Source organism: Pseudomonas sp. SCT, assembly GCF_003864275.1.
GTDB classification, from domain to species: Bacteria; Pseudomonadota; Gammaproteobacteria; order Pseudomonadales; family Pseudomonadaceae; genus Stutzerimonas; species Stutzerimonas stutzeri_AE.
Genome location: NZ_BDJA01000006.1, coordinates 222,827 through 334,149, shown reverse-complemented (window position 1 = coordinate 334,149; position 111,323 = coordinate 222,827). Strand labels below are relative to the sequence as shown.

Here is a 111,323-nt window from a genome sequence, read left to right as displayed (position 1 = left end):
GTTCTTGTGGATGATGCCTTTGTCGGCCATGCGGTCAATGACCGGCACAGCAGCGGTGTAGGCTGTGCGAGCCTTGTCCAGGTCTTTGGCGTCGATGGCCTTGACCACATTCTTGATGTAGGTACGAACCATGGAGCGCAAGCTGGCATTGTGGCTGCGACGCTTCTCAGCCTGAATTGCGCGTTTTTTGGCGGAAGGGCTGTTGGCCACCGTCGAACTCCTCGAAAACTGGGGGGATTGCAAGCAAATAAGGCCGCGAATCATGCCGACGCGAAGGGCGCTTGTCAAGCCCGGTCGAATGGCTTGAGAAGCTGGTCGGACAGAAGGGCTGCGGCTAAACTCGCCGCCTCTTTTCATGTCGTAACTGGCCATCGATCCGGCCGGCGCTGAGCGCTCGGTCGATCAATCTCGCTGCAATTCTAGGAAGACAAATGTCCGAAAAAACCGGCAAGGGCGGATTGTTGCGTTCCAGCGCGGTGGTCAGTGTCATGACCCTGCTGTCACGCGTGCTGGGCATGGTACGCGATATGGTTGTCGCCAGCTACTTCGGTTCAGGCGCTGCCGCCGACGCCTTCTTCATTGCGTTCAAGATTCCCAACTTCCTGCGTCGGCTGTTTGCCGAGGGTGCCTTTGCCCAAGCCTTCGTGCCGGTGCTTTCGGAATATCGCACCAAGCGTACGTTGGCTGACGTCAAGCAATTGGTCGATCGCACTGCCGGCATGCTCGGCCTCATTCTTGCCGGGCTGACCGCGCTCGGCGTGCTGTTTGCGCCCTATGTCGTCATGGTCTTCGCGCCGGGCTTCCATGACGATCCGGCGAAGATGCAGCTGGCTGGCGAGCTGCTGCGGATTACCTTTCCCTATCTGATGCTGATTTCGCTGACGGCATTCACCTCCGGCGTGCTCAACAGCTATGGGCATTTCGCGGTGCCGGGCTTCACGCCAGTGTTGCTCAATGTCTGCATGATTGCGTCGGCGGTGTTTCTCACGCCCTATTTCGATCAGCCGATCATGGCGCTTGCCTGGGGCGTGTTTATCGCCGGTTTCGCCCAGCTGGCCTTCCAGCTGCCGTATGTCGCCAAGCTTGGCCTGGTGCCGCGGCCAAAGGTAAAGCGGGGTGACGAGGGCGTTCGTCGCATCATGCTGCTGATGGTGCCGGCGCTGTTCGGTGTCTCGGTCAGTCAGATCAATCTGTTGCTCGATACAGTGCTGGCTTCCTTTCTGCAGACCGGCAGCGTGTCCTGGTTGTATTACGCCGACCGCCTGTCCGAGTTGCCGTTGGGGGCATTCGGTATCGCCATCGGCACGGTGATCCTGCCGAGCCTGTCGCGCCAGCATGCCGGAGAGGACCCGAAGGCGTTCTCCGCGACGCTTGATTGGGCCTTGCGCATGGTGTTGCTGGTGGGCGTTCCGGCAGCGCTGGCGCTGGGTATTCTTGCCGAGCCAATGATCGCCAGCCTGTTCTATTACGGCGCCATGAGCGAGGAGGCGGTGGTGCAATCGGCCAGGGCGCTGCAGGCCTATTCGCTGGGTGTGCTGGCGTTCATGCTGATCAAGGTGCTGGCGCCTGGTTTCTTTGCGCGTCAGGACCTTAAGACGCCAGTGCGTGTCGCGGTCATCTGCATGGTCGCCAACATGGTGATGAATCTTATTCTGATCTGGCCCTTGCAGCATGTGGGGTTGGCGTTGGCTACATCGCTATCCTCGATGCTCAACGCAGTGCTGCTGTTCTGGGGCTTGTACAAGGTCGGTGTCTATCGTCCTGCGCCGGGCTGGTGGTCGTTCGGGCTGCGCCTGGCGGCTGCGTGCGCCGCAATGGTGGCGGTGGTCTGGTGGCTTAACGTGCCGGCGCAAGAGTGGTTTTCCTGGGGTTGGCAGGAGCGGGCGCTGCGGTTGGGGATTCTCGTTTGCGCAGGGCTGGCGGCGTTTGCCGGTGGACTGCTGTTGACCGGGCTGCGGCCGCGGCATTTACGGCACTGATCGATGATTTGCGGGCGGAGCAAACCTGTCCGGGATGCTCGGCACGTGCGTATAATCGGCCACTTTTCAAGCAAGAAGTGCGGTATGCAGCTGGTTCGAGGCCTTCACAATCTGCGACCCCGGCATCGGGGCTGCGTCGCCACCATCGGCAATTTCGACGGCGTGCACCGGGGGCATCAGGCCATCCTGGCGCGGCTGCGCGAACGTGCGGCTGAAATGGGGCTGCCCAGCTGCGTAGTGATCTTCGAGCCGCAACCGCGTGAGTTCTTTTCTCCGGACAAGGCGCCGGCACGGCTCACCCGCTTGCGTGAAAAACTGCAGCTGTTGAGCGAGCAGGGCGTCGATCTGGTGTTGTGCCTGGCCTTCAATCGCCGCCTGCGCGAGCTGAGTGCCGCTGAATTCGTCCACGCCACGCTGGTGGAAGGCCTAGGTGTACAGCACCTGGAAGTGGGTGATGATTTCCGTTTTGGCTGCGATCGCGCCGGCGATTTCGATTTCCTGCTCAAGGCTGGCGCGGCCGAAGGTTTCACGGTCGAGGCCGCCACCACCATCGAGGTGAATGGCGAGCGTGTCAGTAGCACGCGGCTGCGCCAGGTGCTGGCAGAGGGTGATCTGGCCTGCGCCGAAGCGCTGCTCGGCAGGCCGTTCGGTATCACCGGCCGGGTCATGCATGGACAAAAGCTGGGCCGGCAGCTCGGCGCGCCGACCGCCAATGTCCAGCTCAAGCGTCGCAACACGCCGCTGAGTGGCGTGTTCCTAGTCAGTTTCGAACTGGACGGCAAGTCGCTTGCCGGTGTTGCCAACATCGGCATGCGCCCGACGGTCGAGAGTGACGGTAAACCACATCTGGAAGTGCATCTGCTCGATTATCAGGGCGACCTGTATGGGCGTCTGGTGCAGGTCACCTTCCATCGCAAGCTGCGCGACGAGCAGCGTTTCGCCTCGCTGGAGGCGCTCAAGACGGCGATCGAAGCCGACATCGCCGCTGCCCGCGAATACTGGCGGGCTTCACCCCTCATGACGAGTCAGGACTGAAATGACCGATTACAAAGCGACCCTCAATCTGCCGTCCACGGCATTTCCGATGAAGGCCGGTCTGCCACAGCGCGAGCCGGAGATTCTGCAGCGCTGGAACAGCATTGACCTGTACCGGAAGCTGCGGCAGATCGGCGAAGGTCGCCCGAAGTTCGTCCTGCACGATGGCCCGCCGTATGCCAACGGCAACATTCACATCGGTCATGCGGTGAACAAGGTGATCAAGGACATGATCGTCCGCTCACGCACCCTGTCTGGTTTCGATGCGCCCTATGTGCCGGGCTGGGACTGCCACGGTCTGCCGATCGAACACAAGGTCGAGACCACCTTCGGCAAGAATCAGCCCGCCGACCTGACCCGCGAGCGCTGCCGTGCCTATGCCGCCGAGCAGATCGAAGGGCAGAAGGCCGACTTCATCCGCCTCGGCGTCCTGGGTGACTGGGACAACCCGTACAAGACCATGGACTTTGCCAACGAAGCGGGGGAAATCCGCGCCCTGGCCAAACTGGTCGAAGGCGGCTTCGTCTTCAAGGGCCTGAAGCCGGTGAACTGGTGCTTCGACTGCGGTTCGGCGCTGGCGGAGGCCGAGGTCGAGTATCAGGACAAGAAATCCGATGCCATCGACGTCGCCTTCGAGGTCGAAGATGCCGACAAGCTGGCTGCTGCGTTCGGTCTGCCCAATCTGGCCAAGCCTGCCAGCATCGTGATCTGGACCACCACGCCCTGGACCATTCCGGCCAACCAGGCGCTCAACGTCCATCCCGAGTTCGTCTATGCGCTGGTCGACACCGGCGAGCGCCTGCTGCTGCTGGCCGAGGAACTGGTCGAGTCCTGCCTGCAGCGCTACGGCCTGGCCGGTGAAATCATCGCCCGTTGCGAAGGCAAGGTGTTGGAGCTGATCCGCTTCCGCCATCCGTTCTACGAGCGCTTCGCCCCGGTCTACCTGGCCGACTACGTGGAAACCGGTGCCGGTACCGGTATCGTCCATTCTGCGCCGGCCTACGGCGAGGACGACTTCCGCTCCTGCAAGCACTACGGCATGGAGAATGACGACATTCTCGGCCCGGTGCAGAGCAACGGTGTCTACGTCTCGGACCTGCCGTTCTTCGGCGGCCAGTTCATCTGGAAGGCCAACCCGGCGATCGTCGAAAAGCTCGCCGAAGTCGGCGCGCTGCTCAAGCACGAGTCGATCCAGCACAGCTACATGCACTGCTGGCGGCACAAGACGCCGCTGATCTACCGCGCCACCGCGCAGTGGTTCGTCGGCATGGACAAGGTTGCCCACGACGGCAGCTCGCTGCGTCGCCGTGCGCTGGATGCCATCGAGCAGACCGAGTTCGTCCCTGCCTGGGGCCAGGCGCGCCTGCACGGCATGATCGCCGGGCGCCCGGACTGGTGCATCTCGCGCCAGCGGACCTGGGGCGTGCCGATCCCGTTCTTCCTGCACAAGGAAAGCGGCGAGCTGCACCCGCGTACCGTCGAGCTGATGGAGCAAGTGGCGCAGCGTGTCGAGCAAGGCGGCATCGAGGCCTGGTCGAAGCTCGACGCAGCCGAGTTGCTCGGCGAGGAAGCTGCACAGTACGAAAAGATCACCGACACCCTCGATGTCTGGTTCGATTCCGGCACCACCCATTGGCATGTGATGCGCGGCTCGCACCCCATGGGCCACGAAAGCGGCCCGCGTGCCGATCTCTATCTGGAAGGGTCCGACCAGCATCGCGGCTGGTTCCATTCCTCGCTGCTGACCGGCGCCGCCATCGATGGCCATGCGCCTTACAAGGGCTTGCTCACCCATGGTTTCACCGTGGATGAGAACGGCCGCAAGATGTCCAAGTCGCTCGGCAACGTGATCGCGCCGCAGGAAATCACCGACAGCATGGGCGCCGATATCCTGCGTCTATGGGTCTCGGCCACCGACTATTCCGGCGAGATGGCGGTTTCCAAGCAGATCCTGCAGCGCAGCGCCGATGCCTACCGCCGTATCCGCAACACCGCACGCTTCCTGCTCTCGAATCTCGACGGCTTCGATCCCGCGCAGCACATGGTGCCGAACGATCAGCTGATCGCCCTGGACCGCTGGGCCATCGACCGCGCACTGCTGCTGCAGCAGGAAATCGAAGAGGCCTATACGACCTATCGCTTCTGGAACGTCTACCAGAAGGTGCACAACTTCTGCGTACAGGAGCTGGGCGGTTTCTACCTCGACATCATCAAGGACCGCCAGTACACCACTGGTGCCGACAGCCTGCCACGCCGCTCCTGCCAGACCGCGCTGTATCACATCGCCGAAGCGCTGGTGCGCTGGATTGCGCCGATCCTGGCGTTTACTGCCGAGGAGATCTGGCAGTACCTGCCGGGCGAGCGTAATGAGTCGGTGATGCTCAACACCTGGTACACCGGCCTGACCGAGCTGCCGCAGGACGCCGAGCTGGATCGCGCCTTCTGGGACAAGGTCATGGCGGTCAAGACCGCGGTGAACAAGGAACTGGAAAACCAGCGTGCGGCCAAGACCATTGGCGGCAACCTGCAGGCGGAAGTCACGCTATATGCAGAAGACGCGCTGGCTGCGGAGTTGGCCAAGCTGGGCAACGAGCTGCGCTTCGTGCTGATCACCTCTGCCGTCGATATCGCTCCGCTGACTCAGGCGCCAGCCGAGGCCGTGGAGAGCGAATTGGCCGGCCTCAAGCTGGTGGTCAAGAAGACCGGGCACAGCAAGTGTGGTCGCTGCTGGCATCATCTCCCGGACGTCGGTTCGCATGCCGAGCATCCGGAGATCTGCGGTCGCTGCGTGGAGAATATCGAAGGCGCAGGTGAGGTCCGCCACTATGCGTGATACCCGCCGGACGATCAGCAAGCCGGAGGCTGCACAATGAGTGCGCGTTTCGGCAGGCTCGCCTGGCTGTGGCTCAGCGTGCTGGTGATCGCCCTTGATCAAGCTACCAAGCATTACTTCGAAGCCAATTTCAGCCTGTACCAGAAGGTCGACGTGATTCCGGGCTGTTTCGCCTGGACACTGGCCTACAACACCGGCGCGGCATTCAGCTTCCTGGCCGATCACAGCGGTTGGCAGCGCTGGCTGTTTGCAGTGATTGCGATTGGTGTGAGTGCTGTGCTGGTTGTGTGGCTCAAGCGTCTGAAACCGAGCGAAACCTGGTTGGCCGTCGCGCTTGCGCTGGTGCTGGGCGGCGCCATTGGCAATCTCTACGACCGCGTGGTGCTTGGTCACGTGGTCGATTTCATTCTGGTGCATTGGCAGAACCGCTGGTATTTCCCCGCGTTCAATATCGCCGATAGCGCCATCACCGTCGGTGCCGTCATGCTGGCGCTGGACATGTTCAAGAGCAACAAGACCGGAGAAGCTGCACATGACTGAACAGCGCATTGGGCCGGACAAGGAAGTCACCCTGCATTTCGCGCTTGGCCTGGAAACGGGCGAGCTGGTCGACAGCACGTTCGACAAGAAGCCAGCCACCTTCAAGGTGGGTGACGGCAACCTGCTGCCAGGCTTCGAGCAGCAACTCTACGGACTCAAGACAGGTGACAAGCGCACCCTGCAGATTGCGCCGGAGCAGGGCTTCGGCCAGGTCAACCCGCAGAACGTGCAGGTCATGCCGCGCAGCCAGTTCGAAGGAATGGAGCTGTCGGAGGGGTTGATGGTGAGCTTCCAGGATGCTGCCCGCACTGAGCTGCCAGGCGTAGTGAAAGCCTTCGATGACAATCAGGTCACCGTCGACTTCAATCATCCTCTGGCCGGCAAGACCCTGACTTTCGAAGTCGAAATCATCGACGTCAAACCGGTGTAACCGGCTCGCAGCCGGTGGAGCATTCGCTTCCGCCGGCTGGCGAAAGGGCATCCGAGAATGCCCGCACGTATCGCGTTACACTCTCCCGTCATCAAGCCTTCGCGTGTCGAGACCCATCATGCAAATCAAACTCGCCAACCCTCGCGGCTTCTGCGCGGGTGTAGATCGCGCCATCGAAATCGTCAACCGGGCTCTGGAAGTCTTTGGTCCTCCGATCTATGTGCGGCATGAGGTTGTGCATAACAAGTTCGTCGTGGAAGACCTGCGTGCCCGCGGTGCAATCTTCGTCGAGGAGCTGGATCAGGTGCCGGACAACGTCATCGTCATCTTCAGCGCCCATGGCGTTTCACAGGCCGTGCGGCAGGAAGCGGAGAAGCGCGGCCTGAAGGTGTTCGACGCCACCTGTCCGCTGGTGACGAAGGTGCATCTGGAAGTGGCCAAGTACAGTCGTGAAGGGCGCGAGTGCATCCTCATCGGCCACCAGGGCCACCCGGAAGTCGAAGGCACCATGGGGCAGTACGACGCGCGCAATGGCGGCGCGATCTACCTGGTCGAGGATGAAGAGGATGTCGCCCAGCTGCAGGTGCGCAACCCCGAGGCCCTGGCATTCGTCACCCAGACCACGTTGTCCATGGATGACACGAGTCGCGTCATCGACGCGCTGCGCAGGAAGTTTCCGAGCATCGGCGGACCGCGCAAGGATGACATCTGCTACGCCACCCAGAATCGCCAGGATGCGGTGAAGCAACTGGCCGATGAATGCGATGTGGTGCTGGTCGTAGGCAGCCCGAATAGCTCCAACTCAAACCGCCTGCGTGAACTCGCCGAGCGCATGAGCACGCCGGCTTATCTCATCGACGGCGCCGAAGACCTCAAGCGCGAATGGTTCGAGAACATCGAGCGCATCGGCATCACTGCCGGCGCATCAGCACCTGAGGTGCTCGTGCGTGGCGTAATCGAGCAGCTGAAGGAGTGGGGCGCCACTGGCATGGATGAGCTGGAAGGGCGGCCGGAGAACGTGACGTTCTCGATGCCGAAAGAGTTGCGGGTGAGGATTCTCTAATCAGGGGGTACAGGTGTTACTCGCCTCCTTGTTCAAGCGTGCTCGACCGCCTGCGTTGATGACTATTTTCGAGGTCGCGTTTTTATTGCAGATCTTCAGAGTGCCTGCCAGAAAGGCGCCACTTGTCTGGCGGCTGCGCCCGCTCCCCCCGTAGCCGATATAGCGGGTCATCACTCCGTTACCCTGAATCTGAAGATTTGACTGTTTGGTATGCACCAATAGCACCGTTTCGCCCGGATCTTGTTCCGCATTCTGGTTCCGGTCTTCGAATGTCACCCAGCCTTGCTCCCAGTTTCCAGCAGCACGCATTACCACGAAGGCGTTGCGCTTTATTGCTTCGCTGCGTGCGTGGTTTACCGCAGCTAGAAACTGCTGGGATGTTGCTGCTAAGTCGGAGCGGTCGATCACTCCTCGCATTTGCGGTACCGCAATCGATAGCGTGATAGACAGAACAGACAGCGTGATCAAAAGTTCAAATAATGTGAAGCCGCTGGGTTTCATGGCATGCGTCCTTGCGCTGATTTCCAAATATGACCGACCATCATCCTGAATAGGCCGTACATCCGCACCCCACGGACTTTATGTTTCAGTCTTTCTAGGATGCAATCAAATTCCCGAGATAACCCCCTAAATGCGACGTCTTCAGCAAGCTTTCACCCTGATCGAGCTGATGATCACGATAGGAATTCTTTCCATCGTATTGGCTATTGCCGTCCCTGCTTTATCGCAGTCAGTCAATAACGTCAGGCTAACTTCATTGATAAACGATCTCACTACCTCAGCAACCTACGCTCGGTCCGAGGCAGTCAAGCGGAGTCGTCAGGTGGTGATCTGCCGGGCAAACAACGCTCGAAACGGCTGTGATTTGTCCGGTGGGAGCTGGAGTTCGGGTTGGTTGATCTTTGTTGACTCGGCAGCCACCGATACAGCAACGCCTGTGTATGCTGCCTCGAATCTTTTGCGTATATCCGATGTTCCCCCTGTTGGTAGCGAAATAGCAGGGCGAAGCGGTGCCACCGGCCGGGGGTGGGTACGATATTCAAACGTGGGCACTATGGCGCGAGCGGCCACAAACTCTCAGGTCTTCAGCTGGGATGTAAGCCTGTCGAGCGCTGCTCCGGAGAGGGCGCGAACCGTACAAATTGGTTTGGCCGGTCGCCCCAGTATCTGCAAAGGAGCTGCATGCGAATGACTAACCAACGAAACAGCGCGGGTTTCAGTCTGATTGAAGTACTTATCGCACTGGTCATCATTTCGGTAGGCTTAATCGGCCTCGCTGCGCTGCAAGCTCGGGCGCTTCAGTTCAATCAAGGTTCTTATCTCCGCTCTCAGGCGAATGTGCACGCTTACGACATCATCGATCGCATGCGTATAAACAGGGCTCAGGCGCAGGTGGGCGCCTACGACCTTGCCATCACAGCTTCGGCCCCGACGGGCACCTCGCTGGCCGAGCGAGATTTAGCGGGCTGGCTCGAACTGCTCGCCGCCACGCTGCCGGCTGGTGACGGAGAGGTGAGCTGCAACGCTACCCTTTGCCGTGTTCGCGTCACGTGGCAGGAGCCCGACGGCGAGACCTACGAATTTAGCTACCAGACGCGGATATGACTATGAAGCGAAGTCAGCGAGGGCTTTCTCTGGTCGAGTTGATGATTGCGATGGTCATCGGCTTGATTTTGATGACAGGAGTTCTTCAAATTTTTATCGGCAGTAAACGTGTTTATACAACGCAAGACGCGCTGTCGCGCATTCAGGAGAATGGTCGACTGGCGATTGATTTTATTGTTCGTGACAGTCGAATGGCTGGATACGCGGGTTGTGCCAGTGGGTATAACTCGAGCCTACATAACGGCCTAAATATCAATATCGCCACAGCATCGCAAAGGTTGTTATATGACTTTGAAATGCCGATCGAAGGGCTGGACAACGTCGGATCCATTTCTGGCTGGGGCTCAGGCGTCGCTCCTGTCAACGGAACGGACGTTCTATTCGTTCGAGGCGCTTTCACCGGCGATATTGGTATCAAGGCGAATAACAGCAGCGGCAACCTTCGTGCGGAGACCAGTTCCCCGGTAGTCGCCGGGGTGGATGGCGGGCCGTCTTGTACCGCTAATGGATCATTGTGCACAGACGACATCGTGATGATTTCGGACTGTGCGAAGAGCCGAGTTTTTCAGGTGACCACTCTAAATGCAGACGGAGCGTCTGCCGCGCTAGTTGTTCACGCGGCGTCGGGCTCTCCGGGCAATGCTCCTCCTGCGAGTTGGGGAGGAGCGTCGGCGCCCCCTGAAGAGGTTTTTGGGGTTGAGTCCGAGATACTACGGGTCAGCACCCTTGTGTATTTTATTGGACAGAACGCGGCAGGTCGGCGTGCGCTCTATCAGCGTGCTGGTAGTAACGGCTCTGTTGAGCTGGTCGAGGGCATTCAAGATATGCAAATTACCTATGGGTACGACACGTCGGGCGATGGTCTCCCCAACAACTACGTTTCTGCCAGCGCAATCTCAAATGCCGATCGGGCGACTCATGTTGCAAGCTGGGCAAAAGTAGTCAGCGTTCGTATCGCATTGCTCCTACAAAGCCAGGAAGAAAACATCGTCGAAACGCCACAGCAGATTACATTCAACGGTAACGTCCTGAATCCAACTGGCGGAGCACAAGATCGGCGCTTGCGTCAGGTTTTTATCTCAACAGTTGGAATTCGCAGTCGGCTGGACTAGGAGCGTGAAAATAATGGATTCCTCGGTAAGACAACGTGGTGCGGTGCTGATCGTAGCGCTGATCATGCTGCTGTTGCTCACTGTGGTGGGCTTAGCGGGCATGCAGGACTCTCAGTTGCAAGAGGCGATGGCAGGAAACATGCGTGACCGCAATCTGGCGTTTCAAGTTGCGGAGGCGGGGCTCCGCGCAGGCGAAAACGAGCTACGAAAAGCAACCATAACCGCCCCAGTTTCTAGCCCGCTTCCCCGGCCGGGCGATCCTTGTTTCTGGTGGTCATGTGGAGGGAGTGCTGCCGTATTCAATTGGGGAGCGGCCCCTGCCGTAACCGCGCAACTCAACTTTGATGTTGCAAATCCGCAGTACGTTATTGAATTACTCCCCGCATTGCCTGCCGCTACAACTGGAAATAGTGCGAAATTCGGGGAGGACACGCTTTCCCGTGTTTACCGGGTTACTAGCAGGGCTGGCGGCGGTACGGGCGACTCGGTGATCGTTCTGCAATCTACTTTCAAGCGTTAAGCTGGGGATATCATGAAAAATCGGATTTTGAAGTATATTCTCAACGTCTGCGCCGGCTCGCTATTTTCGGTTTCGATTGCCAATTTGTCCCATGCGGTGACGTTAAGTAGTGTTCCGCTATTCTTGAACGCTCCTGTTGCGCCAATAGTCATGCTGAATATGTCCAAGGATCATCAGCTCTTTTTTAAGGCATACGATGATTATTCAGACGCGAACAATGACGGCGTGCTCGATCTTACGTACAACCATGCCATCAATTACTACGGCTATTTTGATAGCCAGAAATGTTACGTTTATCGGAATGATCGCTATGAGCCCTCTCGCGTAAAGGTCGACAAATATTGCAATGATAGTTCCGCTGCCGGCGAGTGGTCTGGGAATTTCCTAAACTGGGCGACCATGACCCGTATCGATACGGTGCGGAAAATCCTATACGGAGGACTTCGGTCAACCGACACAGACTCCGAAACTGTACTCCAGCGCGCTTTTCTACCTAACGATGCGCACAGTTTTGCCAAGTATTATCGTGGCGCCGATCTTCCAAAGCTCGCGGGTATTTCCGTCACCGACTTCAGTGATACGTCCGCTGGCGGTTTGACCATTTGCAATACGACCGTAGAAGGCAGCGGGCTGTCGCATAACTCGGCCAGTGCGCCATTGATGCGTGTCGTTCGGGGCAACTATTCGCTGTGGGCGGCTAATGAACGGTGGCAATGCCGCTGGTCGGGAGAAAAATCAGCCAATAATGGTAATGACTCAAGCAGGACCGGAATTAACGCTCATGCGTCGAGCCCTGCGAAACCGAGCAGCAATGGCGGCGACTACAATGTTCGGGTACAAGTATGCGCCAGCGCTTCACTGATTGGTGGCGAGAAATGTAAGGCGTACACATCGTCCAGTGGTGTTAGTACGCTCAAGCCGATAGGCCTTTTGCAAACCTATGGAGATAATAATCTCATTCGCTTTGGTTTGATTACCGGATCTTATACGAAAAGCAAATCTGGTGGCGTTTTGCGTAAGAACGTATCAAGCATGAATGATGAAATCGACCCTGGAACTGGTAGATTTCTTGTCAGGCCATCTTCCGGTGGAATTATTGATACGCTGAACAGATTGACCATATTCGGTTATGATTTTGGTGATGGTACTTATTTGAGCGGCTCTGGCGATAATTGCAGTTGGGGGCGTGCCAGTTTTAATAATGGGCAATGCACTAACTGGGGTAATCCGCAAGCTGAAATATTTCAAGAGTCATTAAACTATCTGGCCGGTCGCGCAACTACGAATGCGTATAGTGTCGTCTCCGAAGACAAGGTTCCAGGCTTGTTCTCGCCCGCTTGGACGGCACCTGTAACTAGCGCAAATTCTTGTGCGCCTTTGAATATCATTCAGTTCAACGCAAGCACGACATCGTACGATGGTGACGAGCTGTCAAGCTTTGGTGAGCCTACTGTCAGAACCAATCAAGTCGGGGTTGGGGAGTCGATTAACGGTGGGACGTTTTTCGTTGGGAAGTCCGGTGGTGCTAACGATGGTCTTTGCACGCCGAAAACGGTAGAAAACCTTTCCAATATATCTGGTACTTGCCCTGATGCTCCGCGGTTGGATGGCACTTATAAAATCGCTGGGCTTGCGAATTATGCGCGTACAACTGATTTGCTGCCGGCGCTCGCAGGTAATCAGAAGGTCAAGACATACGGTGTTGCTCTTGCGCCGGCGGTGCCAAAGCTTGAAGTACCACTTCAGCAGGGCCGAAAGGTCAGCATCCTGCCAGCGTGCCAGAACAGTACGGTTGGCGGAAACTGCGCGATTGTCGACTTTAAAGTTGTCAGCGCTTCCAGTACGTCAGGGAAATTGTACGTTAACTGGGAGGACAGTGAGCAGGGCGGTGACTACGACCAAGACATGTGGGGCGTTATCGACTACACGATCTCTGGGTCTTCTATCAGCGTCACCACGCAGGTTATGGCGCAGTCCACGGGCGATAGGATGGGCTTTGGTTACGTCATCGGTGGCACTGAAACGGATGGATTTCATGTGCACTCAGGCATCAACGGGTTTTCGTTCCCTGTCGATCCGAATCCCGGGGTAGGCACCGGTACTGCCGGCTCTTGCCTTACCAGCGGTACCCAAGGGCGTTGTGATCGCCCCAACCTCGCCACTACCCGTACTTACGTGATTGGCAACACCGCAGCGAAGCTTCTGGAGCAGCCCCTGTACTACGCAGCGAAATGGGGCGGGTTCGAAGATCTCAACAACGACGGTAAGCCGAACACACGTGACGAGTGGGATGCCGATGGTGATGGTGTGCCGGATACATATTTCTTCGCCACTAACCCGGCTCAGTTGGAAGAGTCGCTGGCTAAAGCGTTCGAGCAGGTCGCGGCTAGTGCTTCTTCGTCGGCGTCCGTAGCGACCAACTCCACGCGGCTGGACACCGAGACGCTTATTTACCAGGCGCGCTTCAATAGTAATGACTGGAGCGGGCAGTTGCTTGCTTACCGGGTGGCAGCGGGCGGTGATATTAGCGTCGTTGCTTGGGATACGAATCAGTCCGGCAAAATTCCGTCGCCAGGCGATCGTAATATCGTTACGTGGAGCGACAGTGCTGGCGCTCAGCTGGAATGGTCGTCATTGAGTACGGCTCAGAAAGCTGCGCTGGCTGAAGCGGGGGCGAATCAAACGCTGTCCACCGCTCAAATTGCGCTCGGTCAGGCTAGGCTGAATTGGCTCAAGGGTGCCAGAGACCAAGAGCAACCTGCTGGAGCATTGCGCAAGCGCGACTCCCTTTTGGGCGACGTGGTTAACTCCGATCCAGTTTTCGTCGGCACGCAGGATTACGGGTATGGTCGCTTGCCGGCAGGCACGCCTGGAGCCGATTCGTATGCTGCGTATGTCGCCTCGAAAAGCAGCAAGACCCCATTGTTATTGGTGGGAGCGAACGACGGCATGCTGCATGCGTTTAACGCCACGACGGGGGTGGAGCTTTTTGCATACATGCCCAGCAAGGTTTTTGGAGATATTGCAAAGATCACCAAGCCGGATTATGGAAAGCTTTCCAATCCGCATCGTTATTTCGTCGATGGACAAATTTTCATCGGAGACGCTTACATCAACAACTCCTGGCGGACCGTTGCAATTGGTAGCTACGGTGCAGGCTATCGTGGCGTGTTCGCGCTTGATGTCACCAATGCTGGGACCTCGACAGGTTTCCAACCGTCTGACGTTTTGTTCGAGCTTGACGACGTTCACTGGGCTGACATCGGCCACGTGATGAGTCCTGGTATTGTCGGCCGACTTCCCGACGGCACTTGGGGCGCGGTTTTCGGGAATGGATACAACAGCCAGGGCGAGCAGGCCAAGTTATTGGTCGTAAACCTCGGCGATGCTACTGATCGGGTCGCTATTGCAACTGCAACCAGCACTACGCCTAACGGTCTTGCTGGGCCGGCGTTACTCGCCAATGCCCAGCGTACGCTGATTCAGGCCTATGCCGGTGATTTGGCTGGCAACCTGTGGAAATTTGCCTTTACCGGAAACAACTCAACGACTCGTTCGAATTGGGAGGTTGCCTACCGGAGCGGAAACACGCCTGTCCCGCTGTTTCGTGCAAAAAATGCTTCGGGTGAGGCGCAACCTATTACTTCTGTGCCTGAAATGGGTTACAACCCGGACGGCAATCGTCTGATGGTGTTCTTCGGGACCGGTAGTTATTTCATGCCGCAGGATGTGGTGGTGCCTATTTCACCAGCGACCCATAGGGTCGAGTCCTTCTACGGATTGGTCGATAGTGGCTCGGCTATATCCCAGTTATCTGGCGATGCACGGAGCTCCTTGGTGGCGCAAACAATCACGTCGGAAATAGATGTTGGCGCGCTGTCGCTGCGCAAACTCTCGAATAACTCGGTCAACTACGCCAACAAGTCTGGCTGGTATCTGGACCTAGTTAAGCCATCCACTAGTGGAGCCGGTACTCGCCAAGGCGAGCGCGTGGTCAGTACGCCAATCTTGCGCAACGGACGTATTATTTTTCCCACCGTTATACCATCGCAAGATGTTTGTTCCGCGGGGGGGGACAGCTGGCTCATGGAGCTGGACGCATGGAGTGGTGGGCGGCTTGCCTATCCGGTTTTCGATGTGGGTGGCGATGGTGAAATCAACGACCTCGATCTCGTAAACGGCGAGCCTATGAGTGGCAAAAAATCCCGGCAAGGAATTATCAAGACTCCTGCAATTATTTCTGCCGGGGATATTGAGTATAAGTTTGCGAGCGGTACGGCCGGCGGTATTGACGTGACCGTGGAAAAGGGTGGGCTGAACGAAGGTCGTCTTTCTTGGAGGCAGTTGCGTTGATGCGTACATTAAATAAACGTTCTGGCGTAGCCTGCTCGGCGGGTTTCACACTGATCGAACTTATGATCGTTGTCGCAATAGTCGGAGTGCTAGCCGCTATCGCTTATCCGAACTATCGCGAATACGTATTGAAAGGCAATCGAAGCGACGCGAAGGCTTCGTTGACGCGCTCGGCTCAGGAGCTGACTCGCTGCTTTACCAGTCTGAACCGGTATAACCATGCCAATTGTGCCGAGGCTGCGCTGTACGCCGCTGGTGCGCCCACGTATCTGTCATCTGAGCGGCTTTATTCGCTCACCGGCGTCATCAACCAGACGACATTCGTACTGACAGCCACAGCAACGGGCGCGCAGGTTGCCGACACTACGTGCGCAACGTTCACTCTTTCCAACACTGGAGCCCGCACTGCCGCTACGTCTGCACCCGCGGCGGACTCAACCGCGCGCTGCTGGTAGTATCCAACGCTTTATGGGTAGGAGAAGCCAGTGAGTTATTGCGTCGTTGGTGCTGGTGTTATTGGGTTGTTATCGGCGCTCCGCCTTGCTGTTAGTGGCGCGCAAGTTACTGTATTCGACTCGAGTAATGTCGGCAGCGAAGCCTCGTGGGCCGGTGGCGGGATTGTTTCGCCGTTGTATCCGTGGCGCTACAGCCCGGCGGTCACTGCGCTGGCGCATTGGTCGCAGGATTTCTACCCGCAGCTTGGCGACCGGTTGCTGGCGGAGACGGGGGTGGACCCGGAGGTGCACGTCACCGGTCTCTACTGGCTGGATTTGCACGACGAGGCGGAGGCGCTGAGTTGGGCTGAGCGTTATGGTCGGCCACTCACCTCGGTATCGATGGAGACCGTGCGCCAGGCTGTGCCATCGCTGGGTGAGAGTTACAAGCGCGCCGTTTACATGGAGGGTGTCGCTAATGTCCGTAATCCCCGCCTGCTCCGTGCGCTGCGCGAAGCGCTGCGGCAGCTGCCGAATGTGAATGTGATTGAGCAGTGCCCGGTGAAAGGTTTCCTGCGCGACGGTACGCGCATCGTGGGCGTGCAGACGGCGCAGGGCGAGATGCGGGCGGATCAGGTTGTAGTGGCGGCCGGCGCCTGGAGTGCACAGCTGCTGGCGACGCTGGGGCTGGAGATTCCGGTCAAGCCGATGAAAGGGCAGATGATTCTCTTCAAGTGCGCCGAGGACTTCTTGCCGAGCATGGTGCTGGCCAAGCGGCGCTATGCGATTCCGCGGCGCGATGGCCACATCCTGGTTGGTAGCACCCTGGAAGATGTCGGCTTCGACAAGACGCCGACCGAAGACGCGCTGGAAAGCCTGAGGGCAACAGCGATCGAGCTGCTACCGGCGCTGGCCGACGCGCAAGTGGTCAAACACTGGGCAGGGCTGCGGCCGGGTTCGCCGGATGGCGTGCCTTATATAGGACCGGTGAGCGGCTTCGACGGGCTGTGGCTGAACTGCGGGCACTTCCGCAACGGGTTGGTGCTGGCACCGGCGTCCTGTCAGCTGCTGGTCGATCTGATGCTTGGGCAGGCGCCGATCGTGGATCCATCGCCGTACGCACCGGCTGGTCGTATCGCTGATCAGAAGGGTTGAGCGGACCTTCGCGGGGCTCCCCGTTCCGTAAGCAGTCAGGGTTTCGTACCGCCGCCCGGACTCTGTCCTGCTGCCGACTCGCATTGCTGGTAAATTAGCCGGCACTTCGGCTCTGCCAGGCAGAGCCAGATTGGCGAGTGAGGTTTGTGTGGCGAAGAAAACCACTTCCCTGGCCGGCCTGAGTGGGCTGGTCTATTCCACCGATGCCGGTCGGCATTGTCCTGAGTGCAGCCAACCGCTGGGTAGTTGCATCTGCAAACAAAGCGTTCTGCCTGACGGCGACGGTATTGCGCGGGTGCGCCGCGAGAGCAAGGGCCGGGGCGGCAAGACGGTGACGACCATCAGTGGCGTTCCGTTGCCCGAGACCGAGCTCAAGGAGCTCGCCAGCGCGCTGAAACGCCGCTGCGGCACGGGCGGCGCGCTGAAGGACGGCGTCATCGAGATCCAGGGCGATCACGTTCAGCTGCTGATCGACGAGCTGACCAGGCGCGGCTTCAAGGCCAAGAAGTCCGGTGGCTGAGCGTCCACGTGGCACCTCCACCCATTTTCACCATTTTCCGCATATCGGCTGTCGAAGCCGCATAGCCTTCGCCGCGCGGTTCTGCTCGCTGCGAAACACTCAATTTCTTCCGGGAGGCCTTGATGCCTGTACGACGCACACGTAAAGACGACGGTAGCCAGTGGACCGCTGCCGACAGCCGCAGCATCTACGGTATCCGCCACTGGGGCGCTGGGTATTTCGCAATCAACGACCAGGGCAATGTCGAAGTGCGCCCGCAGGGGCCGAGCGGCGAGCCGATCGAGTTCAACGGGCTGATCGAGCAGCTGCGCGAGGCGGGACTGTCGCTGCCGTTGCTGGTGCGCTTCCCCGGCATCCTGCAGGACCGCGTACGGCGGCTGACCGGTGCCTTCGATGCCAACATCGAGCGCATGGAGTACGCCGGCAAGTACACCGCGTTGTACCCGATCAAGGTCAACCAGCAGGAAGCGGTGGTGGAGAACATCATCGCCACGCAGAACGTTTCCATCGGCCTGGAGGCCGGCTCCAAGCCGGAGCTGATGGCCGTGCTGGCGCTCGCCCCCAAGGGCGGCACCATCGTCTGCAATGGCTACAAGGACCGCGAGTTTATCCGCCTCGCACTGATGGGCCAGAAGCTCGGGCACAAGGTATTCATCGTCATCGAGAAGGAGTCCGAGGTCGGCCTGGTGATCGAGGAGGCCAACGAGCTCAAACTGACGCCGCAGGTCGGTCTGCGTGTGCGCCTGTCGTCGCTGGCATCGTCCAAGTGGGCAGACACTGGTGGTGAGCGGTCGAAGTTCGGCTTGTCTGCGGCGCAGCTGCTCTCGGTGATCGAACGCTTTCGTGCGGCGGAAATGGATCAGGGCATCCGCTTGCTGCACTTCCACATGGGCTCGCAGATCGCCAATCTGGCCGACTACCGGCAGGGCTTCCGTGAGGCGATTCGTTACTACGCCGAGCTGCGCGCGTTGAACCTGCCGGTGGATTACATCGATGTCGGCGGCGGTCTGGGCGTCGATTACGACGGTACCCACTCGCGCAATGCCAGCTCGATCAACTACGACATCGACGAATACGCCGGCACCGTGGTCGGCATGCTCAAGGAGTTCTGCGAGGCACAGGGCCTGCCGCACCCGAACATCTTCTCCGAAAGCGGGCGGGCGATGACCGCGCATCATGCGGTGCTGGTCATGCAGGTCACTGATGTCGAGCGGCACAACGACGAGCTGCCGGTGATCGAAAACTACGACGAACTGCCGGAGATCGTGCAGTCGCTGGCCGATCTGCTTGGGCCGACAGATCCGGAAATGGTCACTGAGACCTACTGGCGCGCTACCCACTATATGAGCGAGTCCAGCGCGCAGTATGCGTCCGGCAAGCTGACCCTGGCGCAGAAGGCGCTGGCCGAGCAGAGTTACTTTGCCATCTGCCGTCGCCTGTACAACCAGCTCAAGGCCCGTCAGCGCTCCCATCGGGCGGTGCTCGACGAGCTCAACGACAAGCTGGCGGACAAGTACATCTGCAATTTCTCGGTGTTCCAGAGTCTGCCGGACACCTGGGCGATCGACCAGATCCTGCCGATCGTGCCGCTGCAGCGGCTGAGCGAGGAGCCGGTGCGGCGCGCGGTGCTGCAGGACCTGACCTGCGACTCGGACGGAAAAATCAAGCACTACGTCGACGAGCAGAGCATCGAAAGCAGCATGCCGGTGCATGAGGTCGCGCCTGGCGAAGAGTACTTCCTCGGCGTGTTCCTGGTGGGCGCTTACCAGGAAATTCTTGGCGATATGCACAACCTGTTCGGCGATACCGACTCGGTGAACGTCTATCAGCGTGAGGACGGCAGCTACTACCACGCCGGCATCGAGACCCACGACACCATCGAGGACATGCTGCGCTATGTGCACCTGTCGCCCGAGGAGCTGATGACCTACTACCGCGACAAGGTTGCCAGCGCCAAGCTGAGCGCCAAGGAGCGCACCCAGTACATCGATGCTTTGCGTTTGGGGCTGACGCGCTCTTCCTATCTGACGCCCTAATCGACCAGCCCGGCGTCAGCCGGGCATGACGCCAAAGCCGCGCGCCATCAGCGCGGCCAGCAACGGGATCAGTAAGAGCAGTAGCAGCTCCAGGCGAATGGTCAGCTTGACCCACCTGGCGCTGCTGTTCGACATGATCGGTGTCTGGCCTGCGGACAAGGCCGGGCGCCAGCGCAGGAAGGTCAGGGTGGGATAGATGGACAGTACCGCGACCACCACGAACAGGCCGACCTTGGCGTGGAACAGGCTGTTCTTGAGGTAATAGTCCAGGCCTTTGCCATAGAGGATTGCCCGGGCGGCTCCGCTGGCCAGTACCGCCGCCGCGGTGATGCCGAAGGCGATGTCGATGCGAAACAGGCTGCGCGCGCGCTCCAGCGTCAGCGGCCGCCGGAACAGCTGGTGCTCCAGCAGCAACAGGGCAAAGAGCAGGAATATCGCCAGAAAATGCAGATAGGCGGCGATGGCGTACGCCATGTTCAGTGTCCCTCGGAGTGTGTGGTGCTTGGCGCGCCCATGGTAAACCAGGCTCCGCGGCGCTGCAGGCGCTGAGCGAGCACACCCAGGCAGACGCCGCGCATCAGCATGAAGCTCAGAAATGCCAGCCACAAGCCGTGATTGCCAAGCCCCTGCAGTAGCCAGCCCAGCGGCAGCGTCAGACCTACCGCCAGGAGCATGCTGTTGCGCATCTCCCGCGCGCGGGTGGCGCCGATGAACAGCCCGTCAAGCAGATAGCTCCAGACCGCGATCAGCGGCAACACCGCCAGATAGGGCAGGTAGGTCAGCGCGGTCGCGCGGACCTCGGGAATGTCGGTCTGCAACTGGATAAAGAGATGGCCGCCAAGCAGGAAGAACAGGCCGAAGGCGACGCTGGCCAGCAATGACCAGCCCCCGGCGACCACCATCACGCGCTGCAGCGCGTCGCGGTTGCGGGCACCGATGGCATGCCCGGCCAAGGCTTCCACGGCATGCGCCAATCCATCGAGGGCGTGCGCGGTCAGCAGTAGGCCGTTGAGCAGCAGCGCGTTGGCGGCGACCGTCGCATCGCCTAGCCGCGTGCCCTGTACCGTCACCAGGAAAAACACCAGTTGCAGCGCCAGGGAGCGCAGGAAGAGGTCGCGGTTGACCGCCATCAGCGGCCGCCAGCTCAGCCAGCGGCGCAGCGCGCGGGTATCGAGTCGGCCGGGGTAGCGGGCCAGGGCCTTGCGGGTGAGGGCCAGGCCCAGCAGCGCGCCGCTCCACTCGGCGATCACCGAGGCGCGGGCGGCGCCGGCCACTCCCCAGTCGAGGCCGAGCACGAACCACAGGTCCAGCGCCACGTTGATCAGGTTTGTCGTCAGCAGAATGGCCAGTGGTGCGCGAGCATTCTGGGTGCCGAGGAACCAGCCGATCAGCGCATAGCTGGCCAGTGCTGCGGGCAGGCCGAACAGGCGTGTGTGGAAATAGTCGCGGGTGAGTTCGTCCAGTTCGGCAGACGGCTGCATGAGCTGCAAGGCCGCGCCCTTCAGTGGGACGCCGATTGCGCCCAGCAGCAGCGCGAAACCGAGTGCCAGCAGCAATCCCTGCAACAGGATCTGGCGCAGGGCGCCGCCGTCTTCGCGGCCGGCAGCCTGGGCGGCGAAGCCCGTTGTGCCCATGCGCAGGAAGCCCATCACCCATACCAGCAGCGTGTAGAGGCTGCCGCCGACTGCTACCGCGCCCAGCTGATGGGCGTGCGGCAGATGGCCGATCACGCTGCTGTCCACCAGCGCTACCAGCGGAACGGATAGATTCGACAGGATCATCGGCGCTGCCAGCGCCCACACCTTGCTATGGGTGGGCGCATCGCGCCAGGCGGCAAGCATGCTGGACATTTCGGGCCTTCCGGGACGGCCCGGCACTATACGTCGCATCGAAAAAAGAGGAAAAGCCGGCCTGCTGGCAAACCGGGGCGGTAGCACTCAACGACTGCAGCTGGGGCTCAGTGGATCAGCCAGCTCAGCAGCCACAGGCCGAGAAACAGCCAAACCAGCCCGCCGATGATCGAGCCGCGAAAGAACGCGCGTACCGCGGCGACCAGTAACAACAGGCCGATCGCCAATGCCACCAGGCTGATCAGCGAACGGTCCATGCCCAGCGTGCGCGAGAGCCCCTCGAGGAAGTTGTGTCCGGCTCGGGCAAACAGACCAAAGAAATCGCCCAGCGCCTCGACGATGAAGCGTATGACCGAGCCAAGCGCCTGTCCCAACCATTCGAAGAATCCTTCTACCCGCATGTATCGCTCTCCTGAAACGTTCGATTGCCGTGCGCAAGCACAGCCCTGCGTATTGGGCTGTCTGGCACGCCCGAGAGTTCCGGATCGCCGCTGCCGTGCTGGAACCGGTGGGGAAGAATCGCGGTCGTAGTGTCGCTGTATGGATCGGCGCTGGGCTTGGGCACCCGCCTTCATGCGGCTGCAACAAGACCCAGGCAACCTGCCCACGATCCCCTGAACGAGAACACCATTATGCGAGCCCTTGCCAGAGCGCAGCTGGGACGAGTTGCGGCGCTGCGCCCGACCTGGTGGTACGGCTGCGCGCTTTTCGCGTTGCTCTACGCCGCCACCACCGTTCACCTCGATGAGCGCTTGTTCTACACATTGAAAACCACCTGGCATGAAGCCAGCTGGGAACGGCGCAGCCTCTGGCTACCGGAATATCAGGTAAAGATCGATGCGCTGCCGGTGGCGACGGTGGACAACAACCTTTCCGGGCTGACCTATGACGAGCGCCGCGATCATCTGTGGGCGGTAGTCAACAATCCTGAGGAGCTGCTCGCTCTGGGGCGTGACGGCAGCTTTATCGCGCGCTATCCGTTGCAGGGGTTCGAGGATGTCGAGGGAATTACCTATCTCGGCGACGACCTGTTGGTGGTAACCGAAGAGCGTCAGCAGTCATTGGTTGTCCTGGCAGTCCCCAGGGTTGCCGGGCCGTTGCTGCGTGCGGAAGGGCGCTCCATCACCCTGGCCCTTGGCGATGCGGAGAACTCCGGTTTCGAAGGCGTCGGTTACGACCGAGTGGGCGATCGTCTGTTTGTGGTCAAGGAGCATTCACCGCGCAAGCTCTACGAAATCCAGGGCATCAAGCGCAGCTTGGCAGGTGACATGGATATCAAGATCATCGACCGCGAGGCCTGGATCGAGAAGCTGGACATGGCCACTGATCTGTCGTCGGTGCATTTCGATGAGCAGACCGGTCACCTGGTGCTGCTCAGCGACGAGGCGAAGATGATGCTGGAGCTCGATGCAGAAGGCGAGCTGGTCAGCTTCCGCTCGCTTTGGAGCGGTTTTGCCGGGCTCGAACGCAGCGTGCCGCAGGCCGAAGGGATGACCTTCGATGGACAGGGCAATCTCTATCTGGTCAGCGAGCCCAACCTGTTCTACGCCTTCGAGCACGAGTGAGCGCCTGCGCCTGCCTGCTAGCCGCGCTGGATCAGCCAGACCCCGGCGAAGATCAGCAGCAGGCCGGCTACCTTGCCCAGGCTGATGCTCGATTGGCGAAAGCCGGCCCAGCCGAAATGGTCCAGTAGCAGGGCGACGAACAGCTGACCGGCCAGTAGCAGCGCCATGAACAGCAGCGCTCCGGTGCGCGGCGCGGCGAATGCTGCCGTGGCAATGAAGAATGCACCGAGCAAACCGCCAGACCAGTGCCACCAGTTCAGGCTCTTCAGCGTCTGCAGGGCGGGTACGTCACGCTGGACCAGCACGATGACGAACAGCGCCAGGGTGCCCACGGCGAAGGAGAGCAACGCCGCACCCATCACATTGCCTAGTTGGCGCGCCACCTGTCCGTTGATGCCCGCCTGCAGCGGCAGCAGGGCGCCGGCAATGAACGGCAGGGTGAGTAACCACCAGGCAACGGCAGGCATGTCGGGTCTCCAGAATCAGGGGCGCGACAGTATGGCGAGCACGGCTGCGGCTCGCCAGCACCATGAAGGACTCGTCAGGAAAACCTCAGCGCGGCGGATACTGCGACAGTACCCGCATCACCAGCTCGCGGATGTTGCCGGCGCGTTCGTCGGGTGTCCCGGGCCGGCTGCGCAACACCTGCTCGGCGCTGCCGCGCCAGACCAGCTTGCCGTCGCCAGCGTCATACAGATCGATCTGCAGCGTGCCGACCTGGTAGTCGATGGTGCGGGTATCGGTAAACATCGGCCCGCCCCAGTAGCCGTACCAGGGATTGCCCCAGGCGCCGGAGGTGGTGGTGTATTGCTGGGTGCGCTGGTCGACGATGTACCAGGCCTGCACCTTGATGTCCGCCACTTTGCCCGCCGTGGCAGGCCGCAAGCCTTGTTGATCGAGCTGTTCGGCGATCGCGCCGCGGATGCGCTGCTCGGTCAGGTCGCTTTTGATTCGCGGGTCGTCAGGCCGATACTGCAGCGCCGGTTCCTGCCAGGTCCAGGCTCGATAGGCGGAGAAGTCGCGCGTCGGGTCGAAATCGCGCTGCACCTGCGGGCCCTGGCAGGCGGCGAGCGCGAAGAGGAGAGGTATCAGCAAAAGGCGACGCAACATGATCGTTCTCCTGGGTGGCGTCTGCTCAGTCTAGGCCTGGCGACGGTGTGTGCTCTGCGCCTGCTTGCCGCATTCAGCGTGGCGGATAGTCTTCGAGGGCGCGCTCCACCGCCTGGCGCAGCGCATCCTGCTGTTTGGCCCGACTGCCACTGATCCGCGCTTCGGCGCGGTTGCTCCAGACGGCCTGGCCCGAGGCTGCGTCGAACATCTCGATACGCACCGAAACCACTTCTTCCTCGTAATTGCGCACGATGGGTACGCTGGTGCCAACCCCATAACCGGAGCCGTAGCCGCCGCCATAGCGACCGACGCCGACCTGCGGGCCATAGTGATCGTAGGTCTGGCGCACCCGCGTCTCCTTGCTGGCGCCGGCTGAAACCAGCACGTCTGCGGAGCCGTTGCCGGTGCGTCCGGATGCGGGTCGCAAGCCGCGCTGATCGAGCGCGCCGGCCACCATCTCCTGCAGCTCTTCGCCGCTGATCGACGCGGTGCCGGCGGGCGGTGTGCGCCAGCCCCAGCTCTGGTAGCTGGAGAAATCCCGTGGGGCGGCCGGGTAGATGGGCGACTGGATTTTCTCGATTGGCGGTGCCGGTGGGATCGGCGCCGACTCTTCGGTGTAGGGATTCTTGCTCTGGCAGGCCACCAGACTCAGGCAGAGCAGCGGCAGAAATACGCGGATTGACATGAAGACCTCCCGGTCGGCTCAGCGTGGCCGACACAGCCAGTGCAGGTAGCGCCCCAGGCCGCTGAAGGTCGGATGCCGGCGGTAGGCCAGCTCCATCTCGATCAGCTCGGCCGGCTCGGTGCGGGCCTGGAAATCGGCGGGCATGTAGTCATGGAATACGCGCACGCCACTGCTTGATTCGACCCGCCAGTACGGTGCGAGTTGCGCCGCCAGCTCGCGTGGGTCGAGCGGCTGCTGTGGCGTCAGGCTTTGCCGCTCGCCGGCGTAGCTCTGGCTGCGCAGTTTTTTGAAGTGACCCTTGAGCAGGTTGCGATAGATCAGCGCGTCGCGGTTGTAGAAGGCCAGCGACAGCCAGCCATCTTCGGCAACCAGGCGATGCAGCACTGGCAGGATCGCCTGGGGCTCGGCCAGCCATTCCAGCACCGCATGGCAGATGACCAGATCGAAACGGCCCTCGACGTGGTTTTCCACGTCCTGCCAGGGTGCCTGAATGAAGGCGGCCTGCTGGCCGGCTGCGGCAAACTGCTTGCGAGCGCCTTCCAGCATCGGCTCGGCTGGCTCGGCCAGGGTCACATCATGGCCCTGCTGTGCGAGCCAGAGGCTCATATGGCCGAGGCCGGCACCAATATCCAGTACTCGCAGCGGGCGCGGCGGCAGGATTTCCGTCAGGTCGGCCTGCAGCACGGCGAGGCGGATCGCGCCTTTGGCACCGCCGTAGATTTTTTCAGCGAAGCGCGTCGCCAGCTCGTCGAAATGCCGGTCGCTCATCGGGCGAACCGCCGCTCGTTATCGGCCAGCTTGGCCAGCAGCGCCTGTTCCATGTCGATGCCCAGCTCGCTGCACATCAAGAGCAGGTACATGAGGATGTCGCCGACTTCCTGCCCGGCATGCTCAAGTTTGTCGGCCGAAAGCTGGCGCGACTCGTCCTCGGTCTGCCACTGGAAGATTTCCACCAGCTCGGCCATTTCCACGCTCGCGGCCATGGCGAGGTTTTTCGGGCTGTGAAAGCGCTGCCAGTCGTTCTGATCGCGGATGGCATGCAGGCGTTGGGTGATCTGTTCGATGTTCATCTGGGACGGGGTGGGCTCGTTGGGGCGACAAGCTTCCGTCAGCGCGGCAGCGCCCGCAAGGGGCGGATCAGGGACGCCGCACTTTCAGCTCGCGCTCGATGGCGATCACGCCGGGGCGGTAGTCGCTCTGCTCGATGGCGCGGATCGCCTGTTCCAGGGTTTGCTCGGCGATCTGCTCGTGCTGCTGGGAAATCGCGTTGACCCGGATCGGCAGGAAATCCAGCAACTGCGCGTCACCAAAGGTGGCCAGCCGCAGATGCTCCGGCCAGAGCAGATCGCGCTCGCGCAGCGCATCGAAAACGCCTTCCAGCAAGACGTAGGCGGTGGTGATCAGCGCATCGGGTAGCGGGCCGCGGTCCAGCAGGGCGAGCATTTGTTCGCGTCCGCAGCTGCGGCTGAACTGTTCGGCACGCAGGATGCTGACCTGCCCCGTGTGCTGCGACAGTGCCTGGCGATACCCTTCCTCACGCTGCTGACTGATGGGCAATGCCGGGCGTGCGCTGATCAGGGCGATATGCGCCCGGGCCGGAACTGCCAGCGAGCGGGTGAGCAGGGCGGCCGCTTCGCGGTCATCGCTGACCACCGAACAGAACTGCTCTGCGTCCAGCGCACGGTCGAGGGCGATCACCGGCGTGCCTGCCGCCTGCACCTTGCGGTAGCTCTGGTCGTCGCCTGGTAGGCAGCTGGCGACGATCAGCGCATCGCAACGGCGCGAGCGCAGCAGCTGGATGAGCTGGCGCTCGGTGTCCGGCTCGTCGTCGGTGCCGGCGATCAGCAACTGGTAGCCGCGCTGCCGCGCGCGCTGTTCGAGCAACTTGGCCAGGCGTGCGTAGCTGGGGTTTTCCAGATCCGGAACGATGAAGCCAAGGGTGCGCGACTGCCCGCGGCGCAGGCCCGCGGCCTGCTGGTCGAGCTGAAAGCCCTGCTGTTCGGCCACGGCCATCACCCGCTCGACCGTGGCCGGGCTGATACGGCGCTGCGCGGCCTTGCCGTTGAGCACGTAGCTGGCGGTGGTTACCGAAACGTTGGCGAGGCGGGCGATATCGGTCAGTTTCAACAGAGGGTCCTGAGACGGGTGGTATGAACTCGGGCTTCTAGAATTACCCAATATTGCGTAATGTGCCAGCCTTAAGGTGAAACGTTTCAGCAGTGTTTCGGTCTGAAGCGCCAGCCCAGGATTCGGGCAAAGCCGACGCAACCGTCGGCCACAACAATCGCGAGCCCCGCAGGAGTTCTCCATGCTTGAGTTGAATGCACAGCACATCCATATGCATCAGGCGGCGGCGGATAAGCCTGCCGCGCTGGCCTTGCTGGGTGAGCTTCTGGTCGCCGACGGGCTGGTCGCGGCCGGTTATCTGGAAGGGCTGCGTGCGCGCGAAGCGCAGGGCTCGACCTTTCTCGGACAGGGCATCGCAATCCCCCATGGCACGCCGGAAACCCGTGATCAGGTGTTCACCACCGGTGTGCGGCTGCTGCATTTTCCGGCGGGCGTCGACTGGGGCAACGGTCAGCTGGTGTATCTGGCCATCGGTATCGCTGCGCGTTCCGACGAGCACCTGCGCCTGCTGCAGCTGCTGACCCGGGCCTTGGGCGAGGGCGATCTGAGCGATGGGCTGCAGCAAGCGGAGTCTCCGGAGGCAATCATCGGCCTGCTGCAGGGCGCACCGCAGGCGCTAGCGCTGGATGGTGAGCTGGTGTCGTTGGGTGTCGCTGCGGATGATTTCGACGAACTGGCCTGGCAGGGCGTCAAGCTGCTCAAGCGCGCGCAGTGCGTGGAGCCGGGTTTCAACGCCAGTCTGCCGCTTGGCCAGGCGCTGCCGCTGGGGGATGGCCTCTGGTGGCTGAGCAGCGAGCAGTCGGTGCAGCGTCCGGGCCTGGCCTTTGTTACGCCAGTCTCGAATCTCGAGCATCAGGGCCAGCCGCTCAATGGGCTTTTCGTGCTGGCCAGCATGGGTGAAGCACATCAGGCCATGCTCGAGCGGCTGTGCAACCTGCTGATCGAGGGCCGTGGTCAGGAATTGAGCCAGGCGACCTCCAGCCGCACGGTGCTCGAAGCGCTGGGCGGTGACGTGCCTGCCGACTGGCCGAGTGCCCAGGTGCCGTTGGCCAACGCCCATGGTCTGCATGCACGTCCGGCCAAGGTGCTGACCGAGATCGCCCAGGCGTTCGAAGGCGAAATCCGGGTGCGCCTGGCCGGCAGCCAGAGCGCGGGCGTGTCGGTCAAGAGCCTGAGCAAATTACTGGCGATGGGTGCACATCGCGGCCAGTTGCTGGAGTTCATGGCCGAGCCTGCCATTGCCAGCGATGCGCTGCCGGCGCTGGTGCGCGTGGTCGAAGAGGGATTGGGCGAAGAAGTCGAGCCGCTGCCGGAGCCCGGTGAGGCGAGCGAGCCGCCCGTCACGGCGCAAGGACCTGCTGAATCGGCCATCGAGCAGGCTGCGCTGCGCGCTGGTGATCAGGTGAATGGCATCGCCGCGTCGCCGGGCATCGCCATCGGCCCGGTACTGGTGCGCAAGCCGCAGGTGATCGACTACCCCAAGCGCGGTGAATCGCCGGTGATCGAGTTGCAGCGTCTGGATGCAGCGCTGGACAAGGTTCATGCGGATATCGGCACGCTGATCGATGAAAGCCAGGTCGCCAGCATTCGCGACATCTTCACTACCCACCAGGCGATGCTCAAAGACCCGGCGCTGCGCGAGGAGGTTCAGGTGCGGCTGCAGATGGGGCTGAGCGCCGAAGCGGCCTGGATGGAGGAAATCGAGAGTGCGGCGCAGCAGCAGGAGGCTCTGCACGACAAGCTGCTGGCCGAGCGGGCCGCGGATCTGCGTGACGTGGGTCGCCGTGTGCTGGCCTGCCTGACTGGTGTGGAAGCCGATCAGGCCCCAGACGAGCCCTACATCCTGGTGATGGACGAGGTGGCGCCTTCGGACGTCGCCACGCTCAACGCCCAGCGCGTCGCCGGCATCCTCACCGCTGGCGGCGGTGCTACCTCCCACAGCGCCATCATCGCCCGCGCGCTGGGCATCCCGGCGATCGTCGGTGCTGGGCCGGGTGTGCTCGGGCTGGCGCCGAACACGTTGCTACTGCTAGACGGTGAGCGCGGTGAACTGCTGGTGTCGCCGACCGAGGCGCAGCTGGAACAGGCCCGCAGCGAACGCACCAGTCGCGAAGAACGCAAGCGCCTGGCAAATGAGCGTCGCCTGGAGCCGGCCGTCACCCGCGACGGTCATCCGGTGGAAATCGCCGCCAACATCGGCGCAGCCGGCGAGACCCCGGAAGCGGTGGCGATGGGCGCCGAAGGCATCGGCCTGCTGCGTACCGAGCTGGTGTTCATGAACCATTCCCAGGCGCCTGATCAGGCTACTCAGGAAGCCGAGTACCGCCGTGTTCTGGAAGCGCTCGAAGGCCGACCGCTGGTGGTGCGCACGCTGGACGTCGGCGGCGACAAGCCGCTGCCGTACTGGCCGATGCCTGCCGAGGAAAACCCTTTCCTGGGGGTGCGCGGCATTCGCCTCAGCCTGCAGCGCCCGGACATTCTCGAAACTCAGCTGCGCGCCTTGCTCGCCTCGGCCGACGGCCGCCCGCTGCGGATCATGTTCCCCATGGTTGGCAACATCGACGAATGGCGCACCGCCAAAGCCATGGTCGATCGCCTGCGCGTAGAGCTGCCGGTGCCCGATCTGCAGGTCGGCATCATGATCGAGATTCCGTCCGCCGCACTGATCGCACCGGTGCTGGCGCAGGAGGTCGATTTCTTCAGCATCGGCACCAATGACCTCACCCAGTACACCCTGGCCATCGACCGCGGCCACCCGACGCTTTCCGGCCAGGCCGATGGCTTGCACCCGGCCGTGTTGCGTTTGATCGGCATGACCGTCGAGGCCGCCCACGCCCATGGCAAGTGGGCTGGCGTTTGTGGTGAGCTGGCCGCCGATGCGCTGGCGGTGCCGCTGCTGGTGGGGCTGGGCGTGGATGAGTTGAGCGTGTCGGCGCGCAGCATTGCGCTGGTCAAGGCACGGGTACGCGAACTGGACTTCGCCGCCTGTCAGCAACTGGCCAAGCAGGCGCTGATGTTGCCGGGTGCACATGAAGTGCGCGCCTTCGTCGGGGAGCACTGCTGATGGCTCGCGTGCTGACCGTTACCCTCAACCCGGCCCTCGACCTGACCGTGCAGCTGCCCGTGCTGCGCCTTGGGGAGGTCAATCGCAGCGACAGCTTGCAGGTACATGCTGCCGGCAAGGGCCTCAACGTGGCGCAGGTGCTGGCCGATCTCGGCCATCAGCTGACCGTCACCGGCTTTCTCGGCGACGGTAACCCGCAGGCCTTCGAGCAGCTGTTCTCCGCGCGGGGCTTTGCCGACGAATTCGTCCGTGTTGCCGGTGAAACCCGCAGCAACCTAAAGCTGGCCGAAGCGGATGGGCGGGTCACCGATATCAATGGCCCGGGGCTGATGGTGAGCGAGGCGCAGCGCGCCGAGCTGCTGGCGCGGCTGAAGCGTCTGGTCCCGGCTCATGAGCTGGTTGTGGTTGCCGGCAGCTTGCCACGCGGCATCGACAGTCAGTGGTTCGTGGAGATGCTGAACACACTCAAAGCGCTCGGCGTACGGGTGGCGCTGGATACCAGTGGCGCCGCATTGCGTGACGGGCTGGCGACCAGACCGTGGCTGATCAAGCCCAACGAGGAAGAGCTGACCGAGGCCCGTGGCATCGAGCTCAGCGGGTCGTCGGCGCTGGCGGCCGAAGCGCAGCGACTGCAAGGCGAAGGCATCGAGCACGTAGTGGTTTCGCAGGGTGCTGACGGCGTCAGCTGGTTCTCGCCGGGCGCGGCGCTGCATGCCAGTCCGCCCAAGGTTCGGGTCGTCAGCACTGTGGGTGCCGGCGACTCGCTGCTCGCCGGGATGCTTCACGGTTTGCTGGAAGGCTGGCCGGCCGAGCGCACGCTCACCCACGCCACCGCCATTGCCGCGCAGGCGGTCGGGCAGGTCGGCTTTGGTATCACCGACACGGCGCAACTGGCCGAACTCCAGGCCGCAGTGCGTCTCCAGCCGCTGAGCCAATAAATCGAACAAGAGGTGAAGGAATGAATCTTCTCATCGTCACGGCCTGCCCCAATGGAATGGTCACCAGCGTGCTGACGTCACGCCTGCTTGAAGCGGCCGCCCATCGCCTGGGCTGGTCGACCGCCGTGGAAGTCCACGATCCCAAGGCCATCGGTTCGCCGCTGACCCCGGCACAGATTGCCAATGCCGATCTGGTGGTCGTGGTGAAGACCGGGCCGCTCTCGCTGCAACGCTTCATCGGCAAGCGCGTCGCTCAATCCACGCCATCCGAGGCGTTGCGCGATCCCGAAGCCTTCCTGCGCAGCGCCGCTGACACTGCCCGCGAGCTGCAGCAGGCTGATGAAGCCGAGGCGGCGCATACCAGCGGCAAGCCCAAGCTGGTCGCCGTCACGGCCTGCCCGACCGGCGTGGCACACACCTTCATGGCGGCCGAAGCCCTGCAGCAGGCCGCGATCCGCAAGGGTTACGACCTGCAGGTGGAAACCCGCGGCTCGGTGGGCGCGCGTAACGTGCTGGAAGCGGACGTCATCGCCGCGGCCGACGTGGTGTTGCTGGCTGCCGATATCGAGGTGGACGTGGCCCGTTTCGCCGGCAAGCGGGTATTTCGCTGCGGTACTGGCGTCGCGCTCAAGCAACCCGAGGCGACCCTGGACCGCGCGCTGGAAGAGGGTGCGGTGCTCAGCGGTAATGCGGTGGCAACCAGCGCGAGTGGTGAGCGGAAGGGCGAGAAGCCAGGTGTCTACAAGCACCTGCTGACGGGTGTGTCCTACATGCTGCCGATGGTGGTGGCCGGCGGTCTTTTGATCGCACTGTCGTTCGTGTTCGGCATCGAGGCATTCAAGGAGGAGGGCACGCTGGCCGCCGCGCTGATGAAGATCGGTGGCGAGACGGCCTTCCAGCTGATGGTGCCGCTGCTGGCCGGTTACATCGCCTATTCCATCGCGGACCGTCCTGGCCTGGCGCCGGGCATGATCGGCGGGCTGCTGGCGGGCACCCTGGGCGCAGGCTTTATCGGCGGGATAATCGCCGGCTTCGTAGCGGGCTACGCGGCCAAGGCGGTCAGTCGCTGGATTCCCTTGCCGGCGAGTATCGAATCGCTCAAGCCGATCCTGATCATTCCGTTGCTGGCGAGCCTGGTCACCGGTCTGGTGATGATCTACATCGTCGGCACGCCGGTGGCGAAGCTGCTCGCCGGGCTGACGGAATTCCTCGACACCATGGGCACGTCCAACGCCATCCTGCTCGGGCTACTGCTCGGTACCATGATGTGCGTCGACCTCGGCGGGCCGGTGAACAAGGCGGCGTATGCCTTTTCCGTCGGGCTGCTCGCCTCGCAGAGCTACGCCCCGATGGCTGCGACCATGGCTGCCGGCATGGTGCCGCCAATCGGCATGGGCATCGCCACGCTGATCGCCCGGCGCAAATTCGCGCAGACCGAACGGGAAGCCGGCAAGGCCGCGCTGGTGCTGGGCTGCTGCTTCATTTCCGAAGGGGCGATTCCTTTCGCCGCGAAAGACCCGCTGCGGGTGATCCCGGCGAGCATCGCCGGTGGTGCGCTGACTGGTGCGCTGTCCATGGCCTTCGGCGCAAAGCTGCTGGCGCCCCACGGCGGGCTGTTCGTGCTGCTCATTCCCAACGCGATCAATCACGCGCTGCTGTATCTCGTGGCGATCTTCGCCGGCAGCCTGGTGACCGGGGTGATCTATGCGGTGATCAAACAGTCGGAGCCGCAGGGGCTGATGGTGCAAGCGCAAACCTGAATAGCCGAAGCTTGACCATCATCAGTACAGCGGTTGCGCGGCGGTCCACACTGGACGCATCAGCCATGGAGAATTCGTGATGAGCCAGTTCGACCCCAGCGAGGCGCTTGAGCGCCTATCCAGCGAATACCTGCAGCGAGCCGCTGCGCTGCGCCGTGATCTGGCGCGCGAGCACGATCACGATTCGGCGGAACAGGCGCAGGAGCGGCAGAACGACGACGTACTGCGCGGCCTGTTGATCGAGGCTGAAGATGAGTTGCGCCTGGTCGGGCTGGCCCGCCAGCGCCTCGCCCAGGGGACCTATGGTCAGTGTCAGCGGTGCGGGGAGACGATCGCGGAATCGCGCCTGCGGGCGATGCCCGCAGCGGCGTTCTGCCTGAGCTGTGCCGCCCAGCAGGAAGCCTGAGCGGGCGGGTGGGGTGATCCGCAGAGCCGGCATGCCGGCTATGTTCAACGGTATTGCTTCAGTGGTGTTCGCGAGTAGCGCGGAATTTCACATCCGGCCAGCGCTCTTCCATCAGGCTCAGATTCACGCGCGTCGGTGCCAGGTAGGTGAGGTGGCCGCCGCCGTCGATGGCGAGGTTCTCGTACGCCTTGTTCTTGAAGTCTTCGAGCTTCTTCTTGTCATCACACTCGATCCAGCGCGCCGACCAGACGTTGATCGCCTCGTAGGCGCACTCGACCTTGTATTCCTCTTTCAGGCGGCTGGCGACGACGTCGAACTGCAGCACGCCGACCGCGCCGAGGATGATGTCGTTGTTGCGCTCGGGGAAGAACACCTGGGTGGCGCCTTCCTCGGCCAGTTCCTGCAGGCCCTGACGCAGCTGCTTGGATTTCAGCGGGTCCTTCAGGCGTACGCGGCGGAACAGTTCCGGTGCGAAGTGCGGGATGCCGGTGAAGCCAAGGTTCTCGCCCTCGGTGAAGGTGTCACCGATCTGGATGGTGCCGTGGTTGTGCAGACCGATGATGTCGCCGGCGTAGGCTTCCTCGAGCATTTCCCGCTCGCTGGAGAAGAAAGTCAGGGCGTCGGCGATGCGGACATCCTTGCCGATGCGCGCGTGGCGCAGCTTCATGCCTTTTTCGTACTTGCCCGAGCAGATACGCATGAAGGCGATGCGGTCGCGGTGCTTGGGATCCATGTTCGCCTGGATCTTGAACACGAAGCCGGTGAATTTCTCCTCGACCGGCTCGACCACGCGCTCGTTGGCTGCACGGGCGAGCGGCATGGGCGCCCAGTCGACGACGGCGTCGAGCACGTGATCCACACCGAAGTTGCCCAGCGCAGTACCGAAGAACACCGGAGTCAGCTGACCGCTGAGGAACTCGTCCTGATCGAATTCGTGGCAGGCGCCCTGAACCAGTTCCAGCTGTTCGAGAAAGCGCTCGTACTCGTCGCCGATGTGCTTGCGCGCCTCGTCGGAATCGAGCTTCTCGATGATCTTGACCTCGGTGCGCTCGTGCCCGTGCCCCGGCGTGTAGACGATGATGTAGTCGTCCTTGAGGTGGTACACACCCTTGAAGTCGCGGTAGCAGCCGATCGGCCAGGTAATCGGCGCGGCCTTGATCTTCAGTACCGCCTCGATCTCGTCGAGCAGTTCGATCGGGTCGCGGATATCGCGGTCGAGCTTGTTGATAAAGCTGACGATGGGGGTGTCGCGCAGGCGGCAGACGTCCATCAGCGCGATGGTGCGCGGCTCGACGCCTTTACCGCCGTCGAGGACCATCAATGCCGAGTCAACCGCGGTCAGGGTGCGGTAGGTGTCTTCCGAGAAGTCCTCGTGACCGGGGGTGTCGAGCAGGTTGATCATGTGCTCGCGGTAGGGGAACTGCATCACCGAGGTGGTGATGGAGATGCCGCGCTGCTTCTCCATTTCCATCCAGTCGGAGGTGGCATGGCGGTCGGATTTGCGCGACTTCACCGTACCGGCAACGGCAATCGCCTTGCCCATCAGCAGCAGCTTTTCGGTGATGGTGGTCTTGCCCGCATCGGGGTGCGAGATGATGGCGAAGGTACGGCGCTTCGCGACTTCGGCGGCCTGAGTGGTCATCGGAATTAAGGAACCCGTCGACGAGTAGTCGGTCTGTCAAAAAAGGCGGCGATTATAGCGGCAAATGGATTTCGCTGCGGCCCGCACGGCTGCGGAAATCGCCGAATTGTGCAGTTTCCATGACGCTTTGTTTTGAATCGACAACAACTCGAAACGGATGCACCTTCGGGACGTTTTTTTGATTGATCTATGCCCCCCTTGGTCCTAAAGTTCGCGCCCGAACGTCCATGCTGGCAACGATCCATCCGGCTCAAGTACTGACGACGAGAGATCCACCGTGATACTCGGCGACATGCCTTGGGAAGTAGGCGAACCAAAGTGGGGAAACTGATCAGGCGTTCTTGTCAGGGCTGATGCCCTCCATCCCTCATCCGACTTTTGTTTCCCGTTTTTTGGAGTCCCACGCATGACGGTCAAGATCGAAGACTATTACCCTCGCGCCACCTTCCAGAAGATGAAGGCGTTCGCCGACCAGCACGAAACCCCATTCGTGGTGATCGATACCGAAACCATCAGCAAGGCCTACGATGACCTGCGCGCCGGTTTCGAATTCGCCAGCGTGTACTACGCCGTCAAGGCCAACCCGGCGGTGGAAATCATCGACCTGCTGCGCGACAAGGGTTCGAGTTTCGACATCGCCTCGATCTACGAGCTGGACAAGGTCATGTCCCGCGGCGTCGGTCCGGAGCGCATCAGCTACGGCAACACCATCAAGAAATCCAAGGACATCCGCTACTTCTACGAGAAGGGCGTGCGGATGTTCGCCACAGACTCCGAGGCCGACCTGCGCAACATCGCCAAGGCCGCTCCGGGTGCAAAAGTCTATGTGCGTATCCTCACCGAAGGCTCGACCACGGCTGATTGGCCGCTGTCGCGCAAGTTCGGCTGCCAGACCGACATGGCCATGGATCTCCTGATCCTCGCCCGTCAACTGAAACTGGAGCCGTACGGCATCTCCTTCCACGTCGGCTCGCAGCAGCGCGACATTTCCGTTTGGGACGCCGCCATCGCCAAGGTGAAGGTGATCTTCGAGCGTCTGAAGGAAGAAGACGGCATCGAGCTGAAGATGATCAACATGGGTGGCGGCTTCCCGGCCAACTACATCACCCGCACCAACAGCCTGGAAACCTACGCCGAGGAAATCATCCGCTTCCTCAAGGAAGACTTCGGCGACGATCTGCCGGAAATCATCCTCGAGCCGGGTCGCTCGCTGATCGCCAACGCCGGCATCCTGGTCAGCGAAGTGGTGCTGGTCGCGCGCAAGTCGCGTACCGCTGTAGAGCGCTGGGTGTATGTCGACGTGGGCAAGTTCAGCGGCCTGATCGAAACCATGGACGAGTCCATCAAGTTCCCGATCTACGCCGAGAAGAAGGGTGAGGTCGAGGAGGTGGTGATCGCCGGTCCGACCTGCGACAGCGCCGACATCATGTACGAGAACTACAAGTACGGCCTGCCGCTGAACCTGGCGATCGGTGACCGCCTGTACTGGCTCTCCACCGGTGCCTACACCACCAGCTACAGCGCCGTCGAATTCAACGGCTTTCCGCCGTTGAAGGCTTACTACATCTAAGCCGTAGACGCCGAACGAACGCCCCGCACTGCGGGGCGTTTTCGTTTCTGCGCTTGGTTCACCGCAACTCGGCGCGTAGCTCGTCGCGTCGCCGCGCGTAGGCCACGACGATATCGGCAATCTGCGGCAGCGCAGCGGCTTGCAGGCTGGCCAGTGCAGTCTCGATGAACTTGAGGTGGCCGAGCTCCAGTGCGCGACTCAGCCAATGCCGCGCGGCGTCCCATTGCTGCTGGGCGAGTAGCACGGCGGCATGACTGAACTGACCGCGAAAGTCACCGGCCTCGGCGGAACGTCGATACCAGGCGTGCGCGGCCGATACATCCCGAGTCACGCCGCAGCCGTCTTCGAGGCAGCGGCCGGTGAGGTTCATCGATTTGGCATGGCCGAGTTCGGCCGCCTGGCGGTATAGGCGATAGGCCGCGGCTTCATCCTGTGGAATGCCGCGGCCGGTGGCGAGCAGATTGGCCAGGTTGTACATGCCCCAGTCCAGGCCCATTTCTGCTGCGCGGCGGTAGAAATCGGCCGCACGTGCAGGATTGGCAGGCGTGCCCCAGCCATGTTCGTGACAGCGTCCAGCCATATTGCCGGCCATGGCATGGCCGCGATCGGCAGCGATGCTGAACCAGGTCAGTGCTAGCGCAGGATCTACCTCAATGCCACGGCCATCCAGGAGGATCTGGCCGAGCAGGGCTTGCGCTTCCAGCTCTCCGGCTGCGGCAGCAGCCAGTACCAGCCGTGCCGCACGCTGGGGTTGTTCAGCGAGGTACTCGAGCTGTTCGGTGTCGAGCGTCTCCTCGCGGCGCAGAAGATGGGGCATCAGACCTCGACCCAGCGGCGCAGCAGGTTGTGATAGGTGCCGGTCAGCTGCACCAGGGATGGATGCTCTGGCACATCGGCGGTCAGCTGCTGGATGGCCTGATCCATCTCGTAGAGCAGCGTGCGCTGGGCGTCTTCGCGCACCAGGCTTTGAATCCAGAAGAACGACGCCAGCCGCGCGCCACGGGTGACCGGCTCGACCTTGTGCAGGCTGGTGCTGGGGTAGAGCACCATGTCGCCGGCAGCGAACTTCACCTGCTGCGTGCCATAGGTGTCGTGGATCACCAGCTCGCCGCCGTCGTATTCGTCGGGATCGCTGAAGAACAGCGTGGCGGACAGGTCGGTACGCACGCGCTCGGCGCTGTTGCGTACCTGACGCACCGCATTGTCGATGTGATAGCCGAACTCGCCGCCTGCCGTGTAGCAGTTGAACAGGGGCGGAAAGACCTTGCTCGGCAGCGCGGCAGACATGAACTGCGGGTGCTGCCAGAGCCGTTGCAGCATGGCTTCGGCAATCTCGCGGGCCAGTGGGTCGTCCTCCGCCAGCTGCAGATTGCATTTGGCCTTGGCCGATTGATAGCCAGCCGTGACGCGACCGTCCTGCCAGTCGGCCTGTTCCAGCGCGGAGCGAATACGGTGGGTTTCTTCTCGGGAGAACACATTGGCAATGCGTAGAAGCATGGATCACCGGCGGAGGGTGGAAAGAGGTAAATGATATTAGTTTGCATCAAGGTGTTTCAGAGTGCGACAGAATGTATCAGAATGCTACCTGCTAATAATAGCAATTCGCAGTTGCATCAACTTTTCCAAGGATCCGCATTACATGTCGCGTCAGTCTTTAGAACTGGCCCAGCCACCTCGCGTGTTGGCTTCGGCTATCGGTGTTGCCCTTACCGCTTTCTCCATTCCGTCCATGGCTCAGGTCGTTCCTGCAGCGTCATCGCCCAGCGAAGCGCCGGTTGCGCTCGATGAAGTGACGGTGCTCGGCGAGCAGGAGCAGGCTTACAAGGCCGATACGTCCGCCTCGAAGAAATACACCGCACCGCTGCGCGAAACACCGAAGTCGGTCACCGTGATTACCGATCAGGTGATTCGCGACACCGGATCGCTGACGCTGGTCGATGCGCTGCGCACCACCTCCGGCATTACTTTCGGCGCAGGCGAGGGCGGCAACCCGGCGGGCGATCGGCCGATCATCCGCGGCTTCAATGCCGAGAGCGATACCTTCATCGACGGCCTGCGTGATGTGGGTTCGCAGACCCGCGAGATCTTCAACGTCGAAAGCATCGAAGTCAGCAAGGGGCCCGGTTCGGCCTACAGCGGGGCGGGTTCCACCGGCGGCAGCCTTAACCTGATCAGCAAGACAGCCAAGCAGCGCGATTTTGGCGATGCCAGCGTCACCCTTGGCTCGGATCAGACCCGTCGCTACACGCTGGACGTCAATCGCGTACTCGCTGACAACATCGCCGGCCGCCTGAACCTGATGAAGCACGAGGCCAATGTCGCCGGCCGCGATGGCGTGGACGTCAGCCGCTGGGGCGTGGCGCCGACCATCACCTTCGGCTTCGATACGCCGACCCGGGCGACGCTGTCCTATTACCACCTGGAAACGGACGACATGCCCGACTATGGCATTCCGCTGACCGTGGCCACGCCGACCAACCCGCGCCGCGAGCCGGTCAAGGTCGATCGCGACAACTTCTACGGGCTGGAAAGCAGGGACTTCCGCGAGAGCACCACGGATGCCGGCACGATCCGTTTGGAGCACGACCTGAACGAGAATCTGACCGTTTCCAACACCACACGTATAGCCCGCAGCACCCTGGACTACATCGTCACCAACCCAGACGATTCGCGTGGCAACGTGCCCAATGGCCTGGTTTCACGCTCTGCCAAGAGCCGCAACTCCAACACACAGAGCTGGGTCAACCAGACCGATCTGACCGCACGCTTCGATACCGGCAGCATCGAGCACACCCTGGTAACGGGCGTGGAGATCAGCGATGTCGGTGTGCACAACCGGCCTTACGTGGTGACCCCGGGCGCCGGCGGCAACAGCTGTACGCCGGCGCACCTGGCGTCCGGCGACTGCACCAGCCTGTCCAACCCGAGCCCCAAGGATGCCTGGACCGGCAGCATCGCGCGCAGCACGGCGACGACCGATACCGACACCGAAACGCTGGCGGCCTATGTCTTCGATACGCTGAAGTTCAATGAGCAATGGTCGCTGAACATGGGCCTGCGCTACGACGACTACGAAACGGAGCAGAAAGCCGTCTCTAACGCCGGTGTGATAACCCGTCCGGAGAACAAGAGCCACTTCTGGAACTACCAGCTGGGCCTGGTCTTCAATCCGCTGCCCAACGGCAGCATCTACGCGGCTTGGTCGACTTCCAGCAATCCGTCCGGCGAGACGGGTGGCGAGGGTGCCGATGCGCTCAGCGTGGGCAATGAGATCCTCGATCCGGAGCGCAACCGTAACTACGAGATCGGAACCAAGTGGGACTTCTTCGACGAGCGCCTGGGCCTGACCGCCGCACTGTTCCGCACCGAGAAGACCAACGCGCGGGTGACCAACGCCAGCGGTTTCCAGGAAAGCATCGGTGAAACCCAAGTCGACGGTCTGGAACTGAGCGCGACCGGCCAGCTCACCCGCAACTGGCAGGTCTTCGCGAGCTACACCTACCTGGACGCCGAGCTGGTCAAGTCCGGCGCCGCCAATATCGGCACGCGGGCCAATCCGATCTACGTCGAGGGTCTGTATGACGGCAACGAGGTGCCCAGCACGCCGAAGCACAGCTTCAGCTTCTGGAACACCTACAACCTGACCCAGGACCTGACCATCGGTGGCGGCGCGACCTATGTCGACTCCCGCTTCGGCGATGCGGCGAACAACATCGAGGTACCTGAGTATTGGCGCTACGACGCCATGGCGGCCTATCGCCTGAGCAAGAACCTTGACCTGCAGCTGAACGTGCAGAATCTGACGGACAAGCGCTATTTCGATCAGGTCTACGGCTCCCACATGGCACACGTGGCCGCTGGGCGCACCGCGCTGCTGAGCACGAACTTTCATTTCTGATAACCCGCCCGCGCGTCAGTCCTACCCAGACCCCCGGCCTAGCCGGGGTTTTTTGTCCGTCCCTCTGCAGGAACGGCCCATGCCCACCGTTCCGCTTGCTCTCCACCCACCCCCGCTGATGCTTCCAGGGAGCGAAAGCCCGTCCCAGTAGACTTAATCCTTTTACGACATTAAGATTACAAAAATAAACACAAACAATTCGCATTCATAACGAGTGTTTTTATTGGGGGTAGAGATGTCTCAGCGGTCACGCTTCAACACAACGAAAGTGGCAACTGCCGTACGAATGGCGGTGTACGGGTTGCCTTTGCTCGCATCGGCGCAGTGCGCCCTTGCTGCGCCTGCCGATACGGTCACGCTGGATTCGATGGAGGTCGTGGAGAAGCGCGACAGCTACCGCGTCGAGCGCACCAAGGTGGCCACCAAGACCGACACGCAGCTGCGCAACATTCCGCAGTCCATCACCGTCGTGACCGACAAGCAGATCAAGGACCAGAACATGCAGAGCATGGCGGACGTCGTCCGCTACGTGCCTGGCGTGCAGATGGCGCAGGGCGAGGGGCATCGTGATGCGCCGATCCTACGGGGCAATACCTCGACAGCCGACTTTTTTGTCGATGGGATGCGTGACGATGTGCAGTACCTGCGCGACCTATATAACGTCGAGCGAGTCGAGGTACTCAAGGGGGCCAGTGGCATGGTCTTCGGCCGCGGCGCCAGCGGTGGCCTGATCAACCGTGTGACCAAGCAGGCCAACTGGACCGATGGTCACGAACTGGGCCTGAATTATGGTTCTTGGAAGAACCGCCGGATGACCGGCGATTTCAATGAGGCGGTCAATGAGAACGTCGCAGTGCGGTTGACCGCGATGTTCGAAGACTCCGAGAGCTTCCGCGACGATGTGGATCTGGAGCGTTGGGCCATCAACCCGACCGCCACATTCCGCGTCAGCGATGCAACCACCGTCGAGGTAGGCTACGAGCACTTCGATGACGATCGCACCGTCGACCGTGGCGTGCCGTCGCTCAATGGCAAACCGATGAAGCTGGACGAGTCGATCTTCGTCGGTAACGCGGATCTTAGCTATGCCACCGCGAAGGTCGATGCCCTGAATGCGCGGGTAACGCATGAATTTTCCGACAACGTCACCCTGGTCAACCAGACCCGTTTCGCCGATTACGAGAAGTTCTACCAGAACGTCTTCCCGGATTCCGCCGCAGCGACCAGCTCGTCGATCAGCATTGGCGCCTACAACAACGCCACCGATCGCACCAACCTGATCAACCAGACCGATGTGACCATCGCCACCAGTGCCATGGGCATGGATCACACCATCCTGGTCGGTGGCGAGCTAAGCCGCCAAGTGACCGAGAATTTCCGTGAAACAGGGTTCTTCGACCCGAAGGACGATGAGATAAAGTCTGTCAAGGTGACGCCGCAGAGTCCGCGCTACAGCGGGCCGGTATATTTCCGCCAGAGCGCCACCGATACCGACAATCGCAGTACGACCAAGACCGCAGCGCTCTATCTGCAGGACCAGATCGAGCTCAACTCGCAGTGGGAATTGATCCTTGGGGCGCGCTACGACAAGGTAACGATCGATCACAGCAACTACCGCAACGGTCAGCAACTTTCGAGCTCCGACGACCTGGTGTCGCCGCGTGCCGGCCTGATCTACAAGCCGCTGGATGACCTGTCCTTCTACGCCAGCTACAGCAAAGCCTATGTGCCGCGCGCGGGCGAGCAGCTTGCCGGACTTACCGCCACCACCCAGGCGCTCGATCCGGAAGAGTTCACCAACCGTGAAGTCGGCGTGAAATGGGACATCAACCCGCGTCTGGCCGCCACCGCTGCGGTCTACCGCCTCGATCGCACCAACGTCGCGATTACTGATCCCGACAACAACGCCCGCTCGATTCTTGTTGACGGACAGCGCGTGGATGGCGTTGAGCTTGGTCTGACTGGCAACCTGACTGATGCCTGGCAAATCATTGGTGGCTATGCCTACCAGGAAAGCGAAATCAAAACGCCCGGCGCGAGCGATGGCAACAAGCTCAGTCAGGTACCGCGCAACTCCGTCTCGCTCTGGAACCGCTACAACTTCAACTCCCAGTGGGGCGTCGGGCTTGGTGCCGTCTATCAGAACGCGGTGTATGCCAGTGCCGACAACAAGGTCGAGCTGCCCAGCTTCGTGCGCGTCGACGCTGCGGTCTATTACGCCGTCAGCCCCGACCTGCGCCTGCAGCTGAATGTCGAGAACCTGCTGAACGAGGACTACTACGCTTCCGCCCACAGCAACAACAACATTCTGCCTGGCGCACCTCGCGCATTTGGAGTTGGTGCGAATCTATCTTTCTGAGTCGCCCCGTCTGCTGGCGCAGCACTAGACGTGCTTCGTCAGCTTCCCCGGCCTAGGCCGGTTCCTCGTTGGGATCTTCAAGCAGCGTCCACCCGGTGGATGCTGCTTTTTTTTGTCTACTGATGGCTCATCCGGGGGCTCAGGTTATCAATACAGGTCGCGCCGATAGCGTCCCTGTTCGCTCAGTTGCTCCAGCTGCGCCTCACCGAGCAGGCCCAGCAGTATTTGCTGCACCTCCTGCCCCATACCTTCCAAGCTGCCGCAGACGTAGATCGCCGCGCCCTGATCGACCCAGCGGCGCAGGTCGTCCGCCGCGTCGCGCAGTGCATCCTGTACATAGCGCTTGTGGGGCTGGTCACGGGAGAACGCCAGATCCAACCGCTGCAGATGACCGCCATCACGCCACTGCTGCAACTCGCCCTGAAAGAGGTAGTCGTGCGCCGCGTTGCGCTCGCCGAACAGCAGCCAGTTACGCGAGCCGGGCTGCGCCGCGCGTTCGCGCAAATGCGCGCGCAGCCCGGCGATGCCCGTACCGTTGCCGATCAGGATGAGTGGCGTGGCGGCGTCCGGGCCGTGGAATGAGGGGTTGCTGCGGATGCGCAGATCGATCTCTTCGCCAATGGCGGCGTAGCGGCATAACCAGCCGGAACCGAGCCCGGGAGTGCCGTCGCTGTGGAAGGCTTCGCGCACCACCAGCTGCACGGCGCCGTCCGCGGGTATCGAGGCGATGGAATATTCGCGGTGCGGCAACGGCGGCAAGGCCAGCAGCGCCTCGGCGTCGAGGCCGTGCAGGTCGCCAGTCGCGGGCAGATGCCTTCTGGACAGCTGTGCGGCCAGGCTTTGGCCGTCGAACAACTCAAGAGAGTCGAGACCCACATCGTGCAACAAGGCTTCGATGCGCGCGGGGGCGTGGCGCGGGCCGACCTCGACGATATCGCCGGCGCGCCATGATGCCTGTTCACTCGGCGGGGCAAGGGTCAGCAGATGTACCGGCGCACCGGAACTCCCCGGGTTGAGGCGATGGCGTCCGGTCAGGCGCCAGGGTTGATAGGGTGCCGGCAGCCAGTCGCTGAAATTGCTGTTGCCGCTCAGGTGGGCGAGCTGGTGTTGCCAGTGACGCAGCACGCCAGGATCGCCGCGATCGGCTTCCAGCCGGTCGAACAGCGGCACGCTCCCCAGCTGGCGCAGACGCTCGTCGAGGCGGCGGCCGAAGGCGCAGAAATCCCGGTACTGGCGATCACCGAAGGCCAGCACGCTGTACTCGAGGTCCTGCAGCTGCAGATTTGCCGCGTTCAGGCGCTGTTCGAAGCGGGCGCCGTTGTCCGGCGCTTCGCCTTCGCCATAGGTGCTGACGACGAACAGGATGCGCCGCGCTGGCAGCCGGCTCGGCTCCAGCGCATTCAGCGGCAGCAGCTGCACGTTCATGCCCGCTTCGCGAAGCTGCTCGGCACTGCGCTCGGCATAGAGCCGGGCTTGCCCGCCCTGGCTGGCATAGGTCACCACAAGCGCCGAGGTCGCGTCGGTAGATGCTGCTTTGCGGCGTAGCTGTCCGCGCCAGCAATACAGCGACATGGCCAGATAGACGAGGACGACTACGGCAGCGCTGATCGCTCGTGGCGGCTGCCACCATAGCAGCAGCGCAGCGACGGCGAGGCAGCCGAGCAGCGGCGACAGACGCCGGACGGATTGGAAAGGTCTGGGCAAGAAGCGGACTCGTTGCGGGGAATGCGGTAGCGGTCGCTGCCTGAGCGTCAGGGCGACAGCACTTCCAGGGTTGCGCTGTAGCTGGCGCGGCGCTCGGTGGCCGGCTTGCTGACGCCCTTGGTGGTGGTCAGCTCGGCTTCCATCCAGTACATGCCGGCTTCCGGCCAGGTGATGCTGACCTTGCCGTCCTTGTCGGTTTTCGTCTTGATCTCACCGAGCTCGTCGCGGTAGCGGTTGCCACCCGGAATCACGCTGATCTCGACATCGTCGGCCGGCTTGCCGTCGAGCAGGAAGACGAAGTCTGCCGCTTCGCCGGCGAACAGGTCGTTGGGGTGGGTGACGGGCTTGAGCTCCAGGCCCTGGCCGGTCGGTGCAAGTACTTCGCTGGACGGCGCGCCGGAGGTGACGAACACTTCCATGCGGTTGCTGGTCTGGCTGACCTTGAGCCCGTCGGCCTTGGCCGGGACATCTTTGGCGAAGCTTTCCGCGGTGCCCATCCAGCGGCGCGGCTGACCGTTTTCCTTCCAGCTGGCGAACAGGCCATTGTTGGCTACGGCCAGCTTGTAGGTGCCTTTCTGGCTCAGCTGCACATCGAAGGTGCTGCGGTAGCGGCCGACAGCGCCGTTCTGCGCGGAGACCTTCGAGCCATCCGGCGCGATGATCTGCAGCTCGGGAACCGGCCGACGCATGCCCGGCGGGCCGCCTGCCGGGGCCTGGGCTGTATCGCCGATGCCTTTGAGGCGCATCGGTACGTGTTCGAAGTAGAACAGATCGTTGGAAACGGCAGCGTCGACGGTGATCCACGGCTCTTCGCCGGAGAGCACGGTGGCCGAGGGCAGCATCCAGGCGCGGTGGGCCTGGGCCGACAGCGGCAGACAGACGGCGAGCGCCAGGGTGGTCCATTTGATGACGGGTTTCATGGCGTGCTTCCTGTTCATGGGGTCAGCTTGAGGGTGATTGCGCCCAGCTCGCTCTGGCCCTGGGCTTGGTGCTCGGCGCTCTGCTGAGGCGGCCAGCTGAAGGGAACGCGCAGCAGTTCGCGGCCGCCGACTTCACGGGCGGCTTCGACCACCACGCGGTATTCGCCAGCTTCCAGCGCCTTCAGGGCCGGATGCTGATCCGAGAACTTCAGCGAGTGGCTGCCCACGGCGCGGGTAGCACCGCTGACACCATCGACCGGCATCTCCAGGCTGCGGCCGCTACGGCGCCACCACTGGCGCAGGTCCTTGAGCCATTTCTCGCCTTCCTTGTCCTTGAGCTTGGTGTCGTACCACACCGCCAGATTGGCAACGTGGCTCTGGTCCGGGCGCTCGAGCCAGATGGCGACATAGGGGCGGTGGTACTCGGCGACATCCAGACGCGGGATTTCCACGTCCAGCTGCAGGTCCGCCGCATATAGCGGGGCGCTGAGCAGGACGAGGGGCAACAACAGGCGTTTACGCATGAGCAGTCCTTAATGAATGAAGAGCAGCGCCAGTAGCAGCGGAATTACCAGCCCCAAACCCACCAGCGGCCAGGTACTGGGACGGCTGCCGGCGTGACGTTGCAGGAGCAGCAGGCCGGTGAGGCTGAACGCCACACAGGCAACGGCGAAGAAGTCGATGAACCAGCTCCAGGCCTCGCCGGTATGGCGGCCCTTGTGCAGGTCGTTGAAGTAGGCGATCCAGCCGCGGTCGGTCGACTCGTATTCGAGTTCACCGCTTTCGCTACTCAGACTCAGCCAGGCGTCGCCGCCGGGGCGAGGCAGGGCGACGTAGAGTTCCCCATCGCTCCACTCGGCCTCACGTCCGGCCAGGCGAATGTCCAGCGTCTGCTCCAGCCACTCGCGCAGCTCGACGGGCAGGCCCGACTCGGGCGCTTCGGCTTGTAGTTGGGCGAGCAGCGGATCAGGAAGCTGCGCGGCGCGGCTTTGCACCTGGGGTCTGCTTTCGATCTGGCCGGCGTGGTTGAGCGTGATACCGGTGACCGCGAACAACAGCATGCCAACCAGGCACAGCGCCGAGCTGATCCAGTGCCATTGGCGCAACGTGCCGAGCCACAGACGCATGGTGATCCTTACCTTGGAGAAAAGTGGTGCGAATTCTAGGGTGCCTCGACGAGAAGATGCTAAAGATTTACAAACAGCATACATTCGCGTCTTGGCTGCCAAGGGCTGTGCCGGAAACAACGAAGCCGGGATAGACCCGGCTCGTTGTATTTCTAGGCGGTTAGAAGGTGAAGTTGGCGGATAGCCACAGACGGCGGCCTTCTTCCATCACCCCGGTAGTGCCGGCGGTCGAGTGGGAGAAGTCGGTGCCAAAGGCTGTGCCGTTCGCTACGCCGCCACCGATGCCATTTGCGTTAGGTGAGGAGTAGGTGCTGTATGCCTTGCCGTCGACGAAATCCTTGTCCAACAAATTGTAGATAGCCGCGTTGAAGGTCAGGTTCTCCGAGGCGCGGAAGGACCCGCCCAGATGGAACAGGGTGTACGCCTTGGTGTTCTTGCCCAACGTGTCGTAGATGGACTGATTGGTGGAGTAGGTACCGTTGGCGTTGGCTAGGTTCTCGTACGAGGAGGTGAAGCGAGCGCGCTCGCCGCGGTACTCGCTCTTCAACCAGAGATTCAGACGGTCGGTGGTCTGCCAGTTCAGCTTCGCATTGGCCAGGTGCTCCGGCGTGTTGGTCAGGGGTTCGCCCTTGTTGTCACCGCTCTTCTGCTCGCTGTCCGTGTAGGTGTAGTTGGCGCTCAGCGTCCAGGCTGGGGCGAATGCCCAGCTTGCGGCAAGCTCCAGACCCTGGGTGACGGCCTCGTCGATGTTGATCTGCTGCGCATAACTGCCGTCGGGAATTCCTGGGCGTCCGGTGATCTGGATGGGGTCGCCGCTGGCGATCTTGTCCTTGAACTTGTTGTGGAACAGCGTGGCGTTGGCATTGAAGCCAGCCAGGTTGTCGAAATACACGCCGAATTCGGTGCTCGTCGTGGTTTCCGGCTCGAGATCGGAGTTGCCGATGGTGATGACCTGGCCCTGACGTGTGGCGCCATTCACGCCGGAATGAAGGTCGTTCAGATCTGGCGTACGGTAGCCGCGGCTAACGCCGCCCTTCATGGTCCAGTTGTCGGACGTATTCCAGACGAGATAAGCGCGTGGGCTGACATGACCGCCGAAGGCTTCGTGATCGTCGTAGCGGGCACCCAGTGTCAACGCCAGATTTTCACGCAGGCGCCACTCATCTTCAGCGAAGACGGCCCAGGTTTTCTGCTCGAACGTCGTCTGAGCGATGCCGTCGTCCATCTCGGCTTTCCACCACTGGCCGCCGACCGTGGCGATGTGCGAATCACCCACGGGTGCGACCAGTTTGGTGTCCAGTACCAGATTGGTCGTCTCCAGTTCGCGTGGCGCACCGCCGATGGCACCTGGCACTGCGGTTGGGCTGTCGATGGTGCCGGGAATGGTGCGGCCAATGGTTTCGGTGGTGTTGTGCATCAGACTGGATTCGAGCGTGCCGAAGCCCAGGCGACCGGTATGGGTGAGCGCGATCTGCTCACGTTCGAAACGGAGCTCGTCGTCGTAACCATTTGCCCGGGTAGCCGCACTGGCGCTGCATTCCTGATTCTGGCCATCAAGGCTGCCGAGCTGACATTCGTCGTTGTTGTAGACCTGGCGTCCACGTTCCACGTCCAGGCCGAAATCGTGATCCTCGTGCGGCGTCAAGGTCAGGCGGGCGCCGAGGTTATGCGTGCGGCCCTCGACGGGGGAGGGACCGCGCTTGCTCACTTCGATGCCGTCGCCGTAGCTCAGGTCGGACGCTTCACGATCGAACAGGCTTCCGCGCAGCTGCAGGCCCAGCAGGCCGTCGACCAGCGGGCCGCTGGCGTAGATGCTGGTGTTGCGGGTATCGCCGAAGTCGCGATCTTCCTGGTAGGTGTAATCCTGCGTCAGTGAGCCGGTCCACTCCTTGGCCACCTTGCGGGTAATGATGTTGATCACGCCACCCATCGCGTCGGAACCATAAAGCGTCGACATCGGGCCGCGGATGACCTCGATGCGCTCGATGGCAGACAGCGGCGGCATGAAGCTGGTGGACGTTTCGTTGAAGCCGTTGGGCGTGACGTTGCCCGCCGCGTTCTGCCGGCGCCCGTCGATCAGGATCAGGGTGTACTGGCTCGGCATACCCCGGATGCTGATGTTCAGACCGCCGGTCTTGCCCGTACCCTGGCCGATGTCGATACCTTCCACGTCGCCCAGAGCCTGCGCCAGGTTGTTGTAGCGCTTCTGCTGCAGATCTTCACGGCTGATGACGCTGATGCTGGCCGGCGCTTCGGTGATCTTCTGTTCGAAGCCGGAGGCGCTGACAACCGTGTCGTTGAGCGTGACAGGCGCGTTCTGAGCGAAGGCCGTCCAGCTGCAGCCGATGAGGGCGCAGGACAGGGCGGTACGTGAGAAGGGGATAGACATGCGGGCTCCTTGTAGCCGTCTCGTTGGCGCCCGCATGATAATCATTCGTAAACGAGAATTTACGGTTTACTGCATTTCGTTCTCAATTGGCTCGTTGAATCGCTCTCTAGCCCTTGCATGGCGTGGGTTCGGAATTTGTAAGCAGATATGTAACAAGCGGACCAAATGGTCAACTTTTCTCACGGCATCTGGATTTCGATGACGCCGTCGGCGTTGATCGTGACCTGACGAGTGCCTGCCTCGATCTCCGGTACCGGAGCCGATTCCATCATGTCCATCTTCATGGCGCTGCTACGCATGACCGGCTGAAAGCCACCGCCGTTGAGGTTTAGGCTCACCAGCTTGTAACCGCTGCCACCGAGCGCTTCGGTCGCCAGCTGCGCCCGGGCCTGGAACGCGGCTACGGCATCCTTGAGCAAAGCATCCTCGTTCTGCTTGCGGATCGGATCGGAGACACTGAAATACATGCCGCCCATCTTCAGGCTTTTCATCAGTTCGGCGGTCAGTTTCGACAGACTGGCGAAATCGCCGCTTTCCAGACGCAGCTCCGCACGCTCTCGCCAGCCGGTGATCTGCTGACCCTTGTCGTCGTAGACCGGGTAGCTGTTGCGGCTGCCCTGGCTGACGATCACGTCCTTGTTCTGGCGAGCGGTCTGCAGCGCCTGGTTCAACGTGCGAGTGGTCTGCGCCGCGAGTTCGGCGGGGTCGCTGTGCTGGGCTTCGCTGTAGAGCGTGACGTGCATGCGGTCATGGGCCACTTCGCTGCTGACTTCGGCGCGCAGGGCAACCTGGTTGTAGCGGGCCTCTTCGGCCATGGCGGGCAGGCTGGTGATGCTCGCGACCACGGCGACGAAGGCTGCGCGGCGGAGGAGGGATGGGTGCATAACGGGTCCTTGGCAAGGGCACCGGGACGGTGCGGTAGCTCAAGACTCTAACTCCGTCAGCGAATGTGTGCAGCAGTCCGTGCGTCGAGTTGCCGCATTTCGGGCTGGCTTGCGAACGGCTTGGTTATACTCCGCCGAATTGTTGGAGACTCCATGTACGCATCCGTCCCGCTGCTGTCCGCCAGTCGGCAGAACCTTCGGCTTCTGACCCTTATTCGCATCGTGGTGCTGGCCGCACAGTCCGGCGCGGTCGGTGTGGCTTACGCAACCCAGCTGCTGACGCTGCCCTGGCTGGCGCTGGGCATCACCCTGGCGGTGTCCGCCGTGCTTTGCCTGGGGACCGCGCTGCGCTTGCGCGGACCCTGGCCGGTAACCGAGCTCGAATATGCAGTGCATCTGGGCTGCGATCTGCTGGTCCACAGCGCCCTGCTGTATTACTCGGGCGGCTCGACCAATCCCTTCGTTTCCTATTATCTGGTTCCGCTGACGATCGCCGCGGCGACATTGCCCTGGCTGTATTCCATCGTGCTTTCCGGCCTGGCGCTGCTGGGCTATACGCTCATGCTGGTGTGGTACGACCCGCTCACCCTGCCTCCATTCGAGCGCGCGACACTGCAGGTCTACGGCATGTGGCTGAGCTTCGCCCTGGCGGCGGCGCTGATCACCTTCTTCGTCGCGCGCATGGCCGAGCAGCTGCGCCGCCAGGAACAGCAACAAGCCCAGCGCCGTGAGGAGAGCATGCGTGACCAGCAGCTGCTGGCCGTGGCGACCCAGGCCGCCGGTGCCGCCCATGAACTGGGCACGCCGTTGGCGACCATGAGCGTGCTGCTCAAGGAACTGCGGCAGGAATATAACGACGAGCAGCTGAACGAGGATCTCGGCCTGCTGCAATCGCAGGTCCAGCTTTGCAAGGAAAGCCTGCGCCAGCTGGTTCGTGCTGCCGAGGCGGATCGGCGGCAGGCCGTAGTCGAGCAGACGGCGCGCGAATGGGTCGAATCGGTGCTACAGCGCTGGCACCTCATGCGTCCCGAGGCCACCTACCGCTTCCACTGTGTGGGCCTCGGCAGCGCGCCGAAGCTGATGCCACCGGCGGACCTCAGCCAGTCGCTGCTCAATCTGCTGAACAACGCCACCGACGCCAGTCCGGAAGATCTCGAGATTCGCCTGGACTGGGATGCACAGTGGATTCGGCTGACCATCCGCGATCATGGTGCTGGCGTGCCGCTGGCCATCGCCGAGCAGATTGGGCGGCCATTCATCACGACCAAGGGCAAGGGTTTCGGCCTTGGTCTGTTTCTCAGCCAGGCCAGCGTTACGCGCGCCGGTGGCACAGTGAAGCTCTACAATCACGAAGAAGGTGGCACACTGACCGAACTGCGCTTGCCGCATGGCTCGGTACGCGCCTGACCCTGATCGTGACCAATGCGAGGAAATGCACAGATGACCGACGAGTTGCAGCAAGAGGGCGAAGAACAACCTCACCTGCTGTTGGTGGATGACGATCCGACGTTCACCCGGGTGATGGCTCGCGCCATGAGCCGCCGTGGGCTGCAGGTCAGCATCGCCGGTTCGGCCGAAGAGGGCCTGGCCCTGGCCAAGCAGGATATTCCCGACTATGCAGTGCTTGACCTGAAGATGGAGGGCGATTCGGGGCTGGTACTGCTACCCAAGCTGCTCGAGCTGGACCCGGAGATGCGGGTGCTGATCCTGACCGGCTATTCGAGCATCGCCACGGCGGTCGAAGCGATCAAACGTGGCGCCTGCAATTACCTGTGCAAGCCTGCCGACGCCGACGATGTGCTGGCCGCACTGCTGTCTCAGCATGCCGACCTCGACAGCCTGGTACCGGAAAATCCCATGTCGGTCGACCGCCTGCAGTGGGAGCATATCCAGCGGGTGCTCAGCGAGCATGATGGCAACATTTCCGCTACGGCCCGCGCGCTGGGCATGCACCGGCGGACATTGCAGCGCAAATTGCAGAAGCGTCCGGTTCGACGCTGATTCGAAGCGGCAATTGCGCGGGGGCCGGACGTCGTCAGCGACACGGCCGTCGAGCCCTCGCGTAGCTCATGCTTTATGCTTGCACCTCTCGTAGTTGCAGGCTTTTCCCATGTTTTCCCTCGTTCTGCAGACCCTGAGCGTCACTGCTCCGGTGTTTGCCATGCTGTTTCTTGGCGTCGCGCTCATGCGCCTGCGCTGGATCGACTCGGCGTTCGTCCATACTGCCTCGTCGCTGGTGTTCAAGGGCACCATGCCGACTCTGCTGTTTATCTCGATCATCAAGGCCGATCTGAGTGCGGCGCTGCAGCCTGCACTGCTCCTTTATTTCGTGCTCGCGACCGTAGCCACCTTTGCCCTGGCCTGGCTCTGGGCCCTTTGGCGCTGCCCGGCTCCGGATCGTGGGGTTTACGTTCAGGGTGCGTTTCGTGGCAACAACGGGATTGTCGGTCTGGCGCTGGCCAGCAGTCTTTATGGTGATTACGGCCTTTCGCTCGGCGGCGTGCTCGCTGGTGTGGTGATCCTCGTCTACAACAGCCTCTCGGCCGTGGTACTGGCCATCTACAGCCCGGACGGACGCGTCGGGCCGAAGGACATCCTGCTCAGCATTCTGCGCAATCCGTTGATCATCGGTGTAGTGGCGGCCGTGCCGTTTGCTTATTGGCAAGTCGCTTTGCCTGGTTGGCTGATGACGTCGGGGCAGTACTTTGCGCAGATGACCTTGCCGCTGGCGCTAATCTGCATCGGCGCGACGCTTTCTCTGGATGCATTGCGCAAAAGCAGCGGCAGCGCACTGAGTTCGAGCCTGATGAAGATGGTCTGGTTGCCGGCGCTCGCAACGCTGGGTGCCTGGGCCTGTGGCTTCCGGGGCGCGGAGCTGGGCATTCTGTTTCTCTATTTCGCCAGCCCGACGGCGGCGGCGAGCTTCGTCATGGCACGTGCCGTGAATTCCAATCACCAGCTTGCTGCGACGATCATCGTCATCACGACGCTGATGGCGGCGCTGAGCATCAACGCGGGGCTGTTCCTGCTGGGCTGGCTGGGCTGGATCTAGGCTGCCTGTCGACGCACTTCTGCGCCGTTCGTCGCCAATGCGGTGTTTCGGTTTAAGAATCGCAGCGCGATGGTCGTAATCGGTCATCAGGCCTCAGAAAAAAAAGCGCGTTTCCGTCAAATTGCCCTGGACGTTCAACGGCTTGCCTAGCGAGGCGGCCGCTCTATGTTCTAGGGAATCATTCATGGCTTTTTTCACACCTACGAACCGATCACTGACGCGGGATGATATCCGTGTGGTGAACCTGCGCCGGCTGACACTGCCAGCTTTGGCGATCGTGCTGAGCGTAAGTCTGGCAAGCTTCGCCGGTGGGGTATGGGTAGGCGCTGATCGGCACGCGCAGATCGAAATCACGCATCTGGACGATGTGTCGGAGGGCGAAGGCCGCTTCGCAATTGCCCGCGTGGGCGAGGTGGTAGGACGGTTGAAGTCCCTTGAGTCCGACCTGATCGCGCTGCAGCAGATGATGGATCAACAGCAGACGCTGCACGGCCAGTTGTCTGCTCTGGACCCGACGCTGTTGCCGGTTCTGGTGCCGGATCGTCCCGCGCGTGCCGGGAGCGTGGGGCAGGGTGGCGCGCTGTTGCCTGCGCGCGGTTGTTCCGGCGAGCTTTCGGCCGAAAGCGAACGCGCCACCCTCGCCGATCTGCAGCGCAGCGAAACGTCTGCGCGCTGCATGCGCGTAATGCTCGATAGTCTGATGCAGCGAGTCGCCGAACGTAACGCAGCGCTGATGGCCATCCCTTCGAAACGACCGGTGGGCGAGGCTCGTCTGGGCTCTTCATTCGGCAATCGTATCGATCCCTTCCGCAAGACGCTGGCATTCCATTCGGGCGTCGATTTCGCCTTGAAATCCGGCTCCGACGTCATTGCTGCGGCTGGCGGTCGGGTGCGTTTCGCCGGTTACCGCGGTGCCTACGGCAAGCTGGTGGAGATCGACCACGGTAATCGTCTGGTTACGCGCTATGCGCATCTGTCGAGACTGGATGTACGCCAGGGTGACCTGGTCACCCCGGCGCAGCGCATCGGCGCCGTAGGCTCTACCGGACGTTCGACCGGCCCGCATCTGCATTTCGAGGTGCTGCACAAGGGTCGCTTCGTCGACCCGCAGCGCTTCCTGGCCCTCGGCGATCTGGAGCGCATCAGCGATGGCATGGCTGAGGACTAAGCGCCCGACCACCCGCGAACTGCTGCGCGCCGAACACCGACCACATGCGGCTCGTAGCGTGCGGACCGGCCGCTGGATCATTTTCGCGTTGCTGTGCGTAATCGGCGCGTTGCTCTATCTGCGCGGCCAGGAGCAAACGCAGCATGCGCAGCGGGTCGAGGTACTCGGTCGGGAGGCTCAGGCAATGAAGGCTGAGCTGGAGCAGGTTCGCCTGCAGCGCCAGGAAACTCAGGCCATCGAAGAGCAACTGCTCAGGCGTATCGCCACGCTATCGGCGCAGGTCGAGCGCCTGCAGACCGACCTGGCTTTCTTTCGTCAGCAGAAGAAAGCCCGTTAATTTTCTGGAGTAGATGATGTTCAAGAAGAAGTCCGAATCCCGCGTCACCATTGACCAGTTTTCCAGCCTGATCTCCGGGAATCTTGCACTGGTCGGGGATGTGACGTTCGAAGAGGGGCTGAAGGTCAGTGGCGAGGTGCGCGGCAATGTCAGTCACAAGGCTGGCACTCACAGCCTGCTGGCGCTAAGTGCCGAGGGCCGGATCGAGGGAAACGTCAGTAGCTACGATGCGCTGATCGACGGGACCATCGTCGGCGATCTGGTGGTCGAGCATCTGCTCGAACTGCACTCCAATGCGCGGGTCCGCGGCAACATCCGTTATCGCCAATTGAGCATGGAAAACGGCGCGGTGGTCGATGGCACCCTCAGCCGTATGGGGGACGCGGAGGAGAGCGCGCAGGTGCTCGAGCTGCCGCGCCCGCAGGCGCGCGAAGGCTGAATAGGGCGGGCCCGACAGGCCCGCCCGGTGGCTCGGCTTGTTATCCGCGCTGAGCTTTCCAGGCGCGGCCGGCGATGACCAGCAGCGTGATCGCAGTCAGCGGCAGTGCATAGCCCAGCATGGCGTCGCCAAAGGTTTCCGCGAACGGGCGGCCGGTACTGGTCAGCACCAGGTACAGGGTGTAAGCCACGTAATAGGCGACGAACAGGGCGCCTTCCCAGCGCTTGATGCAGTAGCCGGCGAAGAAGATCGGCAGGCAGGTTACCGCTACCGCGATCATCACCGGGAAATCAAAGGCTAGCGCGTTCGAAGACACACCGATCGCCTGCGGCGACACCAGCGAGGCCAGGCCGAGTACGCAGAGCAGGTTGAAGATGTTGCTGCCAACGATGTTGCCGACGGCGATATCGCGCTCGCCGCGAAAGGCCGCCATGATCGAGGTGGCCAGTTCTGGCAGTGAGGTGCCGATGGCGATCACGGTCAGGCCAATGACCAACTCCGATAGGCCGAGCGCCCGGGCCAGGGCCACGGCGCCCTCGACGAGGAAGTTGGAACCCACCACCAGCAACACCAGGCCTGCGATCACCAGGCCAGCGTTGATCAGCCCAGCATGCGGCTTGGCCGGCTCATCCAGGCCGAACTCCTTGGCAAACTCGTCGTCGACTTCCGCAGCTTTTTCGCGGCGACTGCTTATGATCAGGAACAGCGTGTAGACCACTACCGCGGTGAACAGCAGTGCACCGTCGATACGGCTGAGTTCGCCGTCCCAGGCCAGGCCGAAGGTCACCAGGCTGGCGCCGATCATGATCGGCACATCCAGGCGGATCAGTTGACGCGATACCACCAGTGGTGCGACCAGTGCGGTCATGCCGAGAATCAGCAGTACGTTGGCGATGTTGCTGCCCACGACGTTACCAATCGCGATGTCACCGCTGCCATTGAGTGCGGCCTGCACGCTGACGGCCGTCTCCGGCGCGCTGGTGCCGAAGGCGACCACGGTGAGGCCAATGACCAGTGGGGAGATGCCGAACTGGGCGGCGAGTTTGGCTGCACCTCGCACCAGGACCTCCGCGCCGGCAACGAGCAGCACCAGGCCGGCTATGAGGTAGACAAAGGTCATCAGGGTCACGATGGGGCGCTCCGCAAAAAATCCAGAAAGTGGGTGTTTCAGCGCTGGTGTTGCCAGGCGCGCAGGAAGATCACCAAAAGCGTGACGGCCGTCAAGGGGAAGGCGAACCAGAGCATCGCATCGCGCAGCAATTCGATGGCACCGAGTCCCGTGGCGAACATCACCAAGTAGAGGGTGTACGCGACGTAATAGGCGAAGAACAACATGCCTTCCCAGCGTTGAATGCAGTAACCGGAAAAGAAGATCGGCAGGCAGGCAACGAATACCGCCAGCATCACCGGAAAGTCGAACGACTGCGCATTGGGTGAAATGGACAGGCCGTCCGCGGCTACCGCGGCGCCGGCGCCGAGCACCAGCAACAGGTTGAAGATGCAGCTGCCCACCACATTGCCGACGGCAATGTCGCGTTCACCCTTGATAACCGCCAGCACGGAGGTTGCGAGCTCGGGCATCGAGGTGCCGACCGCTACGACTGTCAGTCCGATGACCAGCTCCGACAGACCCAGCGCGCGAGCCAGCCCGACGGCCCCTTCGATGAGCAGATTAGAGCCGCCGACCAGCAGGCCCAGGCCCAGCAGGATCAAAAACAACTGGAGCACCCAGGCGTATGGCTTTTCGGCTTCGGCGGGGCCGAATTCCGCAGCGAACTCGTCGGCGTCTATGGCCGGCTTCTCTCGCTTGCTGGCGACGACCAGGAACGCGGTGTAGCCGATCAGGGTGATGAGCAGCAGCGCGCCATCCAGGCGGCTGATGCTGCCGTTCCAGGCCAAGCCGTAGCAGAGCAGGCCGGCACCGATCATCACCGGGACGTCCAGGCGGATCAGTTGCCGAGACACCACCAGCGGGGCTATCAGTGCGGAAAGACCGAGAATCAGCAGGATATTGGCGATGTTGCTGCCAATCACGTTGCCTACCGCGATGTCACCGCTGCCATTTAGCGAGGCCTGCACGCTGACGGCGGTTTCGGGGGCGCTGGTGCCAAAGGCGACCACCGTCAGGCCGATGATCAGCGGTGGAATGCCGAAGCGACTGGCCAGCTTTGCTGCGCCGCGTACCAGGGATTCGGCACCCACCACCAGCAGCACCAGCCCGCCGAGCAGATAGGCGAAAGTCACCAGCGACATACAAGCGCTCCTTTAAAAGCAGATTCAGCGCTAACGGCGGGTGTCGAATTCGGAATTTTGTCGGTCATGGGAGGGTTTCAATACGTACGCGGGCCACGCCGCTTTTCAGCATGTCCAGTTGCATCGCGGCGGCGCGTGAAAGGTCGATGATTCGGCCGCGGCGGAATGGCCCGCGGTCATTGATGCGCACCACCACTTGCTTGCCGTTCTGCTCGTTGGTCACACGCACTCTGGTGCCGAAGGGAAGGCTGCGATGCGCCGCTACCAGGGCGTTCTGATCGTGCAGCTCGCCATTGGCGGTGCGTTGGCCATGATGCATTCGTGCGTAATAGGAGGCTTTGCCGCTCTGGCTGAAGCGATCCTGGGCTGTGGGCGGCGCTTTGGTCGGTTGCGTCGATTGGCGATCTGCGCATCCGCTGGCCAATATGGCGAGCAAAAGCAGGGCAGTGAGGCGTGTCAGGCGCATGAACAATCCTTCCGTTGGGTCGATCGCTGAGTCGGCGATGGCCCGCGGCAGGTATGGCGACGTGATTGCGGTGCCGGGAGCATGCTGGTGATGTCCGCGACTGCAACGACTGCAATCGCGGACAGTCATCGCTCAGCTTAGCCTTCGAGCTTTTTCTTCAGCAGTTGGTTCACCTGGCCGGGGTTGGCCTTGCCCTTGGATGCCTTCATCGCCTGGCCGACGAAGAAGCCGAACATCTTGCCGCGCTTGGCTTCGTCGCTGGCGCGGTACTGTTCGACCTGCTCGGCGTTGGCCGCGAGCACTTCGTCCAGCATCTTCTCGATGGCGCCGGAGTCAGTGACCTGCTTGAGGCCTTTCTTCTCGATGATCTCGTCAGCCGAGCCTTCGCCAGCGGCCATCGCCTCGAAGACCATCTTGGCGATCTTGCCGCTGATGGTGTCGTCCTTGATACGCAGGATCATGCCGCCCAGCTGCTCGGCGGTGACTGGCGACTGTTCGATGTCCAGGCCGTCCTTGTTGAGCAGGCTGGACAACTCGCCCATCACCCAGTTGGCCGCCAGCTTGGCATCGCCGCAGGTAGCGTTGACCTGTTCGAAATAGTCGGCCAGCTCGCGACTGGCGGCCAGCACCGTGGCGTCGTAGGCGGACAGGCCGAACTCGTTCTCGAAGCGTTCGCGCTTCTGCACCGGCAGCTCCGGCAGACTGGCGCGCACTTCGTCGAGGAAACTCTGCTCGATCACTACCGGCAGCAGGTCGGGGCAGGGGAAGTAGCGGTAGTCGTTGGCTTCTTCCTTGCTGCGCATGGAGCGCGTCTCGTCCTTGTTCGGGTCGTAAAGGCGGGTTTCCTGTACCACCTTGCCGCCGTCCTCGATCAGCTCGATCTGCCGTTGCACCTCGTGGTTGATGGCCTTTTCGATGAAACGGAACGAGTTGACGTTCTTGATCTCGGCGCGGGTGCCGAACTCGGCCTGGCCCTTGGGTCGCACCGAGACGTTGCAGTCGCAGCGCAGCGACCCTTCGGCCATGTTGCCGTCGCAAATTCCGAGGTAACGGACGAGCGCATGGATCGCCTTCACATAGGCGACCGCTTCCTTGGCGGAGCGGATGTCCGGCTCGGAGACGATTTCCAGCAGCGGAGTGCCGGCGCGGTTGAGGTCGATGCCGCTCATGCCGTGGAAGTCTTCGTGCAGGCTCTTGCCGGCGTCCTCTTCCAGGTGCGCACGAGTGATGCCGATGCGCCGGCTGCTGCCGTCTTCCAGGGTGATGTCCAGATAGCCCTTGCCGACGATGGGATGGTCCATCTGGCTGGTCTGGTAGCCCTTGGGCAGGTCAGGGTAAAAGTAGTTCTTGCGCGCGAAGACGTTCTTCGGCGCAATCTCGGCATCGATCGCCAGGCCGAACTTGCAGGCCATGCGCACGGCTTCGGCATTGAGCACCGGCAGGGTGCCGGGCATGCCGAGGTCGACCAGGCTGGCCTGGGTGTTGGGCTCGGCGCCGAAAGTGGTGGCGCTGCCGGAAAAGATCTTCGACTGGGTCGCGAGCTGTGCGTGAATCTCCAGCCCGATCACGGTTTCCCACTGCATCTTCAATCTCCTCAGAATCCGGCCGGGGCGCGCGTGTGCCAATCGGTGACTTGTTGATACTGGTGCGCCACGTTCAGCAGGCGCGCTTCCTGGAAGTACGGCGCCAACAGCTGTACGCCTACCGGCAGGCCATCGATGAAGCCGGCCGGCATCGACAGGCCCGGAATGCCCGCCAGGTTGGCAGTGATGGTGTAGATGTCCTCGAGGTAGGCGGACACCGGATCGGCGTTCTTCTCGCCCAGCTTCCAGGCCAGGTTCGGCGTGGTCGGGCCGAGGATCAGGTCAACCTGCTCGAAAGCAGTGACGAAATCCTGCTTGATCAGACGGCGGATCTTCTGCGCCTTGAGGTAGTAGGCATCGTAGTAACCGGCCGACAGCGCGTAGGTGCCAACCATGATGCGTCGCTTGACCTCGTCGCCGAAGCCCTCCGCACGTGAGCGCTTGTAGAGGTCGGTGAGGTCGACCGGGTTTTCGCAGCGATAGCCGAAACGCACGCCATCGAAACGCGAGAGGTTGGAGGAGGCCTCGGCCGGCGCGATCACATAATAGGAAGGAATCGCATGCTGCATGTTCGGCAGGCTGATGTCCTTTACCGTGGCGCCGAGCTTTTTCAGCTCCTCGACGGAAGCCATCACGGCGTCAGCGATCTTCGGGTCCAGACCGGCGCCGAAGTACTCCTTCGGCAGACCGATGCGCAGGCCGGCGAGTGGCTGGCTCAATGCGGCGAGATAGTCGTCCAGCGGCTGGTCGACGCTGGTGGAGTCCTTGGCATCGAAGCCGGCCATGGCCGACAGCAGCAGCGCGCAATCCTCGGCCGTGCGCGCCATCGGGCCGCCCTGATCGAGGCTCGAGGCGTAGGCCACCATGCCCCAGCGCGAAACCCGGCCGTAAGTCGGTTTGAGTCCGGTGAGGTTGGTCAGCGCGGCTGGCTGGCGGATCGAACCGCCGGTGTCGGTGCCGGTAGCAGCGGGCAGCAGACGCGCCGCGATGGCCGCTGCGGAGCCGCCGGAGGAGCCGCCCGGTACGCGGGACAGGTCCCAGGGGTTCTTCACCGGGCCGTAATAGCTCGACTCGTTGGCCGAGCCCATGGCGAATTCGTCCATGTTCAGCTTGCCGAGGGTGACCGTGCCGGCAGCGGCGAGGCGTTCCACCACGGTGGCGTCGTACGGGGCTTTGAAGTTGTCGAGAATCTTCGAGCCGCAGCTGGTACGGATGCCCTGAGTGCAGAACAGGTCCTTGTGGCCGATCGGCGCGCCGAGCAGCGCACCGCTTTCACCGGCGGTGCGACGCGCGTCGGCGGCCTTGGCCTGGGCGATGGCGAGTTCATCGGTGACGCTGATGAAGCTGTTCAGCTGCGGATCGAGCTGTTCGATGCGTGCCAGCAGGGTGCGCGTCAGCTCTTCGGCGGAGAAGCGCTTCTCGGCAAGGTTGCGGGCGATTTCGGCAAGTGTCAGGTTGTGCATGTCGGTGTCCTTCATCACTCGATCACTCGCGGAACCAGATAGAGACCGTCTTCCACGGCAGGCGCGATGGCCTGATAGGCATCACGCTGGTTGGTTTCCGTGACCGCATCGGCGCGCAGTCGCTGGGTCGTCTCCAGCGGGTGGGCCAAGGGCTCGATGCCGGTGGTGTCGACCGCCTGCATGCGATCGATCAGGCCCAGAATGTTGTTGAGGGTCTCGGTGGTGCGGGGCAGGTCGGCTTCAGACAGGCCCAGGCGGGCCAGGTGAGCGATCTTTTCCACCTCGGTGCGTTCAAGCGCCATCGGGTATCTCCAGCGGAAAGCGAATCGGGACTGCACCTTCCGTCGACTGGACGGGGTGCATGGCAGCACGGGACGAGCCGCGGCAATGGGCTTTCTGGCCCGGAAAAGCCGTCAATCTTACATGCCCGAGGCGGTTATCGGTAGCGTGGACGCGGTGCGCGGCCTTAGGATGAGTGGCGACCACCGTCATGCGACCTGGCGCGCAATGCCTCATTTCTGGCGCCACGCGGGCGGACTCTCGCCTTGCCCTAACTTCGCACCATTGTTAGAGTTTGCGGCACTTTTTTCCCCACGCGTTTGCCCCAGGGCCCTTTTCCCATGTTCAAGAAACTGCGTGGCATGTTTTCCAGTGATCTGTCGATCGACCTGGGCACTGCCAATACCCTTATTTATGTGCGCGATCGCGGCATCGTTCTCGACGAACCCTCTGTAGTCGCCATTCGTAGCCACGGCAACCAGAAGAGCGTTGTCGCCGTAGGCACCGAGGCCAAGCGCATGCTGGGCCGTACCCCGGGCAACATCAACGCGATCCGTCCGATGAAGGATGGTGTGATTGCCGACTTCAGCGTCTGCGAAAAGATGCTGCAGTACTTCATCAACAAGGTGCACGAGAACAGCTTTCTGCAGCCCAGCCCGCGCGTACTGATCTGCGTGCCTTGCAAGTCGACCCAGGTCGAGCGCCGTGCCATTCGCGAGTCGGCTCTCGGTGCCGGTGCCCGCGAAGTGTTCCTGATCGAGGAGCCGATGGCGGCCGCGATCGGCGCCGGTCTGCCGGTGGACGAAGCGCGTGGTTCGATGGTTGTGGACATCGGTGGTGGCACGACCGAGATCGCGCTGATCTCCCTCAATGGCGTCGTTTACGCCGAATCCGTGCGGGTGGGTGGCGATCGCTTCGATGAATCCATCGTGACCTATGTGCGGCGCAACTATGGCAGCCTGATCGGCGAATCCACCGCTGAACGCATCAAGCAGGAAATCGGAACTGCCTTCCCGGGCGGCGAGCTGCGTGAAGTCGACGTGCGTGGCCGCAACCTGGCCGAGGGTGTGCCGCGCAGCTTCACGCTGAACTCCAACGAGGTGCTCGAAGCCCTGCAGGAGTCGCTGGCGACCATCGTTCAGGCGGTCAAGAGCGCCCTGGAACAGTCCCCGCCGGAACTGGCTTCGGACATCGCCGAGCGCGGTCTGGTGCTGACGGGTGGTGGCGCGCTGTTGCGTGACCTGGACAAGCTGCTCGCTCAGGAAACCGGTCTGCCGGTGATCGTCGCCGAAGAACCACTGACCTGTGTGGCCCGTGGTGGTGGTCGTGCGCTGGAAATGATGGATCGTCACGCCATGGACTTGCTGTCCACCGAGTGAGCCTGCGCAGCTGTGCTCATGACAAGCCGAAAGATCCGGTCGCGCCGGCTTTCGGCTTGTCACGTTTAGTCTCAAGCTTTTGTTCGTGAGGTAGTTGCAATCAAGCCGCTATTTGCCAAAGGACCTCTGCTCGGTGTGCGCCTGCTGGTGTTCGTCGTGCTTTGTGTCGTGCTGATGGTGGTGGATGCCCGCTTCGACGCGCTGAAGACGGTACGCAGTCAGATGGGCCTGGTACTGACGCCGTTCTACTGGGTCGCCGACATGCCGGTGCGGATCTGGAGAGGCGCGACCGAGCAGATCGCCAGCAGCAACAGCCTGATGGCCGAGAACGAGAAGCTCAAAGCCGAGGCGTTGCTGATGCAGCGACGCCTGCAGAAGCTGGCAATGCTCACCGAGCAGAACGTGCGCCTGCGTGAACTGCTCAATTCGGCGGCACTGGTCGACGACAAGGTCATCGTCGCCGAGCTGATCGGTCTCGACCCGAACCCGTTCACCCATCGCATCCTGATCGACAAGGGCGAGAAGGATGGTGTCTTCATGGGGCAGCCGGTGCTGGATGCCAGTGGCCTGATGGGGCAGGTGGTCGAAGTACTGCCGTACGCTGCGCGCGTATTGTTGCTCACCGACGTCACTCACAGCATTCCGGTGCAGGTCAATCGCAATGGTTTGCGCGCGATCGCCGTGGGTACCGGCAATCCGGACTATCTCGAGCTGCGCCATGTGGCCGAAACGGCTGACGTCAAGGCCGGGGATCTGCTGGTCAGTTCCGGGCTAGGCCAGCGCTTCCCCAGCGGCTATCCGGTAGCTCAAGTCACCGAGGTGGTGCATGGGTCCGGCCAGCCGTTCGCCATCGTGCGCGCGGTCCCTACCGCCATGCTCAATCGTAGTCGCTACCTGATGCTGGTCTTCAGCGACTCGCGCACGCCGGAAGAGCGTGCGGCTGCAGCGGCTGAAGCCCAGGCCGACGCCGACCAGAAGGCGGCTGCTGAAGGTGGCGAGGCGTCAGCGGCTCCGGGCACAGCTGAGACCGGCGCCGCCCCGCCAGCTGCCGAGACACCGGCGGCGCCTGCAGCGGAGGTGGGGCAATGATCAGTGGACGTCCGAACAATGGCTGGGTCATCTGGTTCAGCCTGACGCTTGCGCTGCTGCTCAGCGTCGCACCTATGCCGGGCAGCGCTGAGCTTGCTCGGCCGTTGTGGCTGGGCTTGGTCATTGCCTTCTGGTCGCTGACCCTGCCGCATCGCGGTGGCTTGGGCGCTGCGTTTTGTTTCGGCCTGGCCCAGGACGTGCTCGCCGGCACCCTGTTCGGCCAGAGCGCCTTGCCGCTGATTCTGATTGCCTTTCTGGTGCTGAGTCTGCAGCAGCGCCTGCGCATGTTCCCGCTGTGGCAGCAAAGCATGGTGTTGTTGGTAGTGCTCGGCCTGGCCCAGCTGGTTCAGCTGTGGCTCAACACATTGACCGGCAACCGACCACCGACGTTACTGTTCCTCGTGCCAGTGCCGATCAGCGCACTGTTGTGGCCCTGGGTCTTCGTGGCCTTGCAAGGCATGCGTCAGCGCTTCTCCGTCTACTGAGGCCTCGCGCGTCTTTTGGCGATCCGCTTTGGCGCCAGGCCTGAGGCACCAACTGCGCCTTTTACGGCTGTCCCTTTCGCCTTTCTCGAGCCAGGCGGATATGCGACGCTGTCGCTTATTTATCGTTGAGGATCTGTCATGGGCGCTTTGTATCTTGCCTCGGCATCACCCCGCCGCCGCGAACTGCTCGCACAGATAGGTGTTCCGTTTTCGCTGATCGACGTGTCGGTCGATGAAACACCGTCACCGACCGAATCCCCCGAGGCGTATGTCGAGCGTGTTGCGCGCGAGAAAGCGCTTGCCGGGCTGGCCAGTCTGAGTGATCAGGACGGTTGCGTGCTTGGCGCTGATACCAGCGTGGTGCTCGATCAACACATTCTCGGCAAGCCTGTCGACCGCGCTGATGGGCTCGCCATGCTGGCGGCGCTTTCCGGGCGTACGCACCGCGTCATGACGGCGGTGGCATTGGCCAGCCGCACGGCATGCGAAGTTCGTGTCGTCATCAGCGAAGTCACCTTCCGTGCCATCGAGCAAGCCGAGGCCGAGGGTTACTGGGCCAGCGGCGAGCCCGCAGACAAGGCGGGTGGTTACGCGATCCAGGGTTGGGGAGCGGTCTTCGTCAGTCAGCTGCACGGCAGCTATTCCGCGGTGGTTGGCCTGCCGCTGTGTGAAACGGCCCAGCTTGTTGATGCGTTCGGCCTTCCACGTTGGACCAAAGGCTCAAGCTAGAGCCTGTGGCTTCGGCATGCTTGCCGGTTAGAATCGATCTCAACGACCAGCTAGCGCTGCACATCAAGCCACCGCCGAGAATAAGAATGAGCGAAGAAATCCTGATGAACATCACCCCCATGGAGTCGCGGGTGGCGGTGGTTGAAAACGGTGTTCTGCAGGAAGTGCACGTCGAGCGCACTCAGCGCCGCGGCATTGTCGGCAATATCTACAAGGGCAAGGTGGTGCGCGTGCTGCCCGGTATGCAGGCGGCTTTCGTCGACATCGGCCTGGACCGGGCCGCCTTTATCCACGCGTCGGAGATCTCCGCCCGTGAAGGCAACGCCGTCGAGCCGATCAACGCGTTGGTGCATGAAGGGCAGAGCCTGGTGGTGCAGGTCACCAAGGACCCCATCGGCACCAAGGGCGCACGCCTGACCACGCAATTGTCGATTCCCTCGCGCTATCTGGTGTACATGCCGCGTACGAGTCATGTCGGGATTTCCCTGCGCATTGAAGACGAGGCCGAGCGCGAACGACTCAAACAGATCGTTGCAGAATGCGTGGCAGCCGAGGGCATTCAGGAGGCGGGCGGCTTTATCCTGCGCACCGCGGCCGAGGGCGCCGGCAGTGACGAAATCCTCATGGATATCCGTTATCTGCGTCGTCTGTGGGAGCAGATTGCCAGTCAGATCAAGACCGTCGAAGCGCCCACGGTGATCTACGAAGATCTTTCGTTGGCCATGCGCACCCTGCGCGATCTGGTCAATCCGCGGATCGAGAAGATCCGTATCGATTCGCGGGAGAATTTCCAGAAGGTGACCCAGTTCGTCGGCGAGTTGATGCCGGAACTGGGCGACCGTCTCGAACACTACCCGGGCGAGCGACCGATCTTCGATCTCTACGGTGTCGAGGACGAGATCCAGAAGGCGCTGGAGCGCAAGGTCATGCTCAAGTCCGGCGGCTACCTGATCATCGATCCGGCCGAGGCGATGACGACCATCGACGTCAACACGGGCGCCTTCGTCGGCCATCGCACGTTGGAAGAGACGATCTTCAAGACCAACCTCGAATCGGCCACGGCGATTGCCCGCCAGCTCCGGCTGCGCAATCTGGGCGGCATCATCATCATCGACTTCATCGACATGGAAGACGAGGAACACCGGCGCCAGGTCCTGCGCACGCTGGAGAAGCAACTCGAACGCGACCATGCCAAGACCAACATCATCGGCATCACCGAGCTCGGTCTGGTGCAGATGACCCGCAAGCGCACCCGCGAGAGCCTGGAACAGGTGCTCTGCGAACCATGCATGTGCTGCCAGGGACGCGGCAAATTGAAGACCCCAGAGACCGTCTGCTACGAAATTTTCCGCGAAATCCTGCGTGAGGCACGGGCCTACCAGGCGGAGGGCTATCGGGTGCTCGCCAACCAGAAGGTGATCGATCGCCTGCTGGACGAGGAATCAGGCAACGTGGCTGATCTCGAGGCGTTCATTGGTCGGTCGATCAAGTTCCAGGTGGAAAGCATGTACTCGCAGGAACAGTACGACGTGGTGTTGCTCTGAACAGAGGTAGATCAGGCCGTCCGGGCCAGGATGACCGGAGTGCACCCGTATGAGCCGCCTCGCCGCTTTTCTCGTGACCCTGTCGCGCCAGCTGTTCTGGCTGGCAGCGTTCGGGCTCATTCTGGCCGCGCTGTACGTCAGCCTCGGCCGGCAACTGGTGCCCCTGGTGGCCGAGTACCGAAACGAGGTGCAGGAAAAGGCGCAGGCGGCGCTGAATATGCCGGTGACCTTGGGCCGGCTGGAAGGTCGCTGGGAGGGCTTCGCGCCCAAGCTGCTTGCACATGATGTGCTGCTCGGTGAGGGCGACGGTGCCATGCGTCTGGACCGTGTCGCTATCGTCCCTGATCTGGCTGCCACCCTTTGGGTGCGTGGGCTGCGCCTCGCAATGCTGGAATTGGCTGGCGTGCATCTCTCCGTGGCCGAAGATGCCGGGGGTAAATGGCGAGTGGAGGGGCTGCCGGAGCGAACCGAGCAGCCTCCGCCCGACCCGCAGAAGCTTATCGAGGCGTTGCAGCAGGTGCGACGGCTCGCCGTCATGGACAGTCAGATCACCCTCGAGCCCTTCGGCGAATCGCCGCTGACCCTGAGCTATACCGATCTGGGCCTGCGCGTCGACGGCGAGCGGCTTAGGCTCGATGCCCGCAGCGTTCTGCCGGATGGGCAGCCCCTGGCCTTGCGCGTTGAGGGGCGTGTGCAGGCGCAGCGCTGGCAACAGGCCGAAGCGCAACTTTATATGAGCCTGCCGCAAAGCGATTGGGCCGCGTGGCTGCCACGACGCCTGACTGTCGACTGGAACCTGCATTCTGTGCAGGCAGGCGGCGAGCTGTGGGCGCGCTGGAGCAAGCAACGGCTGGAGCGTGCCGTGCTGCGTTTGAATGCGCCGCAGCTGAACGCGTCGTTTGCCGATCGTGCGCCCGTGCAGCTTGAGGACCTGGCCGTCGAGGCTTACGTCGATCACACCGAAAAGGGCTATCGGTTGTTGCTCGACCGACTGGCCTTCGATCTGCAAGGCGAGCGTTGGGGCGACGCGCGAATCCTTCTGCAGCAGAACCAGGGCGAGCAGCACTGGCGGCTGCAAGCCGATCGGCTGGGTATCGCGCCGATCGTCACGCTCGTTGGCGGGCTGGCGCCGCTACCGCCGGCCGCCACCGAGACGCTCTCGACGCTGCAGCCCAGCGGAACGGTGCGCAATCTTCGCCTCGATTACCACCCTGACATGGATTCGCCGCAGCGGCTGCGGTTCGCCGCCAATCTGGATCGGATCAACTTCGCGGCGCAGAACTGGATTCCGGCGGTTGGCAACGCAAGCGGCAGCATTCAGGGCGATCTTGCCGGCGGCGAGCTGCGCCTGGACAGCGACGACTTCAGCCTGCACCTCGCACCGCTGTATCCCGAGCCCTGGCACTATCGGCACGGTGCCGGTCGCCTGACCTGGACGCTGGATGATCGGGCATTCACCTTGGCCGCACCCTATCTGCGCGTCGATGGCGAAGAAGGCAAGATCGCCGGGGATTTCCTCATCCGCCTGATGCGGGATCCAGAGGCGGAAGACTACATGGACCTGCGCGTCGGCCTCAGCGACGGCGACGCCGGCTATACCGAGAAGTACCTGCCCACCAAGTCGCCGGCGCTGAGCCCAGCGCTGGTCGACTGGCTCAAGGCGGCCATACGTGGTGGTACCGTCGAGCAGGGGTATTTCCAGTACCAGGGCGCGCTGAGCAAGAACGCTTCCGACAGTGCGCGCAGCCTGAGCCTGTATTTCAAGGTGCGTGACGCCGAGCTGGCCTTTCAGCCTGGCTGGCCCGTGCTGCGGCAGGGGCGCGGTGAGGTATTGATCGAGGATAGCGGGGTGCGGGTGCGGCTTGCCGAAGGCAGGATTCTCGACAGCCGCGTGTATGACGCGACAGCCGATATTCCCCATGCCGGCAGTGGGAAAGTGCCGCAGTTGTCCGTCAAGGGAAAGGTGAGCAGCAGTCTGCCGGATGCGTTGAAGCTGCTGCAGGAAGCGCCAATCGGCACCGGAGAGATCTTCGCGGGGTGGCAGGGGCAGGGGCAGCTCGATGGCGCTCTGGATCTGCAGATTCCGTTGGGTAAAGGCACCCCGCGGGTCATCGTGGATTTCGCCAGCAGCGATGCAACACTGCGGATCGCCGAGCCTGCGCTTGGCTTCGAGCAGCTTCGCGGCGACTTCCGGTACGACACTGCGCAAGGGCTCAGCGCAGATGACATCCAGGCTCGCCTGTTCGGCCGTCCGGTCAGAGGCAAGGCCGTGGCGACGGGCTCGCCCGGCAAGCCTGCCTCGCGCATCGAAGCGCGTGGCGACGTGGGGCTCAAGCAGCTGCTCAAGTGGCTTGAAGTTGAGCAGCCATTGCCGGCCAGTGGTGAGTTGCCTTACCAGCTGCGACTGGATCTGGCGGGTGAGAACAGCCAGTTGCAGATTGACTCTTCGCTGCAGGGGCTGCGCATCGAACTGCCGGCACCGTTCGGCAAGACGGCTGGTGTACGCCGTGATACCTCGCTGCGCATGTCTCTGCAGGGCGCTGAGCGGCGCTACGGTGTGCAGTACGGGACACTCGCTGCATTGGCCTTCGCTGCACCGCCAGGTGCCTGGGCGCAAGGGCGCGGCGAGCTGCGTCTGGGAGCTGGCGCGGCCAATCTGCCGGCCCGCACCGGGCTGTATGTACGAGGCCGCCTGGCTGAACTCGATTGGAAGGCCTGGCAGGCAGTGCTCGACCAGCACGGCAAGGGTGATCCACAGCAGGCGACCGGTTCCCTGCTGCGCCAGGTGCAGGTCGATGTCGGCCGGTTCGATGGCTTCGGCACCCGAATCGACAACCTCGGCGTTGACCTGCAGCGGTTGAGCAATGCCTGGGCGCTGAACCTGCGCAGCTCGCTCATCAGCGGCGCGGTCCGCCTTCCAGATGCCGAGAACGGCGTCATCGTGGCCAATCTGCAACACCTCCGCTTGCCCGCCGCGACGGCGACCGGCGAGGCGGCCGGTGCTCGTCCGGATCCGTTGGCTGACGTGGATCCGCAAAGCCTGCCGGCGATGGATGTCTCCATCGACAAGGTCGCCATGGGGGACGACACGCTCGGTGCCTGGGCGCTGAAGTTGCGCCCGGTCAGCGGCGGAGTCGAATTCCGCGATATCGCCCTTGACCTGAAGGGCCTGAGGATCGCCGGTGTCGGCGGCTGGAACGGTACCCAGACCTGGTACAAAGGTCGCCTCGAAGGCCGCAATCTGGCTGACGTGTTGCTGGCCTGGGGCTTTGCCCCGTCGGTGACCAGTGAAACCTTTCGACTGGATGCGGACGGCCAGTGGCCGGGGTCGCCGGCCTGGTTCGCCATGGCGCGCTATTCCGGCAGCATGCAACCGCGGCTACGCAAGGGGCAGTTCGTCGAGATCGATGGCAGCGCTCAGGCACTGCGCGTGTTCGGCGTGCTGAACTTCAACTCGATAGGACGCCGCCTGCGCCTGGATTTCTCCGATCTGTTCAGCAAAGGTCTCAGCTACGACCGTCTGGACGGCAACCTGCAGGCCAGCTCCGGAGTGTTCACGACCCGCGAGCCGATCACGGTCAGCGGTCCGTCGAGCAACCTCGAACTGGACGGCAAGCTGGATATGGCCCGTGATGAGATCGACGCCAAGCTGCTGGTAACCTTGCCGATCAGCAACAACCTGCCGCTGGCGGCACTGATTGTCGGTGCGCCGGCAATTGGCGGTGCGCTATTCGTGGCGGACAAGCTCTTGGGTGACCGCGTTGCGCGTTTCGCCAGCGTGCAGTACGACGTCAAGGGGCCGTGGCAGTCGCCGAAGATCAGTTTCGACAAACCATTCGAGAAGCCCAACTGATCCGCAGTCGCGGGCTTCGTCTTTCAGCAGCGGGGAAGTCATGTCCTTAGCCGTGATACAGATGGCCAGCCAGGCTGACGTTGCGCTCAATCTGACCTGCGCTCGACAGTTGCTGGAGCAGGCGGCACAGGCCGGCGCCCGTCTGGCGGTGCTGCCGGAGAACTTCGCTGCCATGGGGCACAAGGCTCCGGCGGCACTCGGGCGTGCTGAAGCGATGGGTGAGGGGCCGATCCTGCCCTGGTTGAAACAGGCGGCGCGTGACCTCAGGTTATGGATAGTCGCCGGAACGCTGCCGTTGCCCGCGGATGAGTGCCCGCAGGGCAAGCCCAACGCCTGCTCGTTATTGTTCGATGATCAAGGGCAGCGCGTGGCGCGCTACGACAAGCTGCATCTGTTCGACGCGGCGGTGGCCGACAGCCGCGGCCAGTATCGTGAGTCCGATGACTATGCGCCCGGTGAGCGATTGGTCGTGGTCGATACGCCGGCTGGGCGATTGGGCATGAGCGTGTGCTACGACCTGCGCTTCGCCGAGCTGTATACGGCGTTGCGCGCAGCGGGTGCGGAGTTGATCAGCGTGCCGTCGGCCTTCACCACAGTGACTGGCGAGGCGCACTGGACGAGCCTGATTCGCGCCCGCGCCATCGAGACGCAATGCTATATCCTGGCTGCGGCACAGGGTGGCGAGCACCCAGGCGGTCGCGTCACCCATGGTCATTCGTCTATCGTTGACCCATGGGGCCGCCTGCTATGCGAACAGGCAACCGCTCCGGCTGCTCTCCTCGCCGAGCGAGATGTTGCGGAACAGGCCGCCATTCGCCAGCGCATGCCGGTGCAACGCCACCGCCGATTTTCCGTACCGTGCCTGGTCACGGACCGTTTGGAGTGAATATGAGTGAACTGCTGTTACCCGTCACCGAGCGCCTGCTGACCCCTGGCGGCCTGGGTATCGACGATCTGCCCGGCCTGCTCGGCGAGCTTGCCGGCCCCGGCGTGGATGCTGCGGACCTGTATTTTCAGGACCAGGTGTCCGAGTCGTGGGTACTCGAGGACGGCATCGTCAAGGAGGGCGGCTTCCACCTGGAGCAGGGCGTCGGCGTGCGTGCGCTGTCTGGCGAGAAGACCGGCTTCGCCTATAGCAATGCCATCACCGCCGATGCGCTGCGCCAGGCCGCTCAGGCTGCGCGTTCGATTGCGCGCAGCGGGCAGCAGGGCCAGGTCAAGGTTCTGTCCAAGGCGGCATTCGCTCCGCTGTACAGCCGCGACAATCCGCTCGATGGGCTGAGCCGCGCCGAGAAGGTCGAGCTGCTCAAGCGCATCGATGTCGCGACCCGTGCGCTGGACCCGCGCATCAAGCAGGTCACTGTGAGCCTGGCGGGTGTCTGGGAGCACATCCTGGTGGCTGGCATGGATGGCGGCATGGCGACCGATATCCGGCCGCTGGTGCGCTTCAACGTCAGCGTGATCGTCGAGCAGAACGGTCGGCGTGAGCGTGGCGGGCAGGGCGGCGGCGGTCGCACCGGCTATCAGTACTTCCTGACCGAGGACCGCGCCATGGGCTACGCCCGCGAAGCCCTGCGCCAGGCGCTGGTCAACCTCGAGGCGGTGCCAGCACCGGCCGGTTCGTTGCCGGTGGTACTCGGCCCTGGCTGGTCCGGCGTGCTGCTGCACGAAGCCGTGGGGCATGGCCTGGAGGGTGATTTCAACCGCAAGGGCAGTTCGGCCTATAGCGGCCGGATTGGCGAGCAGGTCGCGTCCAGTCTTTGCACCATCGTCGACGACGGTACCCTGGCCGACCGTCGTGGTTCGCTCAGCGTCGATGATGAAGGCACACCGACGCAGTGCACCACGCTGATCGAGAACGGCATTCTCAAGGGTTATATCCAGGACAAGCTCAACGCACGGCTGATGGGTGTTGCGCCGACCGGTAATGGCCGCCGCGAGTCCTATGCGCACCTGCCGATGCCGCGCATGACCAATACCTACATGCTCGCCGGCGAGAGCGATCCGCAGGAGATCATCCGTTCGGTGAAGAAGGGCATCTACTGCGCCAGCCTTGGTGGTGGGCAGGTCGATATCACCAGCGGCAAGTTCGTTTTCTCTACCAGCGAGGCGTACCTGATCGAGGATGGCAAGATCACCGCGCCGGTGAAGGGCGCAACCCTGATCGGCAACGGTCCGGAGGTGATGAACCGGGTATCGATGGTCGGCAACGATCTGGCGCTGGACAGCGGTGTAGGTACTTGCGGAAAGGATGGGCAGTCGGTGCCGGTGGGCGTCGGTCAGCCGACATTGAAAATCGATGAAATCACGGTAGGCGGAACAGGCGCTTGAGGGCGCTGCTGATCCCGAGCTGCAAACGCAGGGCCGTAACGGCCTCGGCTTGCAGCTTCCGGTTCGGTTCTGCCGTTAGCGCAGCCCGCGCTTGGTTTCGTCGAGGTCGCGGATGTACTTGAAGATCTTGCGGCTGGCGGCTGGCGGTTTGTTGCGTGCCGCTTCGTGCTGGGCATGACGGATCAGCCCACGCAAATGCTGGCGATCGGTTTCGGGGTATTCGGCAACGAAGGCTTCCAGCGTCGCGTCATCTCCGCCGATCAGACGGTCGCGCCAGCGCTCCAGTGCATGGAAGCGTTCGTTGTACTGGCGAGTCGAGGCGTCGAGCTGATCGACCAGCGCCAGGATGGCGTCGACATCCTGATCGCGCATCAGCTTGCCGATGTACTGGATGTGCCTTTTACGGGCGATGTGCGCCTTGTGTTTGGGGGCGTCGGCCAAGGCCTTCTGCAGGGCATCGCTCAGCGGCAGGCGGGCAATGAGGTCCGGCTTGAGGGTGGTCAGGCGCTCGCCGAGTTCCTGAAGGGCAAGCAGCTCGCGCTTGACCTGGGATTTGCTTTTTTCGTCGAAATCTTCGGCATCGGAGTGTTCAGACATGGGGATGGTCCATTAGGAAATGCCGCCATGATAACAGCAGCCCTGGCGGCAGGCTTCAGAGGAGCGGCGCCAGGTTGCAACTTGATTCGATTGCGGTCGTTTGGGAGTGCTTATGAGTGAAGTAGAAGGCATCGGCCCGCACGCGCTGCCCGGGTTGCGCGAGAAGGTCGAGCGCATCATCGAGGAAGCGCGTCGGCAAGGTGCCAGCGCCAGCGAGGTTTCGGTCTCGATGGAGCAGGGACTGTCCACCACGGTGCGCCAGGGGGAGGTCGAGACTGTCGAGTTCAACCGCGACCAGGGCTTCGGCATTACGCTCTATGTCGGTCAGAGCAAGGGTTCTGCCAGCACTACCGGTAGTGGCGATGAGGCCATACGGGAAACCGTGGCGGCCGCACTGGCCATTGCCAGGCATGCGTCCGAGGATGAGTTCGCCGGGCTGGCTGATGCGGCGCTGATGGCACGCGAGCTGCCCGACCTGGATCTCTATCATCCCTGGAACATCACGCCAGAACAGGCCATCGAACAGGCCTTGAGCTGTGAAGGCGCAGCGTTTGCGGTCGATCAGCGTATTCGCAATGCGGACGGCACCAGTCTCAATACCCATCAGGGCTGCCGAGCCTATGGCAACAGCAACGGTTTCATCGGTGGTTATTGCAGCAGCCGGCATAGCCTGAGTTGCGTGATGATCGCTGAAAGCGAAGGCCAGATGCAGCGCGACTACTTCTACGACGTCAATCGCATCGGTGAGGCGCTGCTGGACCCGCAAACGATCGGCAGCCGCGCCGCCGAGCGAGCGGTAAGGCGTCTCGGGGCGCGGCCGGTGCCAACTTGCGAGGTGCCGGTGCTGTTTGCTCCTGAGTTGGCGACCGGGCTGTTCGGCCACTTCATCGCGGCGATATCCGGCGGCAACCTGTATCGCAAGGCGTCTTATCTCGAGGATGCCCTTGGACAGACGTTGTTTCCCGAATGGCTAAGCCTGGATGAGCGCCCGCACATCCCACGTGCGCTTGGCAGTGCCGGCTACGATGGTGATGGCCTGGCGACGTACGCCAAGCCGTTCGTGGAGAACGGCCGTCTGCTGTCCTATGTGCTATCGACCTACTCCGGGCGCAAGCTGGGCATGCCGAGCACAGCCAACGCGGGGGGCGTGCATAACCTGTTCGTCAGTCACGGCGACGAGGATCAGGCGGCGCTCATCCGTCGGATGGGTCGCGGCCTGCTGGTAACCGAACTGATGGGGCAGGGCCTGAATCTAGTTACCGGCGACTACTCGCGTGGTGCCGGTGGCTACTGGGTCGAAAACGGCGAGATCCAGTTCCCGGTGCAGGAGGTAACCATCGCCGGCAACCTGCGTGACATGTTCCGTCAGATCGTTGCGGTGGGCTGTGACGTGGAAACACGCAGCAATGTGCGAACCGGCTCGGTGCTGATCGAACGGATGATGGTCGCCGGTAAGTGAGGCAAACGCAGTGGCGCGGCTGGAAACGGTCCGCGCTGTTTGGCCCGGCGCTTTACTCGCCTTCTTCGAAGTAGTCGTCGATCAGCGCAACCAGCGCATTCAACGCGTCATCTTCCTGCTCGCCCTCGGTGAGCAGGTGCACGGATGTACCCTTGCTCGCCGCAAGCATCATGACGGCCATGATGCTTTTTCCGTCCACCAGGGTGTCGGGGCACCGACCCACGCGAATCTTGCAGGGGAAGCGGTTGGCTACGGCGACGAACTTGGCTGCAGCACGAGCATGCAGGCCGAGTTTGTTGATGATGGTTACTTCGCGGGCGGGCATGGATACAGGTATTCCTAGGCGAGGTCCCGATGACGGACCTGCAGGTTCTTCAGCGGCTCTCTGAGGGCCTGACCCAGCCGTTCGGCGAGGTAGACCGAGCGGTGATGCCCGCCGGTGCAGCCAATGGCGATGGTGACGTAGGCTCGGTTGCTGGCGGCAAACCGCGGCAACCATTTGCTCAGATAGGCGTGGATGTCCTGGAACATTTCCTCCACATCGGCCTGAGCGGCGAGATAGTCGATCACCGGTTGGTCGAGGCCTGAGAAGTCGCGCAGTTCTGCCTTCCAGTACGGATTGGGCAGGCAGCGCACGTCGAATACCAGGTCGGCGTCGACGGGCATGCCCCGCTTGAATCCAAATGACTCGATGAGAAAAGCCGTGCCCGGCTCTGGCTTGTTGAGCAGGCGCAGCTTGAGCACGTCACGCAGCTGGTAGAGGTTTAGATGCGTGGTATCGATCTTCAGATCGGCGTGATCGATGATCGCAGCCAGCAGCAGCTCCTCATCGTGGATCGCCTCGGCCAGCGAGCGGTTTTCGTTGGTCAGTGGGTGACGGCGACGGGTTTCCGAGAAGCGCTTGAGCAGGGTCTCGTCATCGGCGTCCAGATAGAGTACGTCGCAGAGGATATGCCGGGCGCGGACTTCTTCGAGCAGCTCCGGGAAGCGCTTGAGCTGGCTGGGCAGGTTGCGCGCATCGATCGATACGGCGACCTGCGGGTGCAGTAGCTCGGTATGCAACAGGGCACGCTCGGCAAGCTCCGGCAGCAGCCCGGCAGGCAGGTTGTCGATGCAGTAGAAGCCGTTGTCTTCGAGCACGTTCAGCGCGGTGCTTTTACCCGAGCCCGAGCGCCCACTTACGATGATCAGCCGCATCGATTGCCCATTTCGTCAGGCCCCGTTCTGCACGTCGACTACGACCTGATAGAGGCTTTGGTTGGTTGACGCCTCGCGCAGCCTTTGGCGTACGTCCTCGCGGTCGAGCATGCTGGCGATCTGGCGCAGCAGCTCCAGGTGCTCGTCGGTCGCCGCTTGAGGTACCAGTAGAACGAACAGCAAGTCCACCGGTGCGCCGTCGATGGCATCGAAATCCACGGGGGTTTCCAGGCGCAGAACGGCGCTGAGCGGCGCGCTGCAGCCGACCATGCGGCAATGCGGAATGGCGATGCCGTTACCAAACCCGGTCGAGCCGAGTTTTTCCCGGGCGATCAGGCTTTCGAAAATGGTCTGGGAATCGAGATCGATAAGGTCCTGGGCGATCACCTTGGCGATCTGCTCCAGGACGCGTTTCTTGCTACCGCCCGGGACGTTCACCAGGGAACGTCCGGGGGTGAGGATGTTTTCGAGTCGGATCATATTGAAGTCAGCGGGTGACAGCGCCCTGAGTGTGGTCTAGCTGCTTCTCCTTGTGCTTGATCAGTTGGCGATCGAGCTTGTCGACCAGCAGGTCGACGGCAGCGTACATGTCTTCGTGATCGGCAATGGCCACGACTTCGCGGCCGGCGACGTGCAGGGTCGCTTCGGCTTTCTGCTTGAGCTTCTCGACCTGCAGGATCACCTGAACACTGATGATGCGGTCGAAGTGGCGAGCAAGCCGGTCGAATTTCTCCTCGATGTAGTCACGCAGGGCGTCGGTTACTTCCAGATGAACACCGCTGATGTTGACTTGCATACTGCTATCTCCTTTGCCTTGAGCGAAGAGCAGGGTGGTAGGCCTGCCGCCGATACAGTTCGACCAGGGGCCGATCACAGCAAACGCTTGCGCTCGCTGGACGGTGCGATACCGAGTGACTCACGGTATTTCGCAACTGTACGGCGGGCCACCTGGATGCCCTGCGCCTCCAGTAAACCAGCGATCTTGCTGTCACTCAACGGCTTTTTCTGGTTTTCCGCGGCGACCAGCTTTTTGATGATCGCGCGGATCGCAGTGGACGAACATTCGCCGCCTTCGGCAGTGCTGACGTGGCTGGAGAAGAAGTATTTGAGTTCGTAGATGCCGCGCGGCGTGTGCATGTATTTCTGCGTCGTCACACGGGAAATGGTCGACTCATGCATGCCTACCGCTTCGGCAATATCATGCAGCACCAGCGGCTTCATTGCCTCGTCACCGTGCTCGAGAAAGGCGCGCTGATGCTCGACGATCTGGGTGGCGACCTTCATCAGGGTTTCGTTGCGGCTGAGCAGGCTCTTGATGAACCAGCGCGCCTCCTGCAGCTGATTGCGCATGAAGGTGTTGTCGGCGCTGGAGTCGGCGCGTTTGACGAAGCCTGCGTATTGCGCGTTGACCCGCAGACGCGGCATGGCTTCCTGATTCAGCTCGACCAGCCAGCGGTCATTGTGCTTGCGTACGATTACGTCAGGCACCACGTATTCCGGTTCGCTCGCCTCGATCTGCGAGCCGGGGCGGGGGTTCAAGCTCTGGATCAGCTCGATGACCTGGCGCAGTTCGTCTTCCTTGAGCTTCATCCGGCGCATCAGCAGGCTGTAGTCGCGGCTGCCCAGGATATCCAGGTAGTCGCTGACCAGACGCTGGGCCTCGCTCAGCCAGGGCGTTCTTTCGGATAGCTGACGCAGTTGCAGTAGCAGGCATTCGCGCAAATCACGCGCGCCGATGCCGGCCGGTTCGAACTGCTGAATGCGACGCAGGACGACCTCGACCTCATCGAGTTCGATTTCCAGCTCCGGGTCGAAGGAGTCGACGATTTCCTGCAGTGTCTCCTCGAGATAGCCCTGATCGTTGATGCAGTCGATCAGTGTGGTCGCGATCAGGCGGTCGGTGTCGCTCATCGGTGCCAGGTTGAGCTGCCACAGCAAATGGCTCTGCAGGCTGATGCCGTTGGATGTGCGGCTGGTGAAGTCCCACTCGTCGTCATCGTTGCTGGGCAGGCTGCTGGCGCTGGTCTGGTAGATGTCTTCCCAGGCCGTGTCGACCGGAAGCTCGCTGGGGATTCGCTCGCCCCAGTCGCCATCGTCCGCACTTTCGCCGCTGTGCGAGGGCTCCTCGTAAGTGCTTTCCTGGCTGCTGCTTTTCTCGGTGCCGGTGTCACCCGGCCGATCGGCAGCTTCGGCCATGGGGTCGGAGCTGTCGAAGTCGTCGCCGTCTTCTTCGCGCTCGAGCATGGGATTGGAATCCAGCGCCTCCTGGATCTCCTGTTGTAGATCGAGGGTGGATAGCTGGAGGAGCCGTATGGCCTGTTGCAGCTGCGGTGTCATCGTCAGCTGCTGGCCCATCTTCAGGACTAGCGATGGTTTCATGGCAGAGGACTTCGAACCTTGTATGCCGGCGCAACCGCGCCCATTCCGACATGCCGCGCCTGGGGCGCCGGCGAAAGCAAATTATATGCCTGCCGACGAAGCCTTTGCCTAGAGCCGATTTGCCGAGCCGAGCAAAAAATCCGCGTTACAGCCGGAATTCGTGGCCCAGGTAGACTTCCTTGACCAGCTGGTTGCTGAGGATGGTCTGTGCATCGCCTTCGGCGATCAGTTGCCCGTCATTGACGATGTAGGCGGTTTCGCAGATATCCAGCGTTTCACGGACATTGTGATCGGTGATCAGCACGCCGATGCCCTTGGCCTTGAGGTGATGGATGATCTGTTTGATATCGCCCACCGAGATCGGGTCCACGCCAGCGAAGGGCTCATCAAGCAGGATGAACTTCGGCGCGGTAGCCAGGGCGCGGGCGATCTCCACCCGGCGGCGCTCGCCGCCGGACAGGCTCATGCCGAGGCTGTCACGGATATGGTTGATGTGGAACTCCTGCAGCAGGCCTTCCAGCGCCTGCTGGCGGCCGCTGCGGTCCAGGTCTTTGCGTGTCTCGAGAATGGCCATGATGTTGTCGGCCACCGAGAGTTTGCGAAAGATCGACGCTTCCTGCGGCAGGTAGCCAATGCCGGCGCGCGCGCGGCCGTGCATCGGCAGGTGGGTGACGTCGTTCTGATCGATCAGCACGCGGCCCTGATCGGCATTCACCAGGCCGACGATCATGTAGAAGCAGGTGGTCTTGCCAGCGCCATTCGGGCCGAGCAGGCCAACGATCTGCCCGCTCTCGATGGACAGGCTGACGTCGCGCACGACCTGACGACTCTTGTAGCTCTTGGCCAGATGCTGGGCTTTGAGAACGGCCATTACTCCGGCTGCTCCGTGGCTTGGTCGCGTTTGCGCGGCTGGATCACCATGTCGACGCGCGGGCGCGGCGTGGTCACATCGGCATTGGTGGCGCGACCGGCATTGACGATCTGGCGACGGGTGTCATAGACAATCTTTTCGCCTTCGAAGGTGTTGCCTTCCTGAACGACCTTGGCCTGGTCGATGAGGACGATGCGCTCATTGGTGGCGAAGTACTGGATGGTCAGGCCGTAGGCCGTGACGATCTCCTTGTCCACCGCCGGTTTCTGCTCGTAATAGGCCGGCTTGCCGATGGAAGTGAAGACCTCGACATCGCCATTGCCATCCTGGGTGATGGTCACCGTGTCACCGGTGATCTTCATCGTGCCCTGGGTGATGACCACGTCGCCGCGATATACCGCTACGCCCTGTCGGTCGTCGAGTTCGGCGGAGTCGGCCTGTACGCGGATTGGCTGTTCACGATCCTCGGGAAGCGCCCAGGCGCTGGCGCCGAGCCAGAAGGCGCTCAAACCGAGCAGGAGGGGGAGAGTCTTAACGCAGCTCATGCTGGCCTCTTACGTTGGACAGCAGGAGCATCCTGCCGTCATCCATGTACGCTTTCATGCCGGTTGCGGTGGTCACGCCGTTGGCGGCCTCGATTCTAACGGCTTGGTTGGTCTCGGCATAATCCTTGTCCGGCCACACCGTCAGGCGGCTGGTGGTAAGGATCGTCGGGCGGCCTTTGGCATCAGTGCGCTCGACCCGAACCTTGTCGATCAGCAGGACCTCGTCGCCCTCGGCCGATACTTCGCCGCGCTCGCTGCGCACGTGCCAGGGCTGTTCGGTATCGCGATAGGACATCAGGTCGGGCTTGGTCAGCAGGCTGACATCGCTGGCCTTGATGTGCTCGAGCTTGTCTGCCGTCAGTTCGTAGTTGCGCTTGCCGTCGGGCTGGTACTGCACCGTGCGCGAGTTGATCACGTAGAAATCGACATCAGGCGTCTCGGCAGTGGCGGCCGGAGGCTGTTGCATGAAGCTTTCCGGACGGATATTCCAGTAGCCGATCGCTACCAACAGCGCAGCGATCAAGGTCAGCAGGGCGGCGAAGCGCAGTTTGCGAAGCATCCAGACCTCTACAGATAAGCGTTTTGCGCGGCGGCCAGGGTGCCCTGGGCGCGCATGATCAGCTCGCAGAACTCGCGCGCCGCACCTTCACCGCCGCGTGCTTGCGTTACACCGTGCGAATGCTCACGGACGAACGAGTCGGCGCTGGCGACTGCCATGCCGAGGCCGACACGGCGTATCACGGGCAGGTCCGGCAAATCGTCGCCGAGATAAGCCACCTCAGAGTAGCTCAGGCCAAGTTCGGCGAGCAGCTCGTCGAGCACGACCAGCTTGTCTTCGCGGCCCTGGTAAAGATGTTGGATGCCCAGATTCTGCGCGCGACGTTCCACTACCGGCGTATTACGGCCGCTGATGATTGCGGTGCGTACGCCGGAATTGATCAGCATCTTGATGCCATGGCCATCCAGCGTGTTGAAGGTTTTGAACTCGCTACCGTCGGTAAGAAAATACAGGCGACCGTCGGTCAGAACGCCATCCACATCGAAGATCGCCAGGCGGATGTCGCGGGCGCGTTGCAGCAGGTGCTCGTGCATTACATCACCCCCGCGCGCAGCAGGTCGTGCATGTTCAGCGCGCCGACCGGCAGCTCGCTATCGTCGATCACCACCAGTGAACTGATCTTGTGGTCTTCCATGATCTTCAGCGCCTCGGCAGCAAGCATTTCCGCGTTGGCAGTCTTGCCGTGAACGGTCATGACCTCGTCGATGCTGGTCTGGCGTACATCCACGCCCTTGTCCAGCGCGCGGCGTAGATCGCCGTCGGTGAAGATTCCAGCCAGCCGTCCGTCCGTTTCGACGATAACGGTCATGCCCAGACCTTTTTGCGTCATCTCCAGCAGGGCGTCGCGTAGCGAGGTCCCGCGCGGCACTCTGGGCAGGCGCTCGCCTGTGTGCATCACATGCTCGACCTTGAGCAGCAGCCGGCGGCCCAGCGCGCCGCCTGGGTGGGAAAAGGCAAAATCTTCGGCGGTGAAACCGCGGGCTTCCAGCAGCGCGATGGCCAGTGCATCGCCCAGTACCAGGCTCGCGGTAGTGGATGAGGTCGGTGCCAGATTGAGGGGGCAGGCTTCGATGCTGACGCTGGCATCCAGATTTACCGCAGCGGCCTTGGCCAGTACCGAGTTGGGATTGCCGGTCATGCTGATCAGCGTGATGCCGAGGCGCTTGATCAGCGGCAGCAGGGTGACGATCTCGCTGGTAGTGCCGGAATTGGACAGGGCCAGCACCACATCATCCTGCGTGATCATGCCCATGTCGCCATGGCTGGCTTCGGCCGGGTGCACGAAAAAGGCGGCGGTGCCGGTGCTGGCCAGGGTCGCGGCGATCTTGCGGCCGATGTGCCCGGATTTGCCCATACCAACCACGACCACACGGCCTTTGCACGCCAGGATCAGTTCGCATGCGCTGACGAAGCTTGCGTCGATTCTGGCGTTCAGCTGTTCAACTGCCTCGATTTCCAGGCGGATGGTGCGTTGCGCGGTTTCGATCAACTGGCTGCTCTGGCTCATGGCTGGCGAGGTCGTCCGATTAAAAGGCGCGGATTATAGCGAGAAACGGGCTGCCGCTGATGGAAAATGTCGGTGGGTCAGGCTGGGAGCGGCTGATGGATTTGATCACTGCCAGCTGAACCCAGGCTGAACGGGCGTGTCGCTAGTCATCTGCTGAAACGCTCATTGGTTGGGCGGCCATAGGGGCGGTGCTATAGTGCGCGCCCGAAAACGGTCAGGCAGAAAGTATCCCGGCGCCAACGGGAACCGTCTGTTTCGCAGACTGCATGCAAGGAGACCAGATGAGCGCCAGCAACGACTACGCGGTCGAGCTGAAGGGAGTGACCTTCATGCGAGGCGAGCGCAGTATCTTCAATAATGTCGACATCGCGATCCCGCGAGGGAAGGTCACGGCCATCATGGGGCCGTCCGGGTGCGGCAAGACGACTCTGCTGCGGCTGATCGCCGCTCAGCTGATGCCGTCGCGAGGTGAGGTGTGGGTAGCCGGTAACAACCTGCCGAGCCTTTCGCGTAGCGAGCTGTTCGACATGCGCAAGCAGATGGGCGTGCTCTTTCAGAGCGGCGCACTTTTTACCGATCTGGACGTGTTCGAAAACGTCGCCTTCCCCCTGCGCGTGCACACCAAGCTGCCGGACGAGATGATCCGCGACATCGTGCTGATGAAGTTGGAAGCAGTTGGCCTGCGCGGCGCCATCGAGCTGATGCCCGACGAACTCTCCGGTGGTATGAAACGGCGAGTCGCGCTCGCACGGGCGATTGCGCTTGACCCGCAGATTCTTATGTACGACGAGCCTTTCGCAGGGCAGGACCCGATCGCGATGGGCGTGCTGGTGCGCCTGATCCGGTTGCTCAACGATGCGTTGGGTATCACCAGTATCGTGGTGTCACACGACCTGGCCGAAACCGCTTCCATCGCCGATTACATCTATGTGGTGGGCGATTCCCAAGTGCTCGGGCAAGGCACGCCGGCCGAATTGATGGAGTCGGATAATCCGCGTATTCGACAATTCATGAAGGGTTCGGCCGATGGGCCGGTGCCGTTCCATTTTCCCGCGCCGGCTTACGCCGACGATCTGCTGGGAGGCACCGATGCGTAAGCGTTCCTTGTTGGATCGAGTCGCGTTGCTGGGGCGCGCCGGTCTGGATGTGCTGGCGGCCCTCGGGCGCTCGACCATTTTCCTGGTGCATGCCCTGTTTGGCCGCAGCGGCCTGCGCAATGGCTTCTCGCTGCTGGTCAAGCAACTTTATTCGGTCGGTGTGCTGTCGCTGGCGATCGTCGTGGTGTCCGGCATTTTCATTGGCATGGTGCTGGCGCTGCAGGGCTACAACATCCTCAGCAGCTACGGGTCCGAGCAGGCGGTCGGGCAGATGGTTGCGCTGACCTTGCTGCGGGAGCTCGGGCCGGTAGTGACCGCGCTGCTGTTCGCCGGACGTGCCGGCTCGGCCCTGGCGGCTGAGATCGGCAACATGAAATCCACCGAGCAGCTCTCGAGTCTGGAGATGATTGGTGTCGATCCGCTCAAGTACATCATCGCGCCGCGCCTGTGGGCGGGCTTCATCTCGCTGCCGCTGCTGACATTGATCTTCAATGTAGTCGGCATCTGGGGCGGGGCGATGGTCGCAGTGGACTGGCTGGGCGTCTATGAAGGTTCGTTCTGGGCCAACATGCAGAACAGTGTCAACTTCCACTCTGATGTGCTCAACGGCGTGATCAAGAGCGTGGTGTTTGCGCTGGTGGTCACCTGGATTGCCGTGTTTCAGGGCTACGACTGCGAGCCCACTTCTGAAGGTATCAGTCGTGCCACCACCCGAACCGTGGTGTATGCCTCGCTGGCAGTGCTCGGCCTCGATTTCATTTTGACCGCGTTGATGTTTGGAGATTTCTGATGCGTATCCGCACACTGGAAATGGGTGTCGGGCTGTTCCTGCTTGCCGGCCTGCTGGCCTTGTTGCTGCTGTCGCTGCGCGTCAGCGGGTTGAGTGTGGGCAGCGCCGACACGTACAAGTTGTACGCTTATTTCGACAACATTGCCGGTTTGACGGTCCGATCCAAGGTGACCATGGCCGGTGTGACGATCGGCAAGGTCACGGCGATCGACCTGGATCGTGATAGCTACACCGGTCGGGTGACCCTGGAAATCCAGCAGGACGTGAACATCCTGCCGGCGGACTCTACCGCTTCGATCCTGACTGCCGGCCTGCTCGGCGAGAAGTACGTCGGCATCAGCGTGGGTGGCGATGACGAGTTGCTGAAGGATGGTGACACCATTCAGGACACCCAGTCCTCGCTGGTACTAGAGGATCTGATCGGCAAATTCCTGCTCAATTCGGTAAATAGAGACTGAAGGATATGAACATGATGACTGCCTTGCGTCGCGGCCTGCTGATTCTGCTGGCCATATTGCCCATGTATTCCCAGGCCGCGCTGACTGCGCATCAGGTGATTCAGAAGACCACCGATGAGTTGCTGGCTGATCTCAAGGCCAACAAGGAGCAGTACCGCAGCGATCCAGCGGCCTTCTACGATTCGCTCAATGAGATCCTGGGTCCGGTGGTCGATGCTGATGGCATCTCGCGCAGCATCATGACCGTCAAATACTCGCGCAACGCTTCTCCCGAGCAGATGCAGCGTTTCCAGGAAAACTTCAAGCGCAGCCTGATGCAGTTCTATGGCAACGCTCTGCTGGAGTACAACAATCAGCAGATCCGCGTATTGCCGCCCAGCGGCAAGCAGGACCCCAAGCGCACCAGTGTTGGTATGGAAGTGGTGGGGCGTCAGGGCGAGATCTATCCGGTGTCCTACACCATGGTCAACGATGGCGAATGGCGCGTGCGCAACGTCATCATCAATGGCATCAATATCGGCAAGCTGTTCCGCGATCAGTTCGCCGACTCCATGCAGCGTAACGGCAACGATCTGGACAAGACCATTAATGGTTGGGCCGAGGTGGTAGCGCGCGCCAAGGATACCGAGGCTGGTCAGCAGGCGGTTGGCGATGAGTGAGGCGCGGATCGAGCCGGGTGCCGAAGGTGAGTTATGCCTGGCCGGCGTGCTGGACTACCGTACAGGTCCGGCTCTTCGCGAGGCCGGGCGGGCGCTGATCAGTGGCAGCCGTGTTCCGCTTACCTTGGATTGCTCGGCGGTCGAGCGCTCCAGCAGCGTCGGGCTTTCCTTGTTGCTGGCTTTCATGCGTGACGCCAAGGCCGCCGGGGTCGGGTTGCGTGTCGCGGCGTTGCCGGCCGATATGCTGAAGATCGCCAAGGTGTCCGGATTGTTGGATATTCTCCCGCTGGAAACATCCCAGGCTTGAAAGGAATCGTCGTATGAAGCTGCGTTGGGCCGAAACCTTGCGTGACAGCTTGCATGAGCTGGCCGAGTCGCTGGGCAACCTGCTGGTCGAGAGCTTTCACTATCTGGCGTTGTTCGCGATTGGCGCCGTCACAGCCTGGGCGGCAGTCATGGCGTTTCTCGGCATGGTCGAGAAGGGCCACATCACCGTTGATGACATCCTGCTGCTGTTCATCTACCTCGAGCTTGGCGCGATGGTTGGGATCTATTTCAAGACCAATCATATGCCGGTGCGTTTCCTGATCTATGTGGCCATCACCGCGCTGACCCGTTTGCTGATTTCCGACATCTCGCATCATCACCGGCCCGATATGGGCGTGGTCTACGTTTCCGGCGCGATCCTGCTGCTGGCGTTGGCAATCCTGGTCGTGCGCTTTGCATCCTCGCGTTTCCCCGCCGTGCAGAGCGATAGCGGTCGTTCGCGGCATCGCTCCAGTCGCGATCAGGGTGCCGAGACGCTTGATTGAGATATCTCCGTCGGTTCGGCAAGGTTCGGGGTTCGCAGCTTCCAGGCTTTTTTGTATGATGACCGGCCCGTGCGCGTGCTGCGCCGATCGAGGTTGAACATGCAGGCCCAAGAAGTGAAGAGTTTCCTGGAAGAGAAGATCCCAGGTGCCCAGGTAGAAGTGGAAGGTGAAGGCTGCAATTTCCAGCTCAACGTGATCAGTGACGAGCTGGCCGGTCTGAGCCCGGTGAAGCGTCAGCAGCAGATCTACGCACACCTCAATCCCTGGATCGCTGATGGCAGCATTCATGCCGTCACCATGAAGTTCTTCAGTCGCGCCGACTGGGCCGGGCGCGCCTGATCGCCGCCGGCTAACGCCACCAATCATTCCAGGCAGAGCGCGTCTCGTTGACTGCGCCGCCTCCTTTGGCAGTGCTTCCAGCCTGCGGCTTATGGGATTATCCATGGACAAATTGATCATTACCGGCGGCATTCGCCTCGATGGCGAAATCCGCATTTCCGGTGCGAAGAACTCCGCCCTGCCGATCCTGGCCGCCACGTTGCTGGCCGACACTCCGGTCACGGTGTGCAATCTGCCGCACCTGCACGACATCACCACGATGATCGAGCTGTTCGGCCGTATGGGCGTGCAGCCGGTCATTGACGAGAAGCTCAGCGTCGAGGTTGATGCCAGCAGCATCAAGACGCTGGTTGCTCCTTATGAGCTGGTTAAAACCATGCGTGCCTCGATTCTGGTGCTCGGCCCGATGGTGGCGCGTTTCGGTGAAGCCGAAGTGGCTCTGCCCGGCGGCTGCGCGATCGGTTCGCGACCGGTTGACCTGCACATCCGTGGCCTGGAAGCCATGGGCGCACAGATCGACGTCGAAGGCGGCTACATCAAGGCCAAGGCGCCTGCTGGTGGTCTGCGTGGTGCGCACTTCTTCTTCGACACGGTCAGCGTGACCGGTACCGAGAACATCATGATGGCCGCCGCGCTGGCCAACGGCCGCAGCGTGCTGGAAAACGCCGCACGCGAGCCTGAAGTGGTCGATCTCGCCAATTTCCTCAATGCCATGGGCGCCAAGGTTTCCGGTGCCGGCACTGACACCATCACCATCGATGGCGTCAAACGCCTCGGCGGCGGGCGCTATAGCGTCATGCCTGACCGTATCGAGACCGGCACTTACCTCGTTGCAGCCGCCGCTACTGGCGGTCGGGTTCGTCTGAAGGACACCGACGCGACGCTGCTCGAAGCCGTATTGCACAAGTTGGTCGAAGCGGGTGCACATATCGATACCGGCAGCGACTGGATCGAGCTGGACATGAAAGGCAAGCGGCCCAAGGCAGTCAACGTTCGCACGGCACCGTACCCGGCGTTCCCGACCGACATGCAGGCGCAGTTCATTGCCCTGAACGCCATTGCCGAAGGCACTGGTACCGTGATCGAGACCGTCTTCGAGAACCGCTTCATGCACGTCTATGAGATGAATCGCATGGGTGCGCAGATTCTGGTGGAGGGCAACACGGCCATCGTCACCGGTGTCGAGCGCCTCAAGGGCGCACCAGTCATGGCAACCGACCTGCGCGCTTCGGCAAGTCTGGTGATCGCTGGCCTGGTCGCCGAAGGCGATACGCTGATCGATCGCATCTACCACATCGACCGTGGTTACGAGTGCATCGAAGAGAAGCTGCAGTTGCTGGGGGCGAAGATTCGCCGCGTTCCCGGCTGATAGCGATCTGCTGCGCGTCGGTCCTGCTGCGTTAAAAACAGGCTCGGAATGCTCATTTACAGCTAGTAAACTCCGCTTCCTCGCCTGTTTTTGCCTTGCATGACTCTAGCTCGCGAAATCGCAGTTGGTCATGTGGTCGCCCCCAAGGTTGGCCGTTGCCGTTCAAGGAAAACGCTCCATGCTCACCATCGCCCTGTCCAAAGGCCGCATCCTCGACGACACCCTGCCGTTGCTCGCCGCGGCCGGTATCGTACCCACCGAGAATCCGGACAAGAGCCGCAAGCTGATCATTCCGACTACCCAGGATGACGTTCGTCTGCTGATCGTTCGTGCTACCGATGTGCCTACCTATGTCGAGCATGGCGCAGCCGATCTTGGCGTCGCCGGCAAGGACGTGTTGATGGAGTACGGTGGACAGGGGCTATACGAGCCGCTGGATCTGCGTATCGCCAACTGCAAACTGATGACTGCCGGCAAGGTCGGTGCGCCAGAGCCCAAGGGCCGTCTGCGGGTTGCAACCAAGTTCGTCAACGTCGCCAAGCGCTACTACGCCGAGCAGGGCCGTCAGGTCGACATCATCAAGCTGTACGGCTCCATGGAACTCGCGCCGCTGGTGGGGCTGGCGGACAAGATCATCGACGTGGTCGACACTGGCAATACGTTGCGCGCCAACGGGCTGGAACCCCAGGAGCTGATCGCTCACATCAGTTCCCGCCTGGTAGTGAACAAGGCCTCCATGAAAATGCAGCACGCGCGTATCCAGGCGCTGATCGACATCCTGCACGCGGCAGTCCAGCAGCATCAGCATTGATGAATCTCGCGGTGACCACCGCGCCTGCCTATCCGTGTCATAGCTGAAATTCTCAGGTGCCCGCACGGTGGGCTTGATATTCTAGCGGCGCCTGAGAGCCCGGCCTGCGCTTCGTGCCGTTGCAATGAAGCCGGCCGCTTCCGATGCCTAGCCAACCATGAGGCCCGCTATGACCGCTCCCTCCGCCATTCGCCGACTCAACGCTGCCGATGCCGATTTCGCTCGTCATCTGGATCATCTGCTGAGCTGGGAAAGCGTTTCCGACGAAGGCGTGAACGAGAGGGTGTTGGAGATCATCAAGGCTGTACGCGAGCGCGGCGATGCGGCGCTGGTCGAACTGACCCAGCGCTTCGATGGGCTGCAGGTTGCCTCCATGGCCGATCTGATCCTGCCGCGCGCGCGCCTGGAGCAGGCTCTGGAGCGCATCACGCCAGCGCAGCGCGAGGCCCTGGAGATCGCCGCCGAGCGCGTGAGCAGCTATCACGAGCGGCAGAAGCAGGACTCCTGGACCTATACCGAAGCCGACGGCACGGTACTTGGGCAGAAAGTCACCCCGCTGGATCGCGCCGGGCTCTACGTGCCCGGCGGCAAGGCGTCCTATCCGTCGTCGGTATTGATGAACGCCATTCCGGCCAAGGTCGCCGGTGTGCCTGAAGTCGTCATGGTCGTGCCGACTCCACGTGGCGAACTCAACGAGCTGGTGCTTGCTGCAGCCTGCATCGCCGGCGTCGATCGGGTGTTCACCATTGGCGGGGCGCAGGCCGTTGCTGCTCTGGCATACGGCACCGAGAGCGTGCCGCCGGTGGACAAGATTGTGGGCCCGGGGAACATCTACGTGGCGACCGCCAAGCGTCACGTGTTCGGCAAGGTTGGTATCGACATGATTGCCGGTCCATCGGAAATCCTGGTGGTCTGCGACGGACAGACCGACCCCGACTGGATTGCGATGGACCTGTTTTCCCAGGCCGAGCATGACGAGGACGCCCAGTCCATCCTGGTCAGCCCGGATGCCGAATTTCTCGATCGAGTCGCCGAAAGCATTGCTCGCTTGCTGCCCACCCTGGAGCGTGCCGATATCGCCCGTACTTCTATCGAGGGGCGTGGCGCGCTGATCCTCGTCGCCGATATGCAGCAGGCGATCGAAGTTGCCAATCGCATCGCGCCGGAGCATCTGGAGCTGTCGGTCGCTGAGCCTGAGCAGTGGCTGCCGCAGATTCGTCATGCCGGGGCGATCTTCATGGGTCGCTACACCGCAGAGGCGCTGGGCGACTACTGCGCCGGACCAAACCACGTACTGCCAACCTCGGGCACCGCGCGCTTCTCCTCGCCACTGGGGGTGTACGACTTCCAGAAGCGTTCGTCGATCATCAATTGCTCGGCCGAGGGAGCCTCGACGCTGGGCAAGGTGGCGTCGGTGCTGGCCCGTGGTGAATCGCTCACTGCTCACGCCCGCAGCGCCGAGTACCGCATCAAGGGCTGATAACGTTGGCGCAGGGCGAACAGCGTGCCGCTTGTCCGCCTTGCAAACGCCAAGACTTCGCCATTTATCGCCCCCACGGCAAACCGATCACATTCAAGGAGAGAAGGGCAGATGAGCAAATTCTGGAGCCCCTTCGTCAAAGACCTGGTGCCCTACGTGCCGGGTGAGCAGCCGAAGCTGAGCAAGCTGGTCAAGCTCAACACCAACGAAAACCCCTACGGGCCGTCGCCGCGTGCAATCGCCGCGATGCAGGCGGAGCTTAACGACAGTCTGCGGCTGTACCCCGATCCCAATGGCGAACGGTTGAAGCAGGCGGTAGCCGATTATTACGGTGTGCAGCCGGCTCAGGTATTTGTCGGCAATGGCTCGGATGAGGTGCTTGCGCATGCTTTTCATGGGTTGTTCCAGCATGCCGGCCCATTGCTGTTCCCGGATATCAGCTACAGCTTCTATCCGGTCTACTGCGGGCTGTACGGCATCGCCTACGAAACCGTTGCGCTCGATGAGCAGTTCCAGATCGATGTGGCCGACTACAACCGCCCGAATGGCGGCATCATCTTCCCTAATCCCAATGCTCCGACTGGCTGTCTGCTTGCGCTAGAGGCAATCGAGCGGCTGCTTCAGGCAAACACGGAAACGGTGGTGCTGGTCGATGAAGCCTATGTGGATTTTGGCGGTGAGTCCGCCATCGCGCTGGTCGATCGTTACCCGAATCTACTGGTGACGCAGACGCTGTCCAAGTCGCGCTCGCTGGCCGGGCTACGCGTAGGGTTGGCGGTTGGTCATCCCGATCTGATCGAGGCCTTGGAGCGGATCAAGAATAGCTTCAACTCCTATCCGCTGGATCGCATCGCCATTGCCGGGGCCGCTGCAGCTTTCGAGGATCGCGCGTATTTCCAGCAGACCTGCCAGCAGGTCATCGACAGCCGCGAAGCGGTGGTGGCGGCAATGCAGGGGTTGGGTTTCGAGGTGCTGCCGTCGGCGGCCAACTTCATCTTCGCCCGTCACCCGCAGCGGGATGCGGCCACCATCGCCGCCAGCCTGCGTGAGCAAGGCGTCATCGTTCGACACTTCAAACAGCGCCGTATCGAGCAGTTCCTGCGTATCACCATTGGTACGCCGGAGCAGAATCAGGCGCTGTTGGAGGCGCTCGGCTAACGCTGGGCGAGACGGGCAGCGGCCGGCCTGAGACCTGCCGCGGCCGCTACAGCGCGTCGCGCTTGGGTGGCTCTGGCGCAGGGCTGCGGCCGCGCTATTTCGGAGCCGTACTCACAGGGGCGCGCATGCCCACTTCTGCGGTCAGCGTTAGCGGCTTGCCGTTGCGCAAGATATCGATGTCGATCTTGTCGCCTGGGCGGGCGCGGGCGACTTGGTTCATCGAGCTGCGGCCGTCGGCTGACTGCACCCCGTCGATGCTCAAAATCAAATCTCCAGGCTGCAGCCCCGCGCGGGCGGCTGGGCCGTCGCGGTAGACGCCAGCCACGACAATCCCGGGGCGGCCTTCCTGACCAAAGGATTCCGCCAGCTCCTGGGTAAGCGATTGCACCTCCACGCCCAGCCAGCCACGGATGACCTGGCCGTGGTCGATGATCGACTTCATCACCTCCAGTGCGAGTTTCACCGGAATCGCGAAACCAATGCCCTGCGAGCCGCCCGACTCGGAGATGATCGCGGTGTTGATGCCGATCAGGTTGCCCTCGGCATCCACCAATGCGCCACCGGAGTTGCCGCGGTTGATCGCTGCGTCGGTCTGGATGAAGTCTTCATAGGTGTTCAGGCCCAGCTGGTTGCGGCCGGTGGCGCTGATGATGCCCATGGTGACCGTCTGGCCGACTCCGAACGGGTTGCCGATCGCCAGCGTGACGTCGCCGACGCGTATGCGGTCAGAATGGCCGACGGTGATGGCCGGCAGGTCCGCCAGGTCGATCTTCAATACCGCGAGGTCGGTTTCCGGGTCGCTGCCGATTACCCGAGCCAGCGTTTCCCGCCCATCCTTGAGCGCCACTACGATCTGCTCGGCGTTCGCCGTTACATGGTTGTTGGTCAGCAGATAGCCTTCCGGGCTCATGATCACCGCTGAGCCGAGACTCGACTCCATCCGCCGCTGCCTCGGCAGGTTGTCGTTGAAGAAGCGTTGAAACAGCGGGTCTTTCGACAGCGGCGCCTGCTGCTCGGTCTTCTCGATGACCTTGGTGGTATAGAGGTTGGCAACTGCCGGAGCGGCGCCTGCGACCGCGTTGGCATAGGAATACGGACCCTGTTGCGGCGTGGTGGCAACCAACGGCGCCTGCCGCAAACCGATGTCGCGCTCTTTGATGCCGACCAGTTGCGGGTATCGCTGGATGATCAGCAGAGCTACGAGCAGGCCGACCAGCAACGGCCAGCCGAGGAAACGTAGGGCATTGAACATCGCGCAGGGGTCCGGGCAGAGTTGCGGGCGCGCAAAGCGGCCCTTAAGGTGGCGGCATTATACGAAGCTGCAACTGAAATGCAGCTTCATGCGTGCATGATTTGCCGTGGCGGTTCGACGAGTACCAGTCGCGCCCGCCGCGCCATCAAGAGGTATCCCCATGTCAGTTGCGCTTACCACTCTGGTTCAGGAGGCAGACCGCTATCTGGATGCCGCGAGGATTGCCGACTATTGCCCTAATGGTTTGCAAGTCGAGGGGCGTTCACAGGTAGCGCGGATCGTCAGCGGCGTGACGGCCAGCCAGGCACTGCTGGATGCGGCAGTCGAGGCGAAAGCCGATGTGGTACTGGTGCATCACGGTTATTTCTGGAAGAACGAGGACGCGCGCATCATCGGCATGAAACAGCGCCGCCTGAAGACGCTGCTGGTCAACGGGATCAGTCTGCTGGCCTATCACCTTCCGCTCGATGTGCATCCCGAAGTCGGTAACAACGTGCGATTGGGCGCGCTGCTCGGTCTGCAAGTCGAGGGGCCGCTGGATCCGAGCAATCCCCGTTCGGTGGGCCTGGTTGGTTCCCTGGAGAAATCCCTGACTGCAAGCGAGTTCCGGCAGCGGATACAGGATGTGCTAGGCCGCGCGCCACTGATGGTCGAGGGCAATGGCCCGATCAAGCGCGTAGCCTGGTGCACCGGTGGTGCTCAGGGGTACATCGAACAGGCTGTAGCGGCTGGCGTGGACGCCTATCTCACCGGGGAAATATCCGAGCCGACGGCACATGTCGCGCGTGAGAATGGCCTGAGCTTCTTTGCCGCAGGGCATCACGCCACCGAGCGCTATGGTGTCCAAGCGCTCGGTGAATACCTTGCCGGCCGGTTCGGCGTCGAGCACCAGTTCGTCGACTGCCCTAACCCTGCGTGAGCCCCAGCTTGCGCGGCTCGGCGTATTTGAATGGACAGGTAGATCGCTATTTGGCGCGCCTGCGAGTCGATATAAATCTATAGCTTTTAGGTCTAAATGGCGGCCTGATTAGAATCTAAGGCCGTGTTAGAGTTGCGCCCAATCAACGGCCCGCCGGCCGTCCACCTGCTAAATCGTGAGTAGCCATGGTCGACAAACTGACGCATCTGAAACAGCTGGAGGCGGAAAGCATCCACATTATCCGTGAGGTTGCAGCCGAATTCGGCAACCCGGTGATGCTTTATTCCATTGGCAAGGATTCGGCCGTGATGCTGCACCTGGCGCGCAAGGCCTTCTTCCCAGGCAAGCTGCCGTTCCCGGTTCTGCATGTCGATACACGCTGGAAGTTTCAGGAGATGTACAGCTTCCGCGCAAAAATGGTCGAGGAGATGGGGCTTGAGCTAATCACCCACATCAATCCCGATGGCGTCGCGCAGGATATGAATCCCTTCACCTACGGCAGTGCCAAGCACACCGACGTGATGAAGACCGAAGGCCTCAAGCAGGCGCTGGACAAGTACGGCTTCGACGCCGCTTTTGGCGGTGCTCGGCGCGATGAGGAAAAATCCCGCGCCAAGGAACGTGTCTACTCCTTCCGCGACAGCAAGCATCGCTGGGACCCGAAGAACCAGCGCCCCGAGCTGTGGAATCTCTACAACGGCAAGGTCAAGAAGGGCGAGTCGATCCGTGTCTTCCCGCTATCCAACTGGACCGAGCTGGACATCTGGCAGTACATCTACCTTGAGCAGATCCCGATCGTGCCGCTGTACTTCGCGGCCGAGCGGGAAGTTGTCGAGCTCAACGGCACGCTGGTGATGATCGATGACGAGCGCATCCTGCAACACCTGACGCCAGAGCAGAAGGCTAGCATCCACAAGAAGATGGTGCGCTTCCGCACCCTGGGCTGTTACCCATTGACCGGTGCCGTCGAATCAACCGCAACCAGCTTGCCGGAGATCATTCAGGAGATGCTCCTGACCCGTACTTCCGAGCGTCAGGGGCGCGTCATCGACCATGACGCCACCGGCTCGATGGAAGAAAAGAAACGCCAGGGTTACTTCTAAGGAAACGCATCATGAGTCATCAATCCGAACTGATCAGCGAGGACATCCTCGCCTACCTGGCGCAACACGAGCGCAAGGAACTCCTGCGTTTCCTTACCTGCGGCAACGTCGATGACGGCAAGAGCACGCTGATCGGCCGTCTGCTGCACGACTCCAAGATGATCTACGAGGACCACCTCGAGGCCATCACCCGCGATTCGAAGAAGGTCGGCACCACGGGTGAAGACGTCGATCTGGCACTGCTGGTCGACGGCCTGCAGGCCGAGCGCGAGCAGGGCATCACCATCGACGTCGCGTACCGCTATTTCTCGACGGCCAAGCGCAAGTTCATCATTGCCGACACCCCTGGCCATGAGCAGTACACGCGCAACATGGCGACTGGCGCATCCACCTGCGACTTGGCGATCATTCTGGTCGATGCCCGTTACGGCGTGCAGACCCAGACCAAGCGCCACAGCTTCATCACCTCGCTGCTCGGCATCAAGCACATCGTCGTCGCCATCAACAAGATGGACCTGATGAACTTCGATCAGGAGGTCTTTGAGCGGATCAAGGCCGACTACCTCGCATTCGCCGATCGCATCGAGCTGAAGCCTTCCTCGCTGCACTTCGTGCCGATGTCGGCGCTGAAGGGCGACAACGTGGTCAATCGCAGCGAGCGCGCACCCTGGTATGAAGGGCAGTCGCTGATGGAAATCCTCGAGAGCGTTGAAATTGCGGGCGACCGCAACTTTGATGACCTGCGCTTCCCGGTGCAGTACGTCAACCGCCCGAACCTGAACTTCCGCGGTTTCGCCGGTACCTTGGCCAGTGGCATCGTGCGCAAGGGCGACGAGATCGCTGTGCTACCGTCCGGCAAAATCAGCCGCGTGAAATCCATCGTCACATTCGACGGTGAGCTGGAGCAGGCGACCCCAGGTGAGGCCGTCACCCTGACGCTGGAAGACGAAATCGACGTCTCACGCGGCGACATGCTGGTGCATGCCGACAGCCGCCCGCGTATCGCCGACAGCTTCGAGGCGATGCTCGTCTGGATGGGCGAAGAGCCGATGCTGCCGGGCAAGAAGTACGACATCAAGCGCGCCACCAGCTACGTGCCGGGCTCCATCGCCAGCATCGCCCACAAGGTGGATGTGAATACGCTGGAGAAGGGCGCTGCGAGTAGTCTGCAGCTCAACGAGATCGGCAAGGTCAAGGTCAGCCTGGATGCGCCGATCGCGCTCGATGGCTACGCACAGAACCGCACGACCGGCGCTTTCATCGTCATTGATCGCCTCACCAATGGCACCGTCGGCGCCGGCATGATCATCGCTGACCCGGTTGCTCACGGCGCCGGTCGCCATCATGGCGCGCTGGCCCACGTCTCTACCGAAGAGCGCGCCACTCGCTTCGGCCAGCAGCCGGCAACCGTGTTGTTCACCGGCCTGTCCGGCGCCGGCAAGAGCACCCTGGCCTATGCGGTGGAACGCAAACTGTTCGATATGGGCCGTGCGGTTTACGTGCTGGACGGCCAGAACCTGCGCCACGACCTCAACAAAGGCCTACCGCAAGATCGCGCTGGTCGCACCGAAAACTGGCGCCGCGCTGCGCACGTCGCTCGGCAATTCAATGAAGCAGGCCTGATCACGCTGGCCGCGTTCGTCGCCCCTGACGCAGAAGGTCGCGAACAGGCCAAGGCATTGATCGGTACTGAGCGCCTGATCACCGTGTACGTTCAGGCCTCCCCGCAAGCCTGCCGTCAGCGGGATCCGCAGGGCCTGTATGCGGCCGGTGGGGATAACATCCCCGGCGAGTCCTTCCCTTACGATGTGCCGCTTAATGCGGATCTGGTGGTTGACAGCGAAACGTCGGCTCTGGACGAGGGTGTTAGGCTGGTGGTGGATCTGCTGCGTGGGCGTGGCCTGATATAAATCGACGTGGCCAAAGAAAAAGCCCCGCCGATGCGGGGCTTTTCGTTACTGGTTGACCGGTTGCGCGGGCGCTCTCGGTGTGCTCATTTCGCTTCTTCAAGAATCCGGAAGAATACTGTTTCCAGCGAGACGGCAGGCTGCACGGCGAGCAGGTGTCCGCCTGTGCTGCTCAACTGGGCGATGGCTTCTGGTAGTTTGGATTGCTCCATTTCGCATTCAAACTCTCCAGGACGCAGCGCCGAGCAGGATGGCGAGAGTGGCTGGTCGGCCTGATATCGGATAATGAAATGGCTGGCGCGTTCTGCGGCCAGCTCTCTAGGAGAGCGAACTGTCAGCAACTGGCCCTTGTTGATAAAGCCAAAGCGATCAGCGATACGCTCCACATCGTGTAGCACGTGGGATGTAAAGAAGATGGCCCCGCCTTGCTTCTTATACTCGTTGAGGATGTCGACCACATCCTTGCGACCCACCGGGTCAAGGCCTGATAGGGGTTCGTCAAGGATTAGCAGCCGCGGTTCTACCGCCATGGCGTGGGCGAGTGCCGTCCGCTGGACGTTACCTTTGGAGAGCTGGCGGATGCGCTGCTTGGCATACTCCACGATGGAGAAGCGCTCCAGCCACTGCATACACCAAGCATCGGCGTCACTGCGTTTGATGCCATACATGGACAAGCCCATGCGTAGGATTTCCAGGGGCGTGAATTGCTCGTACAGCGCAGGCGCTTCGGGCACGTAAGCCAGGCCTTGGCGCGCTTCGGCGCGATGCGCGTCCGTGCCGTAAATGGTCACCTGACCCTGATAGTCGTTGATGATGTCCAGCATGATCTTAATCGTGGTGGACTTGCCTGCGCCATTGGGGCCGACGAAGCCGAACACCTCGCCCTCGCTCAGGCTGAAACTCACATCGCGTACAGCCTGGACCTCTTTGCCTTTAGCCTTGAAGGTGTGGCTGACGCCCTGAAACTCAATGGCAGCGCTCAAGGCTGTTCCTCCAATCCGGCAATCTTCAATTTCTTCAATTCGATGCGCCCATTGCGTAGCTCATAGCCGAGGCGTAGTGGGTCGGTGGGTAGCTCGGCGATGATGCCCTGTTCGATCAGGTGCTGCAGGTCAGCTAGTGGGCCTTGATCGGCTTCATAGCGCCGTTGGGCCTCGCGTAGATCAACCAGACCCTGAAGGCGGACGACGCGTTTGTCGAGCATCTCTCGCAGTTTGAGGTCGGTAGCGCTGTCGCGCTGTTGGCCCAGGTAATTCAAAGCCAATCGTTCGTCGGCAAATTGCTCGGCGCGCAGCATCACCGCCAGTTTCTGCATGGCGGCGGCGTTCACTTTCGATCGCTGGGCGCCAATCTCCAGCACCCGCGCCGCCTCTTCATTGTCGCGCTGGAAAAACGACAGATTGATGCCATAGAAGAACGGCGGAAATTCGTCCCAGAAGCGGCAATCAACGGCCGCGCGCAGTACATCATTCCCTTCCTCGACTGCGCCGCCCCAGGTCAGCAGGCCGTTGGCAAGGTAGTAATTGTCTTCATGGCAGGGATTGAGGCGAGCGACTTCACGCTGGGCTCGGACCAGGTAGCCGGTATCCACACCGCGATCATCCATTCCAGTGGCGGATAGCCGCATGGTTTCAAGATCGGCGGCCAGGAAGCGGTCGCCGCCATGCAGCACGACCAGCAGCGGTGCGGGAATCACCACCCGGTCGGCTAACAACTGTGGCATTAGCAGCACCGGCTGCTGCGCGCGCCAGGCAGCGATGACAGCGAACAGGGCGAACGCCACAAGGCCAAGAAGTAGCGAAGTGCGTTTGCGCATATCAGGCGAAACGCTTGCGGTTGAGCGCCCACACCGCCAAGGCCAGCAGGCCGACCATATAGGTCAGGCTGGACAATACCACCCAGGGCCAGTCGGCGGGCAACAACTCCAACTTGCCGTAGAGGGCGACCACGCGCACATCCAGCGCGCCCAAGTCGGGCAGCAAATAACCCAGCAGGCCGACACCGGAGCGGTAGCTCTCGGCATTGCCCACTACCGTTGAGTTTCGCGTTAGTAGCTCGATGATGGCGCCGAAGGAGCGCGCCACCAGCATAAAGCCGAAGGTGCCGATCAGAACAAAACTGGGTGTGGAAGCGACGACGGCGAGAAGGGTGGCGACGGCGGTGAGTACCAGCAGATCGAGGCCGATAAAAGTGATGGTAACGAGATAATGGTGACCCAGAGCAATGGGGGTGGTTTGCGCATAGCCCTGGCCAATCAACCAGACCAGCAGCCCCAGCGCGCTGCCAAGCAATAGCAACAGCCCGAGCGTCAGGGTTGAAACGGCGATAAAGCGACCGAGCAACAGGCCGTGTCGTGGGTGTGGGTAGGAGAGGGTATTTAGAAAATAACGCCGGTCGATCTCGCGTGACAGCAGCTCCTGGGTCATTAATACCAGCACCAGCGGCAGCAATAAGCGAATAACCGACAGACCGATATCCAGTGCCACGGTGGCGGATTGGCGACCGCTGAATTGGGCGGAGAGTGGTGCGGCAATGGTCAGTACCAGCAAAGAGCTGACAACCAGCCAACCAAATCGGGCTCGGAAGGCAAGTCGGAAGCCGGTTGATATATTTGATAAAGACAGCATGGAAGGTTATCTAGCCATAGCGGTTAAACGTGTGGGTGGAAGTGTAATGCCGGAGAGAGGGTGTGTGTGCCCCAAGATGCGCAATGTGCGACAAGGTATAGGGCGACAGACGTTGTTATGTGAATTCACCGTAGCCACAACCAAAGGCGCGCCGGACGTAGGGCGAGTGCGTATGTCGATCAGGGTTTGCCTCTACATCATTGTGGACGCCCGAGATACCCTAAAATAACAAAACTCCGCAATAATGGCAGAGTTTTTGTGCGGCCCGTTGAGTTATATGTAACCGCGCGGGTTTCACCCGCCCTACGGGCTTCAGAGCTGGAGATGGGTATTGAATGGACGCACGAGTTACGCTTGTATTGCATGGCTGAAAAATGTGCGGTTTTTCAGTTTTAGCTAACGTAGCATATGTACTGTAAGGGCTGCGATCCAATTTCGAGCGTCAGCTGCTGCTGTAGCATCTGAGCTTCGTGCGCGATATTCATTAAATTGCGGTAACGCAACCGCAGCTAAAGTCGCCACAATTGCCACTGTTATAACTAATTCGATTAGCGTAAAGCCGTAATCGCGTTTCATGGCATTAATAGGGGTAGGCCTATAGAACCGCTGCGAAGTCTTGTGAAAGAATTCGCAGCGGTATCGAGGTTACTGCGGAAGAGCTGCGGTAACAGATGTATCTTCACAGAATGCGGTTAGGCTCGTGGCGCCGATACTCCCACCTGTAGTGGAGCCCACAAATGCTTTACCTTTATTGTCGACGAGAAAGGTGTCTGTTGGTCCAGTGCCTTGGCAGCTGGCGTTGTTATAGATTGGGTCGCCGGCTTCATCGGCGCCTGTTACAACGCAGCGCTCTGGTCCGACCTTGCGGCTCCCAGCAAAATGGCAAGTGGCTACGGTAATCGAGTTGTTGTTCTTGGTGCAGTTGTAGGCGCCGTGAACGTTATTTGACAGGGTAAGTACAACATTTTCAGCCAGAAGCTCACACTGAGCGTTACCAATGGCTCCGCCGGAGGTTATTACGGTCGGGGCGGCAAATGCATTGCCAGCAACAAAGGCAGAGGCAATAACAAAACCAGCAATAATCTTCTTCATTTCGTTATTCCTTATCAGAGCTGTGCGGCAGACATAACGGTAAGAGTGTTTTTCGCGTCCGCGTTGGCTACGGTATCGTTCGACTTGGCGCGGTACTCATTGAACTGCGGAATGGCGATAGCAGCCAGAATGCCGATGATTGCAACCACGATCATCAGCTCGATCAGGGTAAAGCCTTTTTGCTTCTTGATGGACTTCATTTGAAAAGCTCCTTGTTGGTGAGGTCGTTGGACCTGGCATGGTATGAGCACCTTCTGTGCCAGTCGCGGATTGGTTTGCGCTCGAGCTGTCGGAGCTGTGAGCTGGCTCACCCTTTCACATTCCGCTCTAACTCTCTTGCGAAGGTACGAACGGCATGGTGCTTGGGCTGCATGAAGCTATGAATAGAGAGCGTCAATGCAGCTGTTTATCTCGGCGAAGCTCATTGAGCTGCCATGGCATCACATAAAGATAGGTAGCCTTTTGCGTCCTCAAGTGACAAAAAATGCCACCTGCTATGTGCGGGTTTGGCACGCCAATGGAACTGAGTTATAAGGCAGCGGTCTTTCACGCCTCCACAGGCTCGCCCGATGAATGAAAACGCGCCCCTTGGCGGCTTGGCCCGTCAGTTAGTACTTGCAGGCCAGCTCGACGAAAAGATTGCTCAGCAGGCTCAGCAACAGGCACTGCGAAACCAAGTGCCTTTGGTTACCTGGCTGGTTCAGAACAAGCTGGTCAAAGGGCGGGTACTGGGCGATCTCGCCGCCGAGCAGTTCGGCGTGCCGTTCTTCGACCTGGGCGCGCTGGATAAAGAGACGCAGCCGAAAGATCTGGTGAGTGAAAAGCTGGTGCGTCAGCATCGTGCATTGCCCCTACAGAAGCGTGGCAACAAGCTCTATGTGGCGGTTTCTGACCCCACCAACCATCAGGCGATAAGCGACATTCAGTTCAACACTGGTCTGTCGGTCGAGGCGGTGCTGGTTGAAGACGACAAGCTTGGCGAGGCGATCGAGAAGTTCTTCGAGTCGGCAACCACTGCGCTTGATGGGCTCGGCGATGCTGACCTTGATGGGCTGGAGGTCGAGATCAGTGGAGATAAGAAGGATGACGATGCGCCGCACAACGAATCCGATGACGCGCCAGTGGTACGCTTCGTCAACAAGATGTTGCTCGATGCGATCAAGGGTGGTTCGTCAGACCTGCACTTTGAGCCTTATGAAAAAACCTATCGGGTGCGCTTTCGTACCGATGGCATGTTGCACGAGGTCGCTCGCCCTCCGGTCCAGCTGGTGAGCCGAATCTCCGCGCGTTTGAAGGTAATGGCCAGTCTCGATATCGCTGAGCGGCGCAAGCCGCAAGACGGGCGCATCAAGATGAAGGTTTCCAAAACCAAGTCCATCGACTTCCGTGTCAACACGCTGCCCACCCTGTGGGGTGAAAAAATTGTTATGCGAATTCTGGACTCGTCAAGCGCCAAGATGGGCATTGATGCTCTGGGCTACGAGGAAGACCAGAAAGAGTTGTATCTGACCGCGCTGAAGCAGCCGCAGGGGATGATTCTGGTTACCGGCCCGACTGGCTCGGGTAAGACCGTTTCGCTGTATACCGGCCTGAATATTCTCAACACGGTGGACGTGAATATTTCCACCGCAGAAGACCCTGTGGAAATCAACCTGGAGGGCATCAACCAGGTCAATGTCAATCCGAGGCAGGGTATGGACTTTGCTCAGGCGCTTCGCGCATTCCTTCGCCAGGATCCGGATATCATCATGGTGGGCGAGATTCGTGATTTGGAGACTGCCGAAATCGCCATTAAGGCGGCGCAGACTGGTCACATGGTCATGTCGACGTTGCACACCAACAGTGCAGCTGAAACGCTCACGCGGCTGCGCAACATGGGGGTGCCGGCTTTCAATATCGCTACCTCGGTGAACCTGATCATTGCGCAGCGCTTGGCGCGCAAGCTCTGCCCTAGCTGCAAGCAGGAAGTTGATGTGCCGCGTGATGTCCTGCTCAAGGAGGGTTTTCCGGAAGCGCGGATCGGTTCGTTCAAGCTTTATGGGCCGGTAGGTTGTGATAGCTGCAAGAGCGGTTACAAAGGCCGTGTTGGTATTTATGAAGTGGTTAAAATCACGCCTGCACTGCAGCGGCTTATCATGGAGGAAGGCAATTCCATCGACATCGCCGTGCAGGCGCGCAGAGATGGGTTCAATGACCTGCGCACTTCGGGTCTGGTTAAAGCCATGAATGGCGTTACCAGCCTGGAAGAAGTCAACCGCGTGACCAAGGATTAACCATGGCGGAAAAAGCGTTGAAAACCAGTGTGTTTACCTGGGAAGGCACCGATCGGAAAGGTGGCAAGGTCAAGGGGGAGCTGCCAGGCCAGAGCCCAGCACTGATCAAGGCGCAGCTTCGCAAGCAAGGTATCAATCCGCTCAAGGTACGTAAGAAGACTGTTTCGCTGTTCGGTGTGGGCAAGAAGATCAAGCCCATGGACATCGCTCTGTTCACCCGGCAAATGGCTACGATGATGAAGGCGGGAGTACCCTTGCTTCAGTCGTTTGACATCATTGGGGAGGGTTTCGATAACCCCAATATGCGCAAGCTGGTCGATGAGATTAAGCAGGAGGTAGCGGCCGGTAATAGCTTCGCGGGTTCGCTGCGCAAGAAACCGCAGTACTTCGATGATCTGTATTGCAATTTGGTTGAATCCGGCGAGCAGTCCGGAGCGCTGGAGACGCTGCTGGATCGGGTGGCGACCTACAAGGAAAAAACCGAGGCGCTTAAGGCTAAGATCAAGAAAGCTATGACATACCCAATCGCGGTCATTGTTGTGGCGATCATTGTTTCGGCGATTTTGCTCATAAAGGTCGTGCCTCAATTTGAAAGCGTGTTCCAAGGGTTTGGTGCTGAGTTACCAGCTTTCACTCAGATGGTGGTTGGACTGTCGCGCTGGTTGCAGGAATGGTGGTATTTGGTGGCTGCAGCGCTGCTCGTGGGTGCGTTTGTTTTCAAGCACAGCTACAAACGGTCGGAAAAGTTTCGCGATGCGCTTGATCGTATCCTGCTTAAAACGCCCATCGTGGGCGACATCCTCTATAAGTCTGTAGTTGCACGTTACGCGCGTACATTGTCTACGACATTTGCTGCAGGTGTTCCGTTGGTGGACGCGCTGGATTCCGTCGCAGGGGCAACTGGCAATGTGGTGTTTCGCAATGCAGTCGCGAAAATCCGCAACGACGTATCTTCTGGTGTGCAGCTGAATTTCTCTATGCGTACGACCGGCATTTTCCCTTCTATGGCTATTCAGATGACAGCCATCGGAGAGGAGTCCGGGGCATTGGACGAGATGCTGGACAAACTAGCCAGCTTCTACGAGGCCGAGGTCGATAACATGGTGGACAATCTCACGACGCTGATGGAGCCCTTGATCATGGCGGTACTGGGTGTCCTGGTTGGTGGCTTGATCATCGCTATGTACCTGCCGATCTTCCAGCTGGGCAGCGTGGTTGGATAATTGATGATCCTCGAACTAATGGCCAGCCACGTGCTGGCCTTTGTTTTATCTGCTGCCGTGCTCGGCTTATTGGTCGGCAGCTTTCTAAATGTCGTAATTTACCGCCTCCCGATTATGATGCAGCGCGATTGGCGTATGCAGGCGCTTGAATATCTCGAGAGCCCGGCGGAGCCAGTCGGCGAGCGCTTCAATCTGCTGCTGCCAAACTCCCGTTGTCCGCATTGCAATCACCAAATCCGCTCTTGGGAAAATATCCCCCTAGTCAGCTGGTTGGCCCTGCGTGGCAAGTGCTCATCCTGCCGTGCGCCGATCAGTTGTCGTTATCCGTTGGTGGAGTTGGCTTGCGGGCTGTTGTCCGGCTATGTCGCCTGGCATTTCGGCTTCTCCTGGCAGGCCGGCGCAATGCTGTTGCTGACCTGGGGCCTGTTGGCGATGAGCATGATCGATGTCGATCACCAGTTGTTGCCTGACGTTTTGGTGCTGCCGCTATTGTGGCTCGGCCTTATCCTCAATAACTTCGGTTTGTTCGTATCGTTGGAAAGTGCGCTATGGGGAGCAGTAGCGGGGTACCTGAGTCTTTGGTCGGTGTACTGGCTGTTCAAGGTGGTCACCGGTAAAGAGGGTATGGGCTACGGTGACTTCAAGCTGCTGGCCATGCTTGGCGCCTGGGGCGGGTGGCAGGTGCTGCCGCTGACGATCCTGTTGTCTTCGGTGGTCGGCGCTGTGCTTGGTAGCATCCTCTTGCGGATGCAGCGTGCGGAAAGCAATACGCCGATTCCTTTCGGCCCATACCTGGCTATCGCAGGCTGGATTGCATTGCTTTGGGGCGATTGGATTACGGAAAGCTACCTGCAGTTTGTGCGCTTCTGAGCCAATCATGTTGGGTGGCTCATGGCGGCCGGTTTGTATGAGTCAGGCTACCGTCTTTATCGCCTACCCATAAGCTTGCGCTTCGTGCTCTGAGTGGTTACTACTGCTCGTCCTGTTTTTTTGGCTAGGGTGCGGTTGACGGATGAAACCCTGGATTCTTGGATTGACTGGCGGTATCGGTAGCGGAAAGACTGCCGTTGCAGATCGGTTCGCCAGCTTGGGTGTGCATGTGGTCGATGCCGACCAGGCTGCACGCTGGGTGGTTGAGCCTGGGCGGCCGGCCCTGCAGCAGATCGTTGAGCGCTTTGGTGGAGAGGTCTTACTGCGGAGCGGTGAGCTGGACCGCGCCGGGTTGCGTCAGAAAGTATTCGTTGATCCGGCCGAGCGGCAGTGGCTCGAAAAGCTCCTACATCCATTGATTCGCACCGAGGTCGCCCGGCATCTCGCACTGGCCGAATCGCCTTACGCCATCATGGTCTCGCCGTTGCTTGTCGAGTCTGGGCAGTATCGTCAGGTCGGTCGAGTACTGGTCGTGGATGTGCCAGAGGTGCTCCAGATTGCACGCACGACGGCTCGTGATCAGGCCAGCGAGGAGCAGGTGCGTGCCATTCTCAAGGCTCAGGTTCAGCGTGAAGAGCGCCTGAAGCATGCCGATGATGTGCTTGTGAATGATCGCGATCTATCTTGGCTCGGAGCTGAGGTCGAGCGTTTGCACCGTTTTTATCTGACATTGCAAGGAGGTCAGAAATGACCGCAACAGTTGAGTGCCCCACTTGCAGGGCGCCAGTAGAGTGGGGGCCGCAGAGTCCGAATCGACCATTTTGCTCCGAACGCTGCAAACTCATTGATCTCGGCGCATGGGCTTCCGAAGCACATGCCATTCCGGGAAACGAACTGGAGGATGATCTGTTTTCGGGTGACATGCCTCCGCGCGAGCACTAGGTTTCCTTTGCAGGGTTTGCCTGCGGCCCTTCGTTACTCCTCCTTCCAGGGCGCCTGCAAGTAGCGGCTCTGGTTGAAGCTCTCCATCCAGTCTGGGTAGAAGACCACCAGTGCTGTGATCGCCGTGCCGTTGATAAAGGCCTCGGGGAACATTACCAGCCAGATATACCCCGCGAAGTCTTCCAGCCATGGCGGCATCGGAAAGCGGCCATCGAATAGCAGTACGCCAAGCGATGCGAGAATGCACGCCAGCGCAGCGAGTGCCGCCGGAAAAAAACCTGCAAAGAATATGAACACGAATAGGTTGCGTGGCTGGGCGCGCTCCACCATGCGCGCGCAAATGACCGTAACCATGACCGGGATCAGCACCAGCAGAATGCCGTTTATGCCGAGTGCAGTGAGGTGTTGATGGCCGGTTAGTGTCAATCCGAGCTGTGCGGCGAGGGCGGCCAGAATGGCTAGCGGCCAGTCCAGCAACAGCGTAACTGCTGTCAGACCTATAAAGTGAAAGGATAGGCCTGAGTCGAAATCCCGTCGGACGAGCCAGAGCAAAAAAATGGACAGCATTGCGCCGCACAGAAGATGCTGCCGGCGCGTATCGCTGAATAATTCCACCCATGGTGCTCGCCATACGGCCCATATCAGCGCAGCTGCGTAGATTGTCCAGCCTATTGAGAGCGTGGCGGGGGCAAGCAGGTGAGCGGCAATCATCCTTACGGTCCTTTGCGCTGATGTTCGTGTGTCGGGTGTTTTGGTGGTGATTCTGATTAGGTGAGCGGGTCAGGGCGCTGGATTTGGATGCTCCATGTGAATGCTCTCTATTTCGGACAGCACTTCGCTCGAAAGCTTTAGTTTGGAGCTAATGATGTTCGACTCAAGCTGCTCCATTGTCGTTGCGCCAATGATGTTGCTGGTCACGAAGGGCTGCGCTGTCACGTAGGCGAGTGCCATTTGTGCTGGATCCAGCCCGTGTTTTCGGGCGACTGCTATATAGCGGGAACAGGCTGCGCGCGCTTGAGCGTTGTTATAGCGAGCAAAGCGCTGAAAAAGCGTGAGGCGCGCATTGGCGGGGCGTGCGCCGTCCTCGTATTTGCCGCTGAGCATGCCGAACGCCAGCGGTGAGTACGCGAGCAGGCCGCACTGCTCACGAATGCTGATTTCTGCCAGGCCAACCTCGAAGCTGCGATTTAGCAGGTTGTAAGGGTTCTGTATCGAGACTGCACGCGGCCAGCCGCGAGCTTCGGCTAGTTGCAGATACTTTGTCAGACCCCAGGGGGTTTCATTGGACAAGCCGATGTGGCGAATCCTGCCGGCTCTAACTTCGTCATCCAGCGCTTCCAGTGTTTCTTCGATCGGGGTGAAGTCGTCTTCCTGGTGGCGATAGCCCAGCTGTCCGAAGAAATTGGTGCTGCGTTCAGGCCAGTGCAGTTGGTAAAGATCGATCCAGTCGGTCTGTAGTCGGCGGAGGCTCTCGTCCAGTGCGGCGCGTATATGTGCGCGATTGAACTTGAGGCGTCCGTAGCGAATGTGGCTTATACCGTTACCAGGGCCGGCTATCTTCGTGGCGAGGACCCAGTCGGATCGGCCGCCGTGTGTCTTGAAATAGTTGCCAATATAGTGCTCGGTGGTGGCATAGGTTTCACGGCGAGGTGGCACCGGGTACATCTCGGCCGTATCTATGAAGTTTATGCCAGCGGCTTTTGCTTGGTCGATCTGGGCGAATGCATCGCTTTGGGCGTTCTGCTCGCCCCATGTCATTGTGCCCAGGCAAAGCGAGCTGACTTTCAGGTCCGTGCGGCCTAGTGGACGAAATTCCATCGGATACCTCGTGCAGAAGAATGCGAGTGCGCAAAGCTTAACGAAGACAAGCTGGTTCTGGTCATGAGATTAGCGGGGCGCATCGAAGTGCCAGGGGCTGTGAAGTGTTTGCTCGGGTTGGCCCGTTGCGAGTGAGCCCGTAGCAGCTTACTCGCGAAGTCCGTAATGCCTGCTCGACGAACCGCAAATGTTGGTTGCTATTTTTCTGCCAATCAGGATAATTCCGCAGCCTGTCGCCGGGGATGCCTAGCCTGTCGACGCAAGTCAAAGGTAGGGGATGCCTAGCCTACCGATCATTGCCGTAGCGGACGCGCTGACCCGAGCCCCCGATAGCGTCTGTTTCCGGCTGCCCTGGTCTTGCCAGGGCGAGCACCATTCAGTAAGATTCGCCGTCTTATTTTCAGGGCGGCCCCTGAGGCTATAACGAATGAAGACATTTACTGCTAAACCGGAAACCGTCAAGCGCGACTGGTTCGTCGTCGACGCTGCCGGCCAGACCCTGGGTCGTCTGGCAACCGAAATCGCTAGCCGCCTGCGTGGCAAGCACAAGCCCGAATACACCCCTCACGTAGATACCGGCGATTACATCGTTGTGATCAATGCTGAGCAAGTGCGTGTTACCGGTGCCAAGACCACCGACAAGATGTACTACTCTCACTCCGGTTTCCCGGGTGGCATCAAGTCGATCAACTTCGAGAAGTTGATCGCCAAGGCGCCCGAGCGTGTGATCGAGACTGCGGTCAAAGGCATGCTGCCGAAGAACCCGCTGGGTCGCGACATGTATCGTAAGCTGAAGGTGTACAAGGGTGCCAATCACCCGCATACCGCTCAGCAGCCCCAAGAACTGAAGATTTAACGGAATAGTTCATTATGTCGGCGACTCAAAATTACGGCACTGGCCGTCGCAAGACTGCAACCGCGCGCGTTTTCCTGCGTCCGGGCACTGGCAAGATCTCCATCAACAACCGTGAGCTGGATAACTTCTTCGGTCGCGAAACTGCCCGCATGGTCGTTCGCCAGCCGCTGGAGCTGACCGAGACTGTCGAGAAGTTCGATATCTACGTCACCGTTCTGGGTGGTGGTGTCAGTGGTCAGGCTGGTGCGATCCGTCACGGTATCACTCGCGCTCTGATCTCGTATGACGAGACTCTGCGTAGCCCGCTGCGCAAGGCTGGATTCGTCACTCGCGATGCTCGTGAAGTTGAACGTAAGAAGGTCGGTCTGCGCAAAGCGCGCAAGCGTCCGCAGTACTCCAAGCGCTAATTCGCGCTTTAAAAAGAAACGCCCAGTTTCGTTCGGAGCTGGGCGTTTTTTTTTGCTGTGATTTATGGTGGTGCGACAGTGTGTCGCGCATTGGAAGGCCTGGTCTGTCTAGGTGTTAGAGGCTTTGTGGCTGCCTATTACCTTGTCAGAAGAGGGTCTTTTCTTTACCATTTGGCGAATTTTTCGCGGCCCAATTTTACGTAGTACATGCCTGCTTTAGGGCAGGCCATAAGAAGCTGATGGGAGACGACTGAATGAGCAATGACGGCGTGAATGCAGGCCGGCGTCGCTTCCTTGTGGCCGCCACTTCGGTGGTGGGCGCAGCAGGAGCGGTGGGTGCCGCGGTCCCGTTCGTGGGATCGTGGTTCCCGAGTGCCAAGGCCAAGGCTGCCGGTGCGCCGGTAAGGGTAAATATCAGCAAGATCGAGCCGGGGCAGCAGATGGTCGCCGAATGGCGCGGTCAGCCGGTATTTATCGTGCGTCGGACTGAAGAGATTCTCGGAAATCTGGAAAAGGTCGCCGGCCAGGTAGCTGATCCGGAATCCAAGGCATCTGAGCAGCCTGCTTATGTCGACCCGAAGACTCGGGCTATCAAGCCGGAGCTTCTGGTGGTGGTTGGTCTGTGTACTCACCTTGGCTGCGCGCCGTCCTTCCGTCCTGAGGTGGCTGCGGCCGATCTCGGCGCTGACTGGCTCGGTGGTTACTTCTGCCCCTGCCACGGCTCCAAATACGATATGGCCGGTCGTGTCTACAAGGCACAGCCAGCTCCCTTGAACCTGCCGGTGCCCCCGCACTCGTACGAGACCGATAGTGTAATCATCATCGGTGTGGACCAGGAGAACGCCTGATGAGCAAGTTCATGGAATGGGTTGACGCCCGCTTCCCGGCTACAAAAATGTGGGAAGACCATCTTTCCAAGTATTACGCGCCCAAGAACTTCAATGTGCTGTACTTCTTCGGTTCGCTGGCGCTGCTGGTTCTGGTCAATCAGATCCTGACCGGTATCTGGCTGACCATGAGCTATGAGCCGTCCGCTGAAGGTGCTTTCGCCTCCGTCGAATACATCATGCGCGACGTCGAGTACGGCTGGATTCTGCGCTACCTGCACTCCACCGGTGCCTCGGCATTCTTCGTGGTGGTCTACCTGCACATGTTCCGCGGCATCCTCTACGGCTCCTACCAGAAGCCGCGTGAGCTGGTGTGGATCTTCGGCATGATGATCTACCTGGCGCTGATGGCCGAAGCCTTCATGGGCTACCTGCTGCCGTGGGGCCAGATGTCCTACTGGGGTGCCCAGGTAATCATCTCGCTGTTCGGTGCCATCCCGGTTATCGGTGGGGATCTGACCCAGTGGATCCGTGGTGACTACCTGATCTCTGGCATCACCCTGAACCGCTTCTTCGCCTTGCATGTCGTTGCACTGCCGATCGTCATCCTCGGCCTGGTCGTGCTGCACATCCTGGCACTGCACGAGGTTGGCTCGAACAACCCGCTGGGGGTGGACATCAAGAAGTCCAAGGATGAAAACGGCGTACCGCTGGACGGCATCCCGTTCCACCCGTACTACACCGTGAAGGACATTGTCGGTGTCGTAGTGTTCCTGTTCGTCTTCTGCGCCGTGGTGTTCTTCTTCCCTGAGATGGGTGGCTATTTCCTTGAAAAGCCGAACTTCGAAGAAGCGAATGCGCTGAAAACCCCTGCACACATCGCTCCTGTTTGGTATTTCACGCCGTTCTACGCGATTCTGCGCGCAGTACCCGACAAGCTGCTCGGCGTGATCGCCATGGGTGCTGCCATCGCCGTGCTGTTCGTTCTGCCCTGGCTGGACCGTAGCCCGGTCAAGTCCATGAAGTACAAGGGCTGGATGAGCAAGGTCGCGTTGCTGTTGTTCTGCATCTCGTTCGTCATCCTGGGCGTGCTGGGCGTGCTGTCTCCGACTCCGGGTCGCACCCTGCTGTCGCAGATCTGTACGGCAATCTACTTCGGATACTTCATCCTGATGCCGTTCTACACCAAGCTCGAGAAGACCAAAGTGGTTCCGCAAAGGGTGGATGGCTGATGAAAAAGCAATTTGCTGCATTGATTCTTGCAATTTTGCCGGTCTTTACCTTCGCGGCCGGTCCGGAAGTTCCGCTGGATAAGGTCGATATCGACCTGACCGACAAGGCAGCCATGCAGGATGGCCTGAAGACTTTCGCCAACTACTGCATGGGCTGCCATAGTGCCAAGTTCCAGCGCTACGAGCGGGTCGCGACCGATCTGGGGATTTCGGAAGAAGTGATGATGGATAACATCGTCTTCGCCGATGCCAAGTTTGGTGACCACATGAGCATCGGCATGAAGGCCGAGGATGCCAAGGTCTGGTTCGGCGCTGCGCCCCCTGACCTGACGCTGGTTGCGCGCGTTCGTGGCAATGACTGGCTGTACTCGTATATGCGTAGCTTCTACGAAGACCCGGCTCGTCCCTATGGCGTGAACAATACGGTCTTCCCGAATGTGGGTATGCCTCACGTACTGGCTCCTCTCCAGGGTCGTCGCGTGGTTGGCTGTAAGCAGGTTCAGGTCGTCGAGAACGGTCGCAAGCAGTTCGATCCGCTGACCGGCACGCCAATTACCCAGGAGGCGTGCGATCAGATGGTGGTCGAGCCTGGCACTGGCTCATTGTCCGAGGCGGAGTACGACGAGAAGATCAAGAATCTAGTGACCTTCCTCGCTTATTCGGCTAATCCGGTCAAGCTGCAAAGCCAGCGTATCGGCACCTATGTGCTGTTGTTCCTGGCGGTGTTCTTCGTGTTCGCTTACCTGCTCAAGCGCGAGTACTGGAAAGACGTTCACTAAGCGCTTCGTTTCAATTCGCTGTACCTTGCGCGCGCCCCATGGGCGCGCGTGTTTTTTCTGCCTCAGATAAAAGAGTGAGGAAGGACCTATGGCTACAACCAATCGGTTGGGCTGCTATTCCGATCCTGCCGACCACTACTCCCACCGTGTTCGTCTCGTGCTCGCCGAGAAGGGCGTCAGCGTCGACATCCTCGATGTTGAGGCGGGGCAGTGTCCAGTCAAGCTGGCGGAAGTGAATCCATATGCCACTGTTCCGACGCTGGTGGATCGCGATCTGGCGCTCTACGAGCCGGGAGTGATCCTGGAGTATCTGGAGGAGCGTTATCCGCATCCTCCATTGCTGCCGGTGTATCCAGTTGCACGGGCGAATACTCGTTTGTTGATGCATCGCATTCAGCGTGATTGGTGTTCGCTGGCCGATCGAATTCTTGATCAGCGTACAGCGGAAACAGGGCGTGTGCAGGCGCGCAAGGAGCTTCGCGAAAGCCTTACCGGCGTGTCGCCGATATTCGCGGAGAAAGCGTACTTCATGAGTGACGAGATGAGTCTCGTAGACTGCTGCCTGTTGCCTATCCTCTGGCGTTTGCCCAGACTCGGTATCGAGTTGCCGCGAGCTGCCAAGCCGCTGCTGGATTACATGGAGCGCAATTTCGCCCGCGAGGCCTTCCAGGCCAGTCTTTCCACGGTCGAGCGCAGCATGCGTTGAGAGAGGATGTGTTCATGAATTCAAGTCGCCCGTATCTGGTCAGAGCGCTCTACGAGTGGATCGTCGACAATGATTGCACGCCGCACTTGCTGGTCAATGTCGACTATCCCGGGGTGCAGGTACCCGCCGGTTTTGCGAGTGACGGGCAGATAGTGTTGAACGTTGCGCCAAGTGCGGTTCGCCACCTGCACATGGATAATGAGGCTATTAGCTTCGAGGGCCGCTTCGGCGGTATTTCGCATTCACTGAACGTGCCGTCTGCGGCAGTGATGGCTATTTATGCCAGAGAGAATGGCCAGGGTATGGTGTTCGAGATCGAGCCGACCCCGCCGGAGGACGA

110 protein-coding genes (2 of these 110 running past the window's edge) are annotated in these 111,323 nt (G+C 61.2%); 64 read left to right on the top strand and 46 right to left on the bottom strand.

Annotated features, from left to right (window positions below; translation table 11 throughout):
• Positions 1 to 210, bottom strand: the 5' portion of a protein-coding gene (rpsT, locus tag BHD08_RS17000; protein WP_003281567.1) for a 30S ribosomal protein S20. 69 nt of this gene lie to the left of the window's left edge; the window shows 210 of its 279 coding nt (coding positions 1-210); the start codon lies at positions 208 to 210; its stop codon lies beyond the left edge, outside the window.
• 221 nt (positions 211 to 431) lie between these two features.
• Between rpsT and murJ the strand changes: the two genes are divergently transcribed.
• From murJ to ispH, 6 genes are all read left to right on the top strand, one after another.
• Complete coding sequence (gene murJ, locus BHD08_RS16995) at positions 432 to 1,979, top strand: murein biosynthesis integral membrane protein MurJ (RefSeq protein WP_125023692.1); 1,548 nt, start codon at positions 432 to 434, stop codon at positions 1,977 to 1,979.
• An 84-nt stretch (positions 1,980 to 2,063) separates the two neighbouring features.
• Positions 2,064 to 3,014: a bifunctional riboflavin kinase/FAD synthetase gene (ribF, locus tag BHD08_RS16990; RefSeq protein ID WP_125023690.1), complete on the top strand. Its 951-nt coding sequence runs from the start codon at positions 2,064 to 2,066 to the stop codon at positions 3,012 to 3,014.
• Position 3,015: 1 nt separating this feature from the next.
• Positions 3,016 to 5,847 (top strand): isoleucine--tRNA ligase, encoded by a 2,832-nt coding sequence (gene ileS, locus BHD08_RS16985; RefSeq protein WP_125023688.1) that lies wholly within the window; start codon positions 3,016 to 3,018, stop codon positions 5,845 to 5,847.
• Between the two features lie 36 nt (positions 5,848 to 5,883).
• On the top strand, positions 5,884 to 6,387 hold the full coding sequence (lspA, locus tag BHD08_RS16980) for a signal peptidase II (protein WP_125023686.1): 504 nt from the start codon (positions 5,884 to 5,886) through the stop codon (positions 6,385 to 6,387).
• Positions 6,380 to 6,817 (top strand): peptidylprolyl isomerase, encoded by a 438-nt coding sequence (locus BHD08_RS16975; protein WP_015278095.1) that lies wholly within the window; start codon positions 6,380 to 6,382, stop codon positions 6,815 to 6,817. Before lspA ends, BHD08_RS16975 begins: the two co-directional genes overlap by 8 nt.
• A 118-nt stretch (positions 6,818 to 6,935) precedes the next feature.
• Positions 6,936 to 7,880 (top strand): 4-hydroxy-3-methylbut-2-enyl diphosphate reductase, encoded by a 945-nt coding sequence (gene ispH, locus BHD08_RS16970; RefSeq protein ID WP_125023684.1) that lies wholly within the window; start codon positions 6,936 to 6,938, stop codon positions 7,878 to 7,880.
• Here ispH and BHD08_RS16965 read toward each other — a convergent pair whose 3' ends face one another.
• A complete protein-coding gene (locus BHD08_RS16965) occupies positions 7,881 to 8,381 on the bottom strand; it encodes a GspH/FimT family pseudopilin (protein ID WP_125023759.1) in 501 nt (166 codons plus the stop codon).
• A gap of 130 nt (positions 8,382 to 8,511) precedes the next feature.
• On the opposite strand from BHD08_RS16965, the gene BHD08_RS23545 reads away from it, so the two are divergent.
• From BHD08_RS23545 to speA, 9 genes are all read left to right on the top strand, one after another.
• Complete coding sequence (locus tag BHD08_RS23545; protein ID WP_125023682.1) at positions 8,512 to 9,072, top strand: GspH/FimT family pseudopilin; 561 nt, start codon at positions 8,512 to 8,514, stop codon at positions 9,070 to 9,072.
• Positions 9,069 to 9,485, top strand: a complete 417-nt coding sequence (gene pilV / locus BHD08_RS16955; protein ID WP_177412692.1) for a type IV pilus modification protein PilV — start codon at positions 9,069 to 9,071, stop codon at positions 9,483 to 9,485. The genes BHD08_RS23545 and pilV overlap by 4 nt, the downstream gene beginning before the upstream one ends.
• Before the next feature lie 2 nt (positions 9,486 to 9,487).
• A complete protein-coding gene (locus BHD08_RS16950; RefSeq protein WP_160128667.1) occupies positions 9,488 to 10,597 on the top strand; it encodes a PilW family protein in 1,110 nt (369 codons plus the stop codon).
• A 13-nt stretch (positions 10,598 to 10,610) separates the two neighbouring features.
• Positions 10,611 to 11,117, top strand: a complete 507-nt coding sequence (locus tag BHD08_RS16945; RefSeq protein WP_125023676.1) for a PilX N-terminal domain-containing pilus assembly protein — start codon at positions 10,611 to 10,613, stop codon at positions 11,115 to 11,117.
• Between the two features lie 12 nt (positions 11,118 to 11,129).
• Entirely contained in the window at positions 11,130 to 15,470 is a 4,341-nt protein-coding gene (locus tag BHD08_RS16940) for a pilus assembly protein (RefSeq protein ID WP_125023674.1), read from the top strand.
• Positions 15,470 to 15,925 carry a type IV pilin protein gene (locus BHD08_RS16935; protein WP_125023672.1) on the top strand — a complete coding sequence of 152 codons (456 nt, stop codon included), beginning with the start codon at positions 15,470 to 15,472 and terminating at the stop codon, positions 15,923 to 15,925. The genes BHD08_RS16940 and BHD08_RS16935 overlap by 1 nt, the downstream gene beginning before the upstream one ends.
• A gap of 30 nt (positions 15,926 to 15,955) precedes the next feature.
• A complete protein-coding gene (gene thiO / locus BHD08_RS16930) occupies positions 15,956 to 17,059 on the top strand; it encodes a glycine oxidase ThiO (protein WP_125023670.1) in 1,104 nt (367 codons plus the stop codon).
• Between the two features lie 148 nt (positions 17,060 to 17,207).
• On the top strand, positions 17,208 to 17,579 hold the full coding sequence (locus BHD08_RS16925) for a translation initiation factor Sui1 (protein WP_125023668.1): 372 nt from the start codon (positions 17,208 to 17,210) through the stop codon (positions 17,577 to 17,579).
• 122 nt (positions 17,580 to 17,701) lie between these two features.
• Positions 17,702 to 19,615, top strand: a complete 1,914-nt coding sequence (gene speA / locus BHD08_RS16920; protein ID WP_125023666.1) for an arginine decarboxylase — start codon at positions 17,702 to 17,704, stop codon at positions 19,613 to 19,615.
• A 15-nt stretch (positions 19,616 to 19,630) separates the two neighbouring features.
• On the opposite strand, the gene BHD08_RS16915 is transcribed toward speA, so the two are convergent.
• The 3 genes from BHD08_RS16915 to BHD08_RS16905 all read right to left on the bottom strand — a co-directional run bounded on the left by BHD08_RS16915 (position 19,631) and on the right by BHD08_RS16905 (position 21,866).
• Positions 19,631 to 20,089 carry a DUF2214 family protein gene (locus BHD08_RS16915; protein ID WP_125023664.1) on the bottom strand — a complete coding sequence of 153 codons (459 nt, stop codon included), beginning with the start codon at positions 20,087 to 20,089 and terminating at the stop codon, positions 19,631 to 19,633.
• Between the two features lie 2 nt (positions 20,090 to 20,091).
• On the bottom strand, positions 20,092 to 21,465 hold the full coding sequence (locus tag BHD08_RS16910) for an MATE family efflux transporter (RefSeq protein WP_125023662.1): 1,374 nt from the start codon (positions 21,463 to 21,465) through the stop codon (positions 20,092 to 20,094).
• A 107-nt stretch (positions 21,466 to 21,572) separates the two neighbouring features.
• Positions 21,573 to 21,866 carry a hypothetical protein gene (locus tag BHD08_RS16905; protein ID WP_125023660.1) on the bottom strand — a complete coding sequence of 98 codons (294 nt, stop codon included), beginning with the start codon at positions 21,864 to 21,866 and terminating at the stop codon, positions 21,573 to 21,575.
• Between the two features lie 231 nt (positions 21,867 to 22,097).
• On the opposite strand from BHD08_RS16905, the gene BHD08_RS16900 reads away from it, so the two are divergent.
• Positions 22,098 to 23,030, top strand: a complete 933-nt coding sequence (locus tag BHD08_RS16900) for an SdiA-regulated domain-containing protein (RefSeq protein ID WP_125023658.1) — start codon at positions 22,098 to 22,100, stop codon at positions 23,028 to 23,030.
• Positions 23,031 to 23,047: 17 nt separating this feature from the next.
• Here the strand turns inward: BHD08_RS16900 and BHD08_RS16895 are convergent, their stop codons facing one another.
• The 6 genes from BHD08_RS16895 to cra all read right to left on the bottom strand — a co-directional run bounded on the left by BHD08_RS16895 (position 23,048) and on the right by cra (position 26,952).
• On the bottom strand, positions 23,048 to 23,497 hold the full coding sequence (locus tag BHD08_RS16895; RefSeq protein WP_125023656.1) for a DMT family transporter: 450 nt from the start codon (positions 23,495 to 23,497) through the stop codon (positions 23,048 to 23,050).
• Between the two features lie 85 nt (positions 23,498 to 23,582).
• Positions 23,583 to 24,140 (bottom strand): DUF4136 domain-containing protein, encoded by a 558-nt coding sequence (locus BHD08_RS16890; protein ID WP_015278078.1) that lies wholly within the window; start codon positions 24,138 to 24,140, stop codon positions 23,583 to 23,585.
• Positions 24,141 to 24,213: 73 nt separating this feature from the next.
• Entirely contained in the window at positions 24,214 to 24,825 is a 612-nt protein-coding gene (locus tag BHD08_RS16885; RefSeq protein ID WP_125023654.1) for a DUF4136 domain-containing protein, read from the bottom strand.
• A gap of 18 nt (positions 24,826 to 24,843) precedes the next feature.
• The gene (locus BHD08_RS16880; RefSeq protein WP_125023652.1) at positions 24,844 to 25,593 is read right to left on the bottom strand and encodes a methyltransferase domain-containing protein; all 750 of its coding nucleotides are present in this window, start codon (positions 25,591 to 25,593) and stop codon (positions 24,844 to 24,846) included.
• On the bottom strand, positions 25,590 to 25,895 hold the full coding sequence (locus BHD08_RS16875) for a nucleotide pyrophosphohydrolase (protein ID WP_003302193.1): 306 nt from the start codon (positions 25,893 to 25,895) through the stop codon (positions 25,590 to 25,592). Before BHD08_RS16875 ends, BHD08_RS16880 begins: the two co-directional genes overlap by 4 nt.
• A gap of 67 nt (positions 25,896 to 25,962) precedes the next feature.
• Positions 25,963 to 26,952, bottom strand: coding sequence for a catabolite repressor/activator (gene cra, locus BHD08_RS16870; protein ID WP_125023650.1), 990 nt, complete (start codon positions 26,950 to 26,952; stop codon positions 25,963 to 25,965).
• A 181-nt stretch (positions 26,953 to 27,133) separates the two neighbouring features.
• On the opposite strand from cra, the gene ptsP reads away from it, so the two are divergent.
• From ptsP to BHD08_RS16850, 4 genes are all read left to right on the top strand, one after another.
• Positions 27,134 to 30,016, top strand: a complete 2,883-nt coding sequence (gene ptsP, locus BHD08_RS16865) for a phosphoenolpyruvate--protein phosphotransferase (RefSeq protein WP_125023648.1) — start codon at positions 27,134 to 27,136, stop codon at positions 30,014 to 30,016.
• Entirely contained in the window at positions 30,016 to 30,954 is a 939-nt protein-coding gene (gene pfkB / locus BHD08_RS16860) for a 1-phosphofructokinase (protein WP_125023646.1), read from the top strand. The genes ptsP and pfkB overlap by 1 nt, the downstream gene beginning before the upstream one ends.
• A 20-nt stretch (positions 30,955 to 30,974) precedes the next feature.
• Positions 30,975 to 32,714, top strand: coding sequence for a PTS fructose-like transporter subunit IIB (locus tag BHD08_RS16855; RefSeq protein ID WP_125023644.1), 1,740 nt, complete (start codon positions 30,975 to 30,977; stop codon positions 32,712 to 32,714).
• 79 nt (positions 32,715 to 32,793) lie between these two features.
• Positions 32,794 to 33,120: a TraR/DksA family transcriptional regulator gene (locus BHD08_RS16850; RefSeq protein ID WP_125023642.1), complete on the top strand. Its 327-nt coding sequence runs from the start codon at positions 32,794 to 32,796 to the stop codon at positions 33,118 to 33,120.
• Between the two features lie 58 nt (positions 33,121 to 33,178).
• On the opposite strand, the gene BHD08_RS16845 is transcribed toward BHD08_RS16850, so the two are convergent.
• Positions 33,179 to 34,762, bottom strand: coding sequence for a peptide chain release factor 3 (locus tag BHD08_RS16845; protein ID WP_015278069.1), 1,584 nt, complete (start codon positions 34,760 to 34,762; stop codon positions 33,179 to 33,181).
• A gap of 406 nt (positions 34,763 to 35,168) precedes the next feature.
• Between BHD08_RS16845 and BHD08_RS16840 the strand changes: the two genes are divergently transcribed.
• Positions 35,169 to 36,332 (top strand): type III PLP-dependent enzyme, encoded by a 1,164-nt coding sequence (locus BHD08_RS16840; protein ID WP_015278068.1) that lies wholly within the window; start codon positions 35,169 to 35,171, stop codon positions 36,330 to 36,332.
• Between the two features lie 58 nt (positions 36,333 to 36,390).
• Here the strand turns inward: BHD08_RS16840 and BHD08_RS16835 are convergent, their stop codons facing one another.
• Entirely contained in the window at positions 36,391 to 37,149 is a 759-nt protein-coding gene (locus tag BHD08_RS16835; RefSeq protein ID WP_125023640.1) for a tetratricopeptide repeat protein, read from the bottom strand.
• Positions 37,149 to 37,829, bottom strand: coding sequence for a Fe2+-dependent dioxygenase (locus tag BHD08_RS16830; protein ID WP_125023638.1), 681 nt, complete (start codon positions 37,827 to 37,829; stop codon positions 37,149 to 37,151). Before BHD08_RS16830 ends, BHD08_RS16835 begins: the two co-directional genes overlap by 1 nt.
• Positions 37,830 to 37,971: 142 nt before the next feature.
• On the opposite strand from BHD08_RS16830, the gene BHD08_RS16825 reads away from it, so the two are divergent.
• Together BHD08_RS16825 and BHD08_RS16820 are read left to right on the top strand one after the other, a co-directional pair.
• A complete protein-coding gene (locus tag BHD08_RS16825; RefSeq protein ID WP_125023637.1) occupies positions 37,972 to 40,230 on the top strand; it encodes a TonB-dependent siderophore receptor in 2,259 nt (752 codons plus the stop codon).
• Positions 40,231 to 40,522: 292 nt separating this feature from the next.
• The gene (locus BHD08_RS16820) at positions 40,523 to 42,589 is read left to right on the top strand and encodes a TonB-dependent siderophore receptor (RefSeq protein WP_256678710.1); all 2,067 of its coding nucleotides are present in this window, start codon (positions 40,523 to 40,525) and stop codon (positions 42,587 to 42,589) included.
• 147 nt (positions 42,590 to 42,736) lie between these two features.
• Here the strand turns inward: BHD08_RS16820 and BHD08_RS16815 are convergent, their stop codons facing one another.
• The 6 genes from BHD08_RS16815 to BHD08_RS16790 all read right to left on the bottom strand — a co-directional run bounded on the left by BHD08_RS16815 (position 42,737) and on the right by BHD08_RS16790 (position 49,613).
• The gene (locus BHD08_RS16815) at positions 42,737 to 44,293 is read right to left on the bottom strand and encodes a sulfite reductase subunit alpha (RefSeq protein ID WP_125023634.1); all 1,557 of its coding nucleotides are present in this window, start codon (positions 44,291 to 44,293) and stop codon (positions 42,737 to 42,739) included.
• 47 nt (positions 44,294 to 44,340) lie between these two features.
• On the bottom strand, positions 44,341 to 45,213 hold the full coding sequence (locus tag BHD08_RS16810; RefSeq protein ID WP_125023632.1) for a DUF4198 domain-containing protein: 873 nt from the start codon (positions 45,211 to 45,213) through the stop codon (positions 44,341 to 44,343).
• 14 nt (positions 45,214 to 45,227) lie between these two features.
• A complete protein-coding gene (locus BHD08_RS16805; RefSeq protein ID WP_125023630.1) occupies positions 45,228 to 45,737 on the bottom strand; it encodes a DUF2271 domain-containing protein in 510 nt (169 codons plus the stop codon).
• 9 nt (positions 45,738 to 45,746) lie between these two features.
• On the bottom strand, positions 45,747 to 46,340 hold the full coding sequence (locus BHD08_RS16800; protein WP_125023628.1) for a PepSY-associated TM helix domain-containing protein: 594 nt from the start codon (positions 46,338 to 46,340) through the stop codon (positions 45,747 to 45,749).
• 160 nt (positions 46,341 to 46,500) lie between these two features.
• On the bottom strand, positions 46,501 to 48,729 hold the full coding sequence (locus BHD08_RS16795) for a TonB-dependent receptor domain-containing protein (protein WP_125023626.1): 2,229 nt from the start codon (positions 48,727 to 48,729) through the stop codon (positions 46,501 to 46,503).
• A gap of 179 nt (positions 48,730 to 48,908) precedes the next feature.
• Positions 48,909 to 49,613: an SIMPL domain-containing protein gene (locus BHD08_RS16790; protein ID WP_015278058.1), complete on the bottom strand. Its 705-nt coding sequence runs from the start codon at positions 49,611 to 49,613 to the stop codon at positions 48,909 to 48,911.
• Positions 49,614 to 49,766: 153 nt separating this feature from the next.
• Here BHD08_RS16790 and BHD08_RS16785 point away from each other — a divergent pair, with 153 nt between their 5' ends.
• The 6 genes from BHD08_RS16785 to BHD08_RS16760 all read left to right on the top strand — a co-directional run bounded on the left by BHD08_RS16785 (position 49,767) and on the right by BHD08_RS16760 (position 54,609).
• Positions 49,767 to 51,020, top strand: coding sequence for an ATP-binding protein (locus BHD08_RS16785; RefSeq protein WP_015278057.1), 1,254 nt, complete (start codon positions 49,767 to 49,769; stop codon positions 51,018 to 51,020).
• A gap of 33 nt (positions 51,021 to 51,053) precedes the next feature.
• Positions 51,054 to 51,614, top strand: coding sequence for a response regulator transcription factor (locus tag BHD08_RS16780; RefSeq protein WP_014821408.1), 561 nt, complete (start codon positions 51,054 to 51,056; stop codon positions 51,612 to 51,614).
• A gap of 109 nt (positions 51,615 to 51,723) precedes the next feature.
• On the top strand, positions 51,724 to 52,665 hold the full coding sequence (locus BHD08_RS16775) for an AEC family transporter (RefSeq protein ID WP_015278056.1): 942 nt from the start codon (positions 51,724 to 51,726) through the stop codon (positions 52,663 to 52,665).
• Between the two features lie 184 nt (positions 52,666 to 52,849).
• The gene (locus tag BHD08_RS16770) at positions 52,850 to 53,833 is read left to right on the top strand and encodes a M23 family metallopeptidase (protein WP_125023624.1); all 984 of its coding nucleotides are present in this window, start codon (positions 52,850 to 52,852) and stop codon (positions 53,831 to 53,833) included.
• Positions 53,814 to 54,170, top strand: coding sequence for a hypothetical protein (locus BHD08_RS16765; protein WP_125023622.1), 357 nt, complete (start codon positions 53,814 to 53,816; stop codon positions 54,168 to 54,170). The genes BHD08_RS16770 and BHD08_RS16765 overlap by 20 nt, the downstream gene beginning before the upstream one ends.
• A gap of 13 nt (positions 54,171 to 54,183) precedes the next feature.
• Positions 54,184 to 54,609: a polymer-forming cytoskeletal protein gene (locus BHD08_RS16760; protein WP_041756753.1), complete on the top strand. Its 426-nt coding sequence runs from the start codon at positions 54,184 to 54,186 to the stop codon at positions 54,607 to 54,609.
• Between the two features lie 40 nt (positions 54,610 to 54,649).
• On the opposite strand, the gene BHD08_RS16755 is transcribed toward BHD08_RS16760, so the two are convergent.
• The 6 genes from BHD08_RS16755 to gatC all read right to left on the bottom strand — a co-directional run bounded on the left by BHD08_RS16755 (position 54,650) and on the right by gatC (position 60,676).
• Positions 54,650 to 55,738, bottom strand: a complete 1,089-nt coding sequence (locus BHD08_RS16755; protein ID WP_125023620.1) for a calcium/sodium antiporter — start codon at positions 55,736 to 55,738, stop codon at positions 54,650 to 54,652.
• Between the two features lie 38 nt (positions 55,739 to 55,776).
• The gene (locus BHD08_RS16750; RefSeq protein ID WP_125023618.1) at positions 55,777 to 56,862 is read right to left on the bottom strand and encodes a calcium/sodium antiporter; all 1,086 of its coding nucleotides are present in this window, start codon (positions 56,860 to 56,862) and stop codon (positions 55,777 to 55,779) included.
• A 64-nt stretch (positions 56,863 to 56,926) separates the two neighbouring features.
• A complete protein-coding gene (locus BHD08_RS16745) occupies positions 56,927 to 57,328 on the bottom strand; it encodes a septal ring lytic transglycosylase RlpA family protein (protein ID WP_015278051.1) in 402 nt (133 codons plus the stop codon).
• Positions 57,329 to 57,465: 137 nt separating this feature from the next.
• Positions 57,466 to 58,911, bottom strand: a complete 1,446-nt coding sequence (gatB, locus tag BHD08_RS16740) for an Asp-tRNA(Asn)/Glu-tRNA(Gln) amidotransferase subunit GatB (protein WP_125023616.1) — start codon at positions 58,909 to 58,911, stop codon at positions 57,466 to 57,468.
• Positions 58,912 to 58,922: 11 nt separating this feature from the next.
• On the bottom strand, positions 58,923 to 60,374 hold the full coding sequence (gatA, locus tag BHD08_RS16735) for an Asp-tRNA(Asn)/Glu-tRNA(Gln) amidotransferase subunit GatA (protein WP_125023614.1): 1,452 nt from the start codon (positions 60,372 to 60,374) through the stop codon (positions 58,923 to 58,925).
• Positions 60,375 to 60,388: 14 nt separating this feature from the next.
• Positions 60,389 to 60,676 (bottom strand): Asp-tRNA(Asn)/Glu-tRNA(Gln) amidotransferase subunit GatC, encoded by a 288-nt coding sequence (gene gatC / locus BHD08_RS16730; RefSeq protein WP_015278048.1) that lies wholly within the window; start codon positions 60,674 to 60,676, stop codon positions 60,389 to 60,391.
• A gap of 318 nt (positions 60,677 to 60,994) precedes the next feature.
• Here gatC and mreB point away from each other — a divergent pair, with 318 nt between their 5' ends.
• The 8 genes from mreB (at position 60,995) to tldD (ending at position 72,063) form a co-directional block, all read left to right on the top strand.
• The gene (mreB, locus tag BHD08_RS16725) at positions 60,995 to 62,032 is read left to right on the top strand and encodes a rod shape-determining protein MreB (protein ID WP_003292433.1); all 1,038 of its coding nucleotides are present in this window, start codon (positions 60,995 to 60,997) and stop codon (positions 62,030 to 62,032) included.
• Between the two features lie 99 nt (positions 62,033 to 62,131).
• Positions 62,132 to 63,121: a rod shape-determining protein MreC gene (mreC, locus tag BHD08_RS16720; RefSeq protein ID WP_125023612.1), complete on the top strand. Its 990-nt coding sequence runs from the start codon at positions 62,132 to 62,134 to the stop codon at positions 63,119 to 63,121.
• On the top strand, positions 63,118 to 63,606 hold the full coding sequence (gene mreD / locus BHD08_RS16715; RefSeq protein ID WP_125023610.1) for a rod shape-determining protein MreD: 489 nt from the start codon (positions 63,118 to 63,120) through the stop codon (positions 63,604 to 63,606). Before mreC ends, mreD begins: the two co-directional genes overlap by 4 nt.
• Before the next feature lie 138 nt (positions 63,607 to 63,744).
• Positions 63,745 to 64,335: a nucleoside triphosphate pyrophosphatase gene (locus BHD08_RS16710; RefSeq protein WP_125023608.1), complete on the top strand. Its 591-nt coding sequence runs from the start codon at positions 63,745 to 63,747 to the stop codon at positions 64,333 to 64,335.
• Between the two features lie 86 nt (positions 64,336 to 64,421).
• Entirely contained in the window at positions 64,422 to 65,879 is a 1,458-nt protein-coding gene (gene rng, locus BHD08_RS16705; protein ID WP_125023606.1) for a ribonuclease G, read from the top strand.
• A gap of 49 nt (positions 65,880 to 65,928) precedes the next feature.
• Complete coding sequence (locus tag BHD08_RS16700; RefSeq protein WP_125023604.1) at positions 65,929 to 69,732, top strand: YhdP family protein; 3,804 nt, start codon at positions 65,929 to 65,931, stop codon at positions 69,730 to 69,732.
• Between the two features lie 40 nt (positions 69,733 to 69,772).
• The gene (locus tag BHD08_RS16695; RefSeq protein WP_125023602.1) at positions 69,773 to 70,618 is read left to right on the top strand and encodes a carbon-nitrogen hydrolase family protein; all 846 of its coding nucleotides are present in this window, start codon (positions 69,773 to 69,775) and stop codon (positions 70,616 to 70,618) included.
• 2 nt (positions 70,619 to 70,620) lie between these two features.
• Positions 70,621 to 72,063 (top strand): metalloprotease TldD, encoded by a 1,443-nt coding sequence (gene tldD / locus BHD08_RS16690; RefSeq protein WP_015278041.1) that lies wholly within the window; start codon positions 70,621 to 70,623, stop codon positions 72,061 to 72,063.
• Between the two features lie 75 nt (positions 72,064 to 72,138).
• On the opposite strand, the gene yjgA is transcribed toward tldD, so the two are convergent.
• Positions 72,139 to 72,660, bottom strand: coding sequence for a ribosome biogenesis factor YjgA (gene yjgA / locus BHD08_RS16685; RefSeq protein WP_125023600.1), 522 nt, complete (start codon positions 72,658 to 72,660; stop codon positions 72,139 to 72,141).
• A gap of 112 nt (positions 72,661 to 72,772) precedes the next feature.
• Between yjgA and pmbA the strand changes: the two genes are divergently transcribed.
• The gene (pmbA, locus tag BHD08_RS16680) at positions 72,773 to 74,119 is read left to right on the top strand and encodes a metalloprotease PmbA (RefSeq protein WP_125023598.1); all 1,347 of its coding nucleotides are present in this window, start codon (positions 72,773 to 72,775) and stop codon (positions 74,117 to 74,119) included.
• A gap of 52 nt (positions 74,120 to 74,171) precedes the next feature.
• Here the strand turns inward: pmbA and BHD08_RS16675 are convergent, their stop codons facing one another.
• The 10 genes from BHD08_RS16675 to BHD08_RS16630 all read right to left on the bottom strand — a co-directional run bounded on the left by BHD08_RS16675 (position 74,172) and on the right by BHD08_RS16630 (position 81,177).
• On the bottom strand, positions 74,172 to 74,444 hold the full coding sequence (locus BHD08_RS16675; protein ID WP_125023596.1) for an HPr family phosphocarrier protein: 273 nt from the start codon (positions 74,442 to 74,444) through the stop codon (positions 74,172 to 74,174).
• A 14-nt stretch (positions 74,445 to 74,458) separates the two neighbouring features.
• The gene (gene rapZ / locus BHD08_RS16670; RefSeq protein ID WP_015278037.1) at positions 74,459 to 75,316 is read right to left on the bottom strand and encodes an RNase adapter RapZ; all 858 of its coding nucleotides are present in this window, start codon (positions 75,314 to 75,316) and stop codon (positions 74,459 to 74,461) included.
• Between the two features lie 15 nt (positions 75,317 to 75,331).
• Positions 75,332 to 75,796, bottom strand: a complete 465-nt coding sequence (ptsN, locus tag BHD08_RS16665; RefSeq protein ID WP_125023594.1) for a PTS IIA-like nitrogen regulatory protein PtsN — start codon at positions 75,794 to 75,796, stop codon at positions 75,332 to 75,334.
• 7 nt (positions 75,797 to 75,803) lie between these two features.
• Positions 75,804 to 76,112: a ribosome hibernation-promoting factor, HPF/YfiA family gene (gene hpf / locus BHD08_RS16660; protein WP_003302844.1), complete on the bottom strand. Its 309-nt coding sequence runs from the start codon at positions 76,110 to 76,112 to the stop codon at positions 75,804 to 75,806.
• Between the two features lie 74 nt (positions 76,113 to 76,186).
• Complete coding sequence (locus BHD08_RS16655) at positions 76,187 to 77,695, bottom strand: RNA polymerase factor sigma-54 (RefSeq protein ID WP_015278035.1); 1,509 nt, start codon at positions 77,693 to 77,695, stop codon at positions 76,187 to 76,189.
• Positions 77,696 to 77,840: 145 nt separating this feature from the next.
• Complete coding sequence (gene lptB / locus BHD08_RS16650; protein WP_015278034.1) at positions 77,841 to 78,566, bottom strand: LPS export ABC transporter ATP-binding protein; 726 nt, start codon at positions 78,564 to 78,566, stop codon at positions 77,841 to 77,843.
• On the bottom strand, positions 78,566 to 79,111 hold the full coding sequence (lptA, locus tag BHD08_RS16645; RefSeq protein WP_125023592.1) for a lipopolysaccharide transport periplasmic protein LptA: 546 nt from the start codon (positions 79,109 to 79,111) through the stop codon (positions 78,566 to 78,568). Before lptA ends, lptB begins: the two co-directional genes overlap by 1 nt.
• Positions 79,098 to 79,670, bottom strand: a complete 573-nt coding sequence (gene lptC, locus BHD08_RS16640) for an LPS export ABC transporter periplasmic protein LptC (RefSeq protein WP_125023590.1) — start codon at positions 79,668 to 79,670, stop codon at positions 79,098 to 79,100. Before lptC ends, lptA begins: the two co-directional genes overlap by 14 nt.
• An 8-nt stretch (positions 79,671 to 79,678) precedes the next feature.
• The gene (locus BHD08_RS16635) at positions 79,679 to 80,203 is read right to left on the bottom strand and encodes an HAD family hydrolase (protein ID WP_125023588.1); all 525 of its coding nucleotides are present in this window, start codon (positions 80,201 to 80,203) and stop codon (positions 79,679 to 79,681) included.
• On the bottom strand, positions 80,203 to 81,177 hold the full coding sequence (locus BHD08_RS16630) for a KpsF/GutQ family sugar-phosphate isomerase (protein ID WP_015278030.1): 975 nt from the start codon (positions 81,175 to 81,177) through the stop codon (positions 80,203 to 80,205). Before BHD08_RS16630 ends, BHD08_RS16635 begins: the two co-directional genes overlap by 1 nt.
• Positions 81,178 to 81,458: 281 nt before the next feature.
• Here BHD08_RS16630 and BHD08_RS16625 point away from each other — a divergent pair, with 281 nt between their 5' ends.
• The 11 genes from BHD08_RS16625 (at position 81,459) to hisC (ending at position 90,150) form a co-directional block, all read left to right on the top strand.
• The gene (locus BHD08_RS16625) at positions 81,459 to 82,274 is read left to right on the top strand and encodes an ATP-binding cassette domain-containing protein (protein ID WP_015278029.1); all 816 of its coding nucleotides are present in this window, start codon (positions 81,459 to 81,461) and stop codon (positions 82,272 to 82,274) included.
• Positions 82,267 to 83,064, top strand: coding sequence for a lipid asymmetry maintenance ABC transporter permease subunit MlaE (gene mlaE, locus BHD08_RS16620; RefSeq protein WP_015278028.1), 798 nt, complete (start codon positions 82,267 to 82,269; stop codon positions 83,062 to 83,064). Before BHD08_RS16625 ends, mlaE begins: the two co-directional genes overlap by 8 nt.
• Entirely contained in the window at positions 83,064 to 83,522 is a 459-nt protein-coding gene (mlaD, locus tag BHD08_RS16615) for an outer membrane lipid asymmetry maintenance protein MlaD (protein WP_015278027.1), read from the top strand. The genes mlaE and mlaD overlap by 1 nt, the downstream gene beginning before the upstream one ends.
• An 11-nt stretch (positions 83,523 to 83,533) precedes the next feature.
• The gene (locus BHD08_RS16610) at positions 83,534 to 84,181 is read left to right on the top strand and encodes a phospholipid-binding protein MlaC (protein ID WP_015278026.1); all 648 of its coding nucleotides are present in this window, start codon (positions 83,534 to 83,536) and stop codon (positions 84,179 to 84,181) included.
• A complete protein-coding gene (locus BHD08_RS16605) occupies positions 84,174 to 84,488 on the top strand; it encodes a lipid asymmetry maintenance protein MlaB (protein WP_015278025.1) in 315 nt (104 codons plus the stop codon). The genes BHD08_RS16610 and BHD08_RS16605 overlap by 8 nt, the downstream gene beginning before the upstream one ends.
• A 13-nt stretch (positions 84,489 to 84,501) precedes the next feature.
• Complete coding sequence (locus BHD08_RS16600) at positions 84,502 to 84,993, top strand: phosphate-starvation-inducible protein PsiE (protein WP_015278024.1); 492 nt, start codon at positions 84,502 to 84,504, stop codon at positions 84,991 to 84,993.
• A 99-nt stretch (positions 84,994 to 85,092) separates the two neighbouring features.
• Complete coding sequence (locus BHD08_RS16595; RefSeq protein ID WP_015278023.1) at positions 85,093 to 85,332, top strand: BolA family protein; 240 nt, start codon at positions 85,093 to 85,095, stop codon at positions 85,330 to 85,332.
• Between the two features lie 103 nt (positions 85,333 to 85,435).
• Positions 85,436 to 86,701: a UDP-N-acetylglucosamine 1-carboxyvinyltransferase gene (gene murA / locus BHD08_RS16590; protein WP_015278022.1), complete on the top strand. Its 1,266-nt coding sequence runs from the start codon at positions 85,436 to 85,438 to the stop codon at positions 86,699 to 86,701.
• Between the two features lie 178 nt (positions 86,702 to 86,879).
• On the top strand, positions 86,880 to 87,512 hold the full coding sequence (gene hisG / locus BHD08_RS16585) for an ATP phosphoribosyltransferase (RefSeq protein ID WP_015278021.1): 633 nt from the start codon (positions 86,880 to 86,882) through the stop codon (positions 87,510 to 87,512).
• Positions 87,513 to 87,681: 169 nt separating this feature from the next.
• On the top strand, positions 87,682 to 88,992 hold the full coding sequence (gene hisD / locus BHD08_RS16580; RefSeq protein WP_015278020.1) for a histidinol dehydrogenase: 1,311 nt from the start codon (positions 87,682 to 87,684) through the stop codon (positions 88,990 to 88,992).
• A 111-nt stretch (positions 88,993 to 89,103) separates the two neighbouring features.
• Positions 89,104 to 90,150 carry a histidinol-phosphate transaminase gene (gene hisC, locus BHD08_RS16575; protein WP_015278019.1) on the top strand — a complete coding sequence of 349 codons (1,047 nt, stop codon included), beginning with the start codon at positions 89,104 to 89,106 and terminating at the stop codon, positions 90,148 to 90,150.
• A 94-nt stretch (positions 90,151 to 90,244) separates the two neighbouring features.
• Here the strand turns inward: hisC and algW are convergent, their stop codons facing one another.
• Complete coding sequence (gene algW, locus BHD08_RS16570) at positions 90,245 to 91,402, bottom strand: Do family serine endopeptidase AlgW (protein ID WP_015278018.1); 1,158 nt, start codon at positions 91,400 to 91,402, stop codon at positions 90,245 to 90,247.
• A gap of 160 nt (positions 91,403 to 91,562) precedes the next feature.
• On the opposite strand from algW, the gene BHD08_RS16565 reads away from it, so the two are divergent.
• The 3 genes from BHD08_RS16565 (at position 91,563) to cysN (ending at position 95,334) form a co-directional block, all read left to right on the top strand.
• The gene (locus tag BHD08_RS16565; protein ID WP_125023586.1) at positions 91,563 to 92,321 is read left to right on the top strand and encodes a Nif3-like dinuclear metal center hexameric protein; all 759 of its coding nucleotides are present in this window, start codon (positions 91,563 to 91,565) and stop codon (positions 92,319 to 92,321) included.
• Between the two features lie 185 nt (positions 92,322 to 92,506).
• Positions 92,507 to 93,424, top strand: coding sequence for a sulfate adenylyltransferase subunit CysD (cysD, locus tag BHD08_RS16560; protein ID WP_015278016.1), 918 nt, complete (start codon positions 92,507 to 92,509; stop codon positions 93,422 to 93,424).
• Positions 93,425 to 93,435: 11 nt separating this feature from the next.
• Complete coding sequence (gene cysN, locus BHD08_RS16555) at positions 93,436 to 95,334, top strand: sulfate adenylyltransferase subunit CysN (RefSeq protein ID WP_125023584.1); 1,899 nt, start codon at positions 93,436 to 93,438, stop codon at positions 95,332 to 95,334.
• Positions 95,335 to 95,417: 83 nt separating this feature from the next.
• Here cysN and BHD08_RS16550 read toward each other — a convergent pair whose 3' ends face one another.
• From BHD08_RS16550 to BHD08_RS23340, 6 genes are all read right to left on the bottom strand, one after another.
• Positions 95,418 to 96,314 (bottom strand): ABC transporter ATP-binding protein, encoded by an 897-nt coding sequence (locus BHD08_RS16550; RefSeq protein WP_125023582.1) that lies wholly within the window; start codon positions 96,312 to 96,314, stop codon positions 95,418 to 95,420.
• Positions 96,311 to 97,054: a hypothetical protein gene (locus tag BHD08_RS16545; protein ID WP_256678709.1), complete on the bottom strand. Its 744-nt coding sequence runs from the start codon at positions 97,052 to 97,054 to the stop codon at positions 96,311 to 96,313. The genes BHD08_RS16550 and BHD08_RS16545 overlap by 4 nt, the downstream gene beginning before the upstream one ends.
• Positions 97,055 to 97,148: 94 nt before the next feature.
• Positions 97,149 to 97,880 carry an ABC transporter permease subunit gene (locus BHD08_RS16540; RefSeq protein ID WP_256678708.1) on the bottom strand — a complete coding sequence of 244 codons (732 nt, stop codon included), beginning with the start codon at positions 97,878 to 97,880 and terminating at the stop codon, positions 97,149 to 97,151.
• 474 nt (positions 97,881 to 98,354) lie between these two features.
• Positions 98,355 to 98,534 carry a prepilin-type N-terminal cleavage/methylation domain-containing protein gene (locus BHD08_RS16535; protein ID WP_125023580.1) on the bottom strand — a complete coding sequence of 60 codons (180 nt, stop codon included), beginning with the start codon at positions 98,532 to 98,534 and terminating at the stop codon, positions 98,355 to 98,357.
• A 69-nt stretch (positions 98,535 to 98,603) separates the two neighbouring features.
• A complete protein-coding gene (locus BHD08_RS16530) occupies positions 98,604 to 99,050 on the bottom strand; it encodes a hypothetical protein (RefSeq protein ID WP_125023577.1) in 447 nt (148 codons plus the stop codon).
• Positions 99,051 to 99,064: 14 nt separating this feature from the next.
• Positions 99,065 to 99,250 (bottom strand): type IV pilin protein, encoded by a 186-nt coding sequence (locus tag BHD08_RS23340; protein WP_125023576.1) that lies wholly within the window; start codon positions 99,248 to 99,250, stop codon positions 99,065 to 99,067.
• A gap of 369 nt (positions 99,251 to 99,619) precedes the next feature.
• Here BHD08_RS23340 and pilB point away from each other — a divergent pair, with 369 nt between their 5' ends.
• From pilB to yacG, 5 genes are all read left to right on the top strand, one after another.
• Positions 99,620 to 101,323: a type IV-A pilus assembly ATPase PilB gene (pilB, locus tag BHD08_RS16520; protein WP_125023573.1), complete on the top strand. Its 1,704-nt coding sequence runs from the start codon at positions 99,620 to 99,622 to the stop codon at positions 101,321 to 101,323.
• 2 nt (positions 101,324 to 101,325) lie between these two features.
• Positions 101,326 to 102,546, top strand: a complete 1,221-nt coding sequence (locus tag BHD08_RS16515; protein ID WP_125023571.1) for a type II secretion system F family protein — start codon at positions 101,326 to 101,328, stop codon at positions 102,544 to 102,546.
• A 3-nt stretch (positions 102,547 to 102,549) separates the two neighbouring features.
• A complete protein-coding gene (locus BHD08_RS16510) occupies positions 102,550 to 103,416 on the top strand; it encodes an A24 family peptidase (RefSeq protein ID WP_375708258.1) in 867 nt (288 codons plus the stop codon).
• A gap of 142 nt (positions 103,417 to 103,558) precedes the next feature.
• The gene (gene coaE, locus BHD08_RS16505; RefSeq protein WP_125023567.1) at positions 103,559 to 104,167 is read left to right on the top strand and encodes a dephospho-CoA kinase; all 609 of its coding nucleotides are present in this window, start codon (positions 103,559 to 103,561) and stop codon (positions 104,165 to 104,167) included.
• Positions 104,164 to 104,358 (top strand): DNA gyrase inhibitor YacG, encoded by a 195-nt coding sequence (yacG, locus tag BHD08_RS16500; protein ID WP_015278006.1) that lies wholly within the window; start codon positions 104,164 to 104,166, stop codon positions 104,356 to 104,358. Before coaE ends, yacG begins: the two co-directional genes overlap by 4 nt.
• A gap of 33 nt (positions 104,359 to 104,391) precedes the next feature.
• On the opposite strand, the gene BHD08_RS16495 is transcribed toward yacG, so the two are convergent.
• Together BHD08_RS16495 and BHD08_RS16490 are read right to left on the bottom strand one after the other, a co-directional pair.
• Entirely contained in the window at positions 104,392 to 105,069 is a 678-nt protein-coding gene (locus tag BHD08_RS16495; protein WP_015278005.1) for an energy-coupling factor ABC transporter permease, read from the bottom strand.
• Positions 105,070 to 105,138: 69 nt separating this feature from the next.
• Positions 105,139 to 106,176 (bottom strand): NADP(H)-dependent aldo-keto reductase, encoded by a 1,038-nt coding sequence (locus BHD08_RS16490; RefSeq protein ID WP_015278004.1) that lies wholly within the window; start codon positions 106,174 to 106,176, stop codon positions 105,139 to 105,141.
• Between the two features lie 427 nt (positions 106,177 to 106,603).
• On the opposite strand from BHD08_RS16490, the gene rplM reads away from it, so the two are divergent.
• From rplM to BHD08_RS16455, 7 genes are all read left to right on the top strand, one after another.
• The gene (rplM, locus tag BHD08_RS16485) at positions 106,604 to 107,032 is read left to right on the top strand and encodes a 50S ribosomal protein L13 (RefSeq protein ID WP_015278003.1); all 429 of its coding nucleotides are present in this window, start codon (positions 106,604 to 106,606) and stop codon (positions 107,030 to 107,032) included.
• A 14-nt stretch (positions 107,033 to 107,046) separates the two neighbouring features.
• A complete protein-coding gene (gene rpsI, locus BHD08_RS16480; RefSeq protein WP_003302797.1) occupies positions 107,047 to 107,439 on the top strand; it encodes a 30S ribosomal protein S9 in 393 nt (130 codons plus the stop codon).
• Positions 107,440 to 107,693: 254 nt separating this feature from the next.
• The gene (petA, locus tag BHD08_RS16475; protein ID WP_015278002.1) at positions 107,694 to 108,287 is read left to right on the top strand and encodes a ubiquinol-cytochrome c reductase iron-sulfur subunit; all 594 of its coding nucleotides are present in this window, start codon (positions 107,694 to 107,696) and stop codon (positions 108,285 to 108,287) included.
• Entirely contained in the window at positions 108,287 to 109,498 is a 1,212-nt protein-coding gene (locus BHD08_RS16470; RefSeq protein WP_015278001.1) for a cytochrome bc complex cytochrome b subunit, read from the top strand. The genes petA and BHD08_RS16470 overlap by 1 nt, the downstream gene beginning before the upstream one ends.
• Positions 109,498 to 110,277 carry a cytochrome c1 gene (locus tag BHD08_RS16465; protein WP_125023565.1) on the top strand — a complete coding sequence of 260 codons (780 nt, stop codon included), beginning with the start codon at positions 109,498 to 109,500 and terminating at the stop codon, positions 110,275 to 110,277. Before BHD08_RS16470 ends, BHD08_RS16465 begins: the two co-directional genes overlap by 1 nt.
• Positions 110,278 to 110,365: 88 nt before the next feature.
• Positions 110,366 to 110,983: a glutathione S-transferase N-terminal domain-containing protein gene (locus BHD08_RS16460; protein ID WP_015277999.1), complete on the top strand. Its 618-nt coding sequence runs from the start codon at positions 110,366 to 110,368 to the stop codon at positions 110,981 to 110,983.
• Between the two features lie 14 nt (positions 110,984 to 110,997).
• A protein-coding gene (locus BHD08_RS16455; RefSeq protein WP_015277998.1) for a ClpXP protease specificity-enhancing factor crosses the window boundary here: on the top strand, positions 110,998 to 111,323 show its 5' portion. 79 nt of this gene lie beyond the right edge of the window; only the first 326 of its 405 coding nucleotides appear in the window; its start codon is at positions 110,998 to 111,000; its stop codon lies beyond the right edge, outside the window.

What these genes read in the sequence shown, in the direction of transcription:
- murJ (WP_125023692.1), top strand. Translation starts at nt 432, where the DNA reads ATGTCCGAAAAAACCGGCAAGGGCGGATTGTTGCGTTCCAGCGCGGTG.
- ribF (WP_125023690.1), top strand. Translation starts at nt 2,064, where the DNA reads ATGCAGCTGGTTCGAGGCCTTCACAATCTGCGACCCCGGCATCGGGGC.
- ileS (WP_125023688.1), top strand. Translation starts at nt 3,016, where the DNA reads ATGACCGATTACAAAGCGACCCTCAATCTGCCGTCCACGGCATTTCCG.
- lspA (WP_125023686.1), top strand. Translation starts at nt 5,884, where the DNA reads ATGAGTGCGCGTTTCGGCAGGCTCGCCTGGCTGTGGCTCAGCGTGCTG.
- BHD08_RS16975 (WP_015278095.1), top strand. Translation starts at nt 6,380, where the DNA reads ATGACTGAACAGCGCATTGGGCCGGACAAGGAAGTCACCCTGCATTTC.
- ispH (WP_125023684.1), top strand. Translation starts at nt 6,936, where the DNA reads ATGCAAATCAAACTCGCCAACCCTCGCGGCTTCTGCGCGGGTGTAGAT.
- BHD08_RS16965 (WP_125023759.1), bottom strand. Translation starts at nt 8,381, where the DNA reads ATGAAACCCAGCGGCTTCACATTATTTGAACTTTTGATCACGCTGTCT.
- BHD08_RS23545 (WP_125023682.1), top strand. Translation starts at nt 8,512, where the DNA reads ATGCGACGTCTTCAGCAAGCTTTCACCCTGATCGAGCTGATGATCACG.
- pilV (WP_177412692.1), top strand. Translation starts at nt 9,069, where the DNA reads ATGACTAACCAACGAAACAGCGCGGGTTTCAGTCTGATTGAAGTACTT.
- BHD08_RS16950 (WP_160128667.1), top strand. Translation starts at nt 9,488, where the DNA reads ATGAAGCGAAGTCAGCGAGGGCTTTCTCTGGTCGAGTTGATGATTGCG.
- BHD08_RS16945 (WP_125023676.1), top strand. Translation starts at nt 10,611, where the DNA reads ATGGATTCCTCGGTAAGACAACGTGGTGCGGTGCTGATCGTAGCGCTG.
- BHD08_RS16940 (WP_125023674.1), top strand. Translation starts at nt 11,130, where the DNA reads ATGAAAAATCGGATTTTGAAGTATATTCTCAACGTCTGCGCCGGCTCG.
- BHD08_RS16935 (WP_125023672.1), top strand. Translation starts at nt 15,470, where the DNA reads ATGCGTACATTAAATAAACGTTCTGGCGTAGCCTGCTCGGCGGGTTTC.
- speA (WP_125023666.1), top strand. Translation starts at nt 17,702, where the DNA reads ATGCCTGTACGACGCACACGTAAAGACGACGGTAGCCAGTGGACCGCT.
- BHD08_RS16915 (WP_125023664.1), bottom strand. Translation starts at nt 20,089, where the DNA reads ATGGCGTACGCCATCGCCGCCTATCTGCATTTTCTGGCGATATTCCTG.
- BHD08_RS16910 (WP_125023662.1), bottom strand. Translation starts at nt 21,465, where the DNA reads ATGTCCAGCATGCTTGCCGCCTGGCGCGATGCGCCCACCCATAGCAAG.
- BHD08_RS16905 (WP_125023660.1), bottom strand. Translation starts at nt 21,866, where the DNA reads ATGCGGGTAGAAGGATTCTTCGAATGGTTGGGACAGGCGCTTGGCTCG.
- BHD08_RS16900 (WP_125023658.1), top strand. Translation starts at nt 22,098, where the DNA reads ATGCGAGCCCTTGCCAGAGCGCAGCTGGGACGAGTTGCGGCGCTGCGC.
- BHD08_RS16895 (WP_125023656.1), bottom strand. Translation starts at nt 23,497, where the DNA reads ATGCCTGCCGTTGCCTGGTGGTTACTCACCCTGCCGTTCATTGCCGGC.
- BHD08_RS16890 (WP_015278078.1), bottom strand. Translation starts at nt 24,140, where the DNA reads ATGTTGCGTCGCCTTTTGCTGATACCTCTCCTCTTCGCGCTCGCCGCC.
- BHD08_RS16885 (WP_125023654.1), bottom strand. Translation starts at nt 24,825, where the DNA reads ATGTCAATCCGCGTATTTCTGCCGCTGCTCTGCCTGAGTCTGGTGGCC.
- BHD08_RS16880 (WP_125023652.1), bottom strand. Translation starts at nt 25,593, where the DNA reads ATGAGCGACCGGCATTTCGACGAGCTGGCGACGCGCTTCGCTGAAAAA.
- BHD08_RS16875 (WP_003302193.1), bottom strand. Translation starts at nt 25,895, where the DNA reads ATGAACATCGAACAGATCACCCAACGCCTGCATGCCATCCGCGATCAG.
- ptsP (WP_125023648.1), top strand. Translation starts at nt 27,134, where the DNA reads ATGCTTGAGTTGAATGCACAGCACATCCATATGCATCAGGCGGCGGCG.
- pfkB (WP_125023646.1), top strand. Translation starts at nt 30,016, where the DNA reads ATGGCTCGCGTGCTGACCGTTACCCTCAACCCGGCCCTCGACCTGACC.
- BHD08_RS16855 (WP_125023644.1), top strand. Translation starts at nt 30,975, where the DNA reads ATGAATCTTCTCATCGTCACGGCCTGCCCCAATGGAATGGTCACCAGC.
- BHD08_RS16850 (WP_125023642.1), top strand. Translation starts at nt 32,794, where the DNA reads ATGAGCCAGTTCGACCCCAGCGAGGCGCTTGAGCGCCTATCCAGCGAA.
- BHD08_RS16845 (WP_015278069.1), bottom strand. Translation starts at nt 34,762, where the DNA reads ATGACCACTCAGGCCGCCGAAGTCGCGAAGCGCCGTACCTTCGCCATC.
- BHD08_RS16840 (WP_015278068.1), top strand. Translation starts at nt 35,169, where the DNA reads ATGACGGTCAAGATCGAAGACTATTACCCTCGCGCCACCTTCCAGAAG.
- BHD08_RS16835 (WP_125023640.1), bottom strand. Translation starts at nt 37,149, where the DNA reads ATGCCCCATCTTCTGCGCCGCGAGGAGACGCTCGACACCGAACAGCTC.
- BHD08_RS16830 (WP_125023638.1), bottom strand. Translation starts at nt 37,829, where the DNA reads ATGCTTCTACGCATTGCCAATGTGTTCTCCCGAGAAGAAACCCACCGT.
- BHD08_RS16825 (WP_125023637.1), top strand. Translation starts at nt 37,972, where the DNA reads ATGTCGCGTCAGTCTTTAGAACTGGCCCAGCCACCTCGCGTGTTGGCT.
- BHD08_RS16810 (WP_125023632.1), bottom strand. Translation starts at nt 45,213, where the DNA reads ATGAAACCCGTCATCAAATGGACCACCCTGGCGCTCGCCGTCTGTCTG.
- BHD08_RS16805 (WP_125023630.1), bottom strand. Translation starts at nt 45,737, where the DNA reads ATGCGTAAACGCCTGTTGTTGCCCCTCGTCCTGCTCAGCGCCCCGCTA.
- BHD08_RS16800 (WP_125023628.1), bottom strand. Translation starts at nt 46,340, where the DNA reads ATGCGTCTGTGGCTCGGCACGTTGCGCCAATGGCACTGGATCAGCTCG.
- BHD08_RS16795 (WP_125023626.1), bottom strand. Translation starts at nt 48,729, where the DNA reads ATGTCTATCCCCTTCTCACGTACCGCCCTGTCCTGCGCCCTCATCGGC.
- BHD08_RS16790 (WP_015278058.1), bottom strand. Translation starts at nt 49,613, where the DNA reads ATGCACCCATCCCTCCTCCGCCGCGCAGCCTTCGTCGCCGTGGTCGCG.
- BHD08_RS16785 (WP_015278057.1), top strand. Translation starts at nt 49,767, where the DNA reads ATGTACGCATCCGTCCCGCTGCTGTCCGCCAGTCGGCAGAACCTTCGG.
- BHD08_RS16780 (WP_014821408.1), top strand. Translation starts at nt 51,054, where the DNA reads ATGACCGACGAGTTGCAGCAAGAGGGCGAAGAACAACCTCACCTGCTG.
- BHD08_RS16775 (WP_015278056.1), top strand. Translation starts at nt 51,724, where the DNA reads ATGTTTTCCCTCGTTCTGCAGACCCTGAGCGTCACTGCTCCGGTGTTT.
- BHD08_RS16770 (WP_125023624.1), top strand. Translation starts at nt 52,850, where the DNA reads ATGGCTTTTTTCACACCTACGAACCGATCACTGACGCGGGATGATATC.
- BHD08_RS16765 (WP_125023622.1), top strand. Translation starts at nt 53,814, where the DNA reads ATGGCATGGCTGAGGACTAAGCGCCCGACCACCCGCGAACTGCTGCGC.
- BHD08_RS16760 (WP_041756753.1), top strand. Translation starts at nt 54,184, where the DNA reads ATGATGTTCAAGAAGAAGTCCGAATCCCGCGTCACCATTGACCAGTTT.
- BHD08_RS16750 (WP_125023618.1), bottom strand. Translation starts at nt 56,862, where the DNA reads ATGTCGCTGGTGACTTTCGCCTATCTGCTCGGCGGGCTGGTGCTGCTG.
- BHD08_RS16745 (WP_015278051.1), bottom strand. Translation starts at nt 57,328, where the DNA reads ATGCGCCTGACACGCCTCACTGCCCTGCTTTTGCTCGCCATATTGGCC.
- gatB (WP_125023616.1), bottom strand. Translation starts at nt 58,911, where the DNA reads ATGCAGTGGGAAACCGTGATCGGGCTGGAGATTCACGCACAGCTCGCG.
- gatA (WP_125023614.1), bottom strand. Translation starts at nt 60,374, where the DNA reads ATGCACAACCTGACACTTGCCGAAATCGCCCGCAACCTTGCCGAGAAG.
- gatC (WP_015278048.1), bottom strand. Translation starts at nt 60,676, where the DNA reads ATGGCGCTTGAACGCACCGAGGTGGAAAAGATCGCTCACCTGGCCCGC.
- mreB (WP_003292433.1), top strand. Translation starts at nt 60,995, where the DNA reads ATGTTCAAGAAACTGCGTGGCATGTTTTCCAGTGATCTGTCGATCGAC.
- mreD (WP_125023610.1), top strand. Translation starts at nt 63,118, where the DNA reads ATGATCAGTGGACGTCCGAACAATGGCTGGGTCATCTGGTTCAGCCTG.
- BHD08_RS16710 (WP_125023608.1), top strand. Translation starts at nt 63,745, where the DNA reads ATGGGCGCTTTGTATCTTGCCTCGGCATCACCCCGCCGCCGCGAACTG.
- rng (WP_125023606.1), top strand. Translation starts at nt 64,422, where the DNA reads ATGAGCGAAGAAATCCTGATGAACATCACCCCCATGGAGTCGCGGGTG.
- BHD08_RS16700 (WP_125023604.1), top strand. Translation starts at nt 65,929, where the DNA reads ATGAGCCGCCTCGCCGCTTTTCTCGTGACCCTGTCGCGCCAGCTGTTC.
- BHD08_RS16695 (WP_125023602.1), top strand. Translation starts at nt 69,773, where the DNA reads ATGTCCTTAGCCGTGATACAGATGGCCAGCCAGGCTGACGTTGCGCTC.
- tldD (WP_015278041.1), top strand. Translation starts at nt 70,621, where the DNA reads ATGAGTGAACTGCTGTTACCCGTCACCGAGCGCCTGCTGACCCCTGGC.
- yjgA (WP_125023600.1), bottom strand. Translation starts at nt 72,660, where the DNA reads ATGTCTGAACACTCCGATGCCGAAGATTTCGACGAAAAAAGCAAATCC.
- pmbA (WP_125023598.1), top strand. Translation starts at nt 72,773, where the DNA reads ATGAGTGAAGTAGAAGGCATCGGCCCGCACGCGCTGCCCGGGTTGCGC.
- BHD08_RS16675 (WP_125023596.1), bottom strand. Translation starts at nt 74,444, where the DNA reads ATGCCCGCCCGCGAAGTAACCATCATCAACAAACTCGGCCTGCATGCT.
- rapZ (WP_015278037.1), bottom strand. Translation starts at nt 75,316, where the DNA reads ATGCGGCTGATCATCGTAAGTGGGCGCTCGGGCTCGGGTAAAAGCACC.
- ptsN (WP_125023594.1), bottom strand. Translation starts at nt 75,796, where the DNA reads ATGATCCGACTCGAAAACATCCTCACCCCCGGACGTTCCCTGGTGAAC.
- hpf (WP_003302844.1), bottom strand. Translation starts at nt 76,112, where the DNA reads ATGCAAGTCAACATCAGCGGTGTTCATCTGGAAGTAACCGACGCCCTG.
- BHD08_RS16655 (WP_015278035.1), bottom strand. Translation starts at nt 77,695, where the DNA reads ATGAAACCATCGCTAGTCCTGAAGATGGGCCAGCAGCTGACGATGACA.
- lptB (WP_015278034.1), bottom strand. Translation starts at nt 78,566, where the DNA reads ATGGCCGTTCTCAAAGCCCAGCATCTGGCCAAGAGCTACAAGAGTCGT.
- lptA (WP_125023592.1), bottom strand. Translation starts at nt 79,111, where the DNA reads ATGAGCTGCGTTAAGACTCTCCCCCTCCTGCTCGGTTTGAGCGCCTTC.
- lptC (WP_125023590.1), bottom strand. Translation starts at nt 79,670, where the DNA reads ATGCTTCGCAAACTGCGCTTCGCCGCCCTGCTGACCTTGATCGCTGCG.
- BHD08_RS16635 (WP_125023588.1), bottom strand. Translation starts at nt 80,203, where the DNA reads ATGCACGAGCACCTGCTGCAACGCGCCCGCGACATCCGCCTGGCGATC.
- BHD08_RS16630 (WP_015278030.1), bottom strand. Translation starts at nt 81,177, where the DNA reads ATGAGCCAGAGCAGCCAGTTGATCGAAACCGCGCAACGCACCATCCGC.
- BHD08_RS16625 (WP_015278029.1), top strand. Translation starts at nt 81,459, where the DNA reads ATGAGCGCCAGCAACGACTACGCGGTCGAGCTGAAGGGAGTGACCTTC.
- mlaE (WP_015278028.1), top strand. Translation starts at nt 82,267, where the DNA reads ATGCGTAAGCGTTCCTTGTTGGATCGAGTCGCGTTGCTGGGGCGCGCC.
- mlaD (WP_015278027.1), top strand. Translation starts at nt 83,064, where the DNA reads ATGCGTATCCGCACACTGGAAATGGGTGTCGGGCTGTTCCTGCTTGCC.
- BHD08_RS16610 (WP_015278026.1), top strand. Translation starts at nt 83,534, where the DNA reads ATGATGACTGCCTTGCGTCGCGGCCTGCTGATTCTGCTGGCCATATTG.
- BHD08_RS16605 (WP_015278025.1), top strand. Translation starts at nt 84,174, where the DNA reads ATGAGTGAGGCGCGGATCGAGCCGGGTGCCGAAGGTGAGTTATGCCTG.
- BHD08_RS16600 (WP_015278024.1), top strand. Translation starts at nt 84,502, where the DNA reads ATGAAGCTGCGTTGGGCCGAAACCTTGCGTGACAGCTTGCATGAGCTG.
- BHD08_RS16595 (WP_015278023.1), top strand. Translation starts at nt 85,093, where the DNA reads ATGCAGGCCCAAGAAGTGAAGAGTTTCCTGGAAGAGAAGATCCCAGGT.
- murA (WP_015278022.1), top strand. Translation starts at nt 85,436, where the DNA reads ATGGACAAATTGATCATTACCGGCGGCATTCGCCTCGATGGCGAAATC.
- hisG (WP_015278021.1), top strand. Translation starts at nt 86,880, where the DNA reads ATGCTCACCATCGCCCTGTCCAAAGGCCGCATCCTCGACGACACCCTG.
- hisD (WP_015278020.1), top strand. Translation starts at nt 87,682, where the DNA reads ATGACCGCTCCCTCCGCCATTCGCCGACTCAACGCTGCCGATGCCGAT.
- hisC (WP_015278019.1), top strand. Translation starts at nt 89,104, where the DNA reads ATGAGCAAATTCTGGAGCCCCTTCGTCAAAGACCTGGTGCCCTACGTG.
- algW (WP_015278018.1), bottom strand. Translation starts at nt 91,402, where the DNA reads ATGTTCAATGCCCTACGTTTCCTCGGCTGGCCGTTGCTGGTCGGCCTG.
- BHD08_RS16565 (WP_125023586.1), top strand. Translation starts at nt 91,563, where the DNA reads ATGTCAGTTGCGCTTACCACTCTGGTTCAGGAGGCAGACCGCTATCTG.
- cysD (WP_015278016.1), top strand. Translation starts at nt 92,507, where the DNA reads ATGGTCGACAAACTGACGCATCTGAAACAGCTGGAGGCGGAAAGCATC.
- cysN (WP_125023584.1), top strand. Translation starts at nt 93,436, where the DNA reads ATGAGTCATCAATCCGAACTGATCAGCGAGGACATCCTCGCCTACCTG.
- BHD08_RS16545 (WP_256678709.1), bottom strand. Translation starts at nt 97,054, where the DNA reads ATGCCACAGTTGTTAGCCGACCGGGTGGTGATTCCCGCACCGCTGCTG.
- BHD08_RS16535 (WP_125023580.1), bottom strand. Translation starts at nt 98,534, where the DNA reads ATGAAACGCGATTACGGCTTTACGCTAATCGAATTAGTTATAACAGTG.
- BHD08_RS16530 (WP_125023577.1), bottom strand. Translation starts at nt 99,050, where the DNA reads ATGAAGAAGATTATTGCTGGTTTTGTTATTGCCTCTGCCTTTGTTGCT.
- BHD08_RS23340 (WP_125023576.1), bottom strand. Translation starts at nt 99,250, where the DNA reads ATGAAGTCCATCAAGAAGCAAAAAGGCTTTACCCTGATCGAGCTGATG.
- pilB (WP_125023573.1), top strand. Translation starts at nt 99,620, where the DNA reads ATGAATGAAAACGCGCCCCTTGGCGGCTTGGCCCGTCAGTTAGTACTT.
- BHD08_RS16515 (WP_125023571.1), top strand. Translation starts at nt 101,326, where the DNA reads ATGGCGGAAAAAGCGTTGAAAACCAGTGTGTTTACCTGGGAAGGCACC.
- BHD08_RS16510 (WP_375708258.1), top strand. Translation starts at nt 102,550, where the DNA reads ATGATCCTCGAACTAATGGCCAGCCACGTGCTGGCCTTTGTTTTATCT.
- coaE (WP_125023567.1), top strand. Translation starts at nt 103,559, where the DNA reads ATGAAACCCTGGATTCTTGGATTGACTGGCGGTATCGGTAGCGGAAAG.
- yacG (WP_015278006.1), top strand. Translation starts at nt 104,164, where the DNA reads ATGACCGCAACAGTTGAGTGCCCCACTTGCAGGGCGCCAGTAGAGTGG.
- BHD08_RS16495 (WP_015278005.1), bottom strand. Translation starts at nt 105,069, where the DNA reads ATGATTGCCGCTCACCTGCTTGCCCCCGCCACGCTCTCAATAGGCTGG.
- BHD08_RS16490 (WP_015278004.1), bottom strand. Translation starts at nt 106,176, where the DNA reads ATGGAATTTCGTCCACTAGGCCGCACGGACCTGAAAGTCAGCTCGCTT.
- rplM (WP_015278003.1), top strand. Translation starts at nt 106,604, where the DNA reads ATGAAGACATTTACTGCTAAACCGGAAACCGTCAAGCGCGACTGGTTC.
- rpsI (WP_003302797.1), top strand. Translation starts at nt 107,047, where the DNA reads ATGTCGGCGACTCAAAATTACGGCACTGGCCGTCGCAAGACTGCAACC.
- petA (WP_015278002.1), top strand. Translation starts at nt 107,694, where the DNA reads ATGAGCAATGACGGCGTGAATGCAGGCCGGCGTCGCTTCCTTGTGGCC.
- BHD08_RS16470 (WP_015278001.1), top strand. Translation starts at nt 108,287, where the DNA reads ATGAGCAAGTTCATGGAATGGGTTGACGCCCGCTTCCCGGCTACAAAA.
- BHD08_RS16465 (WP_125023565.1), top strand. Translation starts at nt 109,498, where the DNA reads ATGAAAAAGCAATTTGCTGCATTGATTCTTGCAATTTTGCCGGTCTTT.
- BHD08_RS16460 (WP_015277999.1), top strand. Translation starts at nt 110,366, where the DNA reads ATGGCTACAACCAATCGGTTGGGCTGCTATTCCGATCCTGCCGACCAC.